77 protein-coding genes (1 of these 77 cut by a window edge) are annotated in these 83,268 nt (G+C 64.3%); 27 read left to right on the plus strand and 50 right to left on the minus strand.

The window, feature by feature from the left end; translation table 11 throughout:
• Window positions 1-217 carry the 5' portion of a hypothetical protein gene (locus tag LB532_RS18305; protein WP_140641612.1) on the minus strand. 209 nt of this gene lie to the left of the window's left edge, so only the first 217 of its 426 coding nucleotides appear in the window; the start codon lies at window positions 215-217; its stop codon lies beyond the left edge, outside the window.
• 13 nt (window positions 218-230) lie between these two features.
• Window positions 231-770: a rod-binding protein gene (locus LB532_RS18310; RefSeq protein ID WP_140641756.1), complete on the minus strand. Its 540-nt coding sequence runs from the start codon at window positions 768-770 to the stop codon at window positions 231-233.
• A gap of 281 nt (window positions 771-1,051) precedes the next feature.
• Between LB532_RS18310 and LB532_RS18315 the strand changes: the two genes are divergently transcribed.
• Entirely contained in the window at window positions 1,052-1,948 is an 897-nt protein-coding gene (locus tag LB532_RS18315; RefSeq protein ID WP_140641610.1) for an alpha/beta fold hydrolase, read from the plus strand.
• Between the two features lie 101 nt (window positions 1,949-2,049).
• Here LB532_RS18315 and LB532_RS18320 read toward each other — a convergent pair whose 3' ends face one another.
• Genes LB532_RS18320 through flhA form a run of 3 tightly spaced genes read right to left on the minus strand, consistent with a single transcriptional unit; the run spans window position 2,050 to window position 5,271 of the window.
• On the minus strand, window positions 2,050-2,433 hold the full coding sequence (locus LB532_RS18320; RefSeq protein WP_224557032.1) for a hypothetical protein: 384 nt from the start codon (window positions 2,431-2,433) through the stop codon (window positions 2,050-2,052).
• A 1-nt stretch (window position 2,434) separates the two neighbouring features.
• Window positions 2,435-3,187 carry a flagellar biosynthetic protein FliR gene (gene fliR / locus LB532_RS18325; protein WP_140496241.1) on the minus strand — a complete coding sequence of 251 codons (753 nt, stop codon included), beginning with the start codon at window positions 3,185-3,187 and terminating at the stop codon, window positions 2,435-2,437.
• Window positions 3,184-5,271 (minus strand): flagellar biosynthesis protein FlhA, encoded by a 2,088-nt coding sequence (gene flhA, locus LB532_RS18330; RefSeq protein WP_140641606.1) that lies wholly within the window; start codon window positions 5,269-5,271, stop codon window positions 3,184-3,186. The genes fliR and flhA overlap by 4 nt, the downstream gene beginning before the upstream one ends.
• Window positions 5,272-5,386: 115 nt before the next feature.
• Here flhA and LB532_RS18335 point away from each other — a divergent pair, with 115 nt between their 5' ends.
• The 3 genes from LB532_RS18335 to LB532_RS18345 all read left to right on the plus strand — a co-directional run bounded on the left by LB532_RS18335 (window position 5,387) and on the right by LB532_RS18345 (window position 8,447).
• Window positions 5,387-5,686 (plus strand): putative quinol monooxygenase, encoded by a 300-nt coding sequence (locus LB532_RS18335; protein WP_140641604.1) that lies wholly within the window; start codon window positions 5,387-5,389, stop codon window positions 5,684-5,686.
• 130 nt (window positions 5,687-5,816) lie between these two features.
• The gene (locus LB532_RS18340; RefSeq protein WP_140641602.1) at window positions 5,817-7,613 is read left to right on the plus strand and encodes a chloride channel protein; all 1,797 of its coding nucleotides are present in this window, start codon (window positions 5,817-5,819) and stop codon (window positions 7,611-7,613) included.
• 96 nt (window positions 7,614-7,709) lie between these two features.
• Window positions 7,710-8,447, plus strand: a complete 738-nt coding sequence (locus LB532_RS18345; protein WP_140641600.1) for a DUF4336 domain-containing protein — start codon at window positions 7,710-7,712, stop codon at window positions 8,445-8,447.
• A gap of 178 nt (window positions 8,448-8,625) precedes the next feature.
• Here the strand turns inward: LB532_RS18345 and LB532_RS18350 are convergent, their stop codons facing one another.
• The 31 genes from LB532_RS18350 to LB532_RS18500 form a co-directional block, all read right to left on the minus strand.
• Window positions 8,626-10,269, minus strand: coding sequence for an MFS transporter (locus tag LB532_RS18350; protein WP_140641598.1), 1,644 nt, complete (start codon window positions 10,267-10,269; stop codon window positions 8,626-8,628).
• Between the two features lie 273 nt (window positions 10,270-10,542).
• Window positions 10,543-10,809: a flagellar biosynthesis protein FliQ gene (fliQ, locus tag LB532_RS18355; RefSeq protein WP_140641596.1), complete on the minus strand. Its 267-nt coding sequence runs from the start codon at window positions 10,807-10,809 to the stop codon at window positions 10,543-10,545.
• Between the two features lie 21 nt (window positions 10,810-10,830).
• Window positions 10,831-11,238: a flagellar hook assembly protein FlgD gene (gene flgD / locus LB532_RS18360; protein WP_140496234.1), complete on the minus strand. Its 408-nt coding sequence runs from the start codon at window positions 11,236-11,238 to the stop codon at window positions 10,831-10,833.
• Window positions 11,238-11,678: a flagellar biosynthesis repressor FlbT gene (gene flbT, locus LB532_RS18365; RefSeq protein WP_140496233.1), complete on the minus strand. Its 441-nt coding sequence runs from the start codon at window positions 11,676-11,678 to the stop codon at window positions 11,238-11,240. Before flbT ends, flgD begins: the two co-directional genes overlap by 1 nt.
• Entirely contained in the window at window positions 11,675-12,022 is a 348-nt protein-coding gene (flaF, locus tag LB532_RS18370; protein ID WP_140496232.1) for a flagellar biosynthesis regulator FlaF, read from the minus strand. Before flaF ends, flbT begins: the two co-directional genes overlap by 4 nt.
• 30 nt (window positions 12,023-12,052) lie before the next feature.
• Window positions 12,053-13,096, minus strand: a complete 1,044-nt coding sequence (locus LB532_RS18375; RefSeq protein ID WP_140496231.1) for a flagellar hook-associated family protein — start codon at window positions 13,094-13,096, stop codon at window positions 12,053-12,055.
• A gap of 3 nt (window positions 13,097-13,099) precedes the next feature.
• Window positions 13,100-14,551: a flagellar hook-associated protein FlgK gene (flgK, locus tag LB532_RS18380; protein WP_140641594.1), complete on the minus strand. Its 1,452-nt coding sequence runs from the start codon at window positions 14,549-14,551 to the stop codon at window positions 13,100-13,102.
• A 28-nt stretch (window positions 14,552-14,579) separates the two neighbouring features.
• A complete protein-coding gene (locus LB532_RS18385) occupies window positions 14,580-15,836 on the minus strand; it encodes a flagellar hook protein FlgE (RefSeq protein WP_224557035.1) in 1,257 nt (418 codons plus the stop codon).
• Window positions 15,837-15,915: 79 nt separating this feature from the next.
• Window positions 15,916-16,584, minus strand: coding sequence for a response regulator transcription factor (locus tag LB532_RS18390; protein WP_140549660.1), 669 nt, complete (start codon window positions 16,582-16,584; stop codon window positions 15,916-15,918).
• Window positions 16,585-16,806: 222 nt separating this feature from the next.
• Window positions 16,807-17,394 carry a transglycosylase SLT domain-containing protein gene (locus LB532_RS18395; protein ID WP_181169433.1) on the minus strand — a complete coding sequence of 196 codons (588 nt, stop codon included), beginning with the start codon at window positions 17,392-17,394 and terminating at the stop codon, window positions 16,807-16,809.
• Window positions 17,324-18,706, minus strand: a complete 1,383-nt coding sequence (locus LB532_RS18400) for a flagellar hook-length control protein FliK (RefSeq protein WP_140641592.1) — start codon at window positions 18,704-18,706, stop codon at window positions 17,324-17,326. The genes LB532_RS18395 and LB532_RS18400 overlap by 71 nt, the downstream gene beginning before the upstream one ends.
• Window positions 18,703-20,067, minus strand: a complete 1,365-nt coding sequence (locus LB532_RS18405; RefSeq protein WP_224557038.1) for a chemotaxis protein MotC — start codon at window positions 20,065-20,067, stop codon at window positions 18,703-18,705. The genes LB532_RS18400 and LB532_RS18405 overlap by 4 nt, the downstream gene beginning before the upstream one ends.
• On the minus strand, window positions 20,064-21,404 hold the full coding sequence (locus LB532_RS18410) for a MotB family protein (RefSeq protein ID WP_140641588.1): 1,341 nt from the start codon (window positions 21,402-21,404) through the stop codon (window positions 20,064-20,066). The genes LB532_RS18405 and LB532_RS18410 overlap by 4 nt, the downstream gene beginning before the upstream one ends.
• Window positions 21,401-22,021, minus strand: coding sequence for a hypothetical protein (locus LB532_RS18415; RefSeq protein ID WP_140641586.1), 621 nt, complete (start codon window positions 22,019-22,021; stop codon window positions 21,401-21,403). Before LB532_RS18415 ends, LB532_RS18410 begins: the two co-directional genes overlap by 4 nt.
• A 3-nt stretch (window positions 22,022-22,024) precedes the next feature.
• Window positions 22,025-23,674: a flagellar basal-body MS-ring/collar protein FliF gene (gene fliF, locus LB532_RS18420; RefSeq protein WP_140641584.1), complete on the minus strand. Its 1,650-nt coding sequence runs from the start codon at window positions 23,672-23,674 to the stop codon at window positions 22,025-22,027.
• Between the two features lie 124 nt (window positions 23,675-23,798).
• Entirely contained in the window at window positions 23,799-24,863 is a 1,065-nt protein-coding gene (locus LB532_RS18425) for a flagellin (protein WP_140641582.1), read from the minus strand.
• 261 nt (window positions 24,864-25,124) lie between these two features.
• A complete protein-coding gene (locus LB532_RS18430) occupies window positions 25,125-26,123 on the minus strand; it encodes a flagellin (protein WP_140641580.1) in 999 nt (332 codons plus the stop codon).
• A 213-nt stretch (window positions 26,124-26,336) separates the two neighbouring features.
• Window positions 26,337-27,068 carry a flagellar type III secretion system pore protein FliP gene (fliP, locus tag LB532_RS18435; protein ID WP_140641578.1) on the minus strand — a complete coding sequence of 244 codons (732 nt, stop codon included), beginning with the start codon at window positions 27,066-27,068 and terminating at the stop codon, window positions 26,337-26,339.
• Window positions 27,065-27,499 (minus strand): flagellar basal body-associated FliL family protein, encoded by a 435-nt coding sequence (locus LB532_RS18440; protein ID WP_263492230.1) that lies wholly within the window; start codon window positions 27,497-27,499, stop codon window positions 27,065-27,067. Before LB532_RS18440 ends, fliP begins: the two co-directional genes overlap by 4 nt.
• 81 nt (window positions 27,500-27,580) lie before the next feature.
• On the minus strand, window positions 27,581-28,285 hold the full coding sequence (flgH, locus tag LB532_RS18445) for a flagellar basal body L-ring protein FlgH (protein ID WP_140641574.1): 705 nt from the start codon (window positions 28,283-28,285) through the stop codon (window positions 27,581-27,583).
• On the minus strand, window positions 28,282-28,860 hold the full coding sequence (locus LB532_RS18450; protein WP_140641572.1) for a MotE family protein: 579 nt from the start codon (window positions 28,858-28,860) through the stop codon (window positions 28,282-28,284). The genes flgH and LB532_RS18450 overlap by 4 nt, the downstream gene beginning before the upstream one ends.
• Before the next feature lie 3 nt (window positions 28,861-28,863).
• Window positions 28,864-30,105, minus strand: coding sequence for a flagellar basal body P-ring protein FlgI (locus LB532_RS18455; RefSeq protein WP_140641570.1), 1,242 nt, complete (start codon window positions 30,103-30,105; stop codon window positions 28,864-28,866).
• The gene (gene flgA, locus LB532_RS18460; protein ID WP_140641568.1) at window positions 30,102-30,626 is read right to left on the minus strand and encodes a flagellar basal body P-ring formation chaperone FlgA; all 525 of its coding nucleotides are present in this window, start codon (window positions 30,624-30,626) and stop codon (window positions 30,102-30,104) included. Before flgA ends, LB532_RS18455 begins: the two co-directional genes overlap by 4 nt.
• Before the next feature lie 5 nt (window positions 30,627-30,631).
• Window positions 30,632-31,420, minus strand: coding sequence for a flagellar basal-body rod protein FlgG (flgG, locus tag LB532_RS18465; protein ID WP_140513636.1), 789 nt, complete (start codon window positions 31,418-31,420; stop codon window positions 30,632-30,634).
• A gap of 11 nt (window positions 31,421-31,431) precedes the next feature.
• Window positions 31,432-31,755: a flagellar hook-basal body complex protein FliE gene (locus LB532_RS18470; protein WP_181168599.1), complete on the minus strand. Its 324-nt coding sequence runs from the start codon at window positions 31,753-31,755 to the stop codon at window positions 31,432-31,434.
• Window positions 31,752-32,168: a flagellar basal body rod protein FlgC gene (flgC, locus tag LB532_RS18475; protein ID WP_140496213.1), complete on the minus strand. Its 417-nt coding sequence runs from the start codon at window positions 32,166-32,168 to the stop codon at window positions 31,752-31,754. Before flgC ends, LB532_RS18470 begins: the two co-directional genes overlap by 4 nt.
• A gap of 2 nt (window positions 32,169-32,170) precedes the next feature.
• Window positions 32,171-32,551, minus strand: a complete 381-nt coding sequence (flgB, locus tag LB532_RS18480) for a flagellar basal body rod protein FlgB (RefSeq protein WP_140496212.1) — start codon at window positions 32,549-32,551, stop codon at window positions 32,171-32,173.
• An 86-nt stretch (window positions 32,552-32,637) separates the two neighbouring features.
• Window positions 32,638-33,297 carry a hypothetical protein gene (locus tag LB532_RS18485; protein WP_140641566.1) on the minus strand — a complete coding sequence of 220 codons (660 nt, stop codon included), beginning with the start codon at window positions 33,295-33,297 and terminating at the stop codon, window positions 32,638-32,640.
• Window positions 33,278-34,675 (minus strand): flagellar protein export ATPase FliI, encoded by a 1,398-nt coding sequence (fliI, locus tag LB532_RS18490; RefSeq protein WP_140641564.1) that lies wholly within the window; start codon window positions 34,673-34,675, stop codon window positions 33,278-33,280. Before fliI ends, LB532_RS18485 begins: the two co-directional genes overlap by 20 nt.
• Before the next feature lies 1 nt (window position 34,676).
• The gene (gene flgF / locus LB532_RS18495) at window positions 34,677-35,399 is read right to left on the minus strand and encodes a flagellar basal-body rod protein FlgF (RefSeq protein WP_140513633.1); all 723 of its coding nucleotides are present in this window, start codon (window positions 35,397-35,399) and stop codon (window positions 34,677-34,679) included.
• A 2-nt stretch (window positions 35,400-35,401) separates the two neighbouring features.
• Window positions 35,402-37,213: a DUF1217 domain-containing protein gene (locus LB532_RS18500; RefSeq protein ID WP_140641562.1), complete on the minus strand. Its 1,812-nt coding sequence runs from the start codon at window positions 37,211-37,213 to the stop codon at window positions 35,402-35,404.
• A gap of 157 nt (window positions 37,214-37,370) precedes the next feature.
• Here LB532_RS18500 and motA point away from each other — a divergent pair, with 157 nt between their 5' ends.
• The 6 genes from motA to LB532_RS18530 are packed head-to-tail and all read left to right on the plus strand — an operon-like array spanning window position 37,371 to window position 42,210.
• Window positions 37,371-38,246, plus strand: a complete 876-nt coding sequence (motA, locus tag LB532_RS18505) for a flagellar motor stator protein MotA (protein WP_140496207.1) — start codon at window positions 37,371-37,373, stop codon at window positions 38,244-38,246.
• Between the two features lie 32 nt (window positions 38,247-38,278).
• Window positions 38,279-39,226 (plus strand): FliM/FliN family flagellar motor switch protein, encoded by a 948-nt coding sequence (locus LB532_RS18510; protein ID WP_140641560.1) that lies wholly within the window; start codon window positions 38,279-38,281, stop codon window positions 39,224-39,226.
• A 17-nt stretch (window positions 39,227-39,243) separates the two neighbouring features.
• Window positions 39,244-39,630 (plus strand): flagellar motor switch protein FliN, encoded by a 387-nt coding sequence (fliN, locus tag LB532_RS18515; protein WP_140641558.1) that lies wholly within the window; start codon window positions 39,244-39,246, stop codon window positions 39,628-39,630.
• Window positions 39,631-39,673: 43 nt separating this feature from the next.
• Window positions 39,674-40,687 carry a flagellar motor switch protein FliG gene (locus tag LB532_RS18520; RefSeq protein ID WP_140641556.1) on the plus strand — a complete coding sequence of 338 codons (1,014 nt, stop codon included), beginning with the start codon at window positions 39,674-39,676 and terminating at the stop codon, window positions 40,685-40,687.
• Window positions 40,688-40,696: 9 nt separating this feature from the next.
• Complete coding sequence (gene flhB / locus LB532_RS18525) at window positions 40,697-41,779, plus strand: flagellar biosynthesis protein FlhB (RefSeq protein ID WP_140641554.1); 1,083 nt, start codon at window positions 40,697-40,699, stop codon at window positions 41,777-41,779.
• Window positions 41,776-42,210: a hypothetical protein gene (locus LB532_RS18530; RefSeq protein ID WP_140496202.1), complete on the plus strand. Its 435-nt coding sequence runs from the start codon at window positions 41,776-41,778 to the stop codon at window positions 42,208-42,210. Before flhB ends, LB532_RS18530 begins: the two co-directional genes overlap by 4 nt.
• Here LB532_RS18530 and LB532_RS18535 read toward each other — a convergent pair whose 3' ends face one another.
• The 4 genes from LB532_RS18535 to LB532_RS18550 all read right to left on the minus strand — a co-directional run bounded on the left by LB532_RS18535 (window position 42,211) and on the right by LB532_RS18550 (window position 45,883).
• Window positions 42,211-42,981: a helix-turn-helix transcriptional regulator gene (locus LB532_RS18535; RefSeq protein WP_140641552.1), complete on the minus strand. Its 771-nt coding sequence runs from the start codon at window positions 42,979-42,981 to the stop codon at window positions 42,211-42,213.
• Complete coding sequence (locus tag LB532_RS18540; protein ID WP_140641550.1) at window positions 42,978-43,688, minus strand: helix-turn-helix transcriptional regulator; 711 nt, start codon at window positions 43,686-43,688, stop codon at window positions 42,978-42,980. Before LB532_RS18540 ends, LB532_RS18535 begins: the two co-directional genes overlap by 4 nt.
• Window positions 43,689-44,175: 487 nt before the next feature.
• Window positions 44,176-45,207 carry a histone deacetylase family protein gene (locus LB532_RS18545; protein WP_140641548.1) on the minus strand — a complete coding sequence of 344 codons (1,032 nt, stop codon included), beginning with the start codon at window positions 45,205-45,207 and terminating at the stop codon, window positions 44,176-44,178.
• A 22-nt stretch (window positions 45,208-45,229) separates the two neighbouring features.
• Entirely contained in the window at window positions 45,230-45,883 is a 654-nt protein-coding gene (locus LB532_RS18550; protein WP_140549684.1) for a TetR/AcrR family transcriptional regulator, read from the minus strand.
• Window positions 45,884-46,126: 243 nt separating this feature from the next.
• Between LB532_RS18550 and LB532_RS18555 the strand changes: the two genes are divergently transcribed.
• The 8 genes from LB532_RS18555 to LB532_RS18590 all read left to right on the plus strand — a co-directional run bounded on the left by LB532_RS18555 (window position 46,127) and on the right by LB532_RS18590 (window position 56,739).
• Entirely contained in the window at window positions 46,127-47,806 is a 1,680-nt protein-coding gene (locus LB532_RS18555; protein WP_140641546.1) for an amidohydrolase, read from the plus strand.
• A 153-nt stretch (window positions 47,807-47,959) separates the two neighbouring features.
• The gene (locus LB532_RS18560; protein ID WP_140641544.1) at window positions 47,960-49,054 is read left to right on the plus strand and encodes an ABC transporter ATP-binding protein; all 1,095 of its coding nucleotides are present in this window, start codon (window positions 47,960-47,962) and stop codon (window positions 49,052-49,054) included.
• Window positions 49,054-49,974, plus strand: a complete 921-nt coding sequence (locus LB532_RS18565) for an ABC transporter permease (RefSeq protein ID WP_140641542.1) — start codon at window positions 49,054-49,056, stop codon at window positions 49,972-49,974. Before LB532_RS18560 ends, LB532_RS18565 begins: the two co-directional genes overlap by 1 nt.
• Window positions 49,967-50,767 (plus strand): ABC transporter permease, encoded by an 801-nt coding sequence (locus tag LB532_RS18570; protein WP_140641540.1) that lies wholly within the window; start codon window positions 49,967-49,969, stop codon window positions 50,765-50,767. Before LB532_RS18565 ends, LB532_RS18570 begins: the two co-directional genes overlap by 8 nt.
• Window positions 50,768-50,790: 23 nt before the next feature.
• Window positions 50,791-51,825 (plus strand): extracellular solute-binding protein, encoded by a 1,035-nt coding sequence (locus tag LB532_RS18575; RefSeq protein ID WP_140641538.1) that lies wholly within the window; start codon window positions 50,791-50,793, stop codon window positions 51,823-51,825.
• 64 nt (window positions 51,826-51,889) lie between these two features.
• Entirely contained in the window at window positions 51,890-53,086 is a 1,197-nt protein-coding gene (locus tag LB532_RS18580) for a serine hydrolase domain-containing protein (protein WP_140641536.1), read from the plus strand.
• A 31-nt stretch (window positions 53,087-53,117) separates the two neighbouring features.
• A complete protein-coding gene (locus LB532_RS18585) occupies window positions 53,118-54,296 on the plus strand; it encodes a serine hydrolase domain-containing protein (protein ID WP_140641534.1) in 1,179 nt (392 codons plus the stop codon).
• A 121-nt stretch (window positions 54,297-54,417) separates the two neighbouring features.
• Entirely contained in the window at window positions 54,418-56,739 is a 2,322-nt protein-coding gene (locus LB532_RS18590; protein ID WP_140641754.1) for a Tex family protein, read from the plus strand.
• On the opposite strand, the gene LB532_RS18595 is transcribed toward LB532_RS18590, so the two are convergent.
• A complete protein-coding gene (locus LB532_RS18595) occupies window positions 56,740-57,651 on the minus strand; it encodes a LysR family transcriptional regulator (protein WP_140641532.1) in 912 nt (303 codons plus the stop codon).
• A gap of 105 nt (window positions 57,652-57,756) precedes the next feature.
• Here LB532_RS18595 and LB532_RS18600 point away from each other — a divergent pair, with 105 nt between their 5' ends.
• From LB532_RS18600 to LB532_RS18635, 8 genes are all read left to right on the plus strand, one after another.
• On the plus strand, window positions 57,757-58,953 hold the full coding sequence (locus LB532_RS18600; protein WP_140641530.1) for an acyl-CoA dehydrogenase: 1,197 nt from the start codon (window positions 57,757-57,759) through the stop codon (window positions 58,951-58,953).
• Between the two features lie 221 nt (window positions 58,954-59,174).
• The gene (locus LB532_RS18605) at window positions 59,175-62,534 is read left to right on the plus strand and encodes a DUF2126 domain-containing protein (RefSeq protein ID WP_224557040.1); all 3,360 of its coding nucleotides are present in this window, start codon (window positions 59,175-59,177) and stop codon (window positions 62,532-62,534) included.
• Between the two features lie 6 nt (window positions 62,535-62,540).
• Window positions 62,541-64,952, plus strand: a complete 2,412-nt coding sequence (locus LB532_RS18610; RefSeq protein ID WP_140641526.1) for a circularly permuted type 2 ATP-grasp protein — start codon at window positions 62,541-62,543, stop codon at window positions 64,950-64,952.
• Window positions 64,953-64,964: 12 nt separating this feature from the next.
• A complete protein-coding gene (locus LB532_RS18615) occupies window positions 64,965-65,849 on the plus strand; it encodes a transglutaminase domain-containing protein (protein ID WP_140641524.1) in 885 nt (294 codons plus the stop codon).
• A 130-nt stretch (window positions 65,850-65,979) separates the two neighbouring features.
• Window positions 65,980-67,083, plus strand: a complete 1,104-nt coding sequence (locus tag LB532_RS18620) for a DNA topoisomerase IB (RefSeq protein ID WP_140641522.1) — start codon at window positions 65,980-65,982, stop codon at window positions 67,081-67,083.
• An 84-nt stretch (window positions 67,084-67,167) separates the two neighbouring features.
• Entirely contained in the window at window positions 67,168-67,542 is a 375-nt protein-coding gene (locus LB532_RS18625) for a YciI family protein (RefSeq protein ID WP_140641520.1), read from the plus strand.
• Entirely contained in the window at window positions 67,539-68,801 is a 1,263-nt protein-coding gene (locus LB532_RS18630) for an RNA polymerase sigma factor (protein ID WP_140641518.1), read from the plus strand. Before LB532_RS18625 ends, LB532_RS18630 begins: the two co-directional genes overlap by 4 nt.
• 171 nt (window positions 68,802-68,972) lie before the next feature.
• Window positions 68,973-70,487 carry an aldehyde dehydrogenase family protein gene (locus tag LB532_RS18635; RefSeq protein ID WP_140641516.1) on the plus strand — a complete coding sequence of 505 codons (1,515 nt, stop codon included), beginning with the start codon at window positions 68,973-68,975 and terminating at the stop codon, window positions 70,485-70,487.
• A gap of 185 nt (window positions 70,488-70,672) precedes the next feature.
• Here the strand turns inward: LB532_RS18635 and LB532_RS18640 are convergent, their stop codons facing one another.
• The 6 genes from LB532_RS18640 to LB532_RS18665 all read right to left on the minus strand — a co-directional run bounded on the left by LB532_RS18640 (window position 70,673) and on the right by LB532_RS18665 (window position 78,930).
• Window positions 70,673-71,527, minus strand: a complete 855-nt coding sequence (locus tag LB532_RS18640) for a hypothetical protein (RefSeq protein WP_140641514.1) — start codon at window positions 71,525-71,527, stop codon at window positions 70,673-70,675.
• Between the two features lie 382 nt (window positions 71,528-71,909).
• The gene (locus LB532_RS18645) at window positions 71,910-74,600 is read right to left on the minus strand and encodes a nitrate reductase (protein WP_140641512.1); all 2,691 of its coding nucleotides are present in this window, start codon (window positions 74,598-74,600) and stop codon (window positions 71,910-71,912) included.
• 3 nt (window positions 74,601-74,603) lie between these two features.
• Window positions 74,604-74,933, minus strand: a complete 330-nt coding sequence (gene nirD, locus LB532_RS18650; protein ID WP_140641510.1) for a nitrite reductase small subunit NirD — start codon at window positions 74,931-74,933, stop codon at window positions 74,604-74,606.
• A 4-nt stretch (window positions 74,934-74,937) separates the two neighbouring features.
• On the minus strand, window positions 74,938-77,388 hold the full coding sequence (nirB, locus tag LB532_RS18655) for a nitrite reductase large subunit NirB (RefSeq protein ID WP_140641508.1): 2,451 nt from the start codon (window positions 77,386-77,388) through the stop codon (window positions 74,938-74,940).
• A gap of 19 nt (window positions 77,389-77,407) precedes the next feature.
• Window positions 77,408-78,703, minus strand: a complete 1,296-nt coding sequence (locus LB532_RS18660) for an MFS transporter (RefSeq protein ID WP_140641506.1) — start codon at window positions 78,701-78,703, stop codon at window positions 77,408-77,410.
• 47 nt (window positions 78,704-78,750) lie between these two features.
• Window positions 78,751-78,930, minus strand: a complete 180-nt coding sequence (locus LB532_RS18665) for a twin-arginine translocation signal domain-containing protein (protein WP_140641504.1) — start codon at window positions 78,928-78,930, stop codon at window positions 78,751-78,753.
• A gap of 44 nt (window positions 78,931-78,974) precedes the next feature.
• On the opposite strand from LB532_RS18665, the gene LB532_RS18670 reads away from it, so the two are divergent.
• Complete coding sequence (locus tag LB532_RS18670; protein WP_140641502.1) at window positions 78,975-79,178, plus strand: hypothetical protein; 204 nt, start codon at window positions 78,975-78,977, stop codon at window positions 79,176-79,178.
• Between the two features lie 108 nt (window positions 79,179-79,286).
• Here the strand turns inward: LB532_RS18670 and LB532_RS18675 are convergent, their stop codons facing one another.
• The 3 genes from LB532_RS18675 to LB532_RS18685 form a co-directional block, all read right to left on the minus strand.
• Window positions 79,287-80,513, minus strand: a complete 1,227-nt coding sequence (locus LB532_RS18675) for a CmpA/NrtA family ABC transporter substrate-binding protein (RefSeq protein ID WP_181169432.1) — start codon at window positions 80,511-80,513, stop codon at window positions 79,287-79,289.
• 2 nt (window positions 80,514-80,515) lie between these two features.
• Window positions 80,516-81,118, minus strand: a complete 603-nt coding sequence (locus tag LB532_RS18680) for an ANTAR domain-containing response regulator (RefSeq protein ID WP_140641498.1) — start codon at window positions 81,116-81,118, stop codon at window positions 80,516-80,518.
• A gap of 239 nt (window positions 81,119-81,357) precedes the next feature.
• Window positions 81,358-83,124, minus strand: a complete 1,767-nt coding sequence (locus LB532_RS18685; protein ID WP_224557043.1) for an autotransporter domain-containing protein — start codon at window positions 83,122-83,124, stop codon at window positions 81,358-81,360.
• Between the last annotated feature and the right edge of the window lie 144 nt (window positions 83,125-83,268).

Here is an 83,268-nt window from a genome sequence, read left to right on the forward strand (position 1 = left end):
CACGGGTCAGTTCATAGAGATAGCGGCTCTTGCGCGCGTTCGATGCCTTGAGGTCGTAGCCGGTGTCGCTGCGCAGCCCGGCCGTTTCTTGCTCGACGACTTCCTCGATGCGGCCGATGATGGCGGCAAGGTTTCCGGGCCGCGCGAGTGCGACCGGGGCTTCCGATGTGGCCGTGCGCGCCGGCAGGTTGGCGGTGAATTCCGAAAAGTCGGCCATGGCGTTTCCCAGTCTAGATCTTGATGTCTGTCTTTGTGGTCGTTTCATCGCCGGTCATGGACCTGGCGGCCTTGCGCTGCAGTTCCTGGACGAGCGAGGTGGACAGACGGCTCTGCCGGTCGATCTCGGTCTTTTCAGGCCCGCCGGAGACCGGGCCGATCGGCACCTTGCGCTTGCCTTCGAGGTAATGGTCGGCGAGCAGCGACTTGGCGATGCCGATGCCGCCGCGCTCGGCCATGACGTCGGCGACGCGCTCGGCGAGCTGCGATTTCCACATGTCGCCGGCCAGGCCCGTGCCGTACACGCCCTCGGTATCCTTGGGCATCATGTTCTGGATGAAGGTCTGGAGCACCATGGCTTCGAATTTCTTGAATTTTTTCGCCGGATCGGCTCCGGCCGCATGCTCGGCGCTGGCGCGCGACAGGATCGAGCCGGCATCGACCGACGCGGCGGTGTCGACCGAGAACGTGCCGGCAGCGCCGCCCGCCCGCTTCGTCAGCGCGGCGCGGGCAGCCTCGATGTCTGCCGGTTCCGCGGCTCGGGCGACATCCATAACGATGTCGCTGGGTGGAGAAATCGCCAAGAAAGTCCGCCTTTTGCCGGGTTTCCTTGAGAGACCATGCCTCAACAAGCTTGTGGCAGGCTTGCGAAGGGGAGGGGAGGTGGAAGACAGGCGTGCGTCATCGATCTGCCAGGCGCCAGGAGCGGACGTTCCGGACCGATGATCGCACCGGCGTGGCTGGGGTTGCCTGCCCAGCCGGTTGCACCACCTATCGATGTGACGTCTGCGCAGACATTGCGGGAGGTCAGACGATCGAGGAGAGGAGCCCTCACATGCACGCGGCGACCCGGCAACGACTTCGCCTGTCTGGCGGCACGGAGTTGTCGGTCATCACGGCAGGCGAGGCGTCCAAGCCCGCAATATTGCTGTTGCACGGATTTCCGAGTTCCGCCCGGACATTTCGGGAGGTCATACCCGCTTTGTCGCAGGCCGCCTATGTGATCGCGCCCGATCTGCCTGGCTTTGGAGAGTCCGACGTCCTACCCTCGGCGTCGTTTCCCGCCTTCGGCCGGGCAATCCTGGAGTTGCTCGACCAACTCGCGATCGGGCCGCGCTATATCTACCTCCATGATTTCGGAGCGCCAGTGGGATTCCACATCGCCATGCAGGCGCCGGAAGAAGTTCTGGGCCTCATCGTTCAGAACGCCAACGCTCATCGAACGGGGTTCGGGCCGGAATACGCGGCAACCCAGGCCTACTGGTCGCGGCCGGACCCGGAAAACGAGGCGGCGGCGACCGCACACCTGACATACGAAGGCACGCGCGATCAGTACATCGCCAAGATCCCGCCTGATGTGGCCAAGCGGATCCCGGCCGAAGTCTGGGAGGAGGATTGGCGGATGATGCAACTTCCCGGCCGGCTGGACACACAGCGGGCGCTCATCGCCGACTATGGGAACTATGCCGCCCGGTTCGACGCCATCGGCGACTATCTCGCGCGCCGGCAGCCGCCCGCCTTGATGCTCTGGGGACGGCACGATGCATTCTTCGACCTGACCGAGGTCCTGTCATGGATGCAGGCTCTGCCGAGGATGGAAGCCCATATTTTCGACGCCGGGCATTTCCTACTCGAGACGCACGCGGCACCGGCCGTCTCGCTCATGCTCGACTTCATCAAGGGCAGCCAAAGGGAACGCAAAGGAACGCGAGCGACTGATGACGCCGGCTAAGCATATGGTGACAGGGCCAACCACGCGCCGTCCGCGCCATCTTAGTCGAGCATCTGAGCGATTGCTGCGTCCGCTTGGGGTCGATAGCAGAACCTTGCCGGCTACCCGTCAGTCCGCTTCTGCGCGATCAAATCCAGCCGTTCGCGGTCTGAGCGTTCACGTTCGTCGCGATTGCGAACGTCCTTGTAGGCGCGCTCGACCATGTTGGTGCGCGCGGTTGCCGACGCGACGAGGCCGGCTTCCTGCCTGGCGCTTTCGAGGTTCGCCTCCTGGCGCACGACGGCCTGTGCGATGCGGCGGTGGTAGAGATCGGGGAAAAGGCCGGAGAGGGAATTGTCCTTATCGAAATGCTCGACCAGTGCCTTGGCCTCGGCTTCGGCGGCATTTGCGGCAGCGAGGAGGGTGGCGTGGCGCGTCTCGTGCAGCGCCTTCAACTGTTCCTGCACCTTGACCAGCTTCTTCAGGCGGTCCTTGCGCGTGCTCATGTCACCTCGCCAGCGTCAGGTCGACAAAGCCGTCGACGAACAGCGACAGCATGGAGCCGACGGCGAAATAGAAGATGAGCATGCCGCCGGCGATGACGAAGGGCTGGGAGATGAAGTAGATCGGGATCTGCGGCGTCAGCTTGTTGACGAAGCCGATGGTCAGATTGACGAGAATGGCATAGGCGACGAAAGGGCTGCCGAGGCGGATGACCAGGAAGAAGGTGTCCGACACGGTGTCGGCGACATCGACCAGTGCCGCCTGCGGGTTGAAGAAGACGTTGACCGGCGCGACCGTATACGACGTCACCAGCGCGCGTATGATCTCATGGTCGAAGTCGAAGACGAACAACAGCAGCAGCGCCGAGAACGAGATCATGGCGGCGAGCGCCGCCTGCGGTTCAGGCTCCTCGATCGCTGGCCCGCCCGAGCCGCCATAGCCGATCAGCATGGCGATGGCCGACCCCATGAAGCGCAGGGCTTCCATGTAGAGCCTGGTCATGGCGCCGATCAGGCCGCCGACCAGGAGTTCGGAGACGATCATCGGCACCAGGATCTGCGGACGCGGATCGACGAAGGGAAAGATCTTGTCCCACAGGAAGGCGAGCAGGCCGCCGGTCGCGGCGACCGCCACGAACAGCCTGACCTGCACCGGGATGCGGGCGCTGGACAGGCCAGGCATCAGCATGAAGCAGGCGCCGATGCGGCAGAAGGCGAGGAACGCCGCGATGACGACCGCTTGCGAGAGAACGCTCACGATATCGTCCCGAGCACCCTGATCTCGACGCCCTTGGCGATTTCGACATGCGAGAGCACCGGCAGCGTGGTGAACAGCCGCTCGATGATCATGCGCACATAAGGGCGTGCGTCGGGCGCGGTGACGAGGACGAAACGCTCGCCGGCTTCGAGGAATTTCTTGATCGCCTTGGTGGCGTCCTGGCCGAATTCTTCCAGCTGGCGCGGATCGATATCGAACTCGCGTACCTCGCCCTTGGCGTCGCGCTTGAGGCTCTGATGGAAGGCGAGGTCCCAGCGGTTGCCGAGACGCAACACCTTGAGCACGCCGCCCTCCGAAAGATCGCCGCAGATCTGCTGCGCCATGCGGATGCGGACATGCTCGACGATCTGCTCGGTGCGGCGCACATGCGGTGCGATCTCGGCGATGGCTTCGATGATAAGGTGCAGGTTGCGGATGGAGACACGCTCGGCGAGCAGCAGCTTCAGCACTGCCTGCAGGCCGGGATAGGAGATGTGCGTGGTGCAGATCTCGTCGGCGAGCTTGCGGTATTCCTGATCCTGGCGCTCCAGCAGCGCCTTCATGTCCTTGTAGGACAGAAGCTGCGGCAGGTTGTTGCGGATGACCTCGGAGAGGTGGGTGAGCAGCACCGACATATTGTCGGCGAAGGTGTAGTTCTCGCGCTTCAGATCCTCGGCGAATGTTTCCATGACGGAATAGGCGCGCATGCCGAAGGCCGGCTCGCGGATCTCTTCGCCCGGAATTTCGGGAACGTCGCGGTTGCCGAGCAGCACCATGATCTCCCCGACACGCATAGAATATTCGGCGACCACCGTTCCATGCACCTTGATCTGATAACTTTTCGGCGGGATGGCGAAATCGTCGGCGACGCGCACTTCGGGCACGACGAAGCCATATTGCTGGGCGAACTTCTTGCGCATCTTGGCCATGCGGAAGACCAGCTCCTGATGCGAGACCAGCAGCCGGGTCGAAAGCTGCTTGCCGATCAGAAGTTCGATCTCGGCGGTGGCCAGCGAGGCCTTGACCGAGTTCTTCTCTTCCTCGGCCTTGGTCGCCTTCTCCTGGTTCTTCAGCGCCTCGGCCTCGGCCATGGCCCGGTTGTGGCGCATCGGAATGACATAGCCGAGGCCGGCCATGCCGCCGGCGAGCGCGAAGAAGGGGAAGAAGGGCAGGCCGGGCATCAGGCCGAGCAGCACCAGCAGCGCCGCCGCCACATAGAGCGCGCGCGGATGCGCGCCGAGCTGGCCGAACACGGCCTGGTTCGTCGAACCGCGCGTACCGCCCTTGGAAACCAGCAGGCCGGCGGCGAGCGAGACGATGAGCGCCGGGATCTGGGTGACCAGACCGTCGCCGACCGACAGCTTGATGAACACGTCGGCGGCCTCGCCCATGCCCATGCCGTGCCTGATATAGCCGATGGCGATGCCGCCGACGATGTTGATGGCGGTGATGATGAGGCCGGCGATGGCGTCGCCGCGGACGAATTTCGAGGCGCCGTCCATCGAGCCGAAGAAGGAGGATTCCTCTTCCAGCTCGCGGCGGCGCAACTGCGCTGTCTTGTCGTCGATCATGCCGGCAGAGAGATCGGCGTCGATCGACATCTGCTTGCCGGGGATGGCGTCGAGGGTAAAGCGGGCGCCGACCTCGGCGATGCGGGTGGCGCCCTTGGTGATGACGATGAAGTTCACCACGATCAGGATCATGAAGACGATGAGGCCGATGACGAAATCGCTGGCCATCACCAGTTTGGAGAAGCCGGCAATGACGTAGCCGGCGGCGTGCGTGCCTTCATTGCCGTGCGACAGGATCATGCGCGTGGTGGCGATGTTGAGCGATAGCCGCAGCATGGTGGCGATCAGCAGCACGGTCGGAAACGAGGAGAAGTCGAGCGGCCGCTGGATCCACAGCGCCACCATCAGGATCAGCACCGAAAGGGCGATCGAGAAGGCAAGGCCGACGTCGATGAGAAAGGCCGGGATCGGCAGGAACAGCACGGCCAGGATGATGACGATGCCCAGCGCGAAGAAGACGTCGCGGCCGTTCTTGGCCACGGCGTCGGGCTGGATGCTTTCGCTTATCGCCATTCTGGTCCTCGAAAACCGTGAGGCTGCCGAGCATGCGACAGCCCGGCGAGGGTAGCTGGCCAAGCTTGCGCGAGGGTGGGAGAGTGAGTCTGCCCAACCATCGAAAGGAAATCTCGTGCTGCTGATCATTGGCACGGTTCGTCTGCCACCCGACAAGCTCGAACACGCAAGACCAGCGATGGAACGCATGGTTGTTGCCAGCCGTGCCGAGCCCGGTTGCCTCGCATACTCCTATGCGCAGGATGTCCTCGATGCCGGGTTGATCCGGGTCACGGAAGTCTGGAGTGACAGGGCGGCGCTCGACGCGCATTTCGCCGCGCCACACCTTGTGGACTGGCGCGCAAGCTGGCCGGCGCTCGGCATCGGCGAGCGCAATCTCGTGCTCTACGAGGCCGGCGACCCGAAGCCGACCTGACCATCGGCGGCCGGACGGGGCCCTCCCAAATGGCGCGCAGGCGCCGTCATTGTGGTTGCCATGCGGTGCCGCTCGGCGTATCAGCACGGCAGTGTTTTCAATGCCTTGCTGATGTCGGCGAGCCGCTCCGGTGCTTACCAAAAACCAATCGCCCAGGAATCAACCGCAAGTCTACGCTCGCCGGCTGCGCGCGGTGCTCATCAATTCGATCCCGCTGCTCGAAGCGCGAGGCATCGCGGTTGTCGTCCTTGCCGGCATCGTCGGCGTCATGGCGGGCATACTGGTCACCGCGATGAGCCAGATCGTGCAGGACCTGCACGGCCTGTTGTTCGGCGTACAGCCCGGCGGCCGGCTTTCCGGCATGTTCTCGCTCGCCCACCCCATGCAGGCCCTGATCCCGGCGATCGGCGGCATCCTGCTCGGGCTGACGGTGATCTGGCTGAGAAAGCGGAGATTCCGCACACCTGTCGACCCGATCGAAGCCAACGCGCTCTATGGCGGTCGCATGTCGCTGACCGATACGTTCATCATCGCCGGCCAGACCATGATCTCCAGCGGTTTCGGCGCCTCTGTGGGGCTGGAAGCCGGCTATACGCAGGTCGGTTCCGGCCTGGCTTCGCGGCTGGCGCGGCTGTTCAAGCTACGCCGCAACGATGTCCGCATCCTGGTCGGCTGCGGCGCCGCCGGCGCCATCGCGGCGGCTTTCGATGCGCCGCTGACCGGCGCTTTCTATGGTTTCGAACTGGTCATCGGCATCTATTCGGTCGCCAATGTGGTGCCTGTCATGACCGCGGCGATCTCCGCCTCGCTCACCGCCGAGATGTTCGGCGGCGTGCCGTTCCCGCTGGAGCTTGCGGGCCTGCCGGCACTCACGGCCAGCCAGTACGTGCCCTTCCTGCTGCTTGGGCTGCTTGGCGGGGCCGCCTCGATCGCCATCATGCATCTGGTGACGCTGGTCGAACGCGCCTTTGCCAAACTGTCGGTCGACGCCTCGCTGCGTCCCGTCATCGGCGGCGTCATCGTCGGCCTGCTCGGGCTGGTCACGCCCCAGGTGCTGTCGAGCGGCCACGGCGCGCTGCATCGCGAATTCGCCATGAACTATGGGCTGAGCGTGGTGGCCAGCGTCTTCGTGCTGAAGCTGGCGGCTTCCGCGATCTCGCTGGGTTCGGGGTTTCGCGGTGGACTGTTCTTTGCTTCGCTGTTTCTTGGCGCCCTGCTCGGCAAGGCATTCGCCGATGTGATGGCTTTCATCTCGCCGTCGACCGGCATCGATCCCGCCGTCGCTGCCGTTGTCGGCATGACATCGCTGGCGGTCGGCGTCGTCGGCGGGCCGCTGACGATGACGTTCCTGGCGCTGGAATCGACCCGCGACCTGACGCTAACCGGCGTCGTCCTGGCGGCCTCGATCATGGCGGCGATCCTGGTGCGCGAAACCTTCGGCTACTCCTTCTCGACGTGGCGCTTTCATCTGCGCGGCGAGACGATCCGCAGCGCCCATGACGTCGGCTGGATGCGCAGCCTGACGGTCGGTTCGATGATGCGCAAGGACATCAAGACCATCAATGCCGACACGACGCTTGGGGCCTTCCGCAAGCAGGTACCGCTGGGTTCGGCCCAGCGCGTCATCGCCGTCGACGCGGGTGACCAGTATGTCGGCGTGCTGATCGTTGCCGAACTGCACAGCGACCTGTCCGACGGCGAGACGGCGGTGCGCGATCTGGCGCAATACAAGGATGCCGTCCTGGTGCCGAGCATGAACGTGCAGTCGGCCGCCGAGACCTTCCAGCGGGCAGGCGCCGAGGAGCTGGCCGTGGTCGAGGATTTCACCGACCATATCGTGCTCGGACTGCTGACCGAGGGCCATCTGATGCGGCGCTATGCCGAGGAGCTTGAAAAAGCGCGCCGGGACTTGTCGGGCGAAGGGTAGGTCGGGCGAAGGTAGGCTGCCGAGCCGGCCCGGCTGAGCTCGTGCAAGGCGAAGCTGCCGTGGCCAAGCTTGTTCTCCATCCTACATCAGCAGACCATGGCCGACGGCACACCATATCCGCCGCTCAACACGTTAAAGCTGGTTTCGAAGGACATCTGGATCGTGGATGGCCCGGTCATCCGCTTCGGCATGCCTTGGCCGAAAATGCTGTTTCCGACGCGGATGACCATCATCCGCGTCAACGGCGGCGATTTGTTCGTCCATTCACCCACCTTGCTGACAGAGAGCATCGAGGCCGAGATCGCGGGATTGGGCAAGGTCCGCTACATCATCGGGCCGAACCGGATCCACTATTGGTGGATTCCGATGTGGCGCAGGGCCTTTGCGGATGCGGGTATCTGGCTGGCACCGGGAATTCGCGAGCAGGCGGGCGACAGGATCGATTTCGAGGCGAACGAGCTTGGTGCCGAGAGGGGCTACCCGTGGGACGATGACCTCAAGTCGCTGCCGGTGAAAGGCAGCTTCATGACAGAGATGGTGTTCTTCCATTCCGTCAGCCGAACATTGATCCTGACAGACCTGATCGAGAACTTCGAACTGCGGAAGCTTGGCTGGCCATGGCGCTGGCTTGCCAGGGCGGCTGGTGTCGTTGATCCGGATGGCAAGACGCCGCGCGATTTGCGATTGACCTTCCCCAGGGTGCAGCTCAAGGCGGCGGTCGAAAAGATGATAGGATGGAATCCGGAACGCGTGATCATGGCGCACGGCCGTTGGTATGAACGCGATGGCGTCGCCGAGCTGAAGCGCGCGTTTCGCTGGCTGGGTCCGCTCTAACGCTTTGTCTTGATGCAAGCCCGGACGAAAACGTCTTCGCGCTTTCCTGCACTCCTTGAGCGGTTCGCCGTTTCACGGAACGGAGAACCACTCTAACTCTTTGTTTTGACGCAATTCCCAAGGGAAAGCGCTACGCGCTTTTCCCGGGAAAACCGTATACACTTTTCCTGGAATTGCTCTAATGCTCGATCGGCCCCTTTGCCATGACCAGCGCTGTGCCTGCGGTGGTCGGGCGCTCGATCACGCGGCGCACCCGCGGCGGCTCGTCGCCGCTGTGCAGTGCCCGCAGGCGCTCGCCGACCATGGCGTCGGCTTGGGTGATGCGGCCGTTGTGCCTGACATATTCGAGCCAGGTCGGCGTGTGGTAGTGCTCGATCCAGATCGCCGGATTTTCGAGATCGCGCGCCAGGGTCCAGTTGCGGGCACCGTCGCGGCGGCGGATGCGGCCGCGCTCGGCCATGGTGGCCAGGAACTCCGGCACGTCCTCCTCGCGGATGATGTATTCGATCATGATGGCGATGGGGCCGCTGCGCGGCTTCAGGTCGAGCGCGAGATGCGGCTCCTTGAAGCGGTTGAGCGGATCGAGGTTCAGCACCTGCTGCTGCGGCAACGGCAGCACGAGGCCGATCGCGCCGCCAGCCAGCATGGCGATGGCCGCCGCGATCAGCGCTGTCCCGGCGCCATGCGCGTCGGCGACGATGCCCCAGATCCAGCTGCCGAGCGCGATGCCGCCGAAGGTCGCGGTCTGATAGACCGACAGCACCCGGCCGACGACCCAGCGGGGCGTTGCCATCTGCACGGTGACGTTGAAGTGCGAAAGCGCGATCACCCAGCACGCGCCGCCGACCAGCAGGCCGAGCGATGTCTGCCAGGCATTGTGGCTGACGGCGGCATTGAAGGCGCAGACGGCGAAGCCGGCGAAGGCCGAGCGCACCATGGTCTCGCTGGACAAAAGCTGGCGCAGCCGCACGCTGATCAGCGCGCCGCCGACCGCGCCGATGCCGAACGCGCCCAGCATGATGCCATAGGTCAAGGCATCGCCCTTGACGACGTCGCGCGCCACCAGCGGCAGGAGCGCCAGCACGGCGCCGGCGCTGAAGCCGAAGGCGGAGCCCCTGACCAGCACCTTGCCGATATTGGGCGACATGGCGACATAGCGCAGGCCCGCGCCCATGGCCGCGCCAAGCGATTCGCGTGGCAGCGTCGACGGCTGCACCTGCGGCTTCCAGCGCGCCAGCACGACGATGAGACCGATATAGCTCACCGCGTTGGCCGCGAAGGCGGCCGCCGCCCCGGCTGCGGCGACGATGATGCCGCCGATCGCCGGACCGACGCTGCGGGTCAGGTTGAAGCCCATCGAGTTCAGTGCGACGGCGGCCGGCACTTTGTTGCGGGGCACGATGTCACCGACGGAGGCTTGCCAGGACGGGCTGTTCAGCGCCGTGCCGCTGTCGATCAGGAAGGTGAAGGCAAGCAGCGTCCACGGCGTCATCAAGCCGGAATAGGTGAATAGGGTCAGAAGCACCGAGACGACCAGCATGAAGATCTGGGCGACCAGCATAACCTTGCGCCGGTCGAAGCTGTCGGCGATGGCGCCGGCGACGAGCGCGAACAGCATGATCGGCAAGGTGGTCGAGGCCTGGACCAGCGCGACCTGATAGGGCGAGGTGGCGATCGTGGTCATCATCCAGGCGGCGCCGACGCCCTGGATGAGGCCGCCGAAATTCGACACGAGGCTGGCCGACCACACGGCGCGGAAGATGCCGTGCCGGAACGGCGCCAGCGCCGAAACGCTCTCGCTCTCCGGCTTTTCGTCAATCATAGGAAAGGCCCTGCCATGGCTTGCCGATCGTTGCGGTGATCCGTTTCCCCGGATGGTTTGCCGAAACTATGGCATCGTGCCGCAAAGAGCGAACGTCTTGAAAAAAAGATCATGGTCCAACAAGGGGATAGAGGAGGACCACGCAGCCGTGCGGCGTTGCTTCGACGCCGCGCCGCGGATGCAACCCTATGCCGTACACGGTCCGCATGGCGACAGCAGGCTGCTGCCGGTAAGTCGTCGGGACAGAACGGGCCGGCTCGCCGCAAGCAGCGGCTAGAATCCGTTTTCAATGCGCTCGAAGACGACGTTGGTGAAGGCCGATATCTGGCTGCCGATGAAGGGACCGGTCAGCGCCGCCACGAGCATGATGGCGACGATCTTCGGCACGAACGTCAAGGTGATCTCCTGGATCTGCGTCAGGGCCTGGATCAAGGCGATGCCGATACCCACCGCCATGGCGACCAGCACCACCGGCGCGGATGCGGTCAGCACTGTCCACACCGCGTACTGGACGATGTCGAGCGCGTCGGCCTCGTTCATGGGATCGGCCCGCCGGAGCCGTCAGCTTGCCGCCTTGACCGAGACGCCGGGGCCGACCGCGATCTCGGTGCCGTTGCCCAGCACGGCGATGAGGCCGCTGCTGGCAAGGCGCACGGACGCGACGGTGCCTGTCGTGTTGCCGTCGGCGGACGTTATCGAGCGCCCGATCAGCGCATCGGCCTGCGACAGCGCCGAGGACTGCATGATCTGGTCCAGCTTGGTATTGGTCTGCACAGACTGCTCGACCTGCGAGAAGGTGGCGAGCTGGGCGACGTACTGTGTCGAATCCATCGGCTTGGTCGGATCCTGGTTCTTCATCTCGGCGATCAGAAGCTTCAGGAAGGACTGGTAGTCGACAGCGGTCTTGGAGGTCTGCTGGCTGGCCTGATTGGCGCCAACCGGTATCGTCGTCGTCATGTCCACGGTCATCAGCGTGCTCCCACAGCCAGCGGACGCGAGGCGCCCGGAACGTCGTCATTGCCGCCAAGCGCGCGGCGTTCGAGCGGATAGAGCGACCGGATCGCCTTTAGTGCCTCGTAGATGTGATCCTCGCCGACCATGCGGTCGATCTGTTTCAGCGCACTGCCGATCTCGGCGTCCTCGAAACTTGCAAGCAGCAGCGGCAGGGAGCGGCGGAACATTTCGCGCGCCTCGCCGGCGCCAGCCGGATTCATCAGCATCACCTGCAGGATGAAATACAGCTGCTTGAGCGGCGTCGACGCGTCATCGGCCTGGATCACATGGCTTTCGAGCAGGAACTGCACGTCGTTCATCAGTTCGACGGTGACCTTGCGGTCGACGCGGATGACCGCACCGTTGATGTAGATCTTCTCGTTCGGCTTCAGCGATATCTTCAGCGTATTGGTCATTGAATGCCGTCGCGGATGATCTGGGATACCTCGATCAGTCCCTCGAAATTCTGGGTGCGGCCCTGGCGGATGTCTTCCGCCTCGCGCAGCAGCCAAAGGCCGATCGAAATCAGGTTGGCGCGCAGTTCCTTGGGAAGCGCGTTGTCGTTGGAGCCGAGATCCTCAACAAAGGCGGTCCAGACGCGGTTGGTGAAATGCAGCGCCTCCACTGCCTCCATCGAAGCCGGGCCAAGGGCGGCGGCCGCCGCCAGCATGTCGATCGAGCGGGTCAGCAGCTCCCGTTCACGGTCCTTCGCGTCGGCGACAGAGGTGCTCTGGATGTCGGCGTAGGAGAATTGGTACATCGTTGGCTCTACCGTTCCGGTTCAGAGTTGTCAGGTCAGGTAATTCAACAGGCTGAGCTGCTGGAGCCGCGCCGTCAATGCGAAGGAGGTCTCGATGTGCTGCGTCAGGTCCGCGACGCGGGTCGCGGCTTCGGCCGGGTCGACCGCTTCGAGATCGAGGATGTGGCGCTCGAACAGGTCGACCTGCGTCTTCATCCGGTCGACGGCGTCGGACACGCGCTTCTGGACGATGCCGGTTTCGGACTGAACCTGGCCGATGCCGCTCAGCGCTTCGCCAACCAGCGACTGCGAGCGGCCGACGATGGTGTCCTTCGCCGCCTGGCTGATGTTGGTCGACATCAGGCTGGAGACCATGGCCGCCGCCATGGCGAGCTTCTTGATGCCGTCGCTGTTGGCGCTGGTCGAGGTCGCGGTGGTTTCGTTGAGCGCGATGCGGCTGACGATCTGCTGGTCGGTGGCGTTCGACCAGTTGGCCTGCCAGCCCGAACCGAAGAACTGCGGCTCGACGTCGTTGGTGATGAAATCGTCCATCTGGGCCGCGGTAATGTTTGCCGCGGCGGGGTCATCCGGCGTGAAACCGAAATTGGCGACGAAGGAGGCGTCGAAGGCGGCCTTGGCGGGCGATCCGGCCGCGGTGAAATCGTTGATCGGCTTGACGTCGGTGTTGGTGCCGGCAAACAGATACTCGCCGTTCACGCTGGTGTTGAGGATCGAGGCGAGCTGCTGGACGGCCGTCTTGCCGGCCGACTGGGTGAGGTTGGCGGAAGAATCGCCCGACGTTGAGGTGGTCAGGCTCGACAGCAAGGTCTGCGCGACGCTGGAGAGCTGGCCGAGCGAGGTCTGCGTCGAGGAGAGCCGGGCGGCCACCAGGCCGTTGGAATCGATAATGACATTGAGCCGGTCGAGATCGCGCGAGAAGGTGACGGACTGGGCGGTGCGTCCGCCCAGCGCCAGGCCGACATCGGCGACCCTGCCGGTCGAGGACTCCTTCGTGGCTTTGACGAGCTCGGCCTGCATGCGCATCTGCTGATAGCGCATGGCGTTCGAGAGAGCGGCCGAAGAGACTGAGGTCATGGATTATCCCACCGCGCTGAGCAGAGCCGCCAACATGTCGTCGACGGTTTTCATCATTCGGGCCGATGCCTGATAGGTGTGTTCGAGATCGAGAAGCAGCGACATTTCCTGGTCGACATTGACGCCGGTCGCGTTGGACAGCGCCTCGGCGCTGCGCGACGCCAGGGCTTGCTTGGCGTCGGCTGCGGTCGAAGCCTGCTGGCGCACGCTTTGGAGCCAACCGATCGAATTGGCGGCATAGTCGGCAACGCTCGACGTCGCCGAAATCCCGGCGGCGGGGTCGAATGTCATCGGCTGATCGAGCCGGTCGCCATAGGCGACCAGAAGGCTGGAATAAGAGGCCCCGCCAGTGTTGACGACATAAGCCGCGCCGTTGGCGCCGCCGTCGCGCAGCAGTGCCGGATTGCCGCCGGCGCTTGGATCCATGGCGGCATTGACGCTGATCGTGCCGGCAAGGCCATTGACCAGCGTGCCAGCGGCCGGCACCGCCGGCGCGCCTGACCAGGTAAACAGTCCGGCGGCGTCGGGCATTGACGGCGCGGTCTCGGCAAAGGCCGTGATCAGGCCGCGCGCGGTCTCGTCGAGCTGACTCTGCATGGTCGAGGCGACGCCATCGCGCAATTGCAGCAAACCGGCAAGCTTGCCGCTGGCGCTGGTGTTGCCGCCGGTTCCCGCCGAGATCGGCACGTTATCGATGTAGATGGCATTGCCGACGGTACCGGCGCTGTAGCCGGAGGACGGGGCGAAGCTGACCGTGCGCGGGATGGTTTCGAACAGCGTCGTGCCGTCACCCGTGGTGATGACCATGTCATTGTCGCCGCGCGTGAAGGTCGAGACCGGAACATAGTCCGAGATCTTCTTCAAAAGCGCGTCGCGCTGGTCCAGCGCATCGGAAACGTCGGTGCCGGAGCGCGTGCCTGATATGACAGCCTGGTTGGCATCCTGGAACTGGCTGAGCAGCGAGTTGAGATCGTCTACCGCGGTGGCGATCTGGCCGTCGGTCTGGGTGCGAAAGTCCTGAATGGCCCTCGAACCTTCGTTCAGGGAGCGCACGACCTGCTTGGCCGCGTCGATAACGCTGGAGCCGAGATTCTGGTTGGACGGCGAGGTGGCATAGAGCTGCAGCGCCTGCTGCAAATTGCCGATCGCGGTCGAGGGAGAGGACGCATTGTCGACGCCATTGACCGAAACATCCAGCTGATCCAGGCCGCTATAGAGCGCGTTCTGGCCGCTGTACGCCGACAGGGCGCTGAGATTCTGGCGGAAGAGCAGGTCGTTGGCTACGCGCTGGATATCAACCGAGCGCGCGCCCGGCGCCGTGCTGGTGACGACGGCGATGCGGCGCGTATAGTCCGGATTGGAAGCGTCGGCGACGTTGCGCGAGACAACGCTGGTTTGCCGAGCGGTGTTCATAAGCGCGGATTGGGCGATGCTCAATGCGGTGGAAAGCGACATGCGGGTCTTTCACGGGCGTTGCCCGGTTTTATCTCTTCAGGTTGACAAGGACGTCCATCAGGTCGGAACCCGTCTGGAAGACTTTCGAATTGGCGGTGTAGCTGCGTTGCGCCGCGATCATGTTGGTCAGTTCCTCGGCGATATCGACGTTCGAATTCTCGAGCGCGCCGGAGATGATGGAGCCGAGCTTGCCTTCATTGGCAAAGCCGACGCGGACCGCGCCGGATTCGGTGCCCTGCGAGTACACATTGCCGGGCAGCGCGGTGAGCTGGTCGGGACTCTGCACATCGGCCAGCGGAATCTTGTAGAGCGGCTTGGTGGAGCCGTCCTTGTACTGGGCGTAGATGGTGCCGTCCTTGCTGATCTGCACCTTGTCGATGGTGCTCGGCGCGTTGCCGTTGACCTGGGCGTCCGAAACCGTGAAGCCGGTGCCGAGCTGGGTCAATGCCGACAGATCCAGCGAAAAGGCGCTGCCGTTGGGCACGGTGAGCGAGACGCTGTCGACGGCGCCGGTGAGCTTGCCCGTGGTCGTGTCGAAGGTCAGGTTGGCCGAGCCCAGCGCGCCGCCGGCGTAGGGGAATGACGTTCCGGCGGTCGCCTTCGACTGGTCGAAGACCGACACCTGCCAGGTGCCGGCGCCGGTGTTGCTGAAATAGACGTCGAGCAGCTTCTTGTTGCCGAGATTGTCATAGGCGACCATCGAGGACTTCGAGGTGTACTGCGCGCCTGCGGCGTTGGTGGTGGGCAGGTTGCCGGCCGCGACTGGCGTCGCGCCTGCGGGCAGGTTGCCGCTGTAGAGACCCTCGGTGCTCGGGGTCGCGGTCATTCCCTGGTCGGAGATGACGACCGGGACCAATCCTTCAAAACCGTTCACCGTCGCCGCCGGCACGCCATTTTCGTAGCTGTAGGCCATCAGCTGGAAGCCGGCCGAGTTGACCAGCCTGCCCTGTCCATCGGGAACGAAGGCGCCGGCGCGGGTCAGGAAAGGCGTACCGCTCGGGTCCTGAACGACAAAGAAGCCGTCGCCGCTGACGGCAAGATCGGAGACAGAGGTGGTGTATTGGAGCACGCCGGGATCGCTGACCGCCTGCCGGATCGTGGTGGTGATGCCGCCGGAATTATAGGCGCCGCCCGTCGAGGGCATGACCAGCGTTGAAAATTCGGCGGAGGACCGCTTGTAGCCGGTGGTATCGGAATTGGCGATGTTGTCGGCTGTCGTCGACAGACGGTTGGCCTGCGCGTTCATGCCGGAAACGCCGGTCCGCATCATCCCGTAGAGGCTCATCGAAATGTCTCCGCAATGTCCATGCCACTGGCAGCGAGGCTACGCGTCCTGTCTTGCGCGAGGCTGGCGCGGCGGCGCATCAGAACACCAGCCGGTAGCCGAGGAAGCGCTTGGAATCGATCGGATCGGTGCCCAGCTTCTCGCGCAGCTTCTTGCGCAGCTTGCTGATGTGACTTTCCACCACGTTCTCCTCGACCTCTTCGTCGAAGATGCCGTAGATGGCGTTGAATACTTGGGTCTTGGTGACGCGGCGGCCGCGATTGCTTGCCAGATATTCGAGGATGCGGCGCTCACGGCGCGGCAAGGGAAGCGGCTGGCCATCGATTTCAGGGTCGCGGCCATCCATGAAGATGCGCATGGCGCCGATCTCGGTAAAGGCGGCATCCTCGTTGGCGCGGCGGCGGATGGCTGTTATGCGAGCCAGGATCTCGCGGATATGGACCGGCTTGCGGATGACGTCATCGACACCGCTCTCGAACAGCCGCAACGTGTTTTCCAGCGAATGCTGCTCGCTGAGAGCAATCACCGGGGCTCCGGTGCGGTCGCGGATCTGGCGCGGAGAGATCGCGCCTTCGCGGCAGTCGCCGATGAGGAAGGCCCGGACCGAGCGCAGATCGGCATCGGCGGCCGAGTTCACCCACTCGCCGAATTCGCCGGAAGCGAAGCCGGCGCAGGCGATGCCCTCGCGGTCAAAAAGTGAATTGTATCCGTCTGTCACGAGCTCTCGCTCGTCAACGATAACGATCATCGGCCCCGCCTCCGAATCAGCTCATCTGCCCCGTGGGGAAAGCCGTATCCGCTGGCAGGAATCCTGAACAACCATCATTTCTTGTAACTAGTTTCTTGGGAGTCCGGAATCGCATCGGTTGCATTAGCGTGGGGTGAGATATGCTTCGTGCTCCAAGTCCCGGCCAAGTCGAAGCGCAACGCCGAGACTTTGCGACTGATTGCATGAGATGCAAGAATACGCTCATGGGTTGCAGAACGTGCGGGCGTTGCCGGTCCATTTGCCGAAGCCGGTGGCCACCATGTTTGATATCACGCGGCAGACATAGACCTTCTGCGCCGGGTCGTTGTCGGGCCCGGCATGATAGCGGGCGACGGCCATCGACCAGGTCACGTGACGGGCATGAAGGCTGGCCAGGAAACGCGCTGCATAATCGACATTCTGACGCGGATCGAGCATGTCCTCGACGCTGCGGAAATGCGCGCCGTGGTAGTGGTGATTGATTTGCATGCAGCCGAGATCGATCAGCATCTTGCCTTCGCGTCGGGCATTGGCGAAAGCGGCAAGAGCTTCGGCGCGGCTTGTCGGGAAGACCGCTTTTCCTTCTATATTCAATGCGTTCGGCTGCAAGCTGCCCTTCTTGCCGGTCTCGGTCAAGCCGACGGCATAGAGGATGCCGGCCGGCACGCCATAGCGGTCGGCGGCGCGTAGGATCTCCGGTTCGCAAGCATTGGTGGCGGCAGCGGCGGCACCCGCGAGACTAGATAAAGATATCGCCGCCAGCGCGCTCGCGAGAAGGCGAAGCGGGGCGGCCGTGTGTTTGCGCGTCATCATTGTGCCTTCCCGCGGATTGCTGGCCCGGTTGCTGGCCGCCGGCGCCGCTGTTGCCGCCGCCGGAATTCCCGGGTTGAAAGGACGACTGGTCGCGGCCCACTGCCGTCTGCAAGGATGCGGTTGCATCAGTGCGGGTCGTTGCGGGGACCGCTACCGAAGGTTGCAATACCATGACCTTGTCAACCTCAAAGCCGAGTCCGCGCAGGGACTTGACGATGGCATCGCTATCCGAGGACAGCCGGTGGTAGGCGTCATGTGTTTGAGGCTTCAACTCAATCGAAAGTTGTTCTCCGGAGAGGCGAAGATTGGCGGTGACCATGCCAAGCTCGGCCGGATGAAGTTCGATCTTCAACACATGTGTCGCGGCGGCAACAGGGCCTGTCAGTTGCGCGGTTGCGGAGCTTGTCGAAAGTGCCGTTTTCGGGCCGCCATCGGCTGTTATGGCGCCAATCACGTTGAGGGCCGCCTGGCTCATCGGCGCCTGCGGCGGGGCAGGGAAGCTGCGCTCGGAGACCACGTCGATGCGCCCTGCCGCCGACAGTTGTTTTCCGGGCCCGGACCGCAAGGAGGACTGCACATCGGCGATGGACTTCAGCTGTGGTGCCGCCTGCTTCGGATCCACGTCCGGCACTTCGGCCGGCGCTGTCTCGGGCAGCGGCCCGGCCGCGATCGCATTGTCGCGTTTCGGCGTGCCGGCGGCTTCGCGGATGGACTGGCCATCGAGCTTGGTCAGTGACCCATCGACGAGCGATGCCCGCTCGGGCTTCGACATCGGCTCGGGATCGTCATGCCCGGCGGCGGATTTCGGCCGGTCGGCTTTCGGCAGGAGCTGCCCGTCGAGCGCCGGTTCCTGCCCGGTTTCGCTCGTATCGGCCGGCCTGGCCGATGTCGAGAAATGGCGCAGGTCATGGAACGCGATCAGCAACGGCAGATGGTCCTTGAGCCGCATCGTACCTGTCTCGGCCGCTGCGCCATCGGCGTCCTTGTCCGCGGTGTCCTTGTCCGGCTCGGCGGTCTTGTCGTCCCTGGCTGTTTTCGCGGCCGGCATTCCGCTGGATGGGATCCTTGCCTTGCCAGCCGGCAGTGGCTCGTCCTTCTGCCCGGCAGTGCCGGCGGCAAGCCTGCTCCAGCGCTCATCGCGCGATCCGGCCCCGGCTGCCGGATGCTTGTCCGGGTGGGCCGGGCCGGCCTTGTCGTCCAGCATCTTGCCGAAATCCGTGTCGTCATTCTTCCCGGTCGCCGCCGGCTGTTCCGCCGTCGTGCGCGCGGTGGTGATTCCCGGCAGCGCCGGACCGAGGCTGGGGGTCATTTCGGAGCGGCTCCAAGCATCTGGTCGATCAGGTCGAGCTGTCGACGAGTTTTGACCATGGCGGCATCGGTCGGGTCTGACGTGTCGGTGCTGGCCGCGGCCGCCGGCGCCGATGCCGGCAGGACAGTTGCCGCATCGTCCGGAGCCGGCGCGTTCGGCGCAGCTGCCACTGCATCGCCGGATGGCGCGACGGCCGGCTGTTCGGAGACAGCACCCTCGACGGGCGGCAATCCGGCGGCGTCGGCGGCCTGCGCGGCGGCAGGCTCGGGCTCGTGCGATGGCATGGCCTCGGCAGGCGCCGGTCTGGCGGTCGGAAGGGAAGCGGGCGGCGCCACCACTTCGCCGGCGATGGCCTCGGCGGCGTCGAGCAGCGCGCGGTCACCGTCCGACAACCGGCTGCGGTCGATCTTGCCCAGCTTGGCGCGCACGTCCTCGATGGTACTCGATGTCACGGTGGACAGGCTTGAGTAGAGCAGGGCACGCGGATCGCCCTGATTGGTGTTGCCGTCGCGGCCTTGCTCGGCCCGCGCCGAGGCGAAGGCGGACAATTCGTTCAGGCCATCGATCGCGGCGCGGCGTGCGATGCGAAGATAAATGACCTTCTCGCGCTCGGGATCCATCATCGAGGTGATATCGGCCAATTTGTCCTGGCTGATCGACATGTGCAGCTCAATCACGCCCGAGACGAAGGAGTCGGCGAACTGGCTGGCATAGGGCGAATAGAGATAGCGCTCGACATATTGTGTGGAGGCAAGCGCAAAGCGCGCCGCGTCGCGCTGCGCGACCGCAATGCCGACCGAGCGCCGCAATGCCGCCTCCTCGACCAGCGTCCCGGGGCCGAGCAGTTTCGCCTCGTCGAGCAACACCAGCGCCGCGGCCGGCTGGTCGCCGGCGAGCAGCGAACCCTTGACCAGGGCAAGGAAGGCGCCCAGGTCGCTGGGCTCCGCCATCGGATCGACAGGCTTCAAGGCTTCGATGGCCTCGCCGGGGCGGCCGTTCAGGTAATCGATGACGCCCCTGGCAAGGGCTAGGTCCCGCGCATCGGCGGCGGCGCGCGATACGGCCGCCTCGACGGTCACCGGGTTGCCGCCGCTCATGCCGTAGACCAGCAACGCGCGAAAATTCTTCGGATCCTTGAAATCGTCCTTGTCCGCCTCGCGCAGGCGCGTATCGATCATCTCCAGCAGCTTGGACTGCATCGGTAGCGCGGCGTGGTCGCCGACGGCGATACGGTCTTGAATAAGCTGCAGCGAGCGCACCAGCTGGTAGGGCTGCAACGGATCCTGGGCGAGGGCGGCCGTAGGCTGGCCGGCCAACAGCAAAAGGCCCATCAAGCGGCTGGTGAAGACCGCCCGCCTCATCCGCCGGTCGCCATCAATATCTCGATGCGGCGGTTCACGGCCGACAGCGGATCGGCGGGGTCCTTCGGCTGGCGGTCGGCGAAGCCGGCGACCTCGGTGATGCGGCGTTCGTCGACGCCACCGCGCACCAGCATGTAGTACGCCGAATGCGCGCGCGCCGTCGACAGCCGCCAATTGTCGTAGCCGGCGCTGCGGAACGGCCGCGCGTCGGTGTGGCCATTGATGCTGATCGTGCCCTTCTGGCTGTTGACGATGCGGCCGATCTTTTCCATCGCCAGCACCAGTTCACGGCGCGGCATCGCCGAGCCGACCTCGAACATACCGAAGTCGAGCTGGTCGGTGATCGAGATGACGACGCCCTTGTCGGTGGCTTCGACGGAAACCCCATCATGCAACTTGTCGCCAGGTTTGAAGGCATCGGCCAGTTGCTGCCTGACATCGGCCGCAGCTTTGAGCGCGGCTGCACCCGGCGCCTTTTCGCCGGTGTCGGGCTTGGCGGCCTGGGCGGCCTGGGCGGCGGCAACCTTGGCGTCCGCGAGCCCGGCAGCGCCGGCTTTCGCATCACCCGCCTCGGCGATTGCCGATATGGGTTTGCCGTCCTTTGCCAGAGGTTCAAGCGGCGCCGCGATGACCGGCGGCGCAGGCGGCACGGCCTTGACCTTGGCGACCTGCGCCTCGGCGGCCTTGTCACCGGGTTTCACCGGATCACCTTCGATCCTGGCGCGCTGCGCGCTGGCCTCGGCGCCTGGCGAGGCGACCTGCTGAGACCAAAAATCAGGCTCGAACGGATCGCGATAGGAGGCGCCGCCGGAAGCGCCCGTTGCCGGGCCGGCACTTTGCGCGCCGCCATCGCCCTTCTGGCTGACGTTCTGCATGACGCCGGTGTTGGTGGCGATTTCCGAAAGCACCGCGTAGGGATCCGCGAACAGGTGTTCGTCGGACTGCTCCGACTGCTGTGGCTCCTGCTTTTCCTTTTTGGGATCGGATGAACCCGCGCCGCCGGTTCCGTCCTGTCCGGCCTTGGTGGCCGCCTCTTCCGGATTGTCGGCGGTCAGCCCGATGGCGCGGGGACCGTCGCCGAGATCTTCCAGGCCCTTGCGGCTCGACGTGCGGTCGACCAGCTTCACCGGGTTGAAATAGCTGGCGACCGCCGCCTTGGTCTGTTCGTTGGCGGCGTTGATCAGCCACATGACCAGGAAGAAGCACATCATGGCCGTCATGAAGTCGGCGAAGGCGATCTTCCAGACGCCACCGTGATGGCCTTCCTCGTGGTCGTCATGGCCGCGACGCACGATGATGATCTCGTGCCTGCCCTGATCGGCATCGGCGACGCTCATGCCAACACCTGGGAGAGCGTTGCCGCCCATTCGGCCATGCGCGTCTCGAACACCGCTTCGTCGATGGAGACCGTGAGATCGAAGCCGGGAGCTTCGATGAAGTCGAGATTGGCGGCGCGCGCTCCGAGCGATGCCTTCAGCGCTTCGAACAGGGAAAGCGGTCCGCGAACGACTATGCGCACCGCTTCGCCATCGCCGACCGCTTCGCGGACCGCACCGGCAAGCGCTTCAAGCGAGCGCTTTTGCAGGTCGTCACTGACGATGCCGCCGATGATGCGGGCAACCGTGGCGGCGACGAGGTCCGTCACGCGCGCCTCCATGGCATCGATGCGCAGCGAGACCGCCTCGCCGACATCGCCGCCGAAGCTCTCGAGAAAGGCCTTCGCTTCCTCGGCATTCGCCCGGCGTTCAGCGTCCATCGCTGCTTCGTGGGCAGCCGCAAGCCGTTCGCCAAGCGCTACCTCCGCCTGGGCGACCGCTTCGGCGATCAGCGTGCCGATATCGGCTTGCGGCGCGGCTGCTTCCGGTTCGTGCTCGGCGGCGGCCTTCGGTTGGCTGACACGTTGCGGGCGCGTGCCGAAATCCGGCAGGAGATCGAAAAGGGCTAGGGAAGGCATGGACTACACCGCAACTTCCTGGGCCGCCCATTTGCGCAGGATCTGCGCTGTGCGCTCCTCGTTGAGGTCGACCATGCGGGCAAGCCGCTCCTGCGGTGCGGGCCTGATCTTCTGGCGCAGGTCGTCGAGCGGCGTGGAACCGGCCCGCACGCCCGGCAAGGTGCCGACCGCCGAACCGGCTTCGGCGGAAGCCGTGCCCTCCGGCGTCGGCAGCGAGCGCTGGACCTCGTCGAAATTGGGACCCGCTATGGCCGGCGTCGCCTTTGCTGTCAGGGCCGCCGCCATCGGGCGCAGGCCGAAGAAGGCCACCAGGAACACCACGACGATGAAGGCGCCGGCATTGATCAGCGTGCCGACATGCTGGCCGACGGAATCGAGCATTCCGGCCTGCGGGACCGCCTCGCCGTCGAGCCCGTCGATGAACTCGACCGCCGAGACGTCGATGACATCGCCGCGCTTGTCGTCGAAGCCGGTGGCAGAGGTCACCATCTTCTGGATGTCGGCGACGCGCTTGGCGATCTGTTCGGGTGTGGCGTCCTTGCCCAGGATCGCCTTCAGCCGATCCTGGTTGACCACCACGGCGATAGACATCTTGGTGACGCTGTAGCCGTTGGAGACGGTGGCGATCTTCTTGGAGTTGATCTCGTAGTTGGTGATCTCTTCCCTGCGGTCGTTCTGCGAGGAGGATTGCGGACCCTCGGTGGCGGTCGTCTGCGTCTCGGGCAGGTTCTGCTCGACGCTCGCCGGAGTGGAGGCCTGCTTCTGGTTGTTGTTCTCGTTGGCGCGCACCGACTGCACCGAACGCTCGACGCGCGACTCCGGATCGAAGATCGTCTCCTCCGTCTGGCGGGTATCGGTGTTGACGTCGGCCTTGACGCTGGCGCGGAAATTGTCCGGGCCGAGATAAGGGGTGAGGGCGCGCCGGATGTTGTCGCCGATCTGCGCCTCGACGGTCTGCTCGACGCCAAGCGTGCGGGCGGCACTTGTGTTGGAGGGATCATCTCCCGCCGCCAGCAGATTGCCGTTGGAATCGAGCACCGTCACCTTGTCGGCCGACAGGCCGGGAACGGCGGCGGCGACGAGATGGCGGATCGACATGGCGCTTTTCTCGGCGTCGATGCCGGCGTAACGGATGACGACCGACGCGGAGGGCTGCTGCTCGTCGCGGCGGAAATTGGCACGCTCGGACATGACGATATGGACGCGCGCAGCCTTGACGCCCGCGATCGACTGGATGGTGCGCGATATCTCGCCCTCCAGCGCGCGCACACGCGTGATCTGCTGCATGAAGGAGGTCAGGCCGAGCGAGCCGACATTGTCGAACAGTTCGTAGCCGGCATTGGCGCTGGTCGGCAGGCCCTTTTCGGCCAAGAGCATGCGCGCCTGCGCGGTGGTGCCGGCCGGGACCAGGACCGAGGTCCCGTCGGAGCCGACGTCGAAGCCGATGCCGGCCTCGCCCAGCACGAGGCCGATCTGGTTCACGTCGGCGCGGTCGAGCCCGACATAGAGCGTGTCGTAGGCCGGACGGTTGAGATAGACGGAAGCGACACCGATGACGCTCATCACCAATGCGGCGATGCCCGCCAGCATGGCGAGGCGCTTCACGCCAAACCCGCGGAGATTCGCGATGATGCTCTGGATCTGTTCCGGCACGGTCGACTACTCCCAGCATGACTGTCCGCTGGAACACTAGCCCTCGAAGCTTGTGCGAAAATGAAATCGGGCCGCGCTCGGCGCGCGGCCCGTCAACCTTGAGGTGAAGACGTCGAGCGGGCGGTCAGCTCTTGAACAGCGACAGGATCGACTGCGAGGAACTGTTGGCGATCGACAGCGACTGGATGCCGAGCTGCTGCTGCACCTGGAGCGCCTGGAGGCGGGTCGATTCCTTGTTCATGTCGGCGTCGACGAGCTGGCCGACACCGCGGTCGATGGAGTCCATCAGGCTCTGCGTGAAGGTCTTCTGGAGATCGATCGAGCTCTTGGCCGAACCGAGGATGGTGGCGGAATCGGTCAGCTGGCTCATGACATTGTCGATCTTGGTAATCATCTGGGTGATGATGTCGTCGGTCACGCCCGCCGCAGTGATGTCGAGATTGTAGGCGGAAATGTTGTCGACCTTGGCAACCGCCCCCGCCGCGGTCTGGCCGGCGGTGTTGGCTGCGATATCCGTTGATCCACCCGCGATCGATGCCGCATAGGCGGTGTCATATAGGGTCTGCGCGGCCGCGGTCGAATAGACCGATGTCTTGCGGTCGAGAATGCCCTGGTTCTTGACGTCGCCGGCGAGACCGGAATCGAAAAGCTTGGTGCTCTCGACATCGATGTCGATCGTCCCGAGTTGGACGGCGCCGGATGAGGTGCGGTTGAACGAGGACACGATCTTGGAGTCGGGCTGGACGCCGTCATTGGCGGCCGACACCTGCTTGGAGATCACCGACAGGAAATTCGAACCGGAGAAGGTGGCGGCGTCGGCAAAGGATTTCATCTGCGCCTGAAGCGCCGTGATTTCGGTCTGCGTCTTTGCCTTGGCGGCATCCGTCTGGCCGACGGTCGAAAGCAGCTTGGTTTTGATCTTGCCGATCGTGTCCAGCACATTGTTCATGCCGGTATAGGCGGTGTCGACCTTCGAGGCGCCGAGGCCGAGCGCATCCTGCACGGTCGAGAGCGCCTGGTTGTCGGATCGCATGGTGGTGGCGATCGACCAGTAGGCGGCGTTGTCGGAGGCCTCGGAGACGCGATAGCCCGTCGAGACGCGGGCCTGTGTCTGCTCGAGCGACTTGTTGGTGGCGTTGAGGCTTTGAAGTGCAGTCAACGCCGCAGCGTTCGTCATGATGCTCGCCAAGAAACTCGCTCCTTCTCTAAGCCGGCATGCCCACAGGCCTGGTCGGCCTGCCCATCGGCTGCGATCGTGCCGGTCGGGCCGATTCGACAACCTGTCGTAAGCTATTGGTTAACCATAGCTAGCGCGATATGGTTAACGCCCTGTTAAAAGTCAGCTTTCGACAGTTAAGGAACGAGGATTGCGCGGGGCTGGAGCAAACGCAAATCGGGCCGCGCTTTTGGCGCGGCCCGATATTTGGTGCTGTTCGTGGGGTGAAGGCGATCAGCCGCGGAAGAGCGACAGGATCGACTGCGACGAGCCGTTGGCGATCGACAGCGCCTGGATGCCGAGCTGCTGCTGAACCTGCAGGGCCTGGAGGCGGGTCGATTCCTTGTTCATGTCGGCATCGACGAGCTGGCCGACGCCGCGGTCGATGGAGTCCATCAGGCTCTGCGTGAAGGTCTTCTGCAGGTCGATACTGCTCTTGGCGGCGCCGAGCGTGGTGGCGGCGTTCGTCATGTCCTTCAGCGCGGCGTCAACCACCTTCATCTGGTCGGCGATCTGCGAGTCGCTGAAACCCTTACCGGTGGTCGAGTCGAAAACCTTCAGCGTGGCGACCGAATAGGTGTCGGTGACCGCGGAAGCGACGCCCGCCACAGGGTTCGACGCGGTGGCGACGACGCTGCCGTCGGTACCGAGACGGTCGGCATCGAGAATGCCCTTCGCCGTGCCGGCGGTGGTGCCGGCCTCGTAGAGCTTAGTGCTTTCCACGTTGACGTCGATCGTCGAGATCGAAACCGCGCCGGAAGCGTCACGGTTGAAGGCCGAAACGATCTTGACGTCCGCCACGGACGTGCCCGTGCCGCTGTCCACGGACAGCATGTTGGTGCCGGAGAAGCTGGCGCCGTCGGCATAGGCCTTCAGCTGCTTCTGAAGGGCGGCGATTTCGGTCTGGGTCTTTTCCTTGTCGGCATCCGTCTGGCCGTAAGAGGCGGTCAGCTTGGTCTTGATCTGGTTGATGGTGTCGATCGCGCTGTTCATGCCGGTGTAAGCGGTATCGACCTTCGAGGCGCCGAGGCCAAGCGCGTCCGAAACGGTCGACATCTGCTGGTTGTCGGAACGCATCGTGGTGGCGATCGACCAGTAAGCGGCGTTGTCCGAAGCCTGGGAAACGCGATAGCCCGTCGAGATGCGGGCCTGGGTGGTTTCGAGGTTTTTGTTGGTGGCGTTCAAGCTCTGCAGCGCGGTCAGCGCCGAGGCATTGGTCATGATACTGGCCATGTCTACTCGTACCTTACTTTTTACAGGTGTTTTTTGACATACCGGATTGGCCGGTATGACGGAGCGGCATCATGCCAATGATCTGTCTGAGACCCGATCACCCGCCATCTGCGGGGAATATGGCGGCAAGTCCCTACCAAAGGACTAAACCGGACGGTTAATCGAAAATATTGTCGAAAAAAAACGGGAGAGTGCGGCCGGCGCCGGGCGCGATCAGTTGAAGGAGCGCACCAGGCTGCCGACAAGCAGATTCCAGCCGTCGATCAGGACGAAGAACAGGATCTTGAACGGCAACGATACCACCGTCGGCGGCAACATCATCATGCCCATGGCCATGGTGATGGTGGCGACGATCAGGTCGATGACCAAGAACGGCAGCACGATCAGGAAGCCGATCTCGAAGCCGCGCCTGATCTCGGAGATCATGAAGGCGGGCACCAGGATGCGCAGGTCGACGGTTTCCTTCGCAACGGTCTGGCCGCGTTCGCGGGCGAGGTCGGCGAAAAGGTCGAAGTCCTTGTCGCGCACATTGTGCAGCATGAAGGTGCGGAAGGGATCGGAAATCTTCTCGAAGGCCTCGGTTTGGCTGATCTGGTTGTTCATCAGCGGCTTGACGCCGGTATTCCAGGCCTGGTCGAAGGTCGGCGCCATGACATAGAAGGTCATGAACAGCGACAGCGAAATGAGGATGAGGTTCGCCGGCGTCGACTGCAGGCCGATGCCGGCGCGCAGGATCGAGAAGGCGATGACGAAACGGGTGAAGCTCGTCACCATGATCAGCAGGCCCGGCGCCACCGACAGCACGGTGAGCAGGCCGAACATCTGGATGATGTAGCCGACGGTGGTGCCGTCGGCCTTGCCGATGCCGCCGAGGTCCAGTTGCTGGGCCGTCGCGATCGATGTGGCGGCGCCGAGCAGCGCCGCGGCAAGAAGAAATTTCTTCATTCGAGCAGCAACGTCCTGATGAGTACCTGCTTGGCATGCCCCTGGCTGCGGATCGAGGCGCGCTCCTCGATATCGGCCTTCAGGTGCTGATAGCCGCTGGCGCCTTCGATCTGGTGCATCTTCAGGGTGCGCACGAAGGCCAGAAGATCCTGATGGATCTCATCCGACATTGCCGGCGGCTGCGGCGCGTCGTAGACCACCGACACTTCCATCCTGATCCAGGTCTCGGCGGGCGAGGCGATGTTGGTGGTGATCGGCGCCAGCGCGACGAGTGACGGTCCCGTGCCGGGCTCTTTCACGTCGGCGGGCTTGGGCACCTTGCCCTCGTTCTCCGGCGCGACGGGTACCGATGCCGGTGCCCCCACACCCTTGAGATAGCCGCCGGACAACCAGCCCATGCCGATGGCGGCAGCCGTCACCAGGAGCAGCATGGCGCCCTGAACGGCAAGGGAAGGACCCTTGCGAGACGGAACCTGTTCGACGCTGGCCACGGTGCTGCGGTCTCCAATGCCCTAGAACGGAAGAACCTGGTCGAGGATCTGCTGGCCGTAGGCCGGCTGCTGGACCTCGCTGACGCGGCCGCGGCCGCCATAGGAGATGCGCGCCTCGGCGATGCGTTCATAGGAGATGGTGTTCTCCGCGCCGATATCCGAGGGGCGCACCATGCCGGCGATGGTGAGCACCCTGAGCTCATAATTGACACGTACTTCCTGCGAGCCCCTGATCATCAAATTGCCATTGGGCAGGACTTCGGTGACGACGGCAGCAACGTTGAGTTCCAGGTTCTCCGAGCGCTTGATCTCGCCGTCCGCATTGGTTTCGGTGCTGGAGTTCAGGCCGGCGTCGCCCTTGCCGCTCGTGCTCTTGTCTTCCCATCCGAGCGTGACGTCGTAACCCAGCTTGCGCGAGGCGGTGCGGCTCCTGTCGTTCTGGTTCTTGAAGTTGGCCTTGTCGTTGAGCTTGATCCTGACGGTGAGAATGTCGCCTTCGCGCAAGGCCCTGGGATCGGTGAATAGCCGGCTCTGGCGATCGTCCCACAGCGAGAATTTCTTGACCGGCGCCGCAGGCGGCTCGGGATAGCTGTAGGGCGAAGCTCCTTCATTGCCGATGCCGGAACCGACCGGCGACAGTGAAGGCTCCCTGCCGATCTCCTTGAGATTGGTGCCGCAGCCGGACAAAGCTGCGACCGCGCACAGGACAAGCGATCTGCGGATCATGACGGATCTACCCTTCGGGCTGCGCTGGCCATGATGCCGGTGAGCGTCGCCGCCGCCTTCTGGTCCATTTCGTTGAGGATGACGCCGGCCTTGCGCGAATCCAGCTTCATCAGGATGGCCGCGGCGAGATCGGCATTGACGATGGCCAGGCGCTCGGCCGCCGCGTCGGGCTTCATGCCGGCATAGATCTTGACGACGCTGTCCTCGGCCCGGGCCAAGAACACCTCGCGCCGCTTCAGCCAGGTCTCGTATTCGGCCCGCTTTTCGTCCAGTGCCTTCATGCGCTGGTCGATGCCGGCCTGGAGCTGTTTCAACTCCTCCGCCTGCAAGACGTAGCGGCGGTCGCGAGCGGCGTCGGCTATGTTGGAGCAGAAGCGCTCGATCTCGCTTTGGTCGGGAGCCTTCTCCCGGGCCAACAGCTGCGGCGCGGGTGCGGGCGGCGCCCCCGGCAGGACCTGGCGGACGGCTTCTTCGGCATGCACGCCGCTTGAAAAGGCCGTCAGAGCGCAGGCCGCGAACAGGATCGCGGCGGGGCGGCGTCCTTGATCGAATGAGAGGGAGGAGATCATCGGCATCGCCTATTGGAGAACCAAGTCGGCCTGCAGGGCGCCGGCCGACTTGATGCCTTGCAGGATGGCAATGATGCCGTCGGGCTTCACGCCGAGACGGTTGAGGCCGGAAACAAGGGTTTGCAGGTCGGGGCCGTCGAGCACGGCGACGCGCGCGTCGGGCCGGCTGGCGTCGATGGCGGTGAACGGCTCGACGGCGGTCTCGCCCTTGGAGAAGGGTTCGGGCTGCACGACGCGCGGCGCTTCGGTGATGCGCACCGTCAGCGTGCCGTGGCTGATGGCCACGCGCGAGATCTTGACGTCGTTGCCGATGACTATGGTGCCGGTGCGCTCGTCGATGACGACGCGGGCCGGCGTATCGGATTCGACCACGAGGTTCTCGATCTCGGCGTAGAAGCGGGCCGCCGAGACGCTTTTCGGCCGTCTGATCTGGACGGTGCGGGAATCGCGCTCGGCCGCCACGCGCATGCCGAAGCGCTGGCTGGTGTAGTCATTGATCGCGTCGGCGATGCGAATGGCGGTCGAGAAATCGGGATTGCGCAACTGCAGCGTCAGTATCGGCTGGTCATCGAACTCGGCCTTCACGGCACGCTCGATGATGGCGCCGTTCGGCACGCGGCCCGCGGTCGGGACGCCTTGCGTCAACTGCTCGGCCTGACCTTGGGCGGTAAAGCCCGACACGATGACCGCGCCTTGGCCGACAGCATAGATTTCGCCGTCCGCCGCCTTCAGCGGCGTCATGATCAGCGTGCCCCCGGCGAGCGAGGTAGCGTCACCCATCGAGGAAACGTCGATGTCGATGCGCGCGCCCGACTGCACGTAGGGCGGCATGTTGGCGGTGACGATGACGGCGGCGACGTTCTTGGCGCGCGCGCTGCCGCCTTCGGTGGCGATGCCGAGATTCTCCAGCATGGCGCGGATCGACTGTTCGGTGAACGGCGAGTTGCGCAAGCTGTCGCCCGATCCGGCGAGGCCGATGACCAGGCCGTAGCCGACGAGCTGGTTGTCGCGCGAACTCTGCAGCTGCGCGATGTCCTTGATGCGCGAGGCGACCTGGCCCGGCGGCAGCGAGCTTGGCCCGGGCGAGACGCGGAACATGCGCGTGGTGGTGGCCGGATCATATTCAGGATCGTCGTACACGCCGCCATTCCTGGCGGCGAGTTCGCGCTTGGCCTTGGGCGTGAGGCCGTCGGCCAAGGCGGGCTGCAGGCCGAGCGCGGCCGCAAGCAGGAGAATAAACGGACGCGTCATGAAGCGCTGACCTGGATGGTTCCGTCAGCCATCACCGTGCCGGAGAGAATCTTGCCGCTGTCGCTGTTGCGAACCTTGATGAGATCGCCGGCCGAGCCTGGCTGCAAGGTCACGGCGGTGGCCGATATCGTCAGTCCGCCGGCGATGAAGAAAACCTGCACGGCAGCGCCCTGCTCGACCAGCCAGGCGTCGCGAATCGCGGCGGCGGGGATGTAGCGGCCGGGCAGCAGCGTGCGCTTGGCGATCTTGCCCTGGAGTTCCTCGGCAAGGGTCGCCACCGCGTCGGGCTTGTGCTTGCCGGGGATGAGGGTCACCTGCTTGAGGGCCGCAAGCTCGATGGTCTCGCCGGGATAAATGACCCGGTTTGGGATCAGCACGACCTCGCCGGCAGGCTGGCTGCTGGCGATCTGCGTTGCCGACCGGTTGGCCGCGTCCTGCGCGAAAGCCGGCATGCCGCCGGTCACCAGCGCAAGGACGAGCACGGTGCGGCGGAACGCGGAGCAGGAGACCGGAGCGGCCATTGTCGTTACCTGATATTCTTGGAGACGACCGAGGCCATGTCGTCGGCGGCCTGGATGACCTTGGAATTCATCTCATAAGCGCGCTGCGCCGAGATCAGTTCGGTGATTTCCTTGACCGGGTCGACGTTGGAGGCCTCGAGATAGCCTTGCTGGATGGTGGCGAAGCCTGGATCGCCGGGCACGCCGGCATTGGCCGGGCCAGAGGCGGTCGTTTCCTGGAAGAGATTGTCGCCGAGCGGCGCCAGTCCGGCTTCGTTGGCGAAGTTGACGATCTGGAGCTGACCGAGATTCTGCAGGTCGGTCTGGCCGTCGATGCGGGCGAAGACCTGGCCCGTCTTGTTAACGATGACCTCGACGGCGTCGACCGGGACGTTGATCGCTGGGATGACGCTGGCGCCGTCCACTGTCACCAGCTGGCCTGTGGCGTTGGTGTTGAAGGCGCCGGCGCGGGTGTAGAGCGTGCCGCCATCGGCGCCTTCGATCTGGAACCAGCCCCTGCCGGTGAGCGCCATATCGAAACTGTTGCCGGTGCTGGTCAGTTCGCCCTGGGTATGGACGTTGCGCACGGCGGTGGTCTTGACGCCGAGGCCGATCGAGACGCCTTCCGGCACCAGCGAAGCGTTGGAGCGGTTGGGCACGCCTTGCGTGCGGTCGACCTGGTAGAGCAGGTCGGAGAATTCGGCCCGCGCCCGCTTGTAGCCGGTGGTGTTGATGTTGGCGATATTGTTGGCGATGACTTCCAGATTGGTCTGCTGGGCGTTCATGCCGGTGGCGGCGATGGCGAGTGCTTTCATGGCCGAACTCCTCAGATGCCCATGCGGCTGACTTCGAGATAGGCCGAGACGACCTTGTCGCGGATGGCGACGGCAGTCTGCAGCGCCTGCTGGGCGCTCATCACGGCATCGACGACCTGGCGGGTGTCGGCGTCGCCCTTGAGCGCCTGGACCGAGACCTGCTCGGCGTTCTGCAGCGTGTTGACGGTCTTTGTGGCCGCCTGGCTCAGCGCTTCGGCGAAGGAGGTGCCGAGGTTGCCTGCGGTCGCGGGCGCAACGCCCCCCTGAAGCAGCTCAGTCGCCGTGTCGCCAAGTCCAGGCTTCAGGTTGAGCGCGCCGATGCCGTTCACGATCATTGGTTCCTCATCAGGTCGATGGTCATTGAAATGAGATCGCGCGCCTGCTTCACGACTTGCAGGTTAGCCTCGTAGGAGCGGTTGGCCTCGGTCATGTCGGCCATTTCGATCAGCACGTTGACGTTGGGCATCTTGACGTAGCCCTTGTCGTCGGCGGCCTCGTTGCCGGGCTGGAATTCCACCGGAAAATCGCTGGGATCGCGGTCGATAGAGTTCACTTCGACCGTTGAGCTGCCAGTGGTCCGGTCGAGCTCGGAGACGAAGCTGATGGTCTTGCGGCGATAGGGGTCGGAGCCGGGGGTGGTGCCGGTCGACTGGGCATTGGCGAGGTTTTCGGAAACCACGCGCAGCCGCTCCGACTGGGCGCCGAGGCCGGAGGCTGCTACTTTGAGGGCTGCTGTGAGCGCGTCCATGGTCAGCTCTTCACCGCCATCATCATCATCGAATGGAATGCCTTGACGATTGCCGTGTTGAGCTCGAAGGAGCGGCGCACCTCACCGGCCTTGAGAAGCTGGTCCTCGAGCACGACGGTGTTCTTGGACGGCATGACGACGCCGTCGTCTTCCTGTGGCTTGATCGCGAAACCGGCATTGGTCGCGGCGCTGCCGAGGTGTCCGGCCTGTGTCGTCTGCAACGACACCGCCGCGCGGTCGAGCACCTTTTCGAACGGCTCGACATCGTTTGCCGTATAGCCCGGCGTGTTGGCGTTGGCGATGTTGCCGGCGACCGCCGACTGACGCACGGCCAGCCATTGCGCTTGCTTGGCGGCGAGATCGAAAAGAGAAACGGGCTCCATGGGAATCTCCGGGCGTGTGCCCAAAGACTAGGCCGCCAGTCTTGCGCGGACCTTGCGGGCGGACGCAACCGGCAAGCGCGGCGAACTTACCTGGAAAGCTCGATCACCTGGTTGGCGCTGGTGACCATCACCCATTTGCCGTTGCGTTGCTCGATCGACGACACCTTGTTGGAATCCGGCAGGATCGAGCCACGCTGGACCATCCACAGCCCGGTGTCGTCCTCGATCATGGCGCGGCCATTGGCGACGTGGACCATGCGGAATTTGGTGACGTCGGCCGGAAAGGGCTGGTCATCTGGCGCCGGGGCGGCGCTGGGATCATCCTGCACGGTTCCGGTGGCAAGCAGGTCGATATTGGCATTCGGAACGTCCTTGGCCGTCAGCGGCGCGCTGCGCTCGGCAACCACGCCGCCGCCCTCGCGTCCAGAATTGGTGCCGGTGCCGCCGAACTTGATTGCCTGAACGCCGAACTGTTCCTGATTGAAGAAGATATACCAAGGGAACAGCGCGCAGATCAGGCCGAGCGTGATGCCGAGCGCGGCGATGACGAAATCGCTGCGCCGGCCGGCCTTCTTGCCCAGCCTGGGAAACGCGGCCTTGGGCGGCTGCGGCCATTGCGGCGCGGCGAAGAGCCCGTCGATGGCCGAGTTGCGGCTGGCTTCGATCTCTTCTTCGGCTTTCGCCTCCGCGATCATTTCGCGCAGGATGCGCTCGGTATGCTGGAGCTCAGTCCCCTTGTTCGGCATTCTGCTTTCCCTTGAGATGGCGGGCGAGATCGGAGAATGGATCAGCGGACGGGCGGTCCTTCGGCGATTGCATCAGTGCCTCGTAGATCAGGGGCACCTGGCGCACCGCCATGTCGAGTTCGGCGTCGGCGCCGCCCTGGTAGGCGCCGAGCAGGCGGATGTCGCGCGTGTCCTCGAAGCGGGAGATCATCGACTTCAGCCGCGTCACCAGCGCGCGCTGCTCGACGCTCCAAGCCTTGCCGGCCAGGCGTGATATGGACGACAGCGGATTGACCGGCGGATAGCGGCCTTGTTCGGCGATCGCGCGGTCGAGCACGACATGGCCGTCAAGGATGCCGCGCACGGAATCGGCCACCGGATCGTTGTGGTCGTCGCCGTCGACCAGCACGGAAATGATCGCGGTGATCGATCCTTTCCCCTCCACTCCCGGCCCGGCGCGTTCGAGCAGCTTGGGCAGCTCGGTGAAAACCGAAGCGGGATAGCCGCGCGCGACCGGCGGCTCGCCCGTTCCCGTCGCTACTTCGCGCAGGGCGTGGGCAAAGCGGGTGATCGAATCCAGTACCAGAAGCACGCGGTGGCCCTGGTCGCGAAAATGTTCGGCGACGTGCATCGCGGTGTCCGGCGCGCGCCGGCGCATCATGGCGCTTTCGTCACTGGTGGCGACAACCGCGACAGTCTTGGCCATGCTGTCGCCGATCGTGTCCTCGAGGAATTCGCGGACCTCGCGGCCGCGTTCGCCGATCAGCGCCACGACCACGGTGTCGAAAGCGTCTGCGCCGGCGAGCATGGCCAGCAGCGTCGACTTGCCGACACCGGAACCGGCAAAGACGCCCATGCGCTGGCCGAAACAGAGCGGCGTGAAAATGTCGATGACCTTGACCCCGGTCATGAAGGCGGTGCCGACGCGCTGGCGCGCCATGGCGCCGGGCGTGGCGGCCCCGGACATGCCGTCGCCCCTGATCAATGGCGGGCCACCGTCGATCGCCCGGGTGAGTGCGTCGATCGTGCGGCCGCGCCACGAGGCATGCGGCGCCACGGTGAGCGGACCGCGACGGAAAACGGCGTCGCCTATGCCGGCATCCGCACTGCGTTCGAAGGGGGCCACGACAATCTCGTCGCGGCTGATCTTGACGATCTCGCCGCGGCGCGTGCCGGCATGGCCGCGCTGTTCGACAAGATCGCCCAGCCTGGCGAAATCCGAAAGGCCGCGCACCTTGTAATGCGTCGATGTGACTTCGGTGACGAGGCCGCCGCGTTTGAGCAGTCCCTCGGCATCGCTGAAGCGCCGCCATATCCGCTCCAGCGCGGCAAGCCGGTCTTCCGGCGTTGGCTGGGGCAGTCTTTCGGGTGCGCGCAGGGTTGGCTGGTCGAGCGACATGCTACTTCGAGCCGAGCGTCTTGATCGCCTCGTCGGTAGAGGAATCGGTCTGCCGCATCAGGGCGGCGGTGTTCTCGAAAGCGCGCTGGACCATGATCAGCCGCGTCATCTCCAGCACCGGATTGACGTTGGATTCCTCGACGAAGCCCTGGGCGACGCCGATATCGGCGCGATCGGTCACCGGCTCGGGCGTGCGCGCCGGCACGATGCCGGAATTGCCGTAGCGCACGAAATTTTCGCCCGGATCGAAATTGTACAGGCCAATGGAGCCTACCAGCTGATCGTTCTGGCGCAACGAGCCATCGGCTCCGGCCTTGGGCGGGCCGTTGCGGGGGTCGAGCTGGATCGGTGCGCCGCCGGCGTCGAGCACGGGATGGCCCTCGACCGACATCAGCTCACCATTCTCGTTCATCGAGAAGCGGCCATCGCGGGTCATGACGGTGCCGACCGGCGTCTCGATGGCGAACCAGGCGTCGCCCTGTATGGCGAAATCGAACGGATTGCCGGTCTCGGTCAGGGAGCCATGGGCGCCGGAAAGATAGGTCTTGCCCGAGGAGGCGAAGGACACGGATTTCGGCCCGGTGCCGGACACCACGTCCTCGAACTTCACCCCGGTGGCGCGAAAGCCGACGGTCGAGGCGTTGGCGACATTGTCGGCGATCGTGTCGAGCCGACGCTCGAGCGCGATCTGCGAGGAAAGGGCGACGTAGAGACTGTCCCGCATGGTCAGAACTTCAACTTCTGCATGGCCATCATCAGGTCGGTGGAAATCCCCGCCGTGACCGGCTTGGCGAAGAGCACGCTGATCGACGACACGGCTGACGAGGTCGGGTGGTTGATCTCGTACATGGAGGTGAAGCGGGTCAGGAACTTGCCGAGCTTTTCGGGGTCGGAGAAATCAGAAATGTCGAGCTTCTGCTCGAACAGCTGCGCCTGCTTGTCGACGTCGGCGGTGGCGAAGGAATCCGGCAGGCCGAGAACGGTGCGCACCACGCTGGCAAGAGCGGTGTCGGCGAGCACATCGTACCAGCTGGTGATATCAGGCGCCTTGCGCTGGAAATAGAGCGCCAGCCGTACGCCCTCGTTGGTTTGGCCGGCATCCTCCTCCAGCGTCTGGCGCATGTACTTGTCCACGGTCGGCTGCTGTGCCGGATTGGTCGTGGTGGCCGCTTCGCCGTATTGTTCGAAGTTGAAGGCGGAGGCGAGCCCGGCATAGGCTTTGTTGGTCATCTTGTTGGCGACGCTGTCGGGGTCGCGGACGCCACCGGCCAGGACGCTGCGGATGAGGTCCTTGCTCTCTGTCGCCGGATCCAGCGCATAGGCCGAGAGGGCATAATTGTACAAGCGGCTGTTGGCCATCAGATCGTCGATGGACTTCACGTTCGTGATGTTGGCCAGGTAATATGCGGTCTCCGACTTGATGTAGTCCGCATTCGGCTTGATCAGGCCAAGCGCCGACCCTGTCGTGTAGATTTTCGGCGTATCTTTCAGCACTGCGTCGCGCGTGGTTGTCTGATCGCCATATTGGGCAAAATCGAAGGCCGTGACGAAGTTTGCGTATCGTTTATCGGTCAGCTTGTTTGCAGGGCTGTTGGGATCGCTCACGCCGCCCTCGAGCATGGCGCGGATCTGCTGCGGGGTTTCGGTCGAGGCATCCAGTCCATAGGACGCCATGGCGAATGTAAGCAGGCGCTTGTCCGCCATGAGGTCGTCAATCGACTTCACCTTGGAAATGTTTGTCGCGTAGTAATCGGCCTCGCCCTTGACGTACTGCGCGCTCGGCTTGACCAACGTCAGCCCGGCTCCGGCCATATAGCCCTTAGGCACCGCCTGCTGGACGTTGTCGCGCGTGGTCGTCTGATCGCCATACTGGACGAAGTCGAACGCCGAGACGAAGTTGGCGTAACTCTTGTCGGCCAGCTTGTTGGCGGGACTGTTGGGATCGCTGACGCCACCTTCGAGCATCGCCCTGACCGTTGCGGCCGGTTCGGTTTCGGCGTCGAGCCCGAATGCGGCCATGGCGTATGTCAGCAGACGGCTGTCGCCCATCAGGTCGTCGATCGACTTAACCTTGGAGATGTTGCTGACATAATAGGCGGTTTCGCTCTGATAGTAAGAGAAGCCCGCCTGCGAGGCGCCGATCTGGACTTGCAGCGCATAGTTGCCGGTCACCAGCTGCTGCGCCTTGTTGTAAACGGTGGTATTGGCGCCGTTGGCGGCGAAGTTGAAGGCGCTGACAAATTCGGCGTAGCGCTTGTCGGTCAGCTTGTTGGCGAAACTGTCGGGGTCGGAAACGCCTTCCTTGAGCGCCTTGACCATAAACGCCTTGGCGTAAGCCATGTCCTCCAGGCCGTAGGCCTTCATGGCATATTTGAACAAACGGTCATTGTTGACGAAATCGTCGATCGATTTCACCTTGGTGATGTTGTCCAGATAATATTTGGTGTCGCGATCGACCGTCGGCTGCTTTTCGATGCGGTCGATCGACTTGTCGATGTCCCTGGTGATCAACTGGTAGCTGGTATAGGTACTGAGCAAGGACGCGCCTCCGGCCGAAGCTATGCCAGCACAATAAACTCACTTCCTTGCGCGAAACTGAATCGCGCCGATCAGCTCGATGCCGCTCCGATTCAAGCCTCACACAAGGCACGGGGACTATCCCTTGCACCTGACTTGAAATGCGGAAGGACCTCTCGTGGGCATTCTGATTGGACTGGTGGTGACGCTCGGCTGCGTCCTTGGCGGCTTCATGGCCATGGGCGGGCATCTGCATGTGCTGATGCAGCCCTGGGAAGCGGTGGTCATCTGCGGCGCCGCGCTCGGCACCTTCCTCGTCGCCAATCCGATGAAAACGGTCAAGGACACCGGCAGGGGCATCCTCGAAGCCTTCAAGCAGGCCGTGCCGAAGGAGCAGGACTATCTGGAAACGCTCGGCGTGCTGCACAGCCTGATGCGTGAACTGCGTTCGAAGTCGCGCAGCGAGGTCGAGGCGCATATCGACAATCCCGAGGAATCGGCGATCTTCCAGGCATTCCCCACCGTGCTGAAGAACCACGATCTGACGCATTTCATCTGCGACTATTGCCGCATCATCATCATCGGCAACGCCCGTTCGCACGAGATCGAGGCGCTGATGGATGAGGAAATCCAGACCATCAAGTCCGACAAGATGAAAGCCTACCACGCGCTGGTCGCCGTCGGCGACGGCCTGCCGGCGCTCGGGATCGTCGCCGCCGTGCTCGGCGTGGTCAAGGCGATGGGCGCGCTCGACCAGTCGCCGGAAATCCTTGGCGGCCTGATCGGTGCAGCGCTGGTCGGCACCTTCCTCGGCATCTTCCTGTCTTACGCGGTGGTCGGGCCCGTCGCCACCAAGATCAAGACGGTGCGCGAGAAGAAGAACCGCCTCTACATCATCGTCAAGCAGACGTTGCTCGCCTACATGAACGGCGCCCTGCCGCAGGTGGCGATCGAGTTCGGCCGCAAGACCATATCGTCCTATGAGCGGCCGACCATCGACGCCGTCGAGCAGAGCACGATGAACACCGGCTCCGCCGAGAAAAGGGCCGCCTGAGCGATGCGCGACAGATCGGTGCCGACATTGTCATGACCAGTCCCGGCAGTCCCTTACAAGCACGCTCGCTGATCATCGAGCGTCTGGTCGGCGACAGCGGCGAGGCCGCCCAGGTCATCGGCACCGGTCGGGCGATGGCCGAACGCGCCGCGCCGCTGCTGCAGAAGAGCCTGACCAGTGAGCTTGGAGTTCCGGTCACCGTCGATCTCAGGGGCGTCGAGGTCAGCCGCGTCGCGGAGGCCCGCTCCCGTGCCGGCGATACGTTTGCCATGACCATCGTTGCGTCAGCCACGTCCTCCGATGCCATGACCCTGGTGATCGATGCGCCGGCGATCGCGGTCACGCTTTGCACGCTGTTCGGCGGCGACCCGGAGATGCCGGCATCGCCGATAGAGCGTGATCTGTCGCAGATCGAGATCGATGTTTCGACCATGGTGTTCCAGCAGGTCGCGCAGGCATTGAACGGATCGGGACGACGGTCGCTCGACCTGCGCCTGCCAGTGCCGCGGGCGATATCGGGCAGCGAAGCCAAACGGCACGTGTTGCGCGATGGCGCTGCAATCCGCATCGTCTTCGGCATTTCGACGCCGGCCGACAGCGGCACCGTCACGGTGACGATGCCGCAGCGTGTCGTGCTGGCCAGCCGGGACAGCGCTGCCGCCGGCGGCGAGAACGATCAGGGCGCCAACTGGCGCGCGCGCTTTTCGGAAGAAGTGATGCGCTCCACGGTGGCGCTCGAGGCGACCATGCCGCTGGCCCGACTGACGCTCGGCGATCTTGCCGATTTCGAAATTGGCCAGATCATCGAATTCGAGGAAACGGCGCAGTCGCAAGCGCGTCTCGGCGCGCGCGGCAAGACGCTGTTCGTATGCGAGTTCGGCAAGCTGGGACAGAATTACACCGTCCGGATCAAGCATCCCTATGATGCCGGACAGGATTTTATCGACGGGCTCATGCCGGCTGGTGCCGGGCACGCCTGAGCTTTTGGAGACGATGCATGGCCAAGACCAAGGCAGAAGCCGAAATCGACCAGCCGGACGAGCAGCTCGACCGCGCCATCGAGGAATTGCGCGGGGTTCTGCATGAAGAGGAACAGCGCCCCGATATCGCGTTCAAGGCCGCGTCCGCGGCCAATTCGAGCGTCATCATGAACATCCCCGTCGACGTCCAGATCATCCTCGGCAGCACCGAGATGCCGGTGTCCGACCTGATGGGGCTGCAGAAGGGCTCCACCGTGGCACTCAACCGCCGCATCGGCGAACCGGTCGACGTGGTGGTCAACGGCCGCAGAATAGCGCGCGGCGAGATCACCGTGCTCGAAAGCGACCCGTCGCGCTTCGGCATCAGGCTGACCGAAATCATCGCCGGCACGAAGGGCGCGTGAAGATGCGTCGCGGGTCTTGCCGGCGGCAGCGGGAGCGAAAGGCATGACAACGTCCCTTTCCCTGACGCGTCCGCAGAAGGCGGCCGCGATACTGGTGGCGATGGGCAAGCCGTCGGCCAGCCGCCTCTTGAAATTTTTCAAGCAGGAGGAATTGAAGGCGCTCATCGAGGGCGCCCGGCTGCTCAGGACCATTCCGCAAGGCGATCTCGAACGCATCGTCGCCGAGTTCGAGGCGGAGTTCACCGAAGGCGCGGGACTGCTCGATTCCGCCGACAGGATGGATACCATCCTCAACGAATCGCTCTCGCCCGAAGAGATGAGCGCGATCATGGGCGACAAGAAATTCGAGGTTGCGCCGGAAGGTCCGCCGCCGATCTGGCCCGAGCTCGAGAAGCTCGAGCCGGTGCGGCTTGGTACTTTCCTGGCCGGTGAGCATCCGCAGACTGCGGCCATGGTGCTGTCGAAGCTGGCGCCGCAGGCGGCGGCGAGCGTGCTGTTGACGCTGAGCAAGCCGACGCGCGGCGAGATCATCAAGCGCATGGTGACGATGGCCAATGTTCCCGACGCCGCCAGCAAGATCGTCGAAAACCGGCTGCGCACCAGCGTGTTGGCGGAAACCGCGACCAAGGATACATCGGCCGGACAGGCGCGCGTCGCCAGCGTTCTCAACGAATTGGACAAGCCGCTGCTCGAGGAGGTCATGCAGGATCTGGAGGCCGCCGGCACGCCCGATCTCGACGGCGTCCGGGCTCGGCTGTTCGCCTTCGAGGATTTGCCGCTGCTTACCCAGAAAGCGCGCGTGCTTCTATTCGACGGGCTGTCGACCGAACTGGTCACGCTGGCGCTGCGCGGCACTTCGGCGATCCTTGCCGAAGCGGCGCTGTCGGCGATCGGCGCGCGCTCGCGGCGCATGATCGAAGCCGAACTCGGACAAGGATCCGACGGGGTTCCCCTCGCCGACATCATGGCGGCGCGCAAGACGATCGTGACGACGACAATCCGGCTGGCGCGCGAAGGCGCGTTCGAGCTTCCCGCGACCCAGAACGCCGCCGCCTAAGGCCGGATCATGGCAGAGGCGGTCGACAAGGATTCCAAAACCGAAGAAGCGACGGAAAAGAAGATCCGCGACACCATCGAACAGGGCAAGCTGCCCCATTCGAGGGAGACCGCGCTCCTGGCCTCCTTCGTCGCCATACTGGTGTTCACCGTCTTCTACGCCAAGGATGCCATTGTCGATCTCGGCATGTTCCTGTCGATGTTCCTGGAGAAGCCGGAAGCCTGGCCGATGGACACCGAGACCGACGTCATCGCGCTCTACAAGATCGTCATGCTGGAGGTGGGCCGTGCCGTCCTCAGCCTGCTGGTGCTCCTGACCATCGCCGGCATCGGCGCCTCGGTGTTCCAGAACATGCCGCAATTCGTCGGCGAACGCATCAGGCCGCAGCTGTCGCGCATCTCGATGGTCAAGGGCTGGAACAGGCTGTTCGGGGTGCAGGGCTGGGTCGAGTTCCTGAAGGCGCTCGGCAAGGTCGGCTTCGCCATCGTCGTGCTCGCCTTCACGCTGTCCGAGGATCACCGCAAGCTGCTCGCCGGCATGATCACCAATCCCGTCGCCTTCGGCCTCGTCATCCGGGGCATCGCGGTCGACATACTGGTGGCGATCGTCTTCGTCATGGGCCTGATCGCGGCGATCGACATCGTCTGGTCGCGCTTCCACTGGAAGCAGGACCTGCGCATGAGCAAGCAGGAGGTCAAGGACGAGTTCAAACAGTCCGAGGGTGACCCGATCGTTAAGTCGCGGCTGCGCTCGCTGGCGCGCGATCGCGCTCGCAAGCGGATGATGACGGCGGTGCCGCGCGCGACGCTGATCATCGCCAACCCGACGCACTTTTCGATCGCGCTTAAATATGTGCGCGACGAGGATTCGGCACCGCTGGTGCTGGCCAAGGGGCAGGATCTGGTGGCGCTCAAGATCCGCGAAATCGCGCGCGAGCACAACATCCCGATCTTCGAGGACGTGGCGCTCGCCCGCTCCATGTACAAGCAAGTTTCGGTCGATAGTGTGATCCCGTCGCAATTCTACCAGGCCGTCGCCGAACTGGTGCGGATCGTCTATTCGAAAAAGGCTGAGCGCAGACAGATTTCATGAACCGCCAACCGCACGCCAACTCCCGCGAGATCATCGTCGCCAGCGCCATCGAGCAAGTCGTGGCGGAGCTCAGGCTGATCGATGTCGCCGATTATATCGCCTTCATCCGGCTGGAGCATTTCGCCTGCCTGTCGGATCTGGTCGATTCCGCGGCGGAGCTGTTCTTCAAGCCGGGCACGCTGAGGCTCGGCCATGGCGGCGAGGCCCATGTCGACTGGAGCGGCAGCCCGCGCATCGTGCTCGATCTCGAGCTTCGGCCACCGGGCGTCACCGTCTATTTCCAACTGACGCTGAGCGAAAAGGGCGCCTCGGTCGCCGTCAACTACGTGTCGTTCGAAAAGCCCGGCGAGGACCCCGAGCACAACACCGCCCTGCTCGAGGCGGTGGTCGAACAGGCGCGGATCCGCAAGGTCGAGCCGCTGGCGTTCTAACTATTCGATCAGGCCGAGCCGCAGCGCCTTGGCGACCGCCTGGTTGCGGTTGACGGCGTTGAGCTTCTGGGTCGACTGGGTGAGATACTGGTTGGCGGTATGCACCGACAGTTTCAGGAGCCGCGCGATCTCCTCGCTGGTGTTGCCGTTGGCGGTCAGTTTCAGGCATTCGAGCTCGCGCTTGGAGATCGCGCGCGTCTTGCCGACATCGCCCGGACGCATGCGGGCGACGGCGGCGAACAGCGAAAAGCAACGGGCGTGGATTTCATAGAGCGCGTCCTGCGGCAGGGCGATCTCCGAGCCGAGGAAGACGACGAGGCCGCACTGGCCGCGATCGGCATGGACGGGAAAGGCGATGCCGCTGCTGCCGGGCGCCAGCGGCGCCATCTGCTCGGTCCAGGCAAGGCCGGCGAACATCTCGCCCATGGCCGCCACACCGTCATCCGTCCACCAGCGCGGTTCGGTCGAGATCCTGCTATGGCGCACGATCTCCTCGCCATTGGCGCCCGAGATGAACTTGGTCGCCACCGATATGCCGGGATAGTCGGAATCGAAGCACGGCACCAGCCGCGCCCGCTCGAGCGACGGGCTGACGAAGAACAGGCCGAAGGCCGAGGCATTGATGTCGACGGCGATCCACCGGCAGCGCCGCACAGCATCGGAAATGGTCACGGCGTGATGCGTTTCGGAGCCGAGCGAGAAGGCGCCGAACGGATTGCGCTGGTCGTTGAAAAGGGCCTCGGCGGCCTGCTTGACGTCGGCCTGTTTCAAATGATGCCGCTCCTGATCGCCGTGGCGATAGCCATCGCGCGGTTGCTGGCCGCGAATTTCTGGATGGCGTGGGTGATGTAGCTGTTGACGGTGTTGGAGGACACGCCAAGGATGAGGGCAACCTCGTCCGTGGTCTTGCCTTCCGAGACCCAGAACAGGCATTCGCGCTCGCGGTCCGACAGCGGATCCTGCATGGCGGCGGCGGCGATCAGTTGCGGAATATGCGAGAGCGCGTAGCAGCACTTCAACTGCGCCTTCATCAGCGCCGGCTGGTCGATCCGGCCGGCGGCTGCCGCCGAGAACAGCGCGAACAGGCGTTGGCGGCCGACATTCAGCCTGAGCGAATAGATCTCGGCATGGCCTAGCACGTCGAGCAGGCGTGCCTCTTCGCCGGAGACCAGCCCCTCGGCCTGTGGTGCCTGCGCCGACACTAGCGGCCTTGGACGCATGCCCGGCGCAACGGTGAGCGCGCCTTGGGCAAGGCCAGCGATCAGCCGCTTGCCGATCAGTTCGATGGCGTCGAAAATCCAGTTGGACGAGACGATGCGCGCGTCGTTGCGGTCCTGATCGTGGACGATGGCGACCAGCATATAACTGTCGGCACCGATCTCGGCGGTCAACTCCATGAAAAAGCTGGTGAGATCGCCGCGCGACGTCAGGCGCGAGCCCAATGTGTCGGATTGAAGAAGCGCGGCGGGACTGCTCATTTGCTGTTTTTGGCCGGAATCGATGCTGATGTCCGGATGCTGGAGAGCCAGCCGCCGAACCTGAAAACGCGTTACATTTACGAGACACACACAAGCGCGGGGTCGCGCCCGATCAGACGGAATCCATTCAGGGAACGCGAAGCCGTCCGCGTCTGGCGCCAGAAAATTCCGGCACTTGAGACTTTGGGTGGTCGCCGCGCCCCCCGAGGACCGGCTGATTCGGGTCTAATCTACCCCCAGATGAATCTGACATCAAACGCGATTTGACAAAATCGAATCAAGTGGACTCAAGCCGCGACTCAGGCGCCGATTTTCGCGCGTTTCGGTGCGTGGAAATACCCGAGCCGTGCAAGCCGGTCATCTCGGCCGGGGCTGTTTCGGTCGCGCCCACCAAGGGGCCGGATGTCGCTGGAGGATGTCAAAGAGCGGCTGACGCCGCCCTTTTTCGTGGTTTCCCTCAGAGCTGCCGCGCTTCGGGCAGCCGGTGTCACCGGCCCTCGAAGCCGGTCAGCACGCCGACGGCATTGATGCCGATTTCCTCGACGGCGTAGCCGCCTTCCATGACGAACAGCGTCGGCAGGCCGAGCCTGGCGATGCGGCGGCCGATCATGGGATAGTCCGACGACTTGAGCTTGAACTGGCTGATCGGATCCTTCTCGAACGTGTCGACGCCGAGCGAGACGATGACGATGTCTGGCGCGTAGGCGGCGAGCCTGGCGCAGGCGTCTTCCAGCGAGGCGCTCCAGGCGTCCCAGCCGGTGCCGAACGGCATGGGATAGTTGATGTTGAAACCTTCGCCCGCGCCGGCGCCACGCTCATCGGCATGGCCGAGGAAGAACGGATATTCGACCATCGGGTCGCCGTGCAGGTTGAGGACCTGCACGTCGGCGCGGTCGTAGAAAATCTCCTGTGTGCCGTTGCCGTGATGATAGTCGACATCGAGGATCGAGATGCGGCTGGCCCCCTGGTCGCGGAACCATTGCGCGGCAACGGCCGCGTTGTTGATGTAGCAATAGCCGCCCATGAAGCCGGCTCCGGCATGGTGGCCGGGCGGACGGCAGAGCGCGAAGGCAGACCTTTCGCCGGCCTTGACCAGGCCGGCTGCCGTCAGCGCGACGTCGTAGGACGATTTGATCGCGGCCCATGTGCCTTCGACGAAGGTGGCGCCGCCGTCGAAGGAATAATAGCCGAGCAGGGCGTCGACTCGCTTGGGCGGCACGTCGCCGCGCAGGCCGCGCGTCGGCCAGGTGAAGGGCATGGCTGTGCCTGTGTGGCCCTCGGCGATCCATTGCGGCCAGACCGTCGGCAGGAAATCGACGTAGTCGGCCCTGTGGATGCGCTTGGCGGCGGCAAGATCATGCTCGGCCGGCGCGATGATTGGTCCGAGATTCTCGCTCTCGACCCGCGCCTTGATGAATTCGGCTCGCGAGGGCTTTTCGAACCCCGGCACGATCGCCGATGTGACCAGTTCCATCTGGCCGGCATGGCCGGCATGAAGCGGCGAATAGACAGTCTTCATGAAATTCCTCTCGAATGCGAAATCAGTCAAGGTTGAGATAGGGGGTCACCAGAGCGAGCCACATGCTTTCGACATCGTCCTCGATAAGGTCGTATGTCCGGCGATCCTTTTTCAGGCCGACAAGACGGCAAGCGTGCCCGACCTCCATCATCAGCAGGCCGAGCCGGCTGGCGACCTTGTCTTCGAGAGCCGGGTTCACGTGCCGCAGCCATGCCGCGTAGAGTGCGACGATCTGGTCGTCATACTCGTTCTGGATCGGTCTCAGGTCGGCGTTACCTGAAATCGCCTCGATCACCGGCATCAGGCTGGCATTGTCGAGATAAAGCCTGGAAGTGTCCGTGAAAAGCTTGCGTACCTCCCGCCGAAACTCCTCGCGGTTGGTGGGCGGGTCGACCCTGATGCGTCTCGCGATCACTTCGGGAAAGGATGACAACCAGCGCCGGGCGAGGTCCAGGAGAATGGCTTCCTTGTTGGGGAAGTATTGGTAGACCGAACCGACGGACAAGCCCGCGCGCTGCGCTATGGCGAGCGTCGTCGGCGTCCTGGTTCCTTGCTCGCGTGTCAAGGTCAGCGCCGCGTCGAGAATCCGGTCTACCACCTTGCTCGACCGTTGTTGCCGCGGCTGCTTGCGCGGTTCGAGCGCTATCCTGGTTTTGCGATCAAGACTGCGCTTCACGGCTTGACGTCCTCGTTCCCCGGGTCCCAACATTGGGGCGGGGTGTTGTCCACAATACATTGCAAATTCCGCATGTTGACAAACGCGAATGATTAGTCGCATTCTTTTATCCACGCTGCCTTGGGGATAACAAGGGGAATTTCGAAGACAGCGCACCGGCATCATCTTTTCCTAGCGCCCCTCCCGCGGAGCGGCAGCTCGTGGGCAGTGGTTGTCGGTCTCAGTCAAAAGCGCGGAGTCGCGATGTCTGTCACGGGTGCGGGTCACAAGGCGGATCTGATCGTCATCAATGGTCGTGTGTTGACCATGGACGATGACAACCCGGCCGCCGACGCCGTTGCCGTCAAGAACGGCGCCATCGTCGCCCTCGGCAGCCGTGCCTCCATCGAAGAGTTCAAGGGCCCGGCCACCAGGGTCATCGACGCCAGGGGCGGTTCGGTGCTCCCGGGTTTCATCGAAGCCCACATGCATCTGTTTTCAGGCGCGGCCGAGCTTGCCCATCTCCAGTTGTCGGGCGTCCACGGTTTTGAGGCGCTGCAAAGGGCGATCCGCGACTACGCATCGACGCACCCCGATGCCAAGATGCTGGTGGGACAGGGCGTCGACTACACCGTGCTCGATGACGAGCGAGTGATGCGCCATCATCTCGATGCGATCCTGCCGGACCGGCCCTTCGTCATGGCCGCGCCCGATCACCATACGATGTGGGCCAACACCAGGGCGCTGGACATGGCAGGCATCCTGAGTGGGCGCACGCTTGGCCCGGGCAACGAGATTGTCATGGGTGACGACGGCCTGGCCAATGGCGAACTGCGCGAGGGCGAGGCTTTCGGCCCGGTGCTCGATCTTGCCGGGGAGGGCCGGGTGCGGCTCGGGCTGGCGACGGGCGGCGAGCCGGACCCGATGCCGTCAGCGGAAGAACGCGCCGCCGACCGCGACATCATGCGGCGCGGGCTCGCCTGGTGCGCGCGCCACGGCATCACCTCGATCCAGAACATGGACGGCAATCTTTACCAGCTCGAACTGCTGGCCGAGATCGAGGCCGAGGAGGGGCTGCCCTGCCGGGTGCAGATACCCTTCCACTACAAGAATTTCATGAAGCTCGACATGCTCGACAAGGCGTCCGCGATGGCTGAACGCTACAACAGCGAATGGCTGTCGTCAGGCATGGTCAAGGTCTTCTACGACGGCGTGCTCGATTCCTGGACGGCTGTCATGATCGAGCCCTATGCCGATCGTCCCGACTGGGTCGGCGAGCCGCTGTTCACGCCGCAGCAGTTCATCGATCTGGCCATTGCCATCGACCGGCGCGGGTTGCAGATCGCCGTGCACTCGATCGGCGATGGCGCCGTGCGCGCCGTGCTCGACGGCTACGAGGCGGCGCAAAAGGCCAATGGCAAGCGCGACAGCCGGCATCGTGTCGAACATATAGAGGTCATCGCCGCATCTGATGTGCCGCGTTTCGCCGAACTCGGCGTCATCGCCTCGATGCAGCCGCCCCATCCGCCCGGCGCCATGGATTTTCCGCTGGAGCCGACCGTGTCGCGCATCGGGCCGACGCGCTGGCCGCTGAGCTATGCCTGGCGCACCCTGAAGAATGCCGGCGCGCATGTCGTCTTCGCGTCGGACTGGCCGGTGTCGCCGATCGATCCGATCCTGGGCATCCAGGCGGCAGTGATGCGCAAACCATGGGCATCAAGCGATCCGGACCAGAGCTTCTCGCTGCGTGAATCGCTTGCCGCCTACACGGTCGAGGGCGCCTATGCCGAATTCGCCGAGCACCGCAAGGGCACGCTGAAGCCAGGCTATATGGCCGATCTTGTGGTTTTGTCGGCCGACATCGAAAAAACGGCGCCGGCCGACCTGCACAAGGTGCGCCCGGTAACGACGATCTGCGGCGGCAAAGTCACCTACCAGGCCTGACATGGCATGCGGCTTGCCTGCTGAAATGGCGGACTGAAATGACCGACTGAACTGTGATTCAATGCCGGACTTGCCAACCCTCCGGCCGTGTGGTCACATCCAACTGGGGAAAAGCTCCGCCAGCAAGAGCGGGGTCAACAGTGAGGCGTAATCGTGCCGGACAAACCGGATCGGAATGCGATTGAAGTAGTAAACGTCAGCAAAATTTTCGGATCGGGTGAGGGGCAGGTCGCTGCCCTCGACACAGTCTCGGTATCCATCCGCGAGAACGAGTTCTTCACACTGCTGGGACCATCCGGCTGCGGCAAGACCACCTTGCTGCGGCTGATCGCCGGCTTCGACTTTCCAACCGCCGGTGAAATCCTGCTCTACGGCCAGGACATCGCGCCATTGCCGCCCTTCAAGCGACCGGTCAACACCGTCTTCCAGTCCTATGCGCTGTTCCCTCACATGACGGTGGCCGACAATATCGGCTTCGGCCTGGAGATGCTGGGCAAGCCAAAGGCGCAGATCAAGGCGCGCGTTGCCGAGATGCTGAAGCTGGTCAAGATGGAGGCGCTGGCGGGCCGGCGCACCGGCCAGATTTCCGGCGGCCAGCAGCAGCGCGTGGCGCTGGCCCGGGCGCTCGCGCCGCAACCGAAGGTGCTGCTGCTCGACGAGCCGCTCTCGGCGCTCGACTACAAGCTGCGCAAGGAGATGCAGATCGAGTTGAAACGGCTGCAGCACGAGACCGGAATCACCTTCATCTTCGTCACCCATGACCAGGAAGAGGCGCTGACGATGTCGGACCGCATCGCGGTGATGTCGTCGGGCAAGATCCTGCAAGTCGGCTCGCCCTGGGATATCTACGACAAGCCTGCCGAACGCTTCGTCGCCGACTTCATCGGCGAGACCAACTTTCTCACCGCGGCCATATCGGGCACCGGCAACGGCAAGGCGCGCGCGACGCTCAAATCCGGCACCACCATCGAGGCGACCGTCGCCGAAGGCTTCCAGCCGAAGGACAACGCCACCGTGGTGGTGAGGCCGGAGCATGCCAAGCTGACCAAGAGCAAGGGCGACCTGTCGGGCACGGTCGACAACATCGTCTATTTCGGCACCGACACGCACATCCATGTCCGCCTCGACAGCGGCGAGGCCTTCACCGTGCGCCAGCAGAACACGCGCAGCGCCGGCTGCGGTTTCGAGCGCGGCGACAAGGTCGGCATCCTGATCGGCAACGACGCCGCGCAAGTGCTGAGGGACTGATGGCCACCGCCGAAGAAGTCGCCAAGGCAGCGGAGCGGCGCGACGTCCGCGACCGCTGGCTTTTGTCAGCGCCGGCGCTGCTGGTCATTTTTCTCGCCGCGACCGGCCCGTTGCTGATCGTGCTCGTCTATTCGTTCCTGACGCCCGGCGCCTATGGCGACGTGAAGTGGCAATTTTCGCCGGAAGCCTGGGTGTCGGTGTTCATGGGACGCGACATTTTCGACGACACGCTGTCGCTCGCGGCCGCCCACGTCACCATTTTCCTGCGCTCGATCAAGCTCGCGGTGGTGACGACGCTGGCGACTTTGGCGCTCGGCTTCCCGACCGCCTATTTCATGGCGACGCGCAGCGAGAAGACCAGGGATCTCTGGCTGTTCCTGATCACCATTCCGTTCTGGACCAACCTTCTGATCCGTACCTTCGCCGTGCTGCAGATCATCCGCAACGAAGGCATCGTCAATACCATTCTTCTAAAGCTCGGCATCGTCTCGGCGCCGGTCCAGATCCTCTACACCGACACGGCGATCCTGATCGGCATGGCCTATGTCTACCTGCCGCTGATGGTGCTGCCGATCTATGCCAGCATGGAAAAACTCGATTTCCGGCTGGTCGAGGCTGGCTACGATCTCTACGCGACGCGCTTCAAGGTGCTGCGCAAGATCATTTTCCCGCTGGTCAAACCCGGGGTCATCGCCGGCTCCATCCTGGTCTTCATTCCGGCCCTTGGCGCCTATGTGACGCCGAGCGTGCTTGGCGGCGGCAAGAACATGATGCTGTCCAACCTGATCGAATTGCAGTTCGGACAGGGCCGCAACTGGCCGCTTGGCTCGGCGCTGTCGATCACGGTCATGATCATCGTCATGGTGGCGCTGCTGGCCTATGTGCGCAACGCCGGCAAGTCGGGGGTGCGTCATGGCTAGCAATTTCTCGATCAAGCACCAGCCGGGCTTCACCGCGATCGCGGCGACCTGTTTCGTCGTGCTCTATCTGCCGATCATCGTGCTGGTCATCTACGCGTTCAACGCGGCGAGCTCGACCTCGGAATGGGGCGGGTTTTCGCTCAAATGGTTCCAGTCGGCCTGGCAGAACACGCAGGTCATCGATGCGACGCTGCGTTCCTTCCAGATCGGCGCCATAGCGGCGGCCCTTGCCACCATCTTCGCCACCATGGCCGCGCTCGCCACCACGCGCACACCGCCCTATCCCGGGCTGACCTTCAAATACGCGGCCATCAACCAGCCGCTGATGGTGCCCGAAATCGTCACCGGTGTGGCGCTGCTGATCTTCTTCTCGCGCATCAAGATCTTCACCGGCTATTCCGGCCTTGGCTACCTGATCGCCGCACATACGGCGTTCTGCATCCCGTTTGCCTACCTGCCGATCCGGGCGCGGCTGGAGAATATGGACCTGACGCTGGAACGCGCCGCCGCCGACCTCTATGCGACGCCGTGGAAGACCTTCCGCCGCATCACGCTGCCGCTTTTGTGGCCCGGCATCCTCGCTGGCCTGATGCTGGCTTTCGTCATCTCGCTCGATGACGTCGTCATCACCGAATTCGTCAAGTCGGGCGGCCAGGACACGCTGCCCACCTACATGCTCGGCCAGATCCGCCGTGGCATCACACCCGAGATCAACGCGATATCGACCGCCTTCCTGCTGCTTTCGGTCGCGATCGTCACGTTGTTTTTCTTTGTCAGCAGGAAACGAGACTGAAACCGATAATGGGAGCTAAAACGATGAACTGGAAGACAACGGCGTCCGCCATGGGGTTGGCGTTGCTCGCTTCGACGGGCCTTGCCCGCGCCGACGGCGTGCTCAACATCTACAATTGGGGCAACTACACCAGCCCCGACGTGATCAAGAAGTTCGAAGCCAAATACAACGTCAAGGTGACCATCACCGACTACGATTCCAACGATACCGCGCTTGCCAAGGTGCGCCAGGGCGGGACCGGTTTTGACATTGCCGTGCCTTCGCAGACCTATGTACCGATCTGGATCAAGGAAGGCCTCGTTCAGGAAACCGATCCGGGCAAGATGGAGAACTTCAAGAACGTGGCGCCGGAATGGGCCAATCCCGACTTCGATCCGGGCCGCAAATACACGGTTCCGTGGGCCTGGGGCACGATCGGCGTCGTCGTCAACACCGACGCCTACAAGGGCCCGGCCAACACGTGGGGCATCATCTTCAACACCCCGGACGAGCTGAAGGGCAAGGTCAACGTCGTTCCGGAGATGGGCGACGTAATGTTCGCCGCGATCAAATATGTCGGGGGCCAGCAGTGCACCGACGACAAGGCGGTCCTGAAGAAGGTGCGCGACCTCCTGGTGGCGGCGAAGCCGAACTGGATCGCGATGGAATACAATACCATCGAGAAGATGGGCGCCGGCGACTTCAAGGCAACCAGCGACTGGAACGGCTCGGCTTTGCGCCAGCGCCTCGCCAACCCGGCCATTCACTACAATTATCCGAAGGAAGGCTTTGGCCTGTGGAGCGACAACGTCGTCGTCCTGAAAGAGGCCAAGAACGTCGAGAACGCCAAGCTGTTCCAGAACTTCATCATGGATCCGGAAAACGCGGCCGGCCTCTCGGCCTTCCACCGTTACGCCAATGCCATCGCCGGTTCGGACAAGTATATGCCTGCCGACATGAAGGACGCGCCGGAAGTCGTCATTCCGGCCGACGCCAAGCCGCTTGGCGAACTGCAGCAGATGTGCGCACCAGAGACGCAGGAACTTTACACCAAGATCTGGACCGAACTGCAGAAGTAATCGCTGCGTGACGGACCCGGCGGCACATGCTGCCGGGTCTTTTCCGTTTCCGGGAATGGCTTTCATGGACTCCTATCGCAACAGCGATCTGCGGCCGCCGATCATGCAGGGCTCGCCGCCCGCCAAGGTGCCACCAAGGCTCGACTGGGACAGGCCGCCCTGGAACCGCTGGGCCTTCCAGCACATCAGGGAAATTCTGCCGACCGTCGAAGTCTGGCGCGGCAGCGGCCATCGTCACCGCCTCGAACGCGCCGAGGTCGATCTCGACGGTCTGCCGGTCGAGGACAGCACGGGACGGAAGACGACGCTCGCGGGCCTCCTCGACGAGACCTATACGGATGGTTTCCTGGTGCTCAAGGACGGCAAGATCGCCTATGAGCGCTACTTCAACGGCATGGACGAGCGCACGCTGCATCTGTCGCAGTCCATGGCCAAGTCGGTCACCGGCTCGGTGTTCGGCATACTGGCCGGGCGCGGGCTGGTCGATCCGGCAAAACCGGTCACCGACTACCTGCCGGAGCTGAAGGCAACCGGATGGGCCGGCGCCAACGTCCAGCACGTGCTCGACATGACGAGCGGGGTGCGTTTTTCCGAAGAGTACACCGATCGCTATTCCGATATAGGCCAGGTCGATGTCGCCACCGGCTGGAAGCCAGTGCCGCCGGGGAGCGATCCGGACTTTCGCTGGCCCACGCACATGTTCGAGCTGATCCTGGGCTTGAAGGACGTTGTCCGGCCACATGGGGCGGCATTCGAGTACCGCTCGGTCGAGACCGATGTGCTGGCCTTCATCATGGAGCGCGTCACCGGCAAGCGGCTGGCGCAGTTGGTTTCGGAAGAACTCTGGCAAAAGCTCGGCGCCGATGAAAGCGCCTGCTTCACCGTCGACAGCGCCGGCTACGCGCTGGCCGATGGCGGCTTCAACGCGACTCTGCGCGATTATGCCCGCTTCGGCCAGCTGATCCTCGACAATGGCGGCGGCGTGATACCGGCCGACTGGATCGAGGCGACGCGCAGCGGCAGCCACGGGCCGGGCTTCAGTCCGAGCCTGCCGGAGGGCAGCTACCGCAACCAGTTCTGGATCGAGGATCCGCATTCGCAGGCGCTGATGTGCCGGGGCGTGTTCGGGCAGATGATCCACATCGACTGGGATACGCGGATGGTCGTGGTCAAGCTTTCGAGCTGGCCGGATTTCAGCAATGTCGCCTACTCCATGGCGACGCTGAAGGCCGTGCATGCCATCGCCGCCGCGCTGAGCTGAACCCCCAAGAAACGACCCGGAAGGAAATGCCATGACCGGCAAGACGACGTTCGAGGGCAAATACGGCTTCCGCCGCAACCAGGTGCTGCTCGCCAATTGGCGCGAGAACCCGTTCAACCGATGGTCGTTCCAGAACGTCGGCGAGCTGGTGCCGAGCGCGCGCGTCGCCGCCCTGCCGGTCAACGAGGCGCCGGCGGAGGATTTCGGCGGATTGCTCAATGAAAAGGTCGTGCTGGCGAGCACGCCGGAAACCGTCGCGGCTTTTCTCAGCCGCTCGCACACGGACGCGCTGACCGTCATGAAAGGCGGCAGGATCGTCGGCGACTGGTTTGCGCCGCATATGGATTTCGGCGCCCGCCACATCATCTTTTCGATCAGCAAGTCGGTGACGGCGATCGTCGCCGGCATATTGGAAGGCGAGGGCGTGTTCGATCCGGAAGCGCCGGTGACCGCCTACATGCCGGAAGCCGGCGATTCGGCCTATGGGGAGGCTACCGTGCGGCATGTGCTCGATATGAGTGTCAGCCTCGATTTCGAAGAAGCCTATCTCGATCCCGAAAGCGCCTTTGCTCGTTACCGTCGGGCCACCTTGTGGAACCCCGGCGGCGGCACGGAAAGCCTGCGTGAATTCCTCCTGACCCTGCAGCGCCTCGCCGAGCCGCATGGCCAGACCTTCCGCTACCGGTCGCCCAATTCCGACCTGCTTGGCCTGCTGCTCGAACGGGCGTCCGGCCAGCGCTTCGCCGACCTGATGCGCGAGAAACTGTGGCTGCCGCTGGGTGCTGCCGGCGAAGCTTCGGTGGCGGTCGACATGGAGGGCACGGCGCGCACCGCCGGCGGCATCTCGGTGACGCCGCGCGATCTGGCGCGCGTCGGCGAGATGATGCGGCAAGGAGGCACTGCGAATGGCCGCCGCATCGTGCCAGAGGTCTGGGTGCGCGACACCACGGTAACCGGCGGCAGCTCTGAAGCATGGCAGCGCGGTGCCATGCTGCCGCTGTTTCCCAAGGGCCGCTACCGCAACAAATGGTACCAGACAGGACATGAGAACGGCGCCTATTGCGGCATCGGCATCCATGGCCAGTGGCTCTATGTCGATCCTCGAAGGGAAGTGGTGATCGCCAAGATGTCGTCGCAGCCCGAGCCGGTCGACGATCCGCTCGATCTCGAGATCGTCGCGTTCTTCGAAGCGCTGAGCCGGATGGTCTGAGCGGCCGCAACATCGGTGCGCACTTTCCTGTGGACCTCTGTCGCCGGCGAAAACGTCACGGTTGGCGGACCGGATATCTGCGCCTATGGTCGCCGCTCTTTTCGAGAAGAGCAGGAACGGCATGGCATCCGACATCAAGCGCATCGCAGCCATTATCGCGACCGAGATCACAGCGCGGCCCGAACAGGCTGCCGCTGCCATCGGGCTGCTCGATGAAGGCGCGACCGTGCCGTTCGTGGCGCGCTACCGCAAGGAGGTGACAGGCGGGCTCGACGACACGCAACTGCGCCTGCTGTCGGAGCGTCTTGCCTATCTGCGCGAACTAGACGCCCGGCGCGACACAATCCTTGGCTCCATCCGGGAGCAGGGCAAGCTCACCGACGAGCTCGAAACCAAGATCGCCGCCGCCGTCACCAAGGCCGAGCTGGAAGACATCTACCTGCCCTACAAGCCCAAGCGCCGCACCAAGGCGGAGATCGCCCGGGAGCGTGGGCTGGGACCACTGGCGGAAGCCATCCTGGCCGACCGCTCGCTGGTGCCGGCGGAACTCGCACTGGCCTATCTGACCGAGGACGTGGCGGACGCCAAGGCGGCACTTGAGGGCGCGCGCGACATCCTGTCGGAACAGTTCGCCGAGAATGCCGATCTGGTCGGCAAGCTGCGCGCCTACATGAAGGAGCACGCTTTCATGCGCGCCAGGGTGGTCGACGGTAAGCAGGAGACGGGTGCGAAATTCTCCGACTATTTCGACCATGTCGAGCGCTGGGCCACCGTGCCGAGCCACCGCGCGCTGGCGATGCTGCGCGGCCGCAACGAGGAGGTGCTGTCGCTCGATATCGAGGTCGATGCGGACGACTCGTCGCCGGTGAAGCCGGTAGAGCGGATGATCGCCAATGCCTACGCGATCGGCGGCAGCCTGCCGGGCGACCGCTGGCTGATGGAGGTTGCGGGCTGGACCTGGCGCATAAAACTGTCGCTGCACCTGACGCTTGACCTGATGCGCGACCTGCGCGAACGGGCCGAGGAAGAGGCGATCCACGTCTTCGCCCGCAATTTGAAGGATCTGCTGCTCGCCGCCCCCGCCGGGTCGCGGCCGACGATGGGGCTCGACCCTGGCATCCGCACCGGCGTCAAGGTCGCGGTGGTCGACGGCACCGGCAAGCTGGTGGCGACGACAACGGTCTATCCGTTCCCGCCCAGGAACGATGTGCGTGGCACGCAGGCGGAGCTGACCAAGCTCGTTCGCCTGCACAAGGTCGAGCTGATCTCGATCGGCAACGGCACCGGCAGCCGCGAAACGGAAAAGCTGGTCGCCGACATGCTGTCCGACATGCCTTCCGACGGCGGGCCGAAGCCGCTCAAGGTGATCGTCAGCGAGGCCGGCGCTTCGGTCTATTCGGCTTCGGCGACGGCGGCGGCCGAATTCCTCGGCCTCGACGTGTCATTGCGCGGTGCTGTGTCGATCGCGCGCCGCCTGCAGGATCCGCTGGCCGAACTGGTCAAGATCGAACCGAAATCGATCGGCGTCGGCCAGTACCAGCACGATGTCGACCAGTACCGGCTTGGCCGCTCGCTGGAGGCGGTGGTCGAGGACGCCGTCAACGCGGTTGGCGTCGATCTCAACACGGCTTCGGCGCCGCTTCTGGCGCGGGTTTCAGGGCTCGGGGCGTCGCTCGCAGACGCCATCGTCGCGCATCGCGATGCCACCGGCCCGTTCGCCAGCCGCAAGGATTTGCTCAAGGTCTCCCGCCTCGGGCCGCGTGCGTTCGAGCAATGCGCCGGCTTCCTGCGCATCCCGAACGGCTCCGAGCCGCTCGACGCCTCGGCCGTGCATCCGGAAGCCTACGGCGTGGCCAAAAAGATCGTCGCCGCCTGCGGGCGCGATGTGCGTTCGCTGATGGGCGACAGTGCGGCGCTGAAGGCGCTCGATCCGCGCGTTTTCGTGGACGAGCGGTTCGGCCTGCCGACGGTGCGCGACATTTTGGCCGAGCTGGAAAAGCCCGGCCGCGATCCGCGCCCCGGCTTCAAGACGGCAACCTTCGCCGATGGCATCGACGACATCAAGGATCTGAAGCCCGGCATGCTGCTGGAAGGCACCGTCACCAATGTCGCCGCCTTCGGCGCCTTCGTCGACATCGGCGTTCACCAGGACGGGCTGGTGCACGTTTCGCAACTGGCCGACCGTTTCATCAAGGACGCGCATGAGGTGGTCAAGGCCGGCGACGTGGTCAAGGTGCGGGTCGTCGACGTCGACATCAAGCGCAAGCGCATCGCGCTTTCCATGCGCAGGGATGGCAGCGAGGGCGGCGCATCGCGCGGCCCGCGCGACAATGGCGGCGGCAAGCCGGCGCCACGCTCGCCCGCGCCGCAGCGCCAGCCGGAGCGGCCGACACAGCAAGGTGCGTTCGGCGCGGCGTTGGCGGATGCGTTGAAGCGGAAGTAGCTACCACGCCAGAACAGCCGGGTCCTTTTCAACCTGGCTCGTCAGCCAATCTCGAAAACTCGCGACCGGCGGATGGCCGCGCTTGTCGTGAGGGACGACGAGATAATAGGCGCTGCGGCTGTGCATAGGCTGGCCGGGCGCGAGCACCAGCTGGCCGCGCTGCAACTCGCCTGAGATGAGGATTTGCGGCAGCAGAGCCACGCCCAGACCCGCCATGCAGGCCTGGGCGGCGGTGCCGAACTGTTCGAACTGCATACCCGGTCCGGTCGGCGGGCTCAGGCCCTGATGCTCAAACCATTCTGTCCAGGCGCCAGGCCGCGTCGCCATGTGCAGCAGCGGCAGACGGCCGATGTCGGCCGGCGTGGCGATGGAACGCTCGGCGAGGAATTCGGGCGACACCACCGGGGCCACCACCTCCCGCACCAGCAGCGTCGAGTCTGCCTCGGGCCAGTCCGGCAGACCATAATGGATGGCGGCGTCCAGCCGCTCTCTGGCGAAGTCGAAGCGGCCGACGCGGGTGACGAAGTTGATGGTGATGTCGGGATTGTTGTCGACGAAGTCTGGGATCATCGGCATCAGCCAGCGCGTGCCGAAGGTCGGCAGGATTGCGAGGTTCAGGATGCCGCTATGCCGATTGCTCATCAATCCAAGCGCTGCGTCGCGCAATTGGCCAAGCGCCGAACGCACCGCTTCTGCGTAGGTTTCGCCCGCCGCCGACAACCGGACATTGCGGCTGTCGCGCTCGAACAGCCGGCGGCCGAACTGGTCCTCAAGGAGCCTGATCTGCCGACTAACGGCGCCCTGGGTCAAATCCAGCTCCTGGGCTGCGGCGGTGAAACTGCCAAGCCGGGCCACCGCCTCGAAGGCGGCAAGCGCGCTGATGTTGGGCAAAAGGCGGCGTTGAACACTCATGATCCATTCCTAACGCTCATTGATCGGTGAAGCAATTTCGTTTGATTTTTTCAGGCTGTGGGCCGATAAGCCGGGCTTCACCCCGTTTTTGAGGATCGAGACGCCATGGCCGCCGACAAGAATGCATTCGTCTGGGAAGACCCGTTCCTGATCGAGGACCAGCTTTCGGAAGACGAGCGCATGGTCCGGGACGGGGCGGCGGCCTTCGCCGCCGACAAGCTCGCGCCGCGCATCGAGGAAGCCTATCTCAACGAGACCTTCGACACGGCGATTTTTCGGGAGATGGGCGAGGCCGGCCTGCTCGGCATCAACATTCCGGAAGAATTCGGCGGCCTCGGCGCCAACTATGTCACCTACGGCCTGGTCGCCCGCGAAGTGGAGCGCGTCGATTCCGGCTATCGTTCGATGATGTCGGTGCAGTCGTCGCTGGTCATGTACCCGATCTACGCCTACGGCTCGGACGAACAGCGCAGGAAGTACCTGCCCAAGCTCGCCAGCGGCGAGTGGATCGGCTGTTTCGGCCTGACCGAGCCGGATGCCGGTTCCGACCCCGGCGGCATGAAGACGCGCGCCGAGAAGACCGCCAATGGCTACAAGCTTACCGGCTCCAAGATGTGGATCTCCAATGCGCCCGTCGCCGACGTGTTCGTCGTCTGGGCGAAGCTGAAGGGCGAGAACGGCAAGGACGAGATCCGTGGCTTCGTGCTGGAAAAGGGCATGAAGGGGCTTTCGGCGCCGAAGATCGGCGGCAAGCTGTCGCTGCGGGCGTCGATCACCGGCGAGGTGGTGATGGAAGGCGTCGAGGTCGGCGAGGATGCTCTGCTGCCCAACGTGTCGGGGCTGAAGGGGCCGTTCGGCTGCCTCAACCGGGCCCGCTACGGCATTTCCTGGGGTTCGATGGGCGCGGCCGAAGATTGCTGGCATCGCGCGCGCCAGTATGGCCTCGACCGCAAGCAGTTCGGCAAGCCGCTGGCCGGCACGCAACTCTACCAAAAGAAGCTCGCCGACATGCAGACCGAGATCGCACTTGGGCTGCAGGCCTCGTTGCGCGTCGGGCGGCTGCTCGACGAAGGCAAGATGGCGCCGGAGATGATCTCGGTCGTCAAGCGCAACAATTGCGGCAAGGCGCTCGACATCGCCCGCCAGGCGCGCGACATGCATGGCGGCAACGGTATCCAGATCGGCTATCACGTGATGCGCCACGCGCAGAATCTGGAGACGGTCAACACCTATGAGGGCACGCATGACGTGCACGCGCTGATCCTCGGACGGGCGCAGACGGGGATCCAGGCGTTCTTTTGATCCGCGGCTTCGTCATCCTAGGGTCTACGCCGCGTCGCTGCGCTCCTTGCTGCGCCCTAGGATGACGAAGGACAAGAAGGCTTCGCCAATGGAGGGTAGCGAATGACCCAGTCGACCCCGTTCAACAGCCATTTAAGTTAGGTGCAGCGCAACATCCGCTTGGAGAATGACGGCCAGATGTGTCAGGGTTCGGCCAGCTAAACGCCGATCTCCGGGGCTCCATGGCAATTCTGGCCGCCGTCTATCACCTGACCCATTACAAATACGACCGGCCGGTGGTGCTTGGTCCGCAGGTGATCAGGTTGCAGCCGGCGCCGCATTCGCGCACCAAGGTGCTCAGCCATTCGTTGAAGGTCGAGCCGGCGAACCACTTCGTCAATCTCCAGCAGGACCCTTACGGCAATTTCCTTGCCCGTTTCGTTTTTCCCGAGCCGGTGAGTGAATTGAAGATCGAGGTCGACCTCGTCGCCGACATGACGGTCTATAATCCGTTCGATTTCTTCGTCGAGGAGACGGCGGAAAATTTCCCGTTTGAATATCCGGAAGAGACACGCGACGACCTCGCCATCTATCGCACACCGGAACCGGCGGGCCCGCTGCTCTCGGCGTTCCTGAAAACCATCGATACCAGCCCGAAAAACACGGTCAGTTTTCTCGTCGACCTCAATGCCCGGCCGCAGCGCGAGATCGCCTATATCGTGCGCATGGAGACCGGCGTGTTCTCGCCCGAGGAAACGTTGGCCGCTGCCAAAGGCTCTTGTCGCGATTCGAGCTGGCTCTTGGTGCAGATCCTGAGGCATCTCGGCATCGCGGCACGCTTCGTCTCGGGCTACCTGATCCAGCTTAAGCCCGACCTCGTCGCGCTCGATGGGCCGGCCGGTACATCAGTGGACTTCACCGACCTGCATGCCTGGTGCGAGGTCTATCTTCCCGGCGCCGGCTGGGTCGGTTTCGACCCGACTTCGGGCCTGCTCACCGGCGAGAGCCATGTGCCGCTTGCCGCCACGCCGCATTTCCGCAACGCGGCGCCTATTTCTGGCATGGCGAGCTTCGCCAATGTCGAGTTCGGCTTCGAGATGCGGGTCGACCGCATCGCGGAGCATCCGCGCATCACCAAGCCGTTCTCGGATGAAAGCTGGCAGGCGCTCGATGCGCTGGGCAAAAACGTCGACGCCGCGCTCGATGCCGGCGACGTGCGGCTGACCATGGGCGGCGAACCGACATTCGTGTCGATCGACGATTTCGAGTCCGCCGAATGGAACACGGCGGCCGTCGGCCCAACCAAGCGCGAAAAGGCGGACGCACTGATCCGCCGCTTGCGCGAGCGCTTCGCGCCGGGCGGCTTCCTGCATTACGGCCAGGGCAAATGGTATCCCGGCGAAAGCCTGCCGCGCTGGACCTTCTCGCTTTACTGGCGCACCGACGGGGAGCCGGTGTGGAGCGACCCGTCGCTGATCGCGCGGGAGAAGAGCGAAGCCGATATCGGTCCGAAGCAGGCCGAGAGCCTGCTGACCGCGATCGCCGGCGAGCTCGGCATCGAAACGTCCATGGTCAGCGAAGCCTATGAGGATCCGGCCGAGTGGCTGCTCAAGGAAGGCAAGCTGCCGGAGAATGTCGATCCGTCCAATTCGAGGCTGGAGGATCCCGAAGAGCGCAGCCGCATGGCGACGGTGTTCGAACGCGGGCTGACCAAGCCGTCGGGCTATGTGCTGCCGGTGCAGCGCTGGAACAGCCAGGCGTCGGGCCAGCGCTGGCGCTCGGAGAAGTGGAAGACGAGGCGCGGCCGCCTGTTCCTGGTGCCGGGCGATTCACCGGTCGGCTATCGTCTGCCGCTGGGCACGCTGCCCTATGTGCCGCCAGAACAGTTTCCCTATATCGTGCCAGTTGACCCCTCCCTGCCGCGCGGTTCGCTGCCGACGCGCGACGCGATCGTGCCGGGTGCGGCTCCGGCCGAGCTGGAAGGCGCTGACGAGATGGCGCGCCGGCAGCAGGCGGCGTCGTTCACGGCGGCGACCGCACAGCAAGACCGCGTCGAGCAGGAGATCACCGAGATCGGCGGCGCGGTGCGCACGGCGCTTTCGGTGGAGCCGCGCGATGGGCGGCTCTGCGTGTTCATGCCGCCGGTCGAGGCGCTAGAAGACTATCTCGAACTTGTGGCCGCTGCCGAGAACGCGGCAAGGGCGATCGGCTTGCCCGTGCATATCGAAGGCTACGGCCCGCCGCACGATCCACGCCTCAACGTCATCCGCGTGGCGCCCGATCCCGGCGTCATCGAGGTGAATATCCACCCCGCCTCGAACTGGCAGGATTGCGTGGCGACGACGACCGCGATCTACGAGGAAGCGCGGCAGACCCGGCTTGGCGCCGACAAGTTCATGATCGACGGCCGCCACACCGGGACCGGCGGCGGCAACCATGTCGTGGTCGGCGGCGCGACGCCCAATGACAGCCCGTTCCTGCGCCGGCCCGACCTGCTGAAGAGCCTGGTGCTGCAATGGCAGCGGCACCCCTCGCTATCCTACCTGTTCTCAGGCCTGTTCATCGGCCCGACCAGCCAGGCGCCGCGCTTCGACGAGGCGCGCCACGATACGCTTTACGAGCTCGAAATCGCCATGGCACAGGTAACGCATCCGGACCAAGGCAATGCACCCCTGCCGTGGTTGGTCGACCGACTGTTCCGTAACCTGTTGACCGACGTCACCGGCAACACGCACCGCTCCGAAATCTGCATCGACAAGCTGTTCTCCCCGGATGGACCGACCGGACGGCTGGGGCTGGTCGAATTCCGCGGCTTCGAGATGCCGCCCAATGCGCGCATGAGCCTGGCGCAGCAACTGCTGGTCAGGGCGATCATCGCTCGCGCCTGGAAGAACCCACTAGACGGCCGTTTCGTGCGCTGGGGCACGTCGCTGCACGACCGCTTCATGCTGCCGCATCATGTCTGGGCGGATTTTCTCGACGTTCTCGATGACCTCAAGCTCAACGGTTTCTCGTTCCGGCCCGAATGGTTCGACGCCCAGCTCGAATTCCGCTTTCCCTTCTGCGGCGAGGTCCAATATGCGGGCGTCAAGCTGGAACTGCGGCAGGCGCTGGAGCCGTGGCATGTGATGGGCGAGCAGGGGGCCATCGGCGGCACCGTGCGCTTCGTCGATTCCTCGGTCGAGCGGCTGCAGGTCAGGACCGAGCGCCTCAACCCGGAGCGCCATGCCATCGTCTGCAACGGCCGCATGGTGCCGATGAAGGTGACGGACAACCGCGAGGTCGCGGTGGCCGGCGTGCGCTTCAAGGCCTGGCAGCCGGCTTCGGGCCTGCATCCGGCGCTGCCGGTCAACACGCCGCTGGTTTTCGACATCTACGACCGCTGGACGGGCAGGGCGATCGGCGGCTGCGTCTACCATGTCGCGCATCCCGGCGGGCGCAACTACGACACTTTCCCGGTCAACGGCAATGAGGCGGAGGCGCGCCGGCTGGCCCGCTTCGAGGCGCGCGGCCACACGCCGTCGACCTATGTGCTGCGCGAAGAACAACCCACGGAAGATTTCCCAATGACGCTTGACCTTCGGCGCCCGCCAAGACTCTGATCAGCGATGGCAAAGGGGAATCACAAGCAGGTACGAGGCAAGGCGCAGATCCATCGCCTGCTGGAGCAGTACCAGCCCATCGACGGCGTCGTCGACGAGATGGTCGACGCGTCGGGCAATCCCCGTCCGGCCTGGAAGCATTTCATCGAGGCGCTCGACGATCTCGGCGCCGAAGAACTCGCCCATCGTTTTGCCCGCGCCGACCAGTATCTGCGCGACGCCGGCGTCTACTACCGCGTCTACGACAAGGCCGGCGCCAACGAGCGCGAATGGCCGCTGGCGCATGTTCCGGTGCTCATCGAGGACGGCGAGTGGGCGGCGATCAGCGCCGGCCTTGTGCAGCGCGCCGAGCTGTTCGAAGAGATAATCGCCGATATATACGGGCCGAACCGGCTGGTGGAAAAAGGCATCCTGCCGGCCGGACTGGTCGCGGCGAGCCCCGAATATCTGCGGCCCGTCGTCGGCACCATGCCGGCCGGCGGTCATTTCCTGCATTTCTGCGCCTTCGAACTCGGCCGCGGGCCGGACGGCCGCTGGTGGGTGCTGGGCGACCGCACTCAGGCACCATCCGGCGCCGGTTTCGCGCTGGAGAGCCGGGTCGCAACGACGCGCGCGCTGTCCGATATCTATGGCGAGATGCATGTGCATCGCCTTGCCGGCTTCTTCCGGCGCTTTCGCGATGCGCTGATCGGTATGGCCAGGGAAGCCGACGGCCGCGTCGCCATATTGACGCCTGGACCGCTCAACGAGACCTATTACGAACACGCCTATATCGCCCGCTATCTCGGCATCATGCTGCTCGAAGGCGAGGACCTGACCGTTTCCGGGGGCCGGCTGATGGTGCGCACCGTTTCCGGGCTGATGCCGATCAGCGTGCTGTGGCGGCGGCTGGACGCGGCGTTCGCCGATCCGTTGGAACTGCGCTCGGAGTCGCAAATCGGCACGCCGGGCCTGGTCGAGGCGATCCGGCAAGGCAGCGTCTCCACCGTCAATGCGCTCGGCTCGGGCCTGATGGAAACGCGCGCGCTGCTTGCCTTCCTGCCCAAGATCGCGCGCGAATTGCGGGGCGAGGAACTCAAGCTACCCACCGTCGCGACATGGTGGTGTGGGCAGCCCTCCGACCGAGCGCATGTGCTCGCCAATATCGACCGCATGGTGATCGGGCCGGCGCTGTCGACGCGGCTGGCCTTCGAGGACGACGACCAGACCAAGCTCGGCGCGGCGCTGTCGGCCGGAGAACGGGCGGAACTGGTGGCGCGCATCGAACGCGACGGCGACGCTTTCGTTGGCCAGGAAGCGGTAACGCTTTCGACGACGCCCGTCTATGTCGGCGGCTGGCTGGAGCCGCGGCCAGCAAGCCTGCGTGTCTATCTGGCGCGTACGCCCGAGGGCTGGACGGTGATGCCGGGAGGGTTCGCCCGCATCGGCCTGTCGCTCGATCCGACGGCGATCGCCATGCAGCGCGGCGGCCAGGCTGCCGACGTCTGGGTGGTGAGCGACAGGCCGGTGGAGCGCGAGACGCTGCTGCCGCAAGAGGGCGACAGCTTCAGCCGCACCAAGCCGGGCAGCCTGCCCAGCCGCGCGGCGGAAAACCTGACCTGGCTCGGCCGCTACATCGAACGCTCCGAGGACACTGTGCGCATCCTGCGTGCCTATCATGTGCGGCTCGCCGAAACCTCCGATCCGGATATGCCGTTGCTGGCCGACATCAGGGATCATCTCGAACCGTTCGGCATCGATGTCGAAACAGCGATCCCATCGGGGCTGATCGGCACGCTGGACAGCGCCGTCTACAGCGCCGGCCAGATCCGCGACCGTTTCTCGCCGGATGGCTGGTTGGCCCTCAAGGACCTGTCGAAGACCATTCATCAGTTCGCGACGACGGTGGCGCCGGGGGATGATGCGACACGGGCCATGACCGTCATCCTGCGCAAGCTCGCCGGTTTTTCCGGCCTGCTGCACGAGAACATGTACCGCTTTGCGGGCTGGCGCTTCCTTGAGATCGGCCGGCGGCTGGAGCGCGGCATACAGATCGCCAGCACGCTCGCCCGGCTGACCAGTGACAAGGCGCCGGACGGCTCGCTCGACATGATGCTGGAGATCGGCGACAGCGTCATGACGCACCGGCGGCAGTACCCTGTGCAAGCCGGCCGCCGCACGGTGATCGACCTTCTGGCGCTCGATCCGCTCAATCCGCGTTCCATCCTGTTCCAGCTCGAACGGCTGAAGGCCGAGATCGGACTGCTGCCGGCGATCGGCGGCGAAGGGCACATGTCGCCTGCGGCCAAGGAGATCCTGCAGCTCAACACAGCCATCGCCATCAAGGAGCCGGCGGACATGACTGTGAAGGCGCTGAACGATCTCGCCGGCGAGATAGGCGGGCTCTACAGCAGCCTCGCCAAGGCCTATTTCGGTTAAGGCGACTCCGGCATGCTCTACGACATCAGGCTTCACCTTCATTACGATTACGCCGCCGTCGCCGGCGGCGGTCGTCACCAGGTGCGCGTGCTGCCGCCGACCATCGACGGCGTGCAGCGCGTCGTCGCAGCGTCGCTATCCTTCGCGCCGGCGCCCAACGAACGCTCGGATTTTTCCGATTTCTTCGGCAACAACGTCACGTCGATCGCCTTCCGCGACGCGCATGACGCACTCGACATCAGGATGAGCGCGCGCGTGGCGGTGTCGCGGCCCGAGCCTGGGCTCGACGTGTCGCCCGACCTTAGCCGGCTGCGTCAGGAGATCGCCGCCGTGCGCTCGCTGGCGCCTGATACACCCCACCATTTCCTGGCCGCCAGCGGTCACGCCGGCATCGATGCGGCGATTACCGCCTATGCGCGCGACAGCGTCGGCGGCTCGGCCGCCGGTACGGCGATGAACCTCTGCAATCGCATCCACCGCGATTTCACCTATGACAACGAGGCGACCACCGTCCGCACCAGGGCAGGCGATGCCTTCCGGCTGAAGCGCGGCGTGTGCCAGGATTTCTCGCATATCATGATCGCCGGCCTGCGCGGGCTCGGCATACCGGCCGGCTACGTCAGCGGCTTCCTGCGCACCATTCCGCCCAAGGGCAAGCCCGGGCTGGAGGGCGCCGACGCCATGCATGCATGGGTCAAGGTGTGGTGCGGGCGCGATGCCGGCTGGCAGGAGTTCGACCCGACCAACGGCATGCGGGCCTCCAACGATCACATCACCGTCGGCTATGGCCGCGACTATTCGGATGTCGCGCCGATCGTCGGCGTTCTCAAGACCACCGGCGGACAGGTCGGAGAGCAAGCCGTCGACGTCATTTCGGTGGTGCTGGAGAAGGCCTGACGTCAGGCCTCCTTGCGCAACGCCCCATGCAGGGTCCGCCGCCGGCGTGGGTGGCCGCCGACTTTTCGGACAGGAGTGGAACCAGTGCTCGGCCTAGAGGCTTATCTACGGGTGTTTCCGTGGGGCCAGCATGCTGCAGAAATCCGGATTGACTATCGACGGCGACGCCGCACCAAAGAACGGTGCTCAGATCTCTGCCGAGCACGCCGCACTGGTTTATGTCAGCGATACCGAGCCCGGTATCCGCCGGCTGAAATCGGGCAAGGGATTTTCCTACAGGGGACCTGATGGCGGGCCGGTCTCGGATGCCACCCGAGCGCGCATCGAGGCGATTGTGATCCCGCCGGCCTGGACGGATGTTTGGATCTCGGCCGCGGCGGACGGACATATCCAGGCGACCGGCAGGGACCAGCGGGGGCGCAAGCAATATCGCTACCATCCGCATTGGGCCGAGGAGCGCGACAGCGCCAAATATTCGAGCCTTGTCGCCTTCGCCGAAAGCCTGCCGGAGCTTCGGCACAGGATCGACAGCGACCTGCGCCGCCACGGCCTGCCGCTCGAACGCGTCGTCGCCGCGATCGTCTGGCTGCTCGACAACACCATGATCCGCGTGGGCAACGCCGCTTACGCCCGCGACAACAAGAGCTTCGGCCTGACGACATTGCGGGACCGCCATGTCGACATCAAGGGATCGAGCCTGCGGTTCGCCTTCAAGGGCAAATCGGGCAAGGAATGGAAATTGAAGCTGGTCGATCGCCGCATCGCGCGAATCGTGCGGGGCGCGCAGGACCTGCCGGGCCAAAAGCTGTTCCAGTATCTCGACGAGGACGGCAGCAGACACCCGGTGCGCTCCGAGGACGTCAACCGCTACATCAGGGAGGCCATCGGCGATGCATTCAGCTCGAAACATTTCCGTACATGGGGCGGCACCATCCACGCCGCGTCGCTGTTTGCGCAAACGGTGCTGCCCGACAGCCAGGCACAGCAGAAACGGGCGATGAACAGCGTCATCGACAGGGTCGCCGAGCGGCTGGGCAACACGCGCGCCGTCTGCCGCCAATGCTATATCCATCCGCAAGTCTTCGAAGCCTGGCTGCAGGGACGGCTGCTTGCCGAGATGGCGGAAGCCAACAAGCGCAAACGGTCGATAGACGGTCTCGATGATGAGGAAGCGCTCGTGCTGCGATGGCTGAAGACGCACGAAAGCGGACCCGCGGCGACCACCGGCCGCTGAATCCGCGGCGCCTCGATTTTTTTATCGACGCCGTGTCGGGATCGGTCCTAATGTTTCGTCCTTTGACACAGAAGAGGACAAACCATGCTCTACGCGATCTTGTGCTATGCTTCCGAAGACGTCGTCTGCTCCTGGAGCAAGGAACAGGACGACAAGGTCATGGCCAACATTCTCGATGTCCAGCAGAAATACGCGGACGCCGGCCGGCTTGGCCCGGTGGCGCGGCTTTTGCCGACGACGGCGGCGACGACGCTGAGGAAGGTCAAGGGCGAATCGATCGTCATCGACGGGCCGTTCGCCGAGACCAAGGAACAGTTCCTCGGCTTCTACACGCTCGAATGCGCCGATCTCGACGAGGCGGTGGAGTTCGCGCGCGAACTTTCCGAGGTCAATCCGAGCGGCGGCTCCTACGAAATCCGGCCGGTATCCATCTTCAACCCCGCTAGGGTCGCCGTATGACCGAACTTGCCTGGATCAGCTCCGCGATCAGCGCCGCCCGCCCGCAGGCGATGGGTGCGCTGTTGCGCTATTTCCGCGACCTCGATACGGCGGAGGAAGCTTTCCAGGACGCTTGCCTCAGGGCGCTGAAGAACTGGCCGCAGAACGGTCCGCCGCGCGATCCGGCGGCCTGGCTGATCTTCGTCGGACGCAACAGCGGCATCGACGCGGTGCGCAAGCGCGCCAAGCAGGCGCCGATGCCGGAAGAGGACCAGATCTCCGATCTCGAGGACGCAGAGAGCGACATCGCCGAGCGGCTCGATGGCGCGCACTACCGCGACGACATATTGCGGCTGCTATTCATCTGCTGCCATCCCGACCTGCCGGCAACGCAGCAGATCGCGGTGGCGCTACGCATCGTCTCGGGCCTCACGGTCAAGCAGATCGCACGCGCCTTCCTGGTCGGCGAAAGCGCCATGGAGCAGCGCATCACCCGCGCCAAGGCACGTATCGCCGACGCCGGCGTGCCGTTCGAGACGCCGGGCGCGGTGGAGCGCTCGGAGCGGCTCGCCGCGGTCGCGGCCATGGTCTACCTGATCTTCAACGAGGGCTATTCGACCAACAGCGGCGAGGCGCCGGCCCGCGCGCCGTTGTGCGAAGAGGCGATCCGGCTGGCCCGGCTGCTCCTCAGGCTGTTCCAGACCGAGCCGGAGATCATGGGGCTGACGGCGCTGCTGCTGCTCCAGCATGCGCGCGCACCGGCCCGTTTCGATGCGGACGGCGAGATCGTGCTGCTCGAGGACCAGGACCGCAGCCTGTGGAGCCGCAAGATGATCGACGAAGGGCTGGCGCTGGTCGACAAGGCACTGCGCCACCGCAAGCCCGGCCCTTACCAGGTGCAGGCGGCGATTGCCGCGCTGCATGCGCGGGCCGAGAAGGCCGAGGACACGGACTGGGTGGAGATCGACCTGCTCTACGGCCTGCTCGAACAGATGCAGCCGTCGCCTATCGTCACCCTCAACCGTGCGGTCGCGGTCTCCAAGGTGCGTGGCCCGGAGGCCGCGCTCGCCATGATCGAGCCGCTGGAGCAGAGGCTTTCCGGCTATTTTCATTTCTTCGGCCTCAAGGGCGGGCTTTTGATGCAGCTCGACCGGGGCGAGGAGGCGCGGGTCGCCTTCGACCGCGCCATCGCGCTTGCCAACACGGCGGCGGAAGCGGCCCATATACGCATGCATATCGACCGGCTGATGAAGGACAGCGCAGCGCGCACCGCAAGCTGACACTGGTTCAATGGTCTGGCCCGGGCTTGGACCATGCCGGGGTGGCGATTTTTTCCTGAAACCGCTATTGGCACGCCAAGACAGCGCCTCCTTGCGCCTGACCGCATAGGGAACGCATGGCGCAATGCTTTGACCGCGCCACATGAATGGCGGGATTTGAAAGGGACAGACATGACGATAGCGAAGGAAACCGCCGAGCTTCTGGCGAAACTGGGTGTTGCCAAGGAGGCGCTTGCCGGCGGCGACCTGATCGTGCGCAGCCCGGTGACGGGCGAGCGGATCGCGGCGTTGAGCACGATCTCGCCTGCCGACGCGGCCAGGACCATCGATGCCGCGCACAAGGCGTTCCAGGCCTGGCGCCTGGTACCGGGGCCGAAGCGCGGCGAGCTGGTGCGGCTGCTCGGCGAGGAATTGCGCGCGCACAAGGCCGAACTTGGCCGGCTGGTGTCGATCGAGGTCGGCAAGATCCCCTCGGAAGGGCTCGGCGAAGTGCAGGAGATGATCGACATTTGCGACTTCGCCGTCGGTCTTTCCAGGCAATTGTACGGGCTGACCATCGCCACCGAGCGTCCGGGACACCGCATGATGGAAACCTGGCATCCGCTCGGCGTGGTCGGCGTCATCTCCGCCTTCAACTTCCCGGTCGCGGTGTGGTCGTGGAATGCGGCGCTCGCGCTGGTCTGCGGCGACGCGGTGGTATGGAAACCTTCCGAAAAGACGCCGCTGACGGCGCTTGCCTGCGAGGCGATCTTCAAGCGCGCCGTCAATCGCTTCGGCACTGATGCGCCGGAAGGGCTCGCGTCGGTGCTGATCGGCGACCGCGCCGTCGGCGAGATACTGGTCGATCATCCCAAGGTGCCGCTGGTCTCCGCCACCGGCTCGACCCGCATGGGCCGCGACGTCGGGCCGCGCCTCGCCAAGCGTTTTGCACGCGCGGTGCTGGAGCTCGGCGGCAACAATGCCGGCATCGTCTGCCCGACCGCCGATCTCGACATGGCGTTGCGCGCAATTGCCTTTGGCGCGATGGGCACGGCGGGCCAGCGCTGCACGACGCTGCGGCGCCTGTTCGTGCATGACAGCGTCTACGACGCCTTGGTACCGCGGCTGAAGAAGGCCTATCAGAGCGTCTCTGTCGGCAATCCGCTGGAGACCTCGGCCCTCGTTGGGCCGCTGATCGACAGGGCGGCCTACGAGGCCATGCAGAAAGCCCTGAAGGAGGCTGCCGCCCACGGCGGCAAGGTGACCGGCGGCACGCGGGTCGAGAATGGCCATCCGGACGCCTATTACGTGCATCCGGCGCTGGTCGAAATGCCCAGCCAAGTCTCGCCGGTGACCGAAGAGACGTTCGCGCCGATCCTCTATGTGATGAAGTATTCCGATTTCGACGCCGTGCTCGACGAGCACAATGCGGTGGGAGCGGGGCTGTCGTCGTCGATCTTTACCCGCGACCTGCAGGAATCCGAGCGCTTTCTCGGCGTCGACGGATCGGACTGCGGCATCGCCAATGTCAATATCGGCACGTCGGGCGCCGAGATCGGCGGCGCTTTCGGTGGTGAAAAGGAAACCGGCGGTGGCCGCGAGAGCGGCTCCGATGCGTGGAAGGCCTATATGCGCCGCGCCACCAACACGGTGAACTATTCCAAGGCGCTGCCGCTCGCCCAGGGTGTCTCCTTCGACATCGAGTGAGACTGCGGGTTCCGGCTCGGGTGACCTTGCGCACCCGGGCCGTTCTGCGACCTGAGGTTCACTGCTGAGGCAGTCATGCTGTCATTCTTCGTATGGTGCTGACGTCCCGCCGCCGAGGCGGCTTTTTTTGTTTCGAGGATACGCAGCGGCACGGACCGCCTTCATAGTCTGGGCAGCGGCGAGTCTCAGTGGTCGGTGGAAAAACACGCTGCGAAGGCGGCATCCACGATCGCCAGCTTGGCGGCCTGGACGGTCATGTATTCCTGAAAGAAGCGGTGCGAGACCCACATCACGGAATTGCCGCGCTGGCCCAGCCAGCCGATGCTGCCGAGCGCCTCGGCATCGCGTAGTTTCCGGGCGAGGTGGGTGCGCGACAGTTTGAGCCAGCTAGCGAATTCCGCCACCGAGACCACGCTGGTCGGAATCCGGTCTAGGCCGGCATGGTCGGGGTCGATGCCGGACATGAGCCGATCCATGACGATGCCGCCATTGTTGAGCCAGATGAACAGGGAAAAGGTCTGGTTGGGTTCGCGCACCGGTTTGGACGAAAGCAGGCCGTCGGCCACGAGGGGCTGCAGGGCGGCGAGCATATCGGGCCGCTCCAGGTATTTCGCCAGCCGGTCCGCGCCGTCGAGTCGGTCAAGGGTCCGTAGATGTGCGTGCACCCATCCGGTGAATGTCCGCACCGTGTCCGCCGTCGGCTGCAACGGGTGGGTGCGCCCGTCTCCGCCCGCTACGTATTCGGCGATGCGGTAGTGCAGCATCTCCTTGATGAAAGCGTCGGCGGTGTTGCGGCTGGCGACCTTGTGCTGATGCACGAACTCGATGAAGCGCGACACCGTCAACGCGCTGCGGCGGTCGTCCGGGTCGCGCCTGAAATGCATGGCAAGGCCGACATGGCCCATCAGCCAGCGCTGCTGCGTGGCGAATATGGAAGCAAGCCGCGGGCTGGCTTCGTAGATGTGGATCAGCGCCAGCGACTGCTCCTGGACGTGGCGGTGCAGATCCGAATGAGCGGCTATGTCCTCGATATCCAGCATCCACCTCCTTCTGGTTCGCCAACATTCCCACGCTCCAAGAGCGGGTCGCGTCGAAGCGGATTCATGCGACGCGCTTTCGGCTTTTTTTTGTGCATGTCGTTCTCCCAAAACCGAGGTCACTTTTGGGCGACACGCATTTAGACATTTTCAGCCTTGCGCATTTGTGTCCAGATGAGGCAGCTCGGACTAAAGTCCAGTTCTGTAGCCAATGATGGCGGCGAGACGTCGGCGGCAACCCCACACGGGCAAGCACTGCGCGTTCAGCGATCTGGACAACCGCAGCTACGCCCGGGTGTCGTCCTGCAGCCCGGCTATGATGGGCTGACGCGGGGTCCGCCGGCTGCATGCGCATCGGGAGGCCGCCGATGGCGGGTTCTGCCGCCTACTCGGCCGCCTGAACGCGATGTGCCTGGATGATGGCGCGGATCTCTGAACGGCAGGAGCCGCAATTGGTGCCGGCCTTCAGCGCGGCACCGATGGCTTCCACGTTCGTGCAGCCGGAAGCCACCGCCGCCGTGATCTGGTTGATTCCGACGTTGAAACAGGAGCAGACGGTCGCGCCGGCATCGGGCCGTTCGGCGCCGGAGCGGCCGGCGACGATGCGGAAGCGGTCGCGCTGGCTGGCATGGACCTCTTCGAGCTGCTGCGTCGCCCAGCCGCGCGATACGGCCACCGGGCCGGGCGCGACGAACAGGGCGCCCGCGAGCTGTACGCCATTGAAGGCCGCGATGCGATGCTGGCCGGCATCGCGGTCGTGATAGGCGAGTATTTCGGCATCGGTCGAGGCGCCGAACAGGGATTGGGCAAAAACCGGCCAGTCGATGTCGTCGCCGGCAAAGGCGAGCTCGACCCGCCAGCCATCCCTGCAGCGGGCCACGACCCAATAATCGGCGGCTATCGCTTCGGGCCTTTGTCGGGTCACGGCGAAGCCGAACGCCATCGCGGCGAATTTCTCGATGTGCACCGCAACGTGCTTCAGTGCCGGCTGGCCGGAAACCGGGTCGGTGAGTGGCGCAGTGAGCGTGTCGAGCCGGCCCTTGGCGGTGAACTGGTCCGTCCAGTGCATCGGTGCGAACAGGCTGCCCCGGCGCTGGCGGGACGTGATCAGCGCGCGCACGAGCACGGCGCCGCGCGGGCTGGAAACGCGCGCGATGTCGGCGTCGCCGATGCCGTGTCGTGCTGCGTCGTCGGGATGGATTTCGACGAAAGGCTCGGCGATGTGCTGCGACAGGCGCGGGCTTTTGCCGGTGCGCGTCATCGTATGCCAGTGGTCACGGATACGCCCGGTGTTGAGGATTAGCGGGAAGGCGGCGGTGGTGCGGGTTTCCACGGTCGGGCGAATGGCGATGAAGCGGGCCTTCCGGTCCGGGGTGTAAAATTTGCCGTCTGCGAAGAAGCGGGTGGTTGGCTGGGTATAGACAGCCTGAACACCCAAGCCTGGGCTCGGCGCTGGCCAATGGAATGGCGCCAGCGCCTCATAATCCTCCGCATCGATCCCGCTGTAAGTACCGATATCGAAATCCCGCTCGCCACCATTCTCGAACCCGGACAGCGCGGCATGCTCGGTGAATATCTCGGCCGGCGCGTCATACGCGAACGCCTCGGCAAACCCCATGCGCCTTGCCACCTCGGCAATGATCCACCAGTCGGGCCGCGCCTCGCCGGGCGCCGCCAGGAACGCGCGCTGGCGCGAGATGCGGCGCTCGGAATTGGTGACGGTGCCATCCTTCTCGCCCCAGGCGGTGGCCGGCAGCCGGACATGGGCATGGCGCACGGTGTCTGTGTTGGCCTGCACGTCCGACACCACCACAAACGGGCAGGCCTTGATCGCTGCTTCGACGGCGTCGGCATCCGGCATCGAATCGACCGGATTGGTGGCCATGATCCACAGTGCCTTGATGCGCCCGTCAGCCACCGCCCGGAACATGTCGACCGCCTTCAGGCCGGGCTTTTGCGCGATGTCAGGTGCATTCCAGAAGCGCTTCACGCGTTCGCGATGCCTCGAATTTTCAATCTCCATGTGGGCGGCCAGCATGTTGGCCATGCCGCCGACCTCGCGGCCGCCCATGGCGTTGGGCTGGCCGGTCACCGAGAACGGGCCTGCTCCCGGCTTGCCGATGCGGCCGGTGGCGAGGTGGCAGTTGATGATGGCGTTGACCTTGTCGGTGCCGGACGACGACTGGTTGACGCCTTGGCTGTAGACCGTGACGGTCTTGGCGGTCGCGGCGAACAGGCCGTAGAAGCGGGCGAGCTCGTCCTCGCTCAGGCCCGTGGCGGCAGCAACACCGGCAAGGTCGAGCGCCGAGGCGGCGAAAAGAGCTTGTCCGAAGCCGGTCGTGTGCGCCGTGATGTAGGCGCGGTCGAGCGCATTGTGCTGGCCGAGCCAAGCGAGCAGGCCGGTGAACAGGGCGACGTCGCCATCGGGCGCGATCGCCAGGTGCATGTCGGCGATATCGGAAGTCATGGTGCGGCGCGGGTCCACCAGCACGATCTTCATCTCCGGGCACTTCTCACGCGCGGCAGCAATGCGCTGGTAGAGCACGGGATGGCACCAGGCGAGGTTGGAGCCGACCAGCACAATGAGGTCGGCCTGTTCCAAATCCTCATAGGTTCCCGGCACGGTGTCGGAGCCGAAGGCGCGGCGGTGGCCGGCGACGGATGAGGCCATGCAGAGACGCGAATTGGTGTCGATGTTGGCCGAACCGATGAAGCCCTTCATCAGCTTGTTGGCGACGTAATAGTCCTCGGTCAGCAACTGGCCGGAGACGTAGAAGGCGACGGCATCGGGGCCATGCTCGGCGATGGTGCGCGAGAAGGTCGAGGCGACGAGGTCGAGCGCTTCGTCCCAGGAGCCGCGGCGGCCGTGGATTTCCGGTTGGAGCAGCCTGCCGTCGAGACCGATGGTCTCGGCCAGTGCCGAGCCTTTCGAGCAGAGCCGGCCGAAATTCGCCGGATGGTCGGGGTCGCCGCGGACCGACACCTGGCCGTCCGCGATGACCTTCGCCAGCACGCCGCAGCCTACCCCGCAATAGGGGCAAGTGGTCCTCACCTCGCGTGCTTCGCCAATCTGCATGGGTCAGGCCGCGCGGCTGGCCAGCGCTTCGAGCGCGATGAACAGACGCTCGCCCTCGACCTTCACCGGAATGGTGCGCACCGCGCCCTGGTCGGCGCCGAGCGCCTTACCGGTTTCCAGCGAGATGACCCAATTGTGCAGGGGGCAGGTGACCGCCGCGCCGTGCACGATGCCCTGGCTCAGCGGCCCGCCTCTGTGCGGGCAATGATCGTCGATGGCGAAGACCTGGTCGTCGGCGGTGCGGAAGACGGCGATCTTGCCTTGCGGTGTCGCGACGCAACGCGCGCCGCGGCGCGGGATGTCGGAGATGGCGCCGATGGCGATCCAGTTCATGATGTCACTCCGCCGCCTGTGCAAACTCAACCGAGGCCATCGGCCGGAACTCGTGCTTGTCCTTGCCCGACACGCGTTCCGACCACGGATCGACCTGGGCGAATTTCTGGGAAAAGACGAAGCGGTCGTAGAAGGCCTTGCGCTTGTCGCCATCGTCCATGATTTGGCGCTTGATCTCGGCGATGCCGACGCGCTTGGCCCATTTGTAGATGCGTTCGAGATAGCGGGCCTGCTCGCGGTACATCTGCGTCAGTGCCACGATATGCTCCAGCGCCTCGTCCTCGGTCCTGACCAGGCCGAGCACTTCGGTCCCTTTGATGTCGAGGCCGGCAGCACCCGCGAAATGGATCTCGTAGCCACTATCGACGCAGATCACGCCGACATCCTTGCAGGTCGCCTCGGCGCAGTTCCGGGGGCAGCCCGACACCGCCATCTTGACCTTGGCCGGCGTCCACGAGCCCCACATGAATTTCTCGATGCGGACACCGAGACCCGTCGAATCCTGCGTGCCGAAACGGCACCAGTCGGAACCGACACAGGTCTTCACCGTGCGCAGTCCCTTGGCATAGGCATGGCCGGAGACGAAGCCGGCCTGGCCGAGATCGGCCCACACCGCCGGCAGGTCCTCCTTGCGGATGCCGAGCATGTCGATGCGCTGACCGCCGGTGACCTTGACCATCGGGATTTCGAACTTGTCGACGACATCGGCGATGGCGCGCAGTTCGGCCGCATTGGTCACCCCGCCCCACATGCGGGGAACCACCGAATAGGTGCCGTCCTTCTGGATGTTGGCGTGGACGCGCTCGTTGATGAAGCGCGACTGGTAATCGTCCGCATATTCGTCCGGCCAGTCGCAGACGAGATAATAGTTGAGCGCCGGTCGGCATTTGGCGCAGCCGCAAGAGGTCTTCCATTCCAGCTCCTGCATGACGGCGGGAATGGTCTTCAGCCCCTTGGCCTTGATCAGCCGGCGCACCTCGTCATGGCCGAGCGTGGTGCAGGAACACATCGGCTGCACGGCGGCGGGGTTGTACTTGTCGCCGATGGTCAGCACCATCAGCTTTTCGACCAGGCCGGTGCAGGAACCGCAGGAGGCCGACGCCTTGGTGTGGGCGCGTACCTCGTCGAGCGAGGTCAGGCCCTTGGCCGTGATCGCGCCTGATATCTTGCCCTTGCAGACGCCGTTGCAGCCGCAGATTTCCGCATCATCCGGCAAGGCTGCAACGGCCGCCATAGGGTCCAGCGGGGCACCCCCCTGGTAGGACTGGCCGAAGATCAAGGTGTCGCGCATCTGCGAGATGTCGGTCTGCTTCTTCTTCAGGTCGTTGAACCAGGCGCCGTCCGATGTCTCGCCATAGAGCACCGTGCCGATGATGCGGTCGTCCTTCAGCACCAGGCGCTTGTAGACGCCGGCGGCGGCGTCGCGCAGCACGATCTCCTGGCGATCCTCGCCCTCGGCGAAGTCGCCGAGCGAGAACAGCTCGATGCCGGTAACCTTGAGCTTGGTCGGCGTGTCCGAATGCACGAAGGCGGCACTGTCGTCGCCGGCAAGCTGGCTGGCCGCGACGCGGGCCATCTCGTAGAGCGGCGCCACCAGACCGTAGACCTGGCCGTTCACCTCGGCGCATTCGCCAAGCGCGAAAATATCGGGATCGTTGCTGCGCATGCCGGCGTCGACGACGATGCCGCGGTTGACGGCAATGCCGGCTTCCTTGGCCAGTGCCGCATTCGGCCGGATGCCCACCGCCATGACCACCAGCGTCGCCGGGATGATTGTGCCGTCGGCGAGTTCCACCCGCTCGACCTTGCCGTTGCCTGATATCGCCTGGGTGTTGGCCTTGGTGATGACCTTGATGCCGCGTTCCTCCACGGCGCGTTGCAGCAGGTAGCCCGCGGCCGGATCGAGCTGGCGCTCCATCAATGTCGGCATGACATGCAGCACGGTGACGTCCATGCCCTGCGCGCTGAGGCCGGCGGCGGCCTCCAGTCCGAGCAGGCCGCCGCCGATGACCACGGCCTTGGCGCGCGACTGGGCCGCGAGCATCATCGCCCTGACATCGTCGAGGTCGCGATAGGTGAGCACGCCGGGCAGATTGTGGCCGGGCACCGGAATGATGAAGGGCACCGAGCCGGTGGCGATGACGAGCTTGTCGTAGGGCTCGATGACGCCGTGGTCGGAGGTGACGGTCTTCGCCTGCCGGTCGATGGCGACTATTTTGTGGCCCTTGTAGAGGGTGATGCCGTGCTTGATGTACCAGCCGTCACCATGAATGATGATCTCTTCATAGTCCTTTTCGCCCGACAGCACCGGCGAGAGCATTATGCGGTCGTAGTTCACCCTCGGCTCGGCGTTGAAGATGGTGACTTGGTAGCGGCCGGGCGCCTTTTCCAGGAGGTGCTCCAGCATGCGCCCGGGGGCCATGCCGTTGCCGAGGATGACGAGTTTCTCGGTCATGTCCTGATCCGCTCCAATCTCACTCTGCGGCGTAGGAAAGGATCGACGCCTTGGTCGATGCGGCGCGCCCCATGCGCCTGACGCTGACATGCATCCAAGCAAGGCAGGCGACGACGATCAGGAAGAGCAGCATGAAACAACTCGACCAGACGCCGGTGAGGTCGTTGAGCGCGCCGAAGGCGATCGGAAGGATGAAGCCGCCGAGCCCGCCGATCATGCCCACCACGCCTCCGACAGCACCGACATTCTGCGGATAATAGGCGGGGATGTGCTTGTAGACCGCGGCCTTGCCGAGGCTCATGAAGAAGCCGAGCACGCAGGCAACGGCTATGAAGGCGAGCGGGCCGATCTCGAAGTGGAAGGCGATCGGCCCGCTAATGCCGCGCACGACGTAGTCTGCCGAGGGGAGAGACAGAACGAGGGTCGCGACGGCACTGACGGCGAAGGTCGAATAGAGCACCGTTCGGGCGCCGATCCGGTCGGAGAGCATGCCGCCATAGGCACGGAAGATACTTGCGGGAATTGAATAGGCAGCGCCGATCATGCCGGCGGTCGCAAGCCCGAAACCATAGACGCCGATCAGATAGCGCGGCAGCCACAGTGACAGCGCCACGAAGGCACCAAAGGCGAAGAAATAGTAGAAGGCGAAGCGCCAGACCTGCTGGTTCTTGAGCGGCGCGAATTCCTGCCAGAAGCTTCTCGCGGGCGCTGCCTTGCCGGCGCGGCGCTCACGGATGACAGGATCGTCGCCGGTGGTGAACCAGAAAACGACGGCCATGACGACCAGCGCCGCCGCCCAGATCTGCGCGACCGACTGCCAGCCCCAGGAGAGAAGCACGAAAGGCGCCAGGAACTTGGTGACCGCGGCGCCGACATTGCCGACACCGAAAATGCCGAGCGCCGTCCCTTGCTTGCCGGCGGGGAAGAAGCGCGAGACATAGGCGACACCGACGGCAAAGGAGCCGCCGGCAAGCCCCACGCCGAGCGCGGCGATCAGCATTTGCTCATAGGTGTGCGCAAAAGAGAGCAGGAAGGTCGCGATCGCCGCCGCGAGCATGGTCGCGGTGTAGACCAGCCGGCCGCCATAGCGGTCGGTCCAGATGCCGAGCACCATGCGCACGAGCGAGCCGGTGAGAATTGGCGTGCCGACGAGCAGGCCGAATTCCGTCTCGTTCAGCCCAAGCTCCTGCTTTATGCGGATGCCGATGATGGAAAAGATCGTCCACACCGCGAAACAGACGGTGAAGGCGATGGTGGACATCACAAGCGCCTGCCGGGAATCCTGGCTGGGCGCGGCTGGGAGATTTGCGGTCATGGTGGGACTGCCTTTTTTCGTGGCGATGTTCAGAGGCGCGGCATCGGTCAGCGAGACGAGGTCACGACCGGCGGGATCATTTGCGGACCCTTGCCTTCCGTTTTGGTGCTGGCGGGAAACAGAAGGAGCGCGGCGACGAACAGCGCCGCAGTCATCGCGCTGCTGGCAAGAAAGTCGCGGCGCGTGAAATCCTTGAGGGTTGTTCCAGTTCCGATCCGTTTCGTCATCGTCGTCTCCGGTTGGGCGCTTTGGGAGGAGCGCCGTCGATTGCGTGTTCGGCCAAAACAAAAAAGCTGCCGGCCAGATCCGCGCGACCGGTGCATCCGGATCGCGTCGTAACCTGAGCGGCAGCTTTGCCTGCGGCGCCCGCCATTGGACGCCTGTTTCGTTGCCCGAGAAGGGCTCATTTATTTCAAAGCAGGAACTGTGCCAGTTTCGCTTCGGAAAGGAATTTCGAATGAATTCAGTTGAATAGCCGAATCATGCGTAGATCCGGATGACCAGCGATACGGTCAAACATTGGTCAGCTATGCGATCGTTCCGCATAATTTTTGTGCAACGCGCAAGAATGGCGCGCAAATAATCAGGCCGGCTTCTGCGCCCCGATATAGGCGTCGATCCGGTCCGGGTCGAAGATGCGGCCGTCGAAGAAACCGTCGGGGCCGAGCACCAGGCTTGCCCCGGCCGAGCCGACGGGCGTTGCGATCTTCAGCGCGCCCTCGACCTTGGCATTGGCGCCGGGCAGCGCCACGCCGAGCGGCTTCAGCGCCGCCCGATAGAGGTCGGGCCGGTAGCAGTCGCGGGCGACGGTGAGATTTTCAGGCGTGTGCGCGACATCGCCCCAGCGGACCATCTGCGTGTAGAACCACAGCGCATGGCTCTTCCAGGGAAAGTTCGCCGCCTTGTCGAAAGGCAGGAAGAAGTCTTCGACGCTCCTTTCCGCGCCGCCGCCAAGCTGGAGACGTCCGGTCAGGACCGGCATCTGGAGAGCCGCCTTATGGCCGAGGAAGCCGGGCTGCGCCATCAGCGCCGCCAGTTCGCCCCGGTTCTTCGGATCCTGGCACCAGCGGGCGGAGTGGTGCAGGGCCCGCAGCAGCGCCGCCAGCGCCTCCGGGTTTTCCTCGGCCCAGGCCTTGCGCGCGCCGATCACCTTTTCGGGGCTGTTGCGCCACAGCAGCGCCTTGACGGTGACGATGTGGCCGGTGCCGGCCGAGACGGAGACGCTGTTCCAGGGTTCGCCGACGCAATAGCCGTCAATGCGGCCGGCGGCCAGCGCGTCGGCCATGAAGGGGGGCGGCACGATGACGATCTCGATCTCGCCGTCGGGGTCGATGCCGCAGGCGGCGAGCCAGTAGCGCAGTTCGTAATTGTGCCCGGAATGCGGATGCACGACGGCAAAGCGCAGCGGGTCGTGGCCGGCCGCCGCGCGTTCGCGGATAAACGCGCCAAGTGCGGCGCCGGCGCGGGCCGGATCGAGATCCGATACGGCGCCATGCGCGGCCATGCCTTCCCAGACGGCTTTGGACATGGTGATGCAATTGCCGCCGAGACCGAGCGAAAAGGGCACGATCGTCTCGGATGCCAGCGGCGTGAGCCCGAGGTTGCAGGCGAGCGGCATCGGCCCAAGCATATGCGCGACGTCGAAATGGCCGATCGCGATGCGGTCGCGGATGTTGGCCCAGGAGGTCTCGCGGTGGAGGACGAGGTCGACGCCTTCGCGCGCGGCAAAACCCATTTCGCCGGCCGCGACCAGCACCGCGCTGTCGAACAAGGGCATGAAGCCGGCGGTGATCTGATGCGCAGCGGCCATGCTCATTCGTCCTCCAGAGGCCCGAGCAGTCCGGCGGTCGTTACCAGGCTGTGGGCGATGTCGCTGATCTTGCGGTTCTGGTTCATCGCCGTCTTGCGCAGCAGCGTGTAGGCCGCGTCTTCGCTGAGACCCCGCGACTTCATCAATATGCCCTTGGCGCGGTCGATGACCTTGCGATTCTCGAGCTCGCTGCGCGCTTCCTCCAGTTCGCGCGCCATGCGCGAAAAGGCGTTGAAACGGCTGACGGCCATGTCGAGGATCGGCTTGACGCGTTCCTGCCTGAGACCATCGACGACATAGGCGGACACGCCGGCATCGACCGCGGCCTCTATCGAGGCCTGGTCCGAGCGGTCGACGAACATGGCGATCGGCCGCTTCACCGCGCGCGACAGCTGGAACATGTTCTCCAGCATGTCGCGATTGGGGTTTTCGAGGTCGATGACGATGACGTCGGGTTCGATCTGGGCGATGCGGCGCGCAATGCCGGTCACGTCATGGATGACGGTGACCCGCTCATGGCCGGCCTCGCGCAATCCCGCCTCGATGATCGAGGCGCGGATGCGATTTTCGTCGATCACCAGGACGGCGAGTGAGGTTCGGACCATGTCCGCATTGTGACCAAGCGAAGGAATTGTGCAATGCGGGATAGCCCGGCGACCGCAAACATTCGCCGAGAGTCGGAACGCAAGTTGCACAGCGGATATTGTCGCCCGCGACTTCGAAGCGCTCAACCGGGTTCGCAGGACCGGAATCCTTTCGACCGCTCAGCCGTGCGCAGAACGCTGATGCAAACCAGAATTCGGAGTTTGTGACACAATGCTCAGAACGCCGCCGGCGGCAAGGATCAGTTGAGCGGGAAACCAACGCTGCCGATGAAGTTCTGGTTTTCGACCCTCCAGCCATTGCCGAAAGAAAGCTGATATTTCGCACGCATATTGATCGTGCCCACCTTCGCGGACAACCCAAGTCCGGTCGTGACCTGATTTGTCGAGTTCGCCTCGCCGGTTACCGAATAAAAGGGTCCGGTTGTAAGATCGGCATAATTGAGGATCTGGTTATAGTCGCCGGACAGCCGGTACGAGTCTTCGAAAGCGGCGTCCAGCGACAGCTTGCCCCAGTCGACCGGTATGTCGTAGCTCATGTTCAGACCGAGTGCCGTTCGAACCGAAGTCGTGTTCATGCTGTCGTAGTTGAGCGCCCAGGTTGACGACCCGGTCTCGGCATACGAGTCCAGCTTCCAATGCACGGCATCGACACGGCCGAAGGGTGAGACCAGCCAGGCGCCTGATTTGAATTCCCTGGACAGCGCTGCGGAACCAAACCATTCCTCACCGCCCCGCGCGCCTTTCAGCAAAACGTCGCCGTCCGACGAATAGCGCTCGGAATCAAAGTTTGCGTGGCCGTAGCCGCCGACGACATCAAGGAAAGTCGACGGGAGGAAATTGTAGCTGCCATACAGCGCGACCGAGATGCTCTTGCCGTCGCTGCGGGTGCCGTCATCTCCGATCGTGGTCTTGTCCGATGCGTAACCGATGGCGATACCGGCTTTCAGATGTTTCATGACCTGGGTGTCGATGCCGGCGGTGAGGCCGGGAGTCGAGAACGAATTCTCCGTTCCTCCAGATGGTGTGACGGAACCGAAGCTCACCGAGCCAGTGGTCCACAGGTGAAAAAGCGGCGACTCCTGCACCGACCCTGTGGGCATGGCGGCCAACGCTTGAGCAGAGCCATCAGTATCGTCCGGAGACCCGGCATAGGCCTGCGCGTCATCCTTGTTCTCGTCGAACCATTGCTGGGCAGCCTTGCTCTGCGACTGATTGACGGTCATGCCAAAAGCGACTGGTCCGCTATCGTCGTCATCGCCATGCAATCTGGTGAGTCGATCCCGAATATTGTCGATCTGGGTCTGGCCGAAACGCTCCATGGCCGAAGCCTGGGCGTTGATCAGCCCGATGACATCAGGATCCTGGGAAGGGTCGGGCCGCAAATTCACCATGATCGAAACGACGCTGGACATCGTCGGCAGGTTGCTTGCGTCGCCGCTATAGCTGGCGGAGAGATCGTGGCTCCCCGCAGAGAGGCCCGACGTGATGAATGTGGCAGTGCCGCCACTCAGCACAACCGTTGCAAGGGTTGCACCCCCGTCACGGAAAGTAATGGAGCCAGTCGGAGCGACACCGTTGACGGTGGCGCTGAGGGTTAGCGGATAGCCGTACAGATTGGTCGCCGGAACATGCAGCGTGATTGTGGTTGCGGCCTTGGCCACCGAGAAACTCTGGGCGACAGGCACCGCAGCCATGTAGCTTCCATTGCCGGCCTGACGAGCTTCGACGGTGCATTGTCCGACTGAAAGCAGCGAAACCGTCGCGCCGGAAACACCGCATACAGTCGTCGTCGTGGACACGAACGTTACGGTCAGGCCCGAGCTTGCGGTGGCTGAAAGGCTGAAGCTCCCGCTGCCGAGAGCCCGGTTCGGCAAGGTATTGAACGTGATGACGTTCGTCCCCTGGGTGACGGCGAAGCTGCGCGACACCGTGGCGGCGGCCTGGTAGTTGGCGTTGCCGGCCTGGTCGGCGTCGATGGTGCAGGTGCCGGCCGAGAGCAGTGTCACCGAATTGCCGCTGACGGTGCACACCGCCGTCGTCGTCGAGGTGAAGGCGACCGTCAGGCCGGAGGATGCGGTGGCGCTCAGCGTCACCGGGCCGCTGGTCAGTGCCGCATTCGCCGGCTGCGTGAAGCTGATCGTCTGCGTGCC

The sequence above is a fragment of the Mesorhizobium sp. ESP-6-2 genome (genome assembly GCF_020164675.1).
Lineage (GTDB): Bacteria > Pseudomonadota > Alphaproteobacteria > Rhizobiales > Rhizobiaceae > Mesorhizobium.

Coding starts and splice junctions, on each gene's coding strand:
- LB532_RS18310 (WP_140641756.1), bottom strand. CDS start 770: ATGGATGTCGCCCGAGCCGCGGAACCGGCAGACATCGAGGCTGCCCGC.
- LB532_RS18315 (WP_140641610.1), top strand. CDS start 1,052: ATGCACGCGGCGACCCGGCAACGACTTCGCCTGTCTGGCGGCACGGAG.
- LB532_RS18320 (WP_224557032.1), bottom strand. CDS start 2,433: ATGAGCACGCGCAAGGACCGCCTGAAGAAGCTGGTCAAGGTGCAGGAA.
- flhA (WP_140641606.1), bottom strand. CDS start 5,271: ATGGCGATAAGCGAAAGCATCCAGCCCGACGCCGTGGCCAAGAACGGC.
- LB532_RS18345 (WP_140641600.1), top strand. CDS start 7,710: ATGGCCGACGGCACACCATATCCGCCGCTCAACACGTTAAAGCTGGTT.
- LB532_RS18350 (WP_140641598.1), bottom strand. CDS start 10,269: ATGATTGACGAAAAGCCGGAGAGCGAGAGCGTTTCGGCGCTGGCGCCG.
- fliQ (WP_140641596.1), bottom strand. CDS start 10,809: ATGAACGAGGCCGACGCGCTCGACATCGTCCAGTACGCGGTGTGGACA.
- flgD (WP_140496234.1), bottom strand. CDS start 11,238: ATGACCGTGGACATGACGACGACGATACCGGTTGGCGCCAATCAGGCC.
- flbT (WP_140496233.1), bottom strand. CDS start 11,678: ATGACCAATACGCTGAAGATATCGCTGAAGCCGAACGAGAAGATCTAC.
- flaF (WP_140496232.1), bottom strand. CDS start 12,022: ATGTACCAATTCTCCTACGCCGACATCCAGAGCACCTCTGTCGCCGAC.
- LB532_RS18375 (WP_140496231.1), bottom strand. CDS start 13,096: ATGACCTCAGTCTCTTCGGCCGCTCTCTCGAACGCCATGCGCTATCAG.
- flgK (WP_140641594.1), bottom strand. CDS start 14,551: ATGTCGCTTTCCACCGCATTGAGCATCGCCCAATCCGCGCTTATGAAC.
- LB532_RS18385 (WP_224557035.1), bottom strand. CDS start 15,836: ATGAGCCTCTACGGGATGATGCGGACCGGCGTTTCCGGCATGAACGCG.
- LB532_RS18390 (WP_140549660.1), bottom strand. CDS start 16,584: ATGATCGTTATCGTTGACGAGCGAGAGCTCGTGACAGACGGATACAAT.
- LB532_RS18395 (WP_181169433.1), bottom strand. CDS start 17,394: ATGACGCGCAAACACACGGCCGCCCCGCTTCGCCTTCTCGCGAGCGCG.
- LB532_RS18400 (WP_140641592.1), bottom strand. CDS start 18,706: ATGACCCCCAGCCTCGGTCCGGCGCTGCCGGGAATCACCACCGCGCGC.
- LB532_RS18405 (WP_224557038.1), bottom strand. CDS start 20,067: ATGAGGCGGGCGGTCTTCACCAGCCGCTTGATGGGCCTTTTGCTGTTG.
- LB532_RS18410 (WP_140641588.1), bottom strand. CDS start 21,404: ATGAGCGTCGCCGATGCCGATCAGGGCAGGCACGAGATCATCATCGTG.
- LB532_RS18415 (WP_140641586.1), bottom strand. CDS start 22,021: ATGCCTTCCCTAGCCCTTTTCGATCTCCTGCCGGATTTCGGCACGCGC.
- LB532_RS18430 (WP_140641580.1), bottom strand. CDS start 26,123: ATGGCCAGTATCATGACCAATGCCTCGGCGCTGACCGCGCTGCAGAGC.
- fliP (WP_140641578.1), bottom strand. CDS start 27,068: ATGAAGAAATTTCTTCTTGCCGCGGCGCTGCTCGGCGCCGCCACATCG.
- LB532_RS18440 (WP_263492230.1), bottom strand. CDS start 27,499: ATGCTGCTCCTGGTGACGGCTGCCGCCATCGGCATGGGCTGGTTGTCC.
- flgH (WP_140641574.1), bottom strand. CDS start 28,285: ATGATCCGCAGATCGCTTGTCCTGTGCGCGGTCGCAGCTTTGTCCGGC.
- LB532_RS18450 (WP_140641572.1), bottom strand. CDS start 28,860: ATGCCGATGATCTCCTCCCTCTCATTCGATCAAGGACGCCGCCCCGCC.
- LB532_RS18455 (WP_140641570.1), bottom strand. CDS start 30,105: ATGACGCGTCCGTTTATTCTCCTGCTTGCGGCCGCGCTCGGCCTGCAG.
- flgA (WP_140641568.1), bottom strand. CDS start 30,626: ATGGCCGCTCCGGTCTCCTGCTCCGCGTTCCGCCGCACCGTGCTCGTC.
- flgG (WP_140513636.1), bottom strand. CDS start 31,420: ATGAAAGCACTCGCCATCGCCGCCACCGGCATGAACGCCCAGCAGACC.
- LB532_RS18470 (WP_181168599.1), bottom strand. CDS start 31,755: ATGATCGTGAACGGCATCGGCGCGCTCAACCTGAAGCCTGGACTTGGC.
- flgC (WP_140496213.1), bottom strand. CDS start 32,168: ATGGACGCGCTCACAGCAGCCCTCAAAGTAGCAGCCTCCGGCCTCGGC.
- flgB (WP_140496212.1), bottom strand. CDS start 32,551: ATGGAGCCCGTTTCTCTTTTCGATCTCGCCGCCAAGCAAGCGCAATGG.
- LB532_RS18485 (WP_140641566.1), bottom strand. CDS start 33,297: ATGCCGAACAAGGGGACTGAGCTCCAGCATACCGAGCGCATCCTGCGC.
- fliI (WP_140641564.1), bottom strand. CDS start 34,675: ATGTCGCTCGACCAGCCAACCCTGCGCGCACCCGAAAGACTGCCCCAG.
- flgF (WP_140513633.1), bottom strand. CDS start 35,399: ATGCGGGACAGTCTCTACGTCGCCCTTTCCTCGCAGATCGCGCTCGAG.
- LB532_RS18510 (WP_140641560.1), top strand. CDS start 38,279: ATGACCAGTCCCGGCAGTCCCTTACAAGCACGCTCGCTGATCATCGAG.
- fliN (WP_140641558.1), top strand. CDS start 39,244: ATGGCCAAGACCAAGGCAGAAGCCGAAATCGACCAGCCGGACGAGCAG.
- LB532_RS18520 (WP_140641556.1), top strand. CDS start 39,674: ATGACAACGTCCCTTTCCCTGACGCGTCCGCAGAAGGCGGCCGCGATA.
- flhB (WP_140641554.1), top strand. CDS start 40,697: ATGGCAGAGGCGGTCGACAAGGATTCCAAAACCGAAGAAGCGACGGAA.
- LB532_RS18530 (WP_140496202.1), top strand. CDS start 41,776: ATGAACCGCCAACCGCACGCCAACTCCCGCGAGATCATCGTCGCCAGC.
- LB532_RS18540 (WP_140641550.1), bottom strand. CDS start 43,688: ATGAGCAGTCCCGCCGCGCTTCTTCAATCCGACACATTGGGCTCGCGC.
- LB532_RS18545 (WP_140641548.1), bottom strand. CDS start 45,207: ATGAAGACTGTCTATTCGCCGCTTCATGCCGGCCATGCCGGCCAGATG.
- LB532_RS18555 (WP_140641546.1), top strand. CDS start 46,127: ATGTCTGTCACGGGTGCGGGTCACAAGGCGGATCTGATCGTCATCAAT.
- LB532_RS18565 (WP_140641542.1), top strand. CDS start 49,054: ATGGCCACCGCCGAAGAAGTCGCCAAGGCAGCGGAGCGGCGCGACGTC.
- LB532_RS18570 (WP_140641540.1), top strand. CDS start 49,967: ATGGCTAGCAATTTCTCGATCAAGCACCAGCCGGGCTTCACCGCGATC.
- LB532_RS18575 (WP_140641538.1), top strand. CDS start 50,791: ATGAACTGGAAGACAACGGCGTCCGCCATGGGGTTGGCGTTGCTCGCT.
- LB532_RS18580 (WP_140641536.1), top strand. CDS start 51,890: ATGGACTCCTATCGCAACAGCGATCTGCGGCCGCCGATCATGCAGGGC.
- LB532_RS18585 (WP_140641534.1), top strand. CDS start 53,118: ATGACCGGCAAGACGACGTTCGAGGGCAAATACGGCTTCCGCCGCAAC.
- LB532_RS18590 (WP_140641754.1), top strand. CDS start 54,418: ATGGCATCCGACATCAAGCGCATCGCAGCCATTATCGCGACCGAGATC.
- LB532_RS18595 (WP_140641532.1), bottom strand. CDS start 57,651: ATGAGTGTTCAACGCCGCCTTTTGCCCAACATCAGCGCGCTTGCCGCC.
- LB532_RS18600 (WP_140641530.1), top strand. CDS start 57,757: ATGGCCGCCGACAAGAATGCATTCGTCTGGGAAGACCCGTTCCTGATC.
- LB532_RS18605 (WP_224557040.1), top strand. CDS start 59,175: ATGGCAATTCTGGCCGCCGTCTATCACCTGACCCATTACAAATACGAC.
- LB532_RS18610 (WP_140641526.1), top strand. CDS start 62,541: ATGGCAAAGGGGAATCACAAGCAGGTACGAGGCAAGGCGCAGATCCAT.
- LB532_RS18615 (WP_140641524.1), top strand. CDS start 64,965: ATGCTCTACGACATCAGGCTTCACCTTCATTACGATTACGCCGCCGTC.
- LB532_RS18620 (WP_140641522.1), top strand. CDS start 65,980: ATGCTGCAGAAATCCGGATTGACTATCGACGGCGACGCCGCACCAAAG.
- LB532_RS18625 (WP_140641520.1), top strand. CDS start 67,168: ATGCTCTACGCGATCTTGTGCTATGCTTCCGAAGACGTCGTCTGCTCC.
- LB532_RS18630 (WP_140641518.1), top strand. CDS start 67,539: ATGACCGAACTTGCCTGGATCAGCTCCGCGATCAGCGCCGCCCGCCCG.
- LB532_RS18635 (WP_140641516.1), top strand. CDS start 68,973: ATGACGATAGCGAAGGAAACCGCCGAGCTTCTGGCGAAACTGGGTGTT.
- LB532_RS18640 (WP_140641514.1), bottom strand. CDS start 71,527: ATGCTGGATATCGAGGACATAGCCGCTCATTCGGATCTGCACCGCCAC.
- LB532_RS18645 (WP_140641512.1), bottom strand. CDS start 74,600: ATGCAGATTGGCGAAGCACGCGAGGTGAGGACCACTTGCCCCTATTGC.
- nirD (WP_140641510.1), bottom strand. CDS start 74,933: ATGAACTGGATCGCCATCGGCGCCATCTCCGACATCCCGCGCCGCGGC.
- nirB (WP_140641508.1), bottom strand. CDS start 77,388: ATGACCGAGAAACTCGTCATCCTCGGCAACGGCATGGCCCCCGGGCGC.
- LB532_RS18660 (WP_140641506.1), bottom strand. CDS start 78,703: ATGACCGCAAATCTCCCAGCCGCGCCCAGCCAGGATTCCCGGCAGGCG.
- LB532_RS18665 (WP_140641504.1), bottom strand. CDS start 78,930: ATGACGAAACGGATCGGAACTGGAACAACCCTCAAGGATTTCACGCGC.
- LB532_RS18675 (WP_181169432.1), bottom strand. CDS start 80,513: ATGGCCGCTGCGCATCAGATCACCGCCGGCTTCATGCCCTTGTTCGAC.
- LB532_RS18680 (WP_140641498.1), bottom strand. CDS start 81,118: ATGGTCCGAACCTCACTCGCCGTCCTGGTGATCGACGAAAATCGCATC.